Here is a 115,343-nt window from a genome sequence, read left to right on the forward strand (position 1 = left end):
CCTTCGGTCATCCCGAGCCCGGTCATTACATCCTGCAGATTTTCCTCGCTGACATTCACCGCCCGGGTTACGCCCATATCCCGGGCCAGGGCCAGACGGTAGTCGTTAACATCGGTTATCACCACGTTACGGGCGCCCACATGCTTTGCAACCGCGGCAGCCATAATGCCTATCGGCCCTGCCCCGGAGACCAGCACATCCTCCCCGACCAGGTCGAAAGAGAGCGCCGTGTGCACCGCATTCCCGAACGGATCAAAGATAGAGGCCAGGTCATCGGAAATATTGTCCGGAATTTTGAAGGCATTAAAGGCCGGGATCACCAGATACTCGGCAAAACACCCCGGGCGGTTTACCCCCACCCCGATGGTATTGCGGCACAGATGGGTGCGCCCGCCCCGGCAATTGCGGCAGTGACCACAGGTGATATGCCCCTCGCCGGACACCCGGTCACCAATATTAAACCCGCGGACTTCCTGGCCAATACCGACCACTTCACCCACATACTCATGCCCGACCACCATCGGCACCGGAATCGTTTTGCGTGACCACTGGTCCCAGTTGTAGATATGCACATCAGTACCGCAAATGGCGGTTTTGCGGATTTTGATCAGCAGATCGTTATGACCCATTTCCGGTAACGGAACATCGGTCATCCAGATCCCTTCCTCAGCTTTCAGCTTCGATAATGCTTTCATAACCTATCCTCAGGCAATCACACCCAGTTTTTTGCCAATACGCGTGAATGCAGCCACCGCATGTTCAATCTGTTGCGGAGTGTGGGCCGCTGACATTTGGGTACGGATCCGTGCCTGGCCTTTGGGAACAACCGGGTAGAAGAATCCGGTGACATAAATCCCCTCTTTTTGCAGCTCGCGGGCGAAGTTCTGCGCCACCACCGCATCACCGAGCATAACCGGAATAATGGCGTGATCGGCACCGGCCAGGGTAAACCCGGCGGCGCTCATCTTCTCCCGGAACAGGCGCGCGTTAGCCCACAGCCGATCGCGCAGCTCAGCACCGGATTCCAGCATCTCCAGAACTTTGATCGATGCCGCCACAATGGCCGGCGCCAGAGAGTTAGAAAACAGATACGGGCGGGAGCGCTGGCGCAGCCATTCGATCACCTCTTTGCGGCCTGCGGTATAACCGCCGGATGCACCACCCAGCGCTTTACCCAGCGTACCGGTAATGATATCCACCCGCCCCATGACATCACAAAACTCGTGGGTGCCACGGCCATGCTCGCCCACAAACCCGACGGCGTGTGAATCATCCACCATGACCAGTGCCTGGTACTGGTCGGCCAGGTCGCAGACCCCTTTCAGGTTGGCAATCACGCCATCCATGGAGAACACGCCGTCTGTCGCTATCAGTATATGGCGGGCACCGGCGGCTTTTGCCTCCTGCAGGCGCGCTTCCAGCTCGTGCATATCGTTGTTGGCATAGCGGTAGCGCTGCGCTTTGCACAGGCGGACCCCGTCAATAATCGAGGCATGGTTCAGCGCATCGGAAATAATGGCATCTTCCGGCCCTAACAGGGTTTCGAACAGGCCGCCGTTCGCATCAAAGCAGGATGAGTACAGAATGGCATCTTCCATACCCAGGAAGCCCGCCAGCTTATGCTCCAGCGCTTTGTGGCTGTCCTGGGTGCCGCAGATAAAACGCACCGACGCCATACCAAAGCCGTGGGTCTCCATCCCCTGCTGTGCGGCGGCGATCAGCGCCGGGTGGTTTGCCAGGCCCAGGTAGTTATTAGCACAGAAGTTAATAACATGGCTGCCGTCGGCAACGGTGATATCCGCCTGCTGGGCGGAGGTGATGATGCGCTCTTCTTTGAACAACCCTTCCGCCCGGGCCTCTTCAAGCCGGGCGTTTAACTGCTGGTAAAAATCCCCACGCATTACAATTCTCCTGGTCTGGCTGATTTCGGCACATACTACCGAAAGCATCGCCGGTAAACGAGACGACACTGCGAGCTTTATGATTCATACAGCATAAACGACTTTGGGATACCCCTCTTACGCCATCATAAAAGCGCCAATGCTGTCGGTGTATCAATGTAATGATATGATAAGAAACAGTACGCCACGGGATATACCGTCCTGTGCCCTTATTTTTAAAGGTTAACGCATATGATCATTGTCACCGGCGGTGCTGGTTTTATCGGCAGTAATATTGTCAAAGCACTGAATGATATCGGTTATCGCGACATCCTGGTTGTCGATAATCTGAAAGACGGCACCAAATTCGTCAACCTGGTTGATCTGAACATTGCCGACTATATGGACAAAGAAGATTTCCTGGTCCAGATCATGTCCGGCGAAGAGTTCGGCGATATTGAGGCGGTATTCCACGAAGGCGCCTGCTCTTCCACCACCGAGTGGGATGGCAAGTACGTGATGGATAACAACTATCAGTACTCTAAAGAGCTGCTGCACTACTGCCTGGAGCGGGAAATTCCGTTCCTGTATGCCTCTTCGGCAGCAACCTACGGCGGCCGTACCGCAGATTTCATTGAATCCCGCGAATACGAGCAGCCGCTCAACGTATACGGCTACTCCAAATTCCTGTTCGACGAGTATGTCCGCCAGATCCTGCCGGAAGCCACCTCCCAGATCACCGGCTTTCGCTACTTCAACGTGTATGGCCCCCGTGAAGGCCACAAAGGCAGCATGGCAAGCGTGGCTTTCCACCTCAATACCCAGCTGAATAACGGCGAGAACCCGAAACTGTTTGAAGGCAGTGACAGCTTCCGCCGCGATTTTGTTTATGTGGGCGATGTGGCGAACATGAACCTGTGGTTCTGGCAGAACGGGGTTTCCGGGATCTATAACTGCGGCACCGGCCGGGCAGAATCCTTCCAGGCCGTGGCCGATGCGACCCTCGCATGGCACAAAAAAGGCCAGGTCGAATACATTCCGTTCCCGGATAAGCTCAAAGGCCGCTATCAGGCATTTACCCAGGCAGATTTAACCCAGCTGCGCGCTGCCGGTTACGATAAGCCGTTTAAAACCGTTGCCGAAGGGGTAACGGAATACATGGACTGGCTGAACCGCAAGGCGTAACGGTTACTGGCGTATGAAAATTCTGGTGATTGGCCCGTCATGGGTGGGCGACATGATGATGTCGCAAAGTCTGTATCGCACGCTCAGGGCGCGTTATCCCCAGGCGATAATTGATGTGATGGCACCGGCCTGGTGCCGTCCGCTGTTAGCGCGTATGCCGGAAGTGAACGAGGCCATCCCCATGCCGCTGGGCCACGGCGCGCTGGAAATTGGCGAGCGCCGCCGCTTAGGAATAAGCCTGCGCGGGCGCCGCTATGATCGCGCCTACGTGCTGCCAAACTCATTTAAATCCGCCCTGGTGCCTTTTTTTGCCCATGTCCCGCACCGTACAGGGTGGCTGGGCGAAATGCGCTATGGCCTGCTTAATGATGCCCGCAAGCTGGACAAGAGCGCCTGGCCGCTGATGGTCGAGCGCTACGTGGCGCTGGCTTACGATAAAGGCGCGATGGAAAACGCACGCGATCTTCCCCGGCCCCTGCTCTGGCCGCAATTACAGGTCGACGATAAAGAAAAAGCGCCGATGTGCGCCCGGTTCGGCTTGTCTGCCGGGCGGCCGATCATCGGTTTTTGCCCCGGTGCGGAATTTGGCCCGGCCAAGCGCTGGCCCCATTATCACTACGCACAGCTGGCCGCAAAACTGATTGATGAGGGCTACCAGATAGTCCTGTTCGGCTCGGCAAAAGACAGCGAAGCGGGTAATCAGATCCTCGCCTCACTGACCAGTGAGCAGCAGGCCTGCTGCTTTAATCTGGCGGGGGATACCACACTCGATCAGGCCGTGGTGCTGATTGCCTCCTGCAAAGCGGTGGTGACCAATGACTCCGGGCTGATGCATGTTGCCGCTGCGCTGAACCGCCCGCTGGTCGCCCTTTACGGCCCCAGCAGCCCGGATTTTACCCCGCCGCTTTCTCATCAGGCGCGGGTTATCCGCCTGATTACCGGCTACCTGAAAGTACGCAAGGGCGAGGGGGATGAAGGCTACCATCAGAGCCTGATTGATATTCAGCCGGAACGGGTGGCTGACGAACTCCACGCCTTATTGCAGGAACAGGAAGCCTAACGGATGCGGGTGCTGATTGTAAAAACCTCTTCAATGGGGGATGTTCTGCATACCCTGCCGTCATTAACCGATGCACAACAGCAGCTTCCCGGGATCCGCTTTGACTGGGTTGTGGAGGAAGGATTCGCCCAAATTCCCGGCTGGCACAGTGCGGTAGAGCGGGTGCTGCCCGTTGCTATCCGTCGCTGGCGTAAGGGCTGGTTCTCACAGCCTGTACGCCAGGAAAGAGAGGCATTTCGCCACCGCCTGCAGGAAGTGGCATACGATGCGGTAATTGACGCCCAGGGGCTGCTGAAAAGCGCCGCACTGGTTACACGCCATGCCCGGGGAACGAAGCACGGTATGGACTGGCAAACCGCACGGGAGCCGCTGGCCAGCCTGTTTTATGATAAGCGCCACCATATCCCCAGGCAGATGCACGCCGTTGAGCGTACCCGTGCGTTATTTGCCCAAAGCCTGGGTTATGAAAAACCGCAGACCCCGGGCGACTACGCAATCGCCCGGCACTTTCTGACACCCGGCATCACGGCCAGTGATCCTTATGCGGTCTTTTTGCATGCCACAACCCGGGATGATAAGCACTGGCCTGAAGCCCACTGGCGCGAACTGATCGGCCAGCTAAAAGGGCGCGGTATTCATATTAAGCTGCCCTGGGGTGCGCCCCACGAAGAGGCCCGGGCGAAGCGCCTGGCAGAAGGGTTTGACTATGTGGAAGTGTTACCGCGGATGAGTCTTGAGGGGATTGCCCGGGAGCTTGCCGGGGCACAGTATGTGGTGTCGGTGGATACCGGGTTAAGCCACCTGGCAGCGGCGCTCGACAGGCCCAATATTACGCTGTATGGCCCGACGGATCCGGGATTGATTGGCGGGTACGGGAAGAATCAGTATGCGTGCTGTGCAGAGACTAAACACCTTCAGGATTTACTTCCCGCCAGGGTACTGGAACAACTCAGCACCCTGGCAGAATAACGCGCGGGTTATGATTCAGTAGGGCGCCGGGAACCCGTATTTCTGGCGCTCTCATTACACAATATAACGGCTAGCAGCAGGCTCACAATCCACGATGCCGGAATAGGCTTCGCGTGGGTAACCACATCACTGAGCCCGAATAAAAATATCGCCAGCGGGAATACCAGCAAACCGTAATTTTTACTCTTCAGGCAATACAGCGCCATACCAAGGTACAGGGCAAAAATCAGCGCCACACCAGAGATTCCCCGAATCGAGTAGGCTTCCGCGATTTCATTATGCATATGAACATTGAGAAATCTCACCGCCCCCGCGTAAATAGCATCCTGCTTATCTAATGCGATAACCTTATCCCCTCTGACTTCAAGCGATTGCCATCCTGTCACCGGTGAGGAATTAAATCCGGCCTGCATCATAGAAAGACGAGCGCCAACAGAGGTATCGCTATTATTCTTCTGATACTGGGTAATGTCCTGAGTCATCGCATTAACACGTTCATCGACATTATCATGGAAAGCGATACCGCAAAGTATCAGCAACCCTGCGATAGATGACGTGATTTTTAACATGCGTTTTTTATGCTGGCGGTGCTCAATAATAATCAGCAATATGATCATTAGCGGGTAGGTCACAATAGCAGACCGGGTTCCGGTCATCACAACAGCCGACAGAGTTAAAATAAAGTTAGCATAAAATAAGATCCAGCGATATTTCACTTCAGACTTCAGAAACACAATGGATGCAAAAAGAGAGCAGAATGTCAGCATATACGCGGCAATTGTCGCAGCGCCCATTTGCCCGATATTCCCGCCCATGGCTGATACTGAGATTCTCTCTGCGCCAAGATAAATCCCCTGATAAAAAGAGCGGCCCAGGATAATAGCCTGAGCAATAATCGCAGCAATGAGAAACTCATATTTATAGACAACATGCCGGACACGGGAAAAATAAATAACCGTAAAGGCCGCGGCTATCAGCATCTTTCCGGCTTCCAGATAGCCACGATAACCATTTTTATATAACACATCAGGATTTTTATACAGACCATACCAGATAAGATCAATCCCACCCAGTAACAGCAACGGAATAGCCAGAATAAAAACATTACGATCAATCGCAGGCAGCTTTCGATAACCAATGGCCAGCATAACAAATGAAACAGCCCCGGCAATATTTATTATCTTATTCGTATAATTTGGATTAATACCTATACAAATGATACCTGCCAGGTAAAACGCCATTATAATTTTGGCAACAGCGCTATCGAAGCGAGAATTTTCATTCAAAGTAAGCATATGGTTCAGCAATTGATTCCACAGTAATTATTTAAAAAAAGAGGAGCAGAACACTCTCATCCACGATCTGGCAATCTTTAAATTCCTGTTGACTGCACTTCTCTCTTCCTTATCCCCTGCGGATTCAATCCTTTCCTGCTCCAGATGACTATTGGTAGCATTCACTTTAGGGTGAATAATCATTTCATTAAGAAAATAATTATTTATTAATCCATGCTGAGAAAGCAGTTTCCAGCTATCGGCATGGTAAATACCATAAGATGCGGTAAAATCCACAATAGACGCTGCCATTACCGCATTCATCATATAACAGCAAGTGCGGCGGATCTTTTTCTCGTTATAGTTAACTCGCCGGAATGTAAACCCACCCAGGCGCTGATAACTCAACAAACTTAACCCCAGTACCGGATAATCGTGCAGCCCTTTTTGCCCCCCGAGCAGTACCAGATCCTGCTTATCCAGATGAGCAAGGGATGCAGCACTTATTTGGTCGATAAACTGCTTAAAGCGCCGATCAACGATCACATCATCTTCCAGGACAACCACCCAGTCGTGCCCTTCATCCAGCAGCTTCTGGTACAGATACTGGTGACTGAGCGCGCAGGCAATCTCACCATCCGACATCACGCTACCCCGTCCGGTACTTCTTGCCTGCTGAATTACCTGATATCGCTCAGGTGATTTAGCATCCACGGCATCAAAGAACTCAAATTCAACGCCAATCGCTGCGAAGTCGGCACAGATTTTATCTCTTCTGGCTACATCTCGCTTTAGCGAAACCACATAAACAGGAATGCTCATATATAACCCTGATAGTTTCTTATTTTTATTTTAGCTAACGTTGTATGCTTAGATAAAATACGATAACAAAAACAGTGCCACTTGATCATCGTACTTTTCTGATTAGTAAATATTAAATGATTTCTCACCGGTGCGTAAAACGGCTTCACTAATACTTTTGATATCATATTGTTCGGATGATATTTCCGCTCTCTGCAGCATAGCATCAGCAGCAGAGATATACGGAATAATATCGTAGTTCACCGCCGTATCATCGGATAGATTATAAACATTAATATCAGTTACATTATCCGTCATAAACTTAAAAAACGGAATTATCTTTAATAAATCAGCGCTTAGCTCAGAAGGCATAGGGTTATTACCTTCATCATAAAACCGACCGCAGGCACCCTGAAGATCAAGACCAGAGCAAATAATTTTATTATATTTTAAAGAATAGGCAATTTGCATGGCAGCATAGGCTACAGTATGACAAGAACAATACCCAAGACTAATATCCTGAGAGAATCCCACCAGGCGCTGGCGTTTCGATACCGGCACATCAATCAATAGTGATTTATGTATTCTGGATAATACCTTGAATTTTATTTTTTTGAAGAAACCACCTTTTTCCCGGTGATAAAATCCTTTCAGGATAAAGCAATGTTCACGTAAATATTCCCGCTCTTCTTCGGAAGCACCCTGATAGACCTCCTGATTAATAAATGTAAAGCGGCTGTTTTCCCGGAAACGATAAAAATCATCTCTTCGGTTTTTCAAAAAACGCGCATCTGTTAAGACATAAATAAACGGCTGAACGCCATTTTTAATCAGGTAATCAGCCGCACCGTTAACGGCAATAACGTCTTTTGTACGCAGAAGAGACAAAGGTGTTTTTACAGATGTCGGCCCGGACAGGAAAATGATCACATCATCCGATGTTTTCCTGTCCGTCATACATTTTACGTCAGAACGGGTCACAAACGTCATTCTTCTCATAAAACATCCATTAGGTCGTATTATTTACTTTAAAACAGCCGTAATATATTTAGTAATATAAGAATTACCGGGCCTCCTTCCCTTTCAGCTTCCTGATGAAATTTCTGAATTTCTTTTTATAGATCAAAAGATAGTATCCAAAATCTTTAACCTCATTCACTATATCGTAATGACGTTCAAGATCGATTCTGTCTTTTGCTCTTCGGGCTGCTGATGGCCTTTTCCCTGATAAATCAATAATTCTTACATCACCATCCTGGATAATAAAATTCCCCTTATGGGGATCGCCGGAAACCATACCATGCTGATGCAGCTCATCAATTGATCTTTTTATTTTTTCTTTTAATTTTTCATCAATATTTTTTATATCTGATAGCTCAGTGCCTTCGATATACTCAATCAGCATAATATAGGTATGAACAAAGCGCAGTGTTTTACGCTCAGCTAACAGATAAAAATCATTTACTGAGTCCAGCCCTTCGTTGCGAATACGCTCAGTCTGCTGGAATAACTTTTCATAATAATCACCCTTAAGCATTGCCTTCAGGAAGCGTTCTGTTTTTTTGAGTTTAGGTGAAAATATCTTTAAAACTAACTTCCCGTATTTCGTATCAATCAATAATACTTTGGTATCCTCAATGTTACGAAATACTTTTATAACCTTTATGTTACAGGCAAAGAAATCATTCAGAACATCAATGTATTTTTCACCATCTGACGACTTGGTGAAAACGGCATATCCATTTACGTTATGTTTTATACTCATAGGTGACCAGAATAAGTTATTTATTTTTTCGTTTCTTTAACAGATAAGTTAGCCCTGCAGAAATACCTGAGAAATATTTTCCCTGAATCAGCAGATGTTTATAACGCTTTTTCATCTCCGTTACCGTATGCGCATTTTTCAACGGGTGCTTTTTCCACGGAGAGAAAAGGAGAGCCTGGTGATAATACTCTGCAGATGGATATTTAGCCCACTGATGCCAGGGTTTTGTGATGCCGGTATAATGAATTAAAACCGTTTTATCTGTAATAAAATTTTTATATTTCTGATGTGAGCGATCTCTTAATTCGTTTTTCAGTGTATATATTCTGTTATATTCATTCGGAAGATATATATTATTCGTCTGAAACGCGATATTTAATGCATCCTGATCAAGATATTTCAGGAAGCCATATTTTGTTTCTCCCCTGAGCAGGGAAAATACAAATGGTGTTAAATTAGAATCATGCCATTTTTTTAAGTTAACATATATCACTCCGGCATTAAAATACTTACCTTCCATTTCTGGTATATTCAGCCGGGAAACGCTCATCTGTTGAGTGCTTCCGGTGTCCGGAACAACCGCTGCAAACTCATCAGCAAACTGAATTTCAGTAATATATTTAAGGCTACCTTTACATACTACATCTGCATCAAGATACAGCAGCGTCGCAATAGTCTGACTTAAATATTCAAACGACAACACCCTGAAATAGGTGGCATATGACCAAAAAGATGATGTCGGCAAATCGCGAAAATATTCAGGATCAATCAGATAGATATTGATTTTTGTGTTAAATTGCAATGCGGTTTCTTTAAAAAAAGAAAGATAGCTATCATCAATATAATCAGTAAAGACATGAAAAATACAATTTATATCTGAATTATTGATCAGAACTGAAGAGATCGATACACCAGCACCAAATAAAAAATTCTTATCAATACCATAAGATATATTAAGCTCACGGTAATTACTGGTAATATTCTCACCCTGAAAGGAATAGACTTCTTTCACAAATCCTATCATATTATTACCTACAGTGCTCACCCTTTAATCTTAAGGTAAAAGTAAAAAATATAATTAATGATCCCTGCGATATTTTTGCCTTGTTTAAAATTATGTTTTGCGCAATATCTCGCATAATTAGCATTGCCGGGGCTCATCAGCGGCGTATCCTTCCATGGGGAATGCTCTCGCGCAACCAGAAATGGCGTTGCAGATGCATAGCAACTCCATGAATGCCATGGCTTGGTTGGCCCCACATAGTGGATAAAAACGGTGCTATCTGAAACAGGATTAATAAATGTCTTTTTTAACTCATAATTGAGGCTAAATTGCGTATTATATATTTTATCAATAAACTGCACTTTATCATGTAAAATGAGATTAAGGATATCCTGATCCATATAGGACAACATGGATGTTATCTTTTTATCAGATAACATCTCCATAGCTCTGCCGGAGACATATTCCCTGGCCCAGGCATCAATATTCAGCAACAACATCCCCGAATTAAAATAGCCCTTTTCAAGGGCCGGGCAATGAAGACTGTGCGCCCGCTGCTCCCACCATGACTGATCGCGCTCTGGCACAACACCGGCTACCTTATCATCAGGTAATATATTTACTAATCCGCTAATATCACCTTTGCAAACAATATCAGCATCAAGATACAGAATCACCTTCTGCGAGCCGATAAAGTAGTCACCAATAATAAAGCGGAAATACATCGCAACCGACCAGTTTTTCGTTGTCGGGAATGATTTCAGTTTTTCGCAGTTTACAATATGAAGCTGAATACATGTTTTATATGATTTTGCCAGCTGAGAAAACGTCTGCACATCATCAGTAGAAAGCTGATCAATAAAAACATGGAAGACAAAATCCATTTCTCTATTATTCATTAATACAGAGGCAATAGAGACACCACAACCAAAGAGAAAATTTTTATCAATACCATATGCAATATGGAAACTTTCTTTTTTTAATGACGGGTCGCGTTCATCAAAAACGGTGGTATTCTTAATCATTTCGTCAGTATTAAAATACTGATATCCCATATATCACCCCTAAAGAATCACAACGCTTTTCTGATTGTTCTTTCCTGAATTTTGCTGGCTTTCTCCTGCGCACGGGACAACAGCGCCTGCTCTTTTACCAGCGTATCCCGTAATGGCCGGGCGAAATAAACCTTCATAAACCGGAAAATATCACGCTGAGTCAGCCCGATATTCAGAGATGAAAAATACAACCCAATCAAATCCTTGTCGCGCCAGCGCCGGGGAACATGGCTGCGCATCTGGGCCCGGTGCAAATCAATAACCGAAATTTTCAGTTGCTGCTCATCCCCTTCAAACGGCAGATGCAGCAAAAAATGGCAAATATAACAATCACGATGGTTAACGCCTGCCTGGTGCATCTTTCTGACCATCGTGGCAACACGGCGGATAATCATCCGCTTCACCCGAGGATCTGGCGGCAGCGTTGCCCAGTCGGCACAATAATCCTCCAGACTGATGGTCGGCGTTAAATCTTCGGTAATAATAAAGGACGTGCGCCGCAGAGGATTAACCCCCCGCTGGCCAAACCCCACCCCGTGCATGGTATCCACACCCACATCGTGCAGTTTATGGATGGCGTTCCACTCCCGGTCAGCGCCCAGCACCGGCAGACGCAGCGACAGCAGATTCTTCACAACTTCTTTTACTGAGGTGCCATGGTGCCATTTAAGAAAATAACTGTTACCCGCCAGCTCAAATCGCAGAGTACGGCGCGTTTCAAGCTCGCGAAAAACCTCCCCCCGGAGCTTTTGCACTTCCGCAAAAGCATCTTTCCCGCGCCACAGCGTCGCCAGGGGCTCTTTCAGTTCAACCATGTAAATCACCAATAATAATATCCGCCGCCTTTTCCGGCAGACTGTATAAATCCTGAGTATCCGCATAGTGGCGGGCATTATCAGCCCAGGCATCACGCAGTGCCTTATTACACAGGGCCTTGCTCAGCGCCCCATTAAGCGCACTTTGCTGCCAGGGCTCAGCGATCACCTCGCCACAGCCTGCCTCACTAATATAGTGCGCATAACCGCATACTGCGCTGGTAATCACCGGCAGGCCGGCGGTAATAGCCTCCAGCAGCACAATGCCCGCCGCTTCCTGGTAAGCCGGGTGCAGCAGCAGATCCGCGGCGGCCATCAGCTCAGAAACGTCATTCCGCCCGGCGAAAAAGTGCACATTGGCGCCCACCCCAAGCCGTTTTGCCAGCTGTGCGAATCTTCCCGGCTTATCCTGCCCGACAATGTAGAGGGTCACCCGGCTGCGCAACTCAGCGGGCAGCGCCGCCACAGCTTCAATGGAACGATCAACCCCTTTACGGCTGAAGTCCGAGCCCACCTGCAGCACCAGATATTGCTGGCTATCAATATGATTCTTACTGCGATAGCGCGCGCGGGCGTCAGCAGGCTGATTGCTGTATTTCCGGTCCGGGTAAATCCCGGGAGGTAAAATAAAGAAGCGTTCGGGCTCGGTGGCGTAATGTTTGCGAAAATCGGCAATTTGCTTATCCGTCAGCATCAGTAATTTTGTTGCGGCCCCCTGGCGAAATACCGCCCGTTCGAACGCAGCAAAATGACGATAACGCGGCATTAAGCGGTAGAAAAACCCCTTTTCCCGGGCAACTTTCTCGGCATAGCACACATCCGCCGCGTAATAGACATCAAGGCCGGGCATTTTATTAAACCCCACCACCCGATCGGCCGGATGCTGGCCCAGATGCGCGCTGACCCAGTGGTAATACTGCGCATTACGCCCGTGATTGGTGCGCGCACTTACCGGAACCACAATAATCTCAAACCCGGTGGGTCGCTCCCCCTGCCAGGATTGAACGTAAACGCGCACCGTATGGCCGCGCTCCGCCACGGTAGAGGCAATACGCAAAAAATCGCGCTGCAGGCCGCCAAAAGGGAAATATTTATACAGGCAAAATGCAACGATCATAGGTGATTACCGGTTTGAGGTGCATGAGCCAGGTGGGGCAGCATTTTTTCCGTTGCCGCAATCACATCCTGAGCGGGAATAACAGACAGATATTTCTTGTTGCGATCCCGCTCAGCGCGGGGCGGCATCGGCTGATAGTCCCCGGCCCAGAACTGTATCTGATTGTCGGACCAGGGGCGCCAGAAGACATGGTCTGTCGCGCCAAACAGGCTGATTATCGGGGTGTGTACCGCCGCCGCAATATGCCCGGGCGCAGAATCCACGCCAATAAATAACGCCGCATGATCAATTAACGCCGCCAGCTCCGGAAAGGAGGTTTTCCCCGCCAGCCCGGTAACCGGCCGCGTCTGGCAGCGGGTGGCGATATCTTCCGCGCAGGCCAGATCATCCGCCCCCGGGCCGGTGGTTATCACCACCGGATAACCGCGCTGCTGCAAATCATCAATCACCTGAGCGAATTTATCGTTATCCCAGCATTTAAACATCTGGCGGGCTGTTGGCTGGATCACCACATAAGGCTCGCGGGCTCCCAGTTGCTCAAGCTGGCGACGCATATCGTCCCAGTGCTCCGGGCGATATACCATCGAGGTTTCCCGGAAAATATCGGTTAATCCCAGCGGAGCCAGCGCCGATAAGTTACGCTCAACACAGTGCTGGCCCAGCCACGGTGCCAGGTACGTAAAACTCTTTTTCCAGAAGGCCGACTGCCGGTGACCATAATCCTGGCTGATACTGGTTTTAACATTCAGCATCCGCACCAGTAGCGCAATCATCCACTGGTCAGTTAAATTAATAATCAAATCATACTTATTGGCGCGTAATGTTTTAATCAGGCCAATAAAATTCGCGGCTTTATCCAGTGCTTTGGCTTTCTTATTTTTAATGCCGTAAAACGCATTAATATCCTGATTTTCAGACAATATTGGAATGGTATCCTGATAAAGCAGCATATCGATTTTCGCGTCAGGATAATTGCGTTTCAGCGTACTTATTACCGGCGTGGTTAGCAGCATATCTCCATGAAAGCGCATTTTAATAACCAGTATTCGGGTAAACGTTTTTTCCACAATCGGCTCTTATGGGTGATGGTTGTCCGTATAACTGAAAAAAGCCACGCTACCGCCCCAGGCTCAACAGCTACCTGAGAACTGACACCGTGTCCAAATTTCGGACTAGTGTATCACTTATTACCATACAATCCGATATGGATATTTTTTAAGCAAAAACAATAAATTATCATTTATAATCAATTAATAACATTACCAGCCCGCAAGGTGAATTATGCCGGAAAGACGCCGTCCGACCAGGGGAAATCGGCATAACGCCCCGGCATAATGTGAGATGGCGTCTGTTTTCCCCGCAGATTTCGCGTTTATTCTGCTCAAACCGGCAAAAAGGTTGGCAAAGGAAGGGGTAAATACATAGAATCCTCAGCACATTCCTAAGCCAGCCAGGTACTATGCTTCAGTTGCTCTATACCACCCTGCTATACCTTATTCAGCCACTTATCTGGATACGGCTCTGGCTGCGTGGACGCAAAGCCCCGGCATACCGCAAGCGCTGGGGCGAACGTTACGGGTTCTACCGTAAGCCACTCAAACCGGGCGGCATTATGCTGCACTCTGTTTCGGTGGGCGAAACGCTGGCGGCAATCCCCCTGGTGCGCGCACTACGCCACCGGTATCCGTCGCTGCCGATTACGGTAACCACCATGACCCCTACCGGCTCAGAGCGCGTGTTATCGGCCTTTGGTAGTGATGTTCAGCACGTTTACCTGCCCTATGATCTTCCGGACGCGGTCAACCGTTTCCTTGATAAAGTGGACCCAAAACTGGTCCTGATTATGGAAACGGAACTCTGGCCGAACCTGATAGCCGCACTGTATAAGCGCAACATTCCGCTGGTTATCGCCAATGCCCGGCTCTCTGCCCGATCGGCTGCCGGCTACGCCAAACTGGGCAGCCTGGTGCGCACCCTGCTGAGCCGCATTACGCTTATCGCGGCGCAAAATGAGGAAGACGGACAGCGCTTTATCGAACTGGGTGCGAAAAACAGCCAGCTCTCGGTGACCGGGAGCCTGAAATTCGACATTTCCGTTACGCCCCAGCTCGCTGCAAGAGCCGTAACGCTGCGCCGCCAGTGGGCACCACATCGCCCGGTGTGGATAGCCACCAGCACTCACGAAGGTGAAGAGGCCATCGTCTTACAGGCGCATCAGCAGTTGCTGAAAACCTTTCCTGATTTACTGCTGATCCTGGTGCCCCGTCATCCGGAGCGCTTCCCGGAGGCGGTAGACCTGGTTCGCCAGGCCGGTATGACATTTATTACCCGCTCCTCCGGCGAGATCCCGTCCTCCGCGACCCAGGTTGTGGTTGGCGATACCATGGGCGAGCTGATGCTGCTGTATGGCATTGCGGATCTGGCATTTGTGGGGGGCTCACTGGTTGAGCGCGGGGGCCATAACCCCCTTGAACCGGCAGCCCACGCGATCCCGGTGCTGATGGGGCCCCATACCTTTAACTTTAAAGATATCTGCGCCCGCCTGGAGCAGGCCGATGGTCTGTTAACCGTAACAGACGCCGCCTCGCTGACAGAGCAGGTCACCTCACTGCTGAAAGATGCGGACTACCGCAGCTACTACGGGCGCCACGCAGTAGAGGTTCTGTATCAGAACCAGGGCGCGCTACAGCGGCTACTCTCATTACTGGAACCTTACCTGCCACCCAAAACGCATTAAGGATCGCTATGTCAACCAGGGCTATCTATCCGGGCACGTTTGACCCCATCACCAACGGTCATATTGATATTATCCGCCGCGCCGCCGCCATGTTCGATCAGGTCATCCTGGCGATTGCGGCAAGCCCGGGCAAAAAACCGCTATTTACGCTGGAAGAGCGCGTAGCGCTGGCCCGCGATGCCCTGGCGCATATTCCGAATGTGGACGTGCTGGGTTTCAGTGATTTAATGGCTAACTTCGCCCGGGAGCAGCAGGCCAACATTCTGGTGCGCGGCCTGCGGGGCGTGGCGGATTTTGAATACGAAATGCAGCTGGCGCAAATGAACAGCCACCTGATGCCGGGGCTGGAAAGTGTGTTCCTGATGCCCGCGAAGGAGTGGTCGTTCGTCTCGTCTTCGCTGGTAAAAGAGGTGGCCCGCCACCATGGCGATGTGGCCCACTTCCTGCCCGGGCAGGTGTGCCAGGCGTTACTGGCAAAAATCCGCACCGGCCAGTAATCACCTCAGTGCTGGCAGTGCCGACAGTAAAAGGTCCGGCGCTGCCCGTGCTTTGTGGCGCTGATTGCCGTGCCGCATACCCGACAGGGTTCCCCTTCCCGCCCGTATACCTGAAGCTCCTGGGCGAAATAGCCCGGTTTACCGTCGCTTTGCAGAAAGTCTTTTAAGGTCGTGCCGCCCTGGGCAATAGAGCGCTGAAGCACCGTTTTAATTTCCTGAGCCAGCCGCTCACACTCCGCCACAGACAGCGATTGTGCGGCGCGATCCGGGTGGATCCCGGCGGCAAATAATGACTCACTGGCGTAAATGTTTCCCACCCCGACCACCAGTTTGTTGTCCATCAGCCAGGGTTTCACGGCGATTTTCTTCCTGGCGCCACTGGCGTGCAGGTAAGCCCCGGTAAAGTCCTCACTAAGGGGCTCCGGGCCCAGATGGGCCAGCACAGGGTGATTCTCCAGGCTGCGGGCCCACAGCCACGCCCCGAAGCGGCGCGGGTCGGTATAGCGCAGTACGGTGCCGTTACTCAGCACCAGGTCCACGTGGTCATGTTTCCCGGCAGCGGGTGCATCAGGCAGGATACGAACACTGCCGGACATCCCCAGGTGAATGATAATCCACCCCTCAGGCAGCTCCAGCAGCAGGTATTTGGCCCGGCGCTGTACACTCAGTATCGGTTTATCGCTCAGCGCGTAGAGCGCCTCAGAAACGGGCCAGCGCAGCCTGCCGTTACGGATCTCGATATGCAAAATGGTCTGCCCCACAAGATAGGGCTCAATACCACGGCGGCTGGTTTCTACTTCGGGTAATTCAGGCATCACTCCCCCTCATCAGCGGTCATTCTGGCTCCGGCAACATGCAGGATAATGACTTTCTGTATATGGGGGTGCGGCAGAGACAAAAAACCCCGCCGGAGCGGGGTTTTTATAAGAAAGGCAAAATTATTTAATTTTGGCTTCTTTGTAGACAACGTGCTGACGAACAACCGGATCGAATTTTTTCAGTTCCAGTTTTTCAGGTTTAGTACGTTTGTTCTTCGTAGTGGTATAGAAGTGACCAGTACCAGCAGAAGAAACCAGCTTGATCTTCTCGCGAACACCTTTAGCCATGATTTAGCTCCTTAGTACTTCTCGCCACGGGCACGCAGATCGGACAGAACCGCTTCGATGCCTTTTTTATCAATAACACGCATACCTTTAGCAGATACACGCAGAGTAACAAAACGCTTTTCGCTCTCAACCCAGAAACGGTGTGAGTGCAGGTTAGGCAGGAAACGGCGTTTAGTCGCGTTCAGTGCGTGGGAACGGTTGTTACCGGTCACCGGACGCTTGCCAGTAACTTGGCAGACTCGGGACATGTCAATTCTCCAAAAATCAGATTAGCTCGAGCTTCGTATAGGGTTTTGGCGCCTCGTCAGGCCTGCAGGCCCGGTTTGGCGGTTCAATGCGAACTCGCGTATGCCAGGCCCAAATGCCAAACCCGAGATTCTCAAAGGTGGCGTAGTATACGCTGTGTCGGACATGTGCTCAAGTCCCGAACAGATAAAGATCCCTGAGGATCTCGCTTTTCGCCTTAAATCCAGCCACGTTCTGCAAAAGAAACGCACTCACCGTGGCCAATAACCAGATGATCAAGCACCCGAATGTCCAGCGACTGGCAGGTATGGACAATCTGGCGGGTGATAAAATGGTCTGCTTTACTGGGCTCCGCCTTTCCGGACGGATGATTATGGGCCAGGATCACCGCCGCCGCATTATGCCTTAGCGCCTCACGGATAATCTCCCGGGGGTGCACTTCCACATGCGCCAGTGTGCCGGAAAACATCCGGCTCCAGGTAATCACCCTATGCTGATTATCCAAAAAGATCACGATAAAGATCTCCCGCTGCTCACCGGCCAGCTCAGCACACAGGAATTCCCGGGTCGTTTCAGGGCTGGTCAGCAGGCAGGTTTCTTTTATCTGCGCGGCATAATAGCGCCGGGACATCTCCCCCACGGCGTTTAACTGGGCAAATGTAGCCACCCCCACCCCGTCAATATGCTCAAAAGCGGCCAGATCTGCGCTCAGTAGTGCACGCAATGAGCCGAAGTGGTCCAGCATCTGGCGGGCGAAACGCAGCACATGCACCCCGGGGCGCCCGGTGCGTAAAAATAACGCCAGCAGCTCAACATCACTCAGCGCCTGGGGGCCAAATGCCAGCAGTTTCTCTCTGGGCAGCATTACCATGGTTGCGTCATATTTCATAAGCCCTCCTGTCCCGTGGCATTGTGCCAGCCAAAAAACAAAAAACGACTGTTGCCTCACCACACTGCGTAATGTCTCGCAAACTAAGGCCGGGGAGATTTTCCGGATATTTTTTGATTATGATAAAATCCCTCCCCTACAACGGCAGACAGGAACGGAATATGACGGGGCTTTCCGGCAAAAAAATCGTTCTGGGGATTAGCGGCGGTATCGCTGCATACAAAGCCCCGGAACTGGTGCGCAGGCTGCGCGATCGCGGCGCGGACGTGCGCGTGGCAATGACGGAGGCAGCAAAAGCGTTTATCACACCGCTAAGCCTGCAGGCGGTGTCTGGTTATCCGGTGGCGGACAGTCTGCTGGATCCGGCTGCGGAAGCCGCCATGGGCCATATTGAGCTGGGGAAATGGGCTGATTTAGTGATTCTCGCCCCGGCAACGGCAGATTTGATTGCCCGTGTCGCCGCCGGTATGGCAAATGACCTGGTCAGCACTATCTGCCTGGCAACCCCCTCCCCGGTCGTGGTTGTACCGGCCATGAATCAGCAAATGTACCGGGCTGCGGCAACGCAGCATAATTTGCAGGTGCTGGGCGGGCGAAACCTGCTGATCTGGGGGCCGGACAGCGGCAGCCAGGCCTGTGGTGATATCGGCCCCGGCCGTATGCTGGACCCGCTGGCGATTGTGGCGCTGGCAGAACAGCATTTTACAGCCCGTCATGATCTGCAGCACCTGAAGATTATGATAACGGCCGGCCCCACCCGGGAGCCGCTGGATCCGGTGCGTTTTATTACCAACCACAGCTCCGGCAAAATGGGCTTTGCCATTGCTGCCGCTGCCGCCGCACGGGGTGCGAATGTCACGCTGGTGGCGGGTCCGGTATCATTGCCGACCCCTCCGGGGGTGACACGCATTGACGTAACAACCGCCCTTGAGATGGAGGCGGTAGTACAGCTGCATGCTCAGCAGCAGTCTATTGTCATCGGCTGTGCCGCCGTTGCCGATTACCGCGCTGAACAGATAGCCGACAAAAAAATCAAAAAGCAGGGTGATGAACTGCTGATCAAGATGATTAAAAATCCGGATATTATTGCCGGTGTCGGTGCGCTGACGGTCAACCGCCCGTTTGTGGTCGGGTTTGCCGCCGAAACAAATAATGTGGAAGAATATGCCCGCAAAAAACGGGTCAGCAAACAGCTTGATTTGATCTGCGCTAATGATGTGTCCATGTCAAATCAGGGGTTTAATAGCGATGATAACGCCTTGCACCTTTTCTGGCAGGAGGGGGATAAAGTCTTACCCCTGGAGAGCAAAACCCGCCTTGGCCACCTTTTACTGGACGAAATAGTTACTCGTTATGATGAAAAAAATCGACGTTAAAATTCTTGATGCCCGCGTAGGTAAAGAATTCCCGCTCCCCACTTATGCGACATCAGGCTCTGCGGGTCTTGATCTGCGTGCGTGTCTGGATAGCGCCGTATCCCTGAATCCGGGGGAGACCACCCTGCTGCCGACTGGCCTGGCTATCCATATTGCAGACCCGTCTCTGGCGGCGGTTATCCTTCCGCGCTCGGGGCTTGGGCACAAGCACGGGATTGTGCTGGGTAATCTGGTTGGGTTGATTGATTCAGATTATCAGGGCCAGTTAATGGTTTCGGTATGGAACCGCGGCACCAGTCCATTTACCATTGAACCCGGTGAACGTATTGCCCAGATGGTGTTTGTCCCCGTGGTTCAGGCAGAATTCAACCTGGTTGAAGACTTTGACCTGACCGATCGCGGCACCGGTGGTTTTGGCCATTCCGGCCGTCAGTAATCGATAACTAAACGCATCCTACGCCACGTTATCACGCCATAACATTACCGCAGGCCCGTTTTGCCTGCGGGCGTTGTGTGGATGCCTTTCTGACTATACGTGTCTTCTCAGGGGTCTTTTAACATCATGGCAGAAAAACAAACCGCGAAACGGAATCGCCGCGAGGAAATACTTCAGTCTCTGGCGCAGATGCTGGAGTCCAGTGATGGTAGCCAGCGGATCACCACCGCGAAGCTGGCCGCGTCTGTCGGGGTCTCCGAAGCGGCACTTTACCGGCACTTTCCCAGCAAAACCCGCATGTTTGATAGTCTGATTGAGTTTATCGAAGACAGTCTTACCAGCCGTATCAACCTCATCCTTAAAGATGAAAAAGATACCGGCACCCGGCTGCGGCTTATCGTCTTGCTGGTGCTGGGGTTTGGTGAGCGTAACCCGGGGTTGACCCGGATTATGACTGGCCATGCTCTGATGTTTGAACAGGATCGCCTGCAGGGGCGTATTAACCAGTTATTTGAGCGCATAGAGGCACAGCTGCGCCAGGTATTACGCGAAAAGAAAATGCGCGAAGGAGAAGGCTACACCACGGATGAAACCCTGCTGGCCAGCCAGCTGCTGTCGTTTTGTGAGGGTATGCTGTCCCGGTTTGTGCGCAGTGATTTCCGCTATCGCCCGACCGACGATTTCGAGCAGCGCTGGCCGCTGGTCGCCGCGCAGTTACAGTAAGACAAGGAGCCCGCAACGGGCTCCTTCGGTTTTCAGACCCCGTAATGCTGGCGGTACTGGCGGACCGCCTCAAGGTGTTCTGCCATGTCCGGTTTTTCTTCCAGGTAGGTTATCAGATCCCGCAGGGTGATAATCGATATCACGGCACAACCGTAGTCACGCTCCACTTCCTGAATCGCCGAAAGCTCGCCACGGCCGCGCTCCTGGCGGTCCAGGGAGATAAGCACCCCGGCCAGGGTTGCCCGGTGCGCCTGGATTATCTCCATCGACTCACGAATAGCGGTCCCGGCGGTGATCACATCGTCAACCAGCATCACGCGGCCCTGCAGCGGGCTACCGACCAGGTTTCCCCCTTCGCCGTGGTCTTTGGCCTCTTTGCGGTTAAAGCAGTAGGGAACGTCGCGCTCGTGGTGTTCAGCCAGGGCAACAACAGTGGTGGTGGCAATCGGGATACCTTTGTATGCCGGGCCAAAAACCAGATCAAAACCGATACCTGAATCTACCAGCGCTTCCGCATAGAAACGGCCCAGTAACGCCAGGTCGCGCCCGGTATTAAACAGCCCGGCATTAAAGAAATAGGGGCTTTTACGCCCGGATTTCAGCGTAAAATCGCCGAACTTAAGCACCTGCTTGTTAAGCGCAAACTCAATAAACTGGCGCTGATACGGTTTCATGGATTCGCTCCTTATAGACAGACATAACGGCAAGGCAAAAAAAAGGCGACTCTTCAGTCGCCTTACACTTAACGGGATAACGCCGCCTTCTGCGACGCAATAATGGCATCGATGCCCCCTCTGGCGAGGGCCAGCAACGCCAGTAACTCTTCATGGGTGAAGGGCTCTCCTTCTGCGGTGCCCTGCACTTCAATAATGCGACCGTCTTCGGTCATCACCACATTCATATCGGTTTCTGCGGCAGAATCTTCCACATATTCCAGATCGCACACCGCCTCACCCGCCACGATCCCGACGGAGACCGCCGCTACCATGCCTTTCATCGGGTTGGTTTTCAGTTTGCCTTTATCCATCAGTGACTGGATGGCATCAGCCAGGGCAACACAGGCGCCGGTGATGGAAGCAGTACGGGTGCCGCCATCTGCCTGAATCACGTCACAATCCAGGGTGATGGTAAACTCACCCAGCGCTTTCAGATCCAGCGCGGCGCGCAGGGAACGGGCGATCAGACGCTGGATCTCCATCGTGCGGCCCCCCTGTTTACCTTTAGCGGCCTCCCGGGCATTACGGGTATGGGTCGCACGCGGCAGCATACCGTATTCGGCGGTGACCCAGCCCTGGCCCTGACCTTTCAGGAAGCGGGGAACCCCCTCCTCAACGGAGGCCGTACATAATACTTTCGTCTCGCCAAACTCGACCAGCACGGAGCCTTCAGCGTGTTTTGTATAGTGACGGGTCAGGGTGACGGGACGCACCTGGGTGGCGCTACGACCTGCTGGACGCATAGTAATTCTCCGGCTTAAAACGAGTGTGGCTGCGCATTATACGGACTTCAGCCGGTTATTCCTATCCTGGAGAGGTAGGCGCCGCTATAATCCATGCATCCACTTTTTATTAACAGGTATTAATATGATCCGCAGTATGACCGCCTACGCCCGGCGCGAGCTAAAGGGTGAATGGGGCAGCGCCGCCTGGGAATTGCGTTCAGTTAACCAGCGCTATCTGGAAACCTACTTCCGCCTGCCGGAACAATTTCGCAGCCTGGAACCTGTCGTCCGGGAGCGTATCCGGGCGCGCCTGACCCGTGGCAAAGTGGAATGCACCCTGCGCTTTGAGCCAGACGCCAGCGCCCAAAGCTCACTGATCCTCAATGAAAAGCTGGCTAAACAGCTGGTAGATGCCGCCAACTGGGTAAAAATGCAAAGCGACGAGGGTGAAATTAACCCGGTAGACGTGCTGCGCTGGCCTGGCGTGATGTCGGCAAAAGAGCAGGATCTGGACGCCATTGCCGCTGAGATTATGGCCGCACTTGAGCAGACCCTTGATGACTTTATCGTCGCCCGCGAAACCGAAGGTCAGGCACTGAAAGCGCTGATCGAGCAGCGTCTTGAAGCGGTAACCGGCGAAGTGGCCAAAGTACGTGCCCAGATGCCGGACGTGCTCAAGTGGCAGCGCGAACGGGTGACCGCCAAACTGGAAGAAGCCCAGGTTCAGCTGGAAAATAACCGCCTGGAGCAGGAGCTGGTGCTGATTGCCCAGCGTCTGGATGTGGCCGAAGAGCTCGACCGTCTGGATGCGCATGTAAAAGAAACCTACAACATCCTGAAAAAGAAAGAAGCTGTCGGCCGTCGCCTGGATTTTATGATGCAGGAATTTAACCGCGAGTCGAATACTCTGGCGTCAAAATCCATCAATACGGAAATTACTAACTCAGCCATTGAGCTTAAAGTATTGATCGAGCAGATGCGCGAACAGATTCAGAATATCGAGTAAGCTATCAGCAGCATTCACGACGACGCATAAATCACATCAAGCCCGCAACCCAGCGGGCTTTTTGTTTATCATGGGCTATCATGACGACGCAACAAAGCTGGCTCAACAGCCATGTGAATGGCGAAAACCCGCCCGGGATTCTTACAAATCCCGGGGGCTGACGGCCTCGCTGAAAACCGGTTACACCCTGAAAATAGGCGAATTTACAGGCAGCCAGGCAGGTGCGCGTAATATCGGTGAGGTGAAAGTCGGCGTGGAAGGGCAAATCAACCCGCGCCTGAATCTGTGGGGGAATGTGGGCACACAAATGGGTGATGAAGGTTATCACGACAGCACGGCCATGATTGGCGTGAAGTATCACTTCTGACAGTACGCTGTACATAAGCACCGCAGCCCGCAACATACGGGCTGTGGTGCGGCTGGTTGCTGGCGTTATTTTGTCTGTTTGTCTTTGTTTTTATAAATTGCCCGGTAGTGCTCCAGCCTTTCCAGATACATCGGTATTTTGTCGGGCGGGATAGACTCCGTCGCATCGTTCTGCTCTGTGGATTTGCCCAGATACTCCATAAAGGCCTGGGTGGACGCCCTGAAATCAACCATCTTATTAATAAGACTGTTAGCATTACCTCCGAGAACCGCCATATTACCTCCCTTTTACTGACCGACCGGATATATGATCAATAGTTGAAAAACGCCCCCGAGGCTTATCCATTCCTGCTTATTTACACTCACGGGAAGCCCCCCGCCACAGGGCAAATGATCATTCTTTGCTATGCGCTGAAAAAAAGCATTATATTTTCTAATGCATATTCAAACATTAAAAACAATCATCACATTGTTTTTTAAGTATAAAACAAAAATAGCGCACTAACTTAAGTATCGCGAAACACATTGCCTTAGAAAATCTCAAGCGAGATTCGCCGCCCGGGCCGCTACCCTGTTTACCTCTGCTTTCGGGCCTGACTACACCACGAATAAGATCATGTTGCTGCATATTCTCTATTTAATTGGTATTACCGCCGAAGCGATGACCGGAGCACTCGCTGCCGGGCGCCGCCGTATGGATACTTTTGGCGTTATCATCATTGCCACTGCCACCGCACTGGGGGGAGGATCAGTCAGAGATATTCTGCTGGGGCACTATCCGCTGGGCTGGGTCCGCCACCCTGAATATGTTGTTATCGTTGCCATTGCCGCGGTACTGACCACAATAGTCGCCCCGGTAATGCCCCATCTACGCCGCCTGTTTCTGGTGCTGGACGCGCTGGGATTAGTGGTTTTTTCGATTATTGGTGCACAAATCGCCCTCGATATGGGGGAGGGCCCGGTAATCGCCACGATTGCCGCCGTTGTTACCGGGGTCTTTGGCGGTGTCCTGCGCGATATGTTCTGCAAACGTATACCGCTGGTATTCCAGAAAGAGCTGTATGCGGGGATCTCGTTTGCCTCCGCCATTCTGTATATCGCCATGGAGCACTACACCAGCAACCACGATGTGGTGGTGATTTCCACGCTGCTGTTTGGGTTTATTACCCGGATGCTGGCCGTCAGACTGCGGCTTGGCCTGCCGGTGTTTCATTACCACCACGCAAATGACTAGCCCACGCTCCCCGGTGGGTTTTCAGGCTCTGCCCCCGGTGGTGTAAACGCCGGGATCTGCTGTTCCTGTAGCCAGGCCACCAGTTTCCCCAGCACATGATGGTGTAACACTGCCATCAGCTGGCTGGCCCGCTTCGCGCCAACACCTGGTACACCCCGCCACTGTTGCTCAGACCGGGAGCTGAAGGCGCCCCAGTCGCTATCCGCGGTGGCCCGTAACGCCGCCGCGCTTAGCGGCAGCCCGAGCGCCATCACCCAGCGCACCAGCGGCCGTTTCCTGACCAGGTTAAACCGGTGCCACAGCTGAAGCCCCCGGGAAGCAGAGAGCCCGGGCGTTGACTGGAGCTGTTCCCGGCTCAGCCCCAGCCAGGAGAAAATATGTTCAAAACGCCACTGCTGGTGCAGTAACCGCCAGGTGGCCGGGCCCATACCGCCAATATCCAGCACCGCCCCGGAGCCCAGCCAGTTAAGCCGCGCCAGAAACTGCGCCTCACACCCCGGGGAGGAGAAATAACAACTCAGCGGGGTAAATATCTCCTGTGGCGGCTCTGCCCGCTGGCGCTCGCTCACCCGCCAGACCACCCGATCCAGGCGCGGGATCCCCTGCCCGGCCAGGCTTATCTGTAGCTGATCGCCCTTCACGATATCCAGTGCGCGCCAGCGCGCCACGGAGCCAATAAGCACCCGCTGAACGCGCTTATCATCCAGCTGGACCGGCTCCAGGTGTGCCACCGCGCTGACTTTTCCGCTCCGCCCGACACTGAACTGAACATCACGCACCGTTGCCACCTGGGAAACTGGCGGGTATTTCCACGCCACCATCCAGCCTGCCTGCCCTGGCCGCCAGTAACGCCCGGCGGGCTCATGCCCCTGGCGGATGACAACACCGTCCGTTACAAAAGGCAGCGGCGAGGTAAACCACGCCGTTCTCTGGCGTTCCGCCTCTGCGCTATCCTGCACCGGCAGCGTATACCGGGCACTGTAGTGAAACCCGCCCGCGCTCAGCGCCGCCATACGCTGCCTGATATCTGCCGGGCCGTCCGGCCAGGCCCAGATAAATATCGCCAGCCGGTTAAGCAGCGCGCTGTCTGCCTGCTGCATCATCGCCCCGGCCACCAGTGCCCTGGCGTTTTCCCCGCCCATGCGCTGCTGAATATGCCCCTCACGCCGCAAAAACAGCTCCCCCTGCAACACACTGTCGCGCAGCGGGCCGGAAACCACAGCGGGGACTGCCGCAATCCCCCGTACCCGGCTGGTCCAGTCTTCCCCGCGCTGCCCGTCTCCACGGCTGATGGCCTTGCTGAGGCGGCCGTTCTGATAGACCAGCGTCACCGCCACACCGTCCACCTTCGGCTGGATCCAGAGATCGGTTTTCCCGGCCATCCAGCGCGCAACCGCCAGCCGATCGCGCAATTTACGGGCCCCGGTATGGGCAACCGGATGCAGAAAATGCCCCTTTGCCGGGGGCTGGCGGGGCGGCTGCGGGGAGTAACCAAAACACTGGCGCCACATGTCCAGCCGCGCGGTGAGCCGGTCGTAGGTTTCGTCATTAACCTCACTGGCCCCGGCCAGCCAGTAGTCCTTATCCCACTGGTCTATCTGCTGGCTGAGCCGGGCTATCTCCTGCCCGGCATGCGCTGGCTGCCAGTCGGGGCACTGCCCCGTAACCACCGTGCTGACCAGCCCCAGCCACAATCCCGCCCACACACGCATAACAAGCCTCCCTGAAGGTGAGGCGCCATTGTTATGGTGTCTGGCAGGAAATAACGAGCCGCGATTTGTTGTACTGCGATCGGTCTTCACAGATATCTCTCTGAGAGATGCAACAAAGGCGGATATCTGGAAAACAGTGCGCGAAAAAGAACAAATCCGCAGGAAAAGTGTGACCAGGATTACGCCACACAACAACCATGTGTATAATAAGTGGGTATACGCACTCCTTTTTTGTATACCAACTCAATAAGACACACATGGCTCAAGGCACGCTTTATATCGTTTCTGCGCCCAGCGGCGCTGGAAAATCAAGCCTTATTCAGGCGTTACTGAAAACCCAACCGCTGTATGACACGCAGGTTTCGGTTTCCCATACCACCCGGGCAGCGCGTCCTGGTGAAGTACACGGCGAGCATTACTTTTTTGTCAGTAAAGACGAATTTCGGGAAATGATTACCAGAGACGCCTTCCTGGAACATGCGGAAGTTTTTGGTAATTACTACGGCACATCGCGCGAGACCATTGAGCAGGTTCTGGCAACCGGTGTGGATGTTTTCCTTGATATTGACTGGCAGGGCGCACAGCAAATTCGCACCAAAATGCCCCATGCGCGCAGTATTTTTATTCTGCCGCCGTCAAAAATTGAGCTGGATCGCCGCCTGCGCGGCCGCGGTCAGGATAGTGAAGAGGTCATTGCCCGGCGCATGGCCCAGGCAGTAGCGGAAATGAGCCACTACGCCGAATATGATTACCTGATCGTTAACGACGATTTCGATACGGCGCTGGCGGATCTTAAAATTATTATCCGCGCCGAGCGCCTGCGCATGAGCCGCCAGAAGCAGCGACATGACGCATTAATCAGCAAACTATTGGCAGACTGAGGCGGGTTTCAGTATCATGCCCAGTCATTTCTTCATCTGTGGAGCATTTTAAATATGGCACGCGTAACTGTTCAGGACGCTGTAGAGAAAATTGGTAACCGTTTTGACCTGGTACTGGTCGCCGCGCGTCGCGCTCGTCAGATGCAGACCGGCGGTAAAGATCCGCTCGTACCGGAAGAAAACGATAAAACCACCGTTATTGCACTGCGTGAAATCGAAGAAGGTCTGATCAACAATCAGATTCTCGATGTCCGTGAGCGCCAGGAGCAGCAAGAGCAGGAAGCCGCAGAACTGCAGGCGGTTACCGCGATTGCTGAAGGTCGTCGTTAATTACCCAGCAGGTCACCCTTGTATCTGTTTGAAAGCCTGAATCAACTGATTCAACAATACCTGCCCGGAGACCAGATTAAGCGTCTCCAGCAGGCATACCTTGTCGCGCGTGATGCCCACGAGGGACAAACACGTTCAAGCGGTGAACCTTACATCACGCACCCTGTTGCCGTGGCCTGTATTCTGGCGGAAATGAGGCTGGACTACGAAACGCTGATGGCAGCACTGCTGCATGATGTCATTGAAGATACCCCTGCCACCTACCAGGATATGGAGCAGCTGTTTGGCAAAACCGTTGCCGAGCTGGTAGAGGGGGTCTCCAAGCTCGATAAGCTGAAATTCCGCGATAAGAAAGAAGCCCAGGCGGAAAACTTTCGCAAGATGATCATGGCGATGGTACAGGATATCCGCGTTATCCTTATCAAACTCGCCGACCGCACCCACAACATGCGCACCCTTGGCGCCCTGCGCCCGGATAAACGCCGCCGCATTGCCCGCGAAACCCTGGAAATCTACAGCCCGCTGGCCCACCGTCTGGGTATCCACCACCTGAAAACCGAGCTGGAAGAGCTGGGTTTTGAAGCCCTGTACCCTAATCGTTACCGGGTGATCAAAGAGGTGGTAAAAGCCGCGCGCGGTAACCGCAAAGAGATGATTCAGAAAATCCTCTCGGAGATTGAAGGCCGGTTACAGGAAGCGGGGATCCCCTGCCGTGTTAGCGGGCGCGAAAAGCATCTGTACTCGATTTACTGCAAAATGGTGCTTAAAGAGCAGCGTTTTCACTCGATTATGGATATTTACGCCTTCCGGGTTATCGTAAAAGACGTGGATACCTGTTACCGGGTGCTGGGCCAGATGCACAGCCTGTACAAGCCGCGCCCGGGCCGGGTAAAAGACTATATCGCCATTCCGAAGGCGAACGGCTACCAGTCGCTACACACCTCAATGATTGGCCCCCACGGGGTGCCGGTTGAAGTGCAAATCCGCACTGAAGATATGGATCAGATGGCGGAGATGGGGGTCGCGGCACACTGGGCATACAAAGAAGGCGACAGCAGCACCGCCGCCCAGATCCGCGCCCAGCGCTGGATGCAAAGCCTGCTGGAACTACAGCAGAGCGCCGGTAGCTCTTTTGAATTTATCGAGAGCGTAAAATCCGATCTGTTCCCGGACGAAATCTACGTATTCACCCCTGAAGGCCGGATTGTCGAGCTGCCCGCAGGCGCAACACCGGTAGACTTCGCCTATGCGGTACACACCGATATCGGCCACGCCTGTGTGGGTGCCCGAGTCGACCGCCAGCCTTATCCGCTCTCTCAGGCCCTCTCCAGCGGTCAGACCGTGGAGATAATCACCGCACCGGGTGCCCGCCCGAATGCCGCATGGCTGAATTTTGTCGTCAGCTCTAAAGCCCGGGCCCGTATTCGCCAGATGCTGAAAAACCTCAAGCGCGATGATTCGGTAAGCCTTGGCCGCCGCCTGCTCAGCCATGCGCTGGGGGGCAGCAAAAAACTGGCCGAGATCCCCAAAGAGAATATTCAGCGCGAGCTTGATCGCATGAAACTGGCCACGCTGGACGATCTGCTGGCAGAGATAGGGCTTGGCAACGCAATGAGCGTAGTGGTCGCCAAAAACCTGTTCCAGGGCGATATTACCGGCAATGGCGCCGGCTCGCAGGCGGCCCTCAGCCATAATCTGCCCATCAAAGGGGCAGACGGGGTACTGATCACCTTCGCAAAATGCTGCCGCCCAATCCCGGGTGACCCGATTGTGGCGCATATCAGCCCGGGGAAAGGCCTGGTTATCCACCATGAGTCCTGCCGTAATATTCGTGGCTACCAGAAAGAGCCTGAGAAATTTATGCCGGTCGAGTGGGATAAAGAGACCGAGCAGGAATTTATCACCGAAATCAAAGTGGATATGTTTAACCACCAGGGCGCCCTGGCGAACCTGACGGCGGCCATTAACACCACGGGCTCGAATATCCACAGCCTGAACACCGAAGAGAAAGACGGCCGCGTCTATTCCACGTTTATCCGCCTGTCGGCCAAAGATCGCATACAGCTGGCGAATATCATGCGCAAAATTCGCGTGATGCCGGATGTTATTAAAGTCACACGTAACAGAAACTAACGGCATGAATCCACAGCGGTATGCGCGCATTCGCGAAATGCTGGCCCTGCGCCAGCCTGACTTAACAGTCTGCATGGAGCAGGTACATAAACCCCATAATGTCTCTGCCATTATTCGCACCGCGGATGCGGTCGGGGTTCACGAAGTGCACGCAGTGTGGCCCGGCAACCGGATGCGCACCATGGCATCGGCAGCGGCCGGTAGTAACAGCTGGGTGGAGGTAAAAACCCACCCCACCATCGCTGATGCGGTCAGCGAGCTGAAACGCCAGGGAATGCAGATCCTCGCTACTCACCTTTCCCCCGGCGCTGTCGATTTCCGCGATATCGATTACACCCGCCCGACCTGTATTCTGATGGGCCAGGAAAAAACCGGGATCACCCGGGAAGCGCTCAGCCTTGCCGATCAGGACATTATTATTCCGATGACCGGCATGGTGCAGTCGCTGAATGTGTCGGTCGCGTCGGCGCTTATCCTGTATGAAGCCCAGCGCCAGCGCCAGATTGCCGGAATGTACCGGCGCGAAAACAGCCTCCTGTCTGATGCAGAGCAGCAGCGCCTTTTGTTTGAAGGGGGGTATCCGGTACTGGCAAAAGTAGCCACCCGCAAAGGGCTACCCTACCCGCGAATTAACGACCTTGGCGACATTGAAGCCAGCGAAACCTGGTGGTCCGCCATGCAGGCGGCAGAGTAAACCATGCAGGGGCGGCTACTGGATGCGGTAGCGCTCAGTACCCTGAGCGGTGTAGGCGCAAGCCAGGCCAGTAAGCTGGCGAAAATTGGCCTGCATACGGTGCAGGACCTGCTGCTGCACCTGCCGCTGCGTTATGAAGACCGCACCCGCCTTTACACCATTAACGATCTGCTGCCCGGTATTTATGCCTCTGTGGAAGGGGAAGTGCTGAACAGCAATATCACCTTCGGCCGCCGCCGCATGCTGACCTGCCAGATTTCAGACGGCACCGGGATCCTCACCCTGCGTTTTTTCAATTTCAACGCCGCAATGAAAAACAGCCTCGCCCCGGGGCGCCGGGTGCTGGCTTATGGTGAGGCGAAACGCGGCGTACACGGCGCAGAGATGATCCACCCGGAATACCGTATTCAGGGGGAGAGCAGCACCCCGGATCTCCAGGATACTCTCACCCCGGTCTACCCCACGACCGAAGGGATCCGCCAGGCCACACTGCGCAAGCTCACCGATCAGGCACTGGATCTGCTGGATACCTGTGCCATCAGCGAGCTGTTGCCGGAGGAGCTGGCCCGGGGGCTGATGAGCCTGCCCCAGGCGCTGCGCACCCTGCACCGCCCGCCGCCGGATATGCGCCTTGACGATCTGGAAAGCGGCCAGCATCCGGCCCAGCGCCGGTTAATCCTCGAAGAGTTACTGGCCCATAACCTGAGTATGCTGGCGCTGCGCGCCGGTGCCCGGCGTTATCATGCCCTGGCGCTCGCCCCTGACGACAGGCTAAAACAGGCGTTTCTCAACGCCCTGCCATTCTCCCCGACCGGTGCCCAGCAGCGGGTTACTGCGGATATTGAGCGCGACATGGCCCTGGATACCCCGATGATGCGCTTAGTGCAGGGGGATGTGGGCTCCGGGAAGACCCTGGTTGCGGCACTGGCCGCGCTGCGGGCTATCGCCCACGGTAAACAGGTGGCGTTAATGGCCCCGACAGAGCTGCTGGCGGAGCAGCACGCGGCTAACTTCCGCCGCTGGTTCGCCCCGCTGGGGATTAACGTCGGCTGGCTGGCCGGGAAACAAAAAGGCAAAGCGCGCCAGGCCCAGCAGGAAGCCATCGCCCGGGGAGAGGTGGCGATGATTGTCGGCACCCACGCAATTTTCCAGGAGCAGGTACAGTTTCACGGGCTGGCACTGGTGATTATCGATGAGCAGCACCGTTTTGGGGTCCACCAGCGCCTGGCCCTGTGGGAAAAAGGCGAGCAGCAGGGGTTTCACCCCCACCAGCTGATTATGACGGCGACCCCGATTCCGCGCACCCTGGCCATGACCGCCTATGCGGATCTGGATACCTCGGTGATCGATGAGCTGCCCCCCGGGCGCACCCCAATCACCACCGTCGCCATCGCCGATACCCGTCGCCAGGATATTATCGAGCGGGTGCGCCACGCCTGCCATGAAGAGCACCGCCAGGCTTACTGGGTCTGCACGTTGATTGAAGAGTCCGAGGTGCTGGAAGCACAGGCCGCAGAAGCCACCTGTGCAGAGCTACAGCAGGCGCTGCCGGATCTGAACATCGGGCTGGTTCATGGCCGCATGAAAGCCAAAGAGAAGCAGGACGTCATGGACGCGTTTAAGCAGGGCGCGCTGCATCTGCTGGTGGCGACAACCGTTATTGAAGTCGGGGTGGATGTGCCGAATGCCAGCCTGATGATTATTGAGAACCCGGAACGGCTGGGGCTTGCGCAACTGCACCAGTTACGCGGGCGGGTTGGCCGCGGTGCCGTGGCATCCCACTGCGTGCTGCTGTATAAGTCGCCGCTCTCCAGAACCGCGCAGCTGCGCCTTCAGGTGCTGCGTGACAGTAACAACGGGTTTGTTATTGCGCAAAAAGATCTCGAAATTCGCGGGCCCGGGGAGCTACTGGGCACCCGCCAGACCGGGAATGCGGAGTTTAAAGTGGCAGACTTACTGCGCGATCAGGCCATGATCCCGGAAGTTCAGCGCATCGCCCGCCATATTCACGAGCGCTACCCCCGGCAGGCCAGCGCCCTGATTGAACGCTGGATGCCGGAGACAGAACGCTATTCCAATGCCTGATCAGCCAAAGACCGGCAGCATCAGATACAGCTTGATAACCAGCGCATTCACGATATCAATAAAAAACGCCCCGACCATCGGCACCACCAGAAACGCCACATGGGACGGCCCGAAGCGCTCGGTAATGGCCTGCATATTGGCAATCGCCGTGGGGGTGGCCCCTAAGCCAAAACCACAATGGCCAGCCGCCAGTACCGCCGCATCGTAGTTTTTCCCCATGATCCGGAACGTAACAAATGCCGCATACAGCGCCATCGCCACCGCCTGCACCGTCAGAATAACCAGCATCGGCAGCGCCAGGGAGGCCAGCTCCCACAGCTTAAGGCTCATCAGCGCCATGGCGAGGAACAAAGACAAACTCACGTTACCCAGCACGGATACCGCCCGCTCGAAAACCTGATAAAACCCAATCAGCGCCAGGGTATTACTCAGGATCACACCAATGAACAGCACACACACAAATGTCGGAAGCTCGAATGCCGTGCCCTGGAGCGCCTGCGCAACAATGCGCCCGGCAGTCAGGCAAATGGCAATAAGCGCGATGGTTTCTATCAGCACCAGGGAGGTTATCATGCGCCCGGTGTCCGGCTTTTCAAACGCCGTAGGGGTGCTGCTGTCATCCGGTGCCCCCTGGGGGGTAGTGGTATGCTTTATCAGATAGCGCGCCACCGGCCCGCCAATCAGCCCGCCTAATACCAGCCCGAACGTAGCGCAGGCGAGCGCCACTTCGGTGGCATTCTGGAAACCATAGCGTTCGGTAAAGACTTTACTCCAGGCAGCCCCGGTGCCGTGGCCCCCGGACAGGGTAATAGACCCGGCCAGCAGCCCCATCAGCGGATCAATACCCATCAGTTTGGCCATCACAATGCCGATGGCGTTTTGCATCAGCAGCAGGCCCACCACCGCAATCAGAAAGATTGCGAGGTATCTCCCCCCGGCCCGCAGGCTGGAAAGGTTCGCGTTCAGGCCAATGGTGGCGAAAAACGCCAGCATAAGCGGATCGCGCAGCGACATATCAAACTCAATCACCAGCCCGAAAGCCTGATTGAGGATCAACAGCGCCACGGCAACCAGCAAGCCGCCCGCGACCGGTTCGGGAATGGTGTATTTTTTCAGTAAAGAGACGGAGTGCACCAGCTTGCGCCCCAGCAATAAAACCAGCGTGGCGGCCACCAGTGTAGCAAGCGTATCGAGGTGTAGCATAACAGGCTCCATGTTCGGGATAATCCCTTGTTATTAAAGTGATATTGTGTTTTTTAATTCGTTTCCCAACGGTACTGGTTACCAGATTTTAACAAAAAATGCCTGCGGATTATACGCAGCACGCAACGGGTTCGCGGGGCGTGCAACCACAACAGGCAAGCAAACGATTGCTTTTATCGTGCTATCCATTAAAATCACCGCTTTTCCATTACGGGATTTCCTCCGATGTCAGTAAAAGCTGTTGAGTCTGAGAACAGAAAACCAGAAACTCAGGACCGCCCCAGCGAACTTATCTACCGCCTTGAAGATAAACCGCCGCTGCCTCAAACACTGTTCGCCGCCTGTCAGCATTTACTGGCAATGTTTGTCGCCGTGATCACCCCGGCCCTGCTGATTTGTCAGGCCCTGGGATTACCGGCCGCAGATACCCAGCACATCATCAGTATGTCACTATTCGCCTCCGGCGTGGCGTCTATTATTCAGATCAAAGCCTGGGGGCCGGTGGGCTCCGGGCTGCTCTCCATCCAGGGGACCAGTTTTAACTTCGTCTCGCCGCTTATTATGGGCGGTATGGCGCTGAAAAACGGCGGGGCCGATATCCCCACCATGATGGCGGCGCTGTTCGGCACCCTGATGCTGGCCAGCTGCACAGAAATGATAATCTCCCGTGGCCTGCACCTGGCACAGCGCATTATCACCCCGCTGGTTTCCGGCGTGGTGGTGATGATTATCGGCCTGTCACTTATTCAGGTGGGGCTGACCTCTATCGGTGGCGGTTATACCGCCATCAATAACCACACCTTCGGTGCCCCGTCGAACCTGCTGCTGGCCGGGGCGGTACTGGTGGTGATTATTGCCCTGAACCGCCAGCGCAACCCTTATCTGCGCGTGGCATCCCTGGTGATAGCCATGGCGGTAGGTTACCTGCTGGCCTGGTTTATGGGCATGCTGCCGGAAAACACCACACCGTCGAACAGCGATCTGTTTATGATCCCCACCCCGCTTTACTACGGGCTGGGCATTGACTGGAGCCTGCTTATCCCGCTGATGCTGGTCTTTATGGTGACCTCTCTGGAAACGATAGGCGATATTACCGCCACGTCGGATGTTTCAGAGCAGCCGGTCACCGGCCCGCTGTATCTCCGTCGTCTGAAAGGCGGCGTGCTGGCAAACGGCATGAACTCGTTTGTTTCTGCGGTGTTTAACACCTTCCCGAACTCCTGCTTTGGCCAGAACAACGGGGTTATTCAGCTCACCGGGGTTGCCAGCCGCTATGTGGGCTTTGTGGTGGCGCTGATGCTGATAATCCTGGGTCTGTTCCCGGCGGTAAGCGGCTTTGTGCAGCACATTCCTGAGCCGGTGCTCGGCGGGGCGACTATCGTGATGTTCGGCACCATTGCGGCCTCCGGGGTGCGTATTGTCTCCCGCGAGCCCCTGAACCGCCGGGCTATCATGATTATTGCCCTGTCTCTGGCCGTCGGGCTGGGGATCTCCCAGCAGCCGTTAATTCTGCAGTTCGCGCCGGACTGGCTGAAAACCCTGCTGGCATCCGGTATTGCCGCCGGCGGGATCACCGCCATTGTGCTGAATCTGATTTTTCCTGAAGATCAGCCGCAAAAACGCTGACCACCTGCACGGTGATGGCGCAAACGCGCCATCACCGCCCGCAACCTTACAATCCCCCCCTTGAGCTCACCGGCTAAATCGTGCATAACTCAGACTGTTAATGTTCACGGGATGAAAGACGATGAATTCACTCAGAAGGCTTCTCCTTACCCTGCTGATCGCACTAACAGTGATAATTGTTGCCCTGTACATAGCCGTGCAGACCCGCTGGGGCGCCAGCCAGCTGGCCGCCAGAATCAGCGCAGGCCAGCAGTGGCACATCACCTTTGATAAGCTCAGCCACAGCTGGTCTTCCCCTTCTCATCTGGTTTTCAGCAATCTCAGCCTGCGCAAGCCAGGCCAGCCCCCGCTGCTGGTTGCGCAACAGGTGGATGTCGGCCTCAGCGCCCGGCAGCTCACCCGGTCGGGCGATGTTAACTCCCTGCAGATACACAACGGCACCCTGAATCTGCCCCGGGGTGGCCTGCCGTCGCTGCCGCTCCAGGCCCGCCGCCTGCAGCTCAGCGCAATGAATATCAACGCCACCCCCGGCCAGTGGCCGCTCGTGGCCCGCCAGGTCTCCGGGGGGATAACCCCCTGGAACCCGGCCCGCCAGCAGGATGCCCGTTTTCAGTTCAGCGCCGGGCAACTGATCCTGAACGGTCTTCCGGCAAGCCAGGTGCTGATGCAGGGCGAGACCCGCAACGGCAGCCTGATTATCAGCTCCCTCGGGGGCGATGTGGCCCGCGGCAGCATGAGCAGCAGCCTGCAGCGCACGCCGGATGGCCGCTGGCAGGTAGACTATTTACGCATCAGCGATCTGCGCTACCAGAGCCGCGACACCCTGGCGCGTTTGCTGGCCCGGGCCGCAACGCTGCCCCCGGTCACGCTCAGGAATGTGGATATCACCAACACCCAGCTTCAGGGGCCTGGCTGGGCGGTGAATGGCCTCAGCCTGGGGTTACGCAATATCGGGCTGGAGCATGGCCGCTGGAGCGCGCAGGAGGGCACATTATCCGTCAGCGCCAGCGAGGCGCTATACGGCGCAGTGCACCTGTTTGACCCCATTATGACGGTCCGGTTATCCGGCCAGGCGCTCACCCTGCAGCAATTTACCACCCGCTGGGCCGGGGGGCTGCTGCGCGCCACGGGCCACTGGCAGCGCCAGAGCAAAGCGCTCACCCTGGATGAGCTGACCATCGCCGGGCTGGAGTACACCCTGCCCACGGCCTGGAAACAGTACCTGGCGGCACCGGCACCCGGCTGGCTCAACAGCCTGCGGGTTGAGAAGCTCTCCGCCAGCCGGAACTTACTGATCGATACCAACCCCGACTTTCCGTTCCAGTTCACCGCCCTGGACAGCAGCGGTACCCGGTTGCAGCTGGTGCGCAATAATCAGTGGGGAATATGGGGAGGCAGGCTGAACCTTAACGCGGCGGCAGCCACCCTGAACCGTATGGATTTACGCCGCCCGTCCATGGCGCTGGAGGCGAACCTGTCCACGGTCAATATCAGCGAGCTCAGCGCGTTTGCAGGCCAGGGGCTACTGGAGGCGACCGCCACCGTATCCCAGCTGCCGCAGCGCCGGGCTGTGCTCTCGCTCAGCGGGCGCGCTGTCCCTCTGGATACACTGCACTACTGGGGGTGGCCGGCACTGCCGCTTGAAGGGGACGGAAATCTCCGGCTGAATATTACCGGGAGCCTGCAACATAACGTGCCGCTGCGGCCCACGGTCAGTGGAGATCTGAGCGCCACCAATGCCCGGGGTTTGCAGATCCACCAGACCATGGCGCAGGGTGTTGTCACCCCGGGGAATACACCCGGCGCCTGAGTGCCGGGGGTTATTCTTCTTCGTTACCGCCCTCTTCCAGAGGGCCGAACGGCCGGGCAGGCAGCACCATAAAGATGCCTTCAAATACTGCGCCCAGATCATCACCACCGTACAGCTCAACCCGCAACTGCACCCGGGATTTACGCCCCCGGGCCAGCCGGTCCAGATCGCCGCTCAGTGAGCCGAGATCCGCCACCGCGCCGGGGCGGCCGCTGATAGGCTTACTGTAGCGAATGTGCGCATCGGCAAGGATAATCGTGCCGCCAAGGTGCCTTTCGCGCAGCATCAGCCAGATAAGCCCCCAGCCGGTTAATGTGGCAAGGGAGAACAAACTCCCGGCAAAGAGTGTCTGGTTCGGGTTCTGGTTGCCGGTTTCCGGCATGGTGGTGATAAATTTCTGCCCGGTATACTGCACAATGCGCACCCCCATTTTTTCACTCAGGGGGATATGCTGATACCAGGCCTGCTGGAGCTGCCCGCACCAGTCGGCCCGGTGCAGGATGTCATCCATAGAGGCTATCTGCTTGATCATCAGAAAATGGCGCACCGGGGTTGTCTGGGGGGCGGTAATTTCGCCTTCGTTGTGAAACCCCAGCTTGGCAAAAAACGCCACCGCATCTTCCCGGGCGCTACAGGTCACGCGCTTAACGCCTTCCTGGCGGGCCACCGATTCCAGCGTCATCGCCATCAGCGTACCCAGCCCTTTTTCCTGAACGCCGGGATCCACCGCCATAAAGCGGATAGAGGCTTCATTTTCGGCATTAATATACAAACGGCCCACCGCGACCGGTTTGCCCTGCTCATCCACCACCATCTGGTGGTGGGCCATCGCATCCCATGCATCCCGCTCAGAGCCCCGGGGCTGATGCAGCGGCTTGCGCAGCATCTCCCAGCGAAACTGGTAATAGATCTCCAGCTCTTCCTCGGTTTTTGGTACCCGCAGATGATACATCACCGCACTCTCCTGGATTGTTCTCATCGGATGGTCATGGCCGGTTTATACCTGAAGCCAGAACGTGACCGGACCGTCGTTAACCAGTGATACCTGCATATCCGCCGCAAAGCGCCCGGTTTGGGTGGTCACCCCCTGCTCACGGCAACAGCCGGTAAAATACTCATACAGCGATTCGGCCAGTGCCGGTGCCGCGCCGCCGGAAAACCCCGGGCGCATGCCTTTACTGGTGTCCGCCGCCAGGGTGAACTGGGACACGACCAGAACACTCCCCCCCACCTGTTTCAGGCTGAGGTTCATTTTGTCGTCTTCATCGCTGAAGATCCGGTAACCGAGCACCCGCTCACACAGGCGCCGGGCTTTTTGTTCCGTGTCGTCTTTTTCAACACCCAGTAATACTAATAAACCGTGGCCGATTTCGCCGGTCACTTCATCGCCCACGCGCACGCTGGCGCGGGTTACTCGCTGAATTAATGCAATCATAGTTATGCTTGTTTAACGCCTCTGGCGCGTTGTTTGAGAGATCGGAATTCCCCGAGAGTGACAGTAATTTCGGCGCCGAGCAAGACAATGCACCAGCTCCAGTACACCCAGACAAACAGAATGGGGATCACCGCCAGTACACCATAGATTAACTGGTAGGAAGGAAACATGGTGATATACAAGGCGAAACCTTTCTTACCCAGCTCCACCAGCAAAGCCGCCACCAGCGCCCCTGCCAGGGCGTCACGGCTATTTACCCGGACAGTCGGCACCAGGCTGTACAGCAACCAGAAGGCCAGCCAGGAGAGCAGCAGCGGAAAGATACGCAGCACATCATCAATAACCGAGTTGAAATCACTGGCCCAGCGCAGCGACAGCAAATAGGAGCTGATAGCCAGGCTGGTGCCAACCAGCAGCGGGCCGAGCGTCAGGATCATCCAGTAAATCGCGAAGGAGTAGACCTTTGGCCGGTGGCGCTTGCTGCGCCAGATAACATTCAGCGCGCTGTCAATGGAGTACATCAGCAGCAGTGAGGTCACCACCAGCCCGACGCTCCCCACCAGCGTCATCCGGCTGGAGTTCGCGACAAACTGTTCAATATAGCGCTGGATAACATCCCCGGTGGCGGGAATAAAATTGGCAAAAATAAAATGCCGCAGCTGAATACTGATGTCGGAAAACGCCGGGAAGGCGGCAAACAGGGCAAAAATTACCGCCACCAGCGGCACCAGGGAGAGCAGCGACACATACGCCAGGTTCCCGGCCAGGGTCGTCATGTTATCTTCATCAACCCGCCGCCACAGTAGCCGGAGCCACAATAACAGCGAGCGGGCAAATTTACGCGCTGCGCGCATCAGGCAAAATAATCCGTAATATCGGTTTTATCCCTCACCAGCACGCTGGTGATCCCCACCGCTTGTGCCCCGCGAATATTGTCTTCGTTGTCGTCAAAGAAGACCGCGTCCTGCGGGCGTACGCCTTCGGCGTCCAGCACTTTCAGGAAGATGTCCGGCTCCGGCTTGCGGGTGCCCAGCTCATGGGAGAGGTAGACCGCATCCGCCGTGGCGTATACCTCAGGGTACAGTTCTGGCCAGTGTGCGGTGTGCAGGTTGTTGGTATTGGACAGCACAACCACCCGGTGCCCCTGTTCACGCAGGCGCGCCATAATGGCAATCACCTCCGGGCGCAGGGAGACAAACACCGCCTGCCACCCGGCCGCAAATTGCTCATAGCTCAGGGGCATATTCAGATCGTGGCACAGGGCTTCGGCAAACGCATGGTCAGACAGCTCCCCCCGCTCATGCTGGTAGAAGGCCTCCCCGGGTATAAAATCCCTTTGCAGGCGGGCCAGCGGGATACGGCTGAAATCACTCCAGACACCCATTACCCGGTTAAAATCGATATCGACAATGACATTCCCTAAATCAAAGATATACAGCATCGGGCTTCCTCCTGAAGGCATGGAGAATTAACTGTAGCGGGAAAGCGCAGGTTTGACTATTGCTCAAAATAGCAGAAAAGCCGCCAGCGGCGGCAGGTCACAGAAGCATAAAAAAAGCCGCTGTTTTCACAGCGGCTTTACGACACTTATTCCGGTAAGGGAAATCAGTGGGGATTAGTCTTTCGGGCCACGGTTAGCGCGGCGACGATCGTTCTCGGTCAGGTGACGTTTACGCAGACGGATAGACTGCGGGGTCACTTCTACCAGTTCGTCGTCATCGATGAATTCCAGCGCCTGCTCCAGCGTCATTTTGATGCACGGAGACAAGGTGGTGGCTTCATCTGTACCGGAAGCACGCATGTTGGTCAGTTTTTTACCGGTCAGGCAGTTTACTGTCAGGTCGTTAGAGCGGCTGTGAATACCGATGATCTGGCCTTCATAAACTTCAGCACCGTGACCCAGGAACAGCTTACCGCGATCCTGCAGGCTGTACAGAGCGTAAGCCACTGCTTTACCCTGGCCGTTGGAGATCAGCACGCCGTTCTGGCGCTGGCCGATTTCACCCGGGCGCAGATCGTCATAGTGGCTGAAAGAGGCGTACAGCAGACCAGTACCAGAGGTCATGGTCATGAACTCGGTACGGAAGCCGATCAGGCCACGGCTCGGGATGATGTAGTCAAGACGTACACGGCCTTTGCCATCCGGCATCATGTCGCGCAGTTCGCCTTTACGCAGGCCCAGTGCTTCCATGACGGAACCCTGGTTCTGCTCTTCAACGTCCAGCGTAACCTGCTCAAACGGCTCCTGACGGCGACCGTCGATCTCGCGGAAGATAACTTTCGGACGGGAAACCGCCATTTCGAAACCTTCACGACGCATGTTTTCGATCAGTACAGACAGGTGCAGTTCACCACGGCCAGACACGCGGAAGGCATCCGGGTCTTCGGTTTCTTCAACACGCAGCGCCACGTTGTGAACCAGCTCTTTGTTCAGGCGGTCCAGGATCTGGCGGGAGGTGACGTATTTACCTTCTTTACCGCAGAACGGAGAGGTGTTTACGCAGAAGAACATGGTTACGGTCGGCTCATCAACGGTCAGTGCCGGCAGCGCTTCCACATTCTGCGGGTCGCAGATGGTGTCAGAGATGTTCAGCTCACCCAGACCGGTGATAGCAATGATATCGCCCGCTTCAGCAGAAGCAGATTCGATACGCTGCAGGCCCATATGGCCCAGAACAGTACCCACTTTACCGTTACGACGGTTGCCTTCAGCATCAATGATGGTCACTTGCTGGTTAGGCTTAACCACGCCACGTTTGATGCGGCCAATCCCGATAACGCCAACGTAGTTGTTGTAGTCGAGCTGGGAGATCTGCATCTGGAACGGGCCGTTCAGGTCCACGTTCGGTGCTTCAACGTGCTTAACGATGGTTTCGAACAGCGGGGTCATGTCTTCAGCCATGTCCTCGTGATCCAGACCCGCGATACCGTTCAGCGCAGAGGCATAAACAATCGGGAAGTCCAGCTGTTCGTCAGTCGCACCCAGGTTTACGAACAGGTCAAACACCTGATCCACAACCCAGTCCGGACGCGCACCAGGGCGGTCCACTTTGTTGATAACCACAATAGGTTTCAGACCATTGGCAAAAGCCTTCTGAGTCACGAAACGAGTCTGCGGCATAGGGCCATCCATTGCGTCGACGAGCAGCAGAACAGAGTCGACCATAGACATTACACGTTCAACTTCACCACCGAAGTCAGCGTGCCCCGGGGTATCAACGATATTGATACGATAGTCACGCCAGTTGATAGCCGTGTTTTTTGCGAGGATGGTAATCCCACGCTCTTTCTCCAGATCATTGGAGTCCATGACACGTTCGGTCAGTTCACTTCTCTCACCGAAAGTACCAGATTGTTGCAGCAGCTTGTCAACCAGGGTGGTTTTACCATGGTCAACGTGCGCAATAATGGCGATGTTACGCAGATTTTCGATCACAACTTTGCCTCAGGCATTAGAAATAGCGCGTTATTGTACACGTATTAATCGAAGGACTAAACAGGATCACAATAAACCTTTACAAACAACCCTCGTTGCCGGGCTTTGTGATCGTCTTCACTGAGCAAAACCAGCGTCCCAAACAAAAATCGCACCAATAGAGTGCAACGCATCACTGCATTCGCACTATATTGGTGCAATATTTCCATCCGGGTGCATCCGTTTTGCACTACGACGCGCATGATAACGCCTTTTGCACCCTTTTTAAAAGTTGGCACAGTTTTCGCTTCGCTATATTCAGTGCGAAAAGCCCTATTTCAGAACAGTGCCAGACCTCGTTACCACGACGACAATGAAAAAACCCGGGAGAGTTATGTATGTCCGCTGAACACGTTTTGACGATGCTGAATGAACATGAGGTGAAGTTTGTTGATCTGCGCTTCACCGATACCAAAGGTAAAGAACAGCACGTCACAATCCCTGCCCACCAGGTTAATGCTGACTTCTTCGAAGAAGGCAAAATGTTTGATGGCTCTTCCATCGGCGGGTGGAAAGGTATTAACGAATCTGACATGGTGCTGATGCCGGACGCCTCTACCGCGGTTATCGACCCGTTCTATGATGATCCCACGCTGCTGATTCGCTGCGACATTCTGGAGCCGGGCACCATGCAGGGCTACGATCGCGACCCGCGTTCTATCTCTAAACGTGCCGAAGATTACCTGCGCGCAACGGGCCTGGCCGATACTGTCCTGTTCGGGCCGGAGCCGGAATTCTTCCTGTTCGACGATATCCGCTTTGGCAGCTCAATTTCCGGCTCCCACGTCGCTATCGACGATATCGAAGGCGCGTGGAACTCATCCACCAAATACGAAGGCGGCAACAAAGGCCACCGCCCGGGCGTGAAAGGCGGTTACTTCCCGGTGCCTCCGGTTGATTCCTCCCAGGATCTGCGCTCTGCCATGTGTCTGACCATGGAAGAGATGGGCCTGGTGGTTGAAGCCCACCACCACGAAGTGGCCACCGCCGGTCAGAACGAAGTGGCCTGCCGCTTCAACACCATGACCAAAAAAGCGGATGAAACCCAGATCTACAAATATGTGGTGCATAACGTGGCGCACCGCTTCGGCAAAACCGCAACCTTTATGCCAAAACCGATGTTTGGTGATAACGGCTCCGGTATGCACTGCCATATGTCCCTGGTTAAAAACGGTGTGAACCTGTTTGCAGGCGACAAATACGCAGGCCTGTCTGAAATGGCGCTGTACTACATTGGCGGCGTTATCAAGCACGCGAAAGCGATCAACGCCCTGGCAAACCCGACCACCAACTCTTACAAGCGTCTGGTCCCGGGTTATGAAGCACCGGTAATGCTGGCCTACTCTGCCCGTAACCGCTCTGCGTCTATCCGTATTCCCGTGATTGCTTCCCCGAAAGGCCGCCGTATTGAAGTGCGCTTCCCGGATCCGGCAGCCAACCCGTACCTGTGCTTCACCGCCCTGCTGATGGCAGGCCTGGACGGGATTAAAAACAAAATCCACCCGGGCGAAGCCATGGATAAAAACCTGTATGACCTGCCGCCGGAAGAGGCGAAAGAGATCCCACAGGTGGCCGGCTCTCTGGAAGAAGCACTGAACGCGCTGGATCAGGATCGTGAGTTCCTGAAAGCCGGTGGTGTGTTCTCTGACGACAGCATCGATGCTTACATCGAACTGCGCCGCGCTGAAAATGACCGTGTACGCATGACGCCGCACCCGGTTGAGTTTGAACTGTACTACAGTGTGTAACAACCACTGATGATGCGCAGCGCCGCGCATCTGGTTTGTTTTTTTGTTGCCGTGGAAACTTTTCAGCCCATCTCAGGATGGGCTTTTTTCTCCAGCATCACTCGCTGATATCGCCTGATTCCGGGTCAGAACGTTACAATGCACCAAAACAGTGCAATCAGAGGAGGCAGCAAATGACGACCGCCGAGCTGCCCGATACCGGGCAGATCCTGAACTCTCTCATTACCAGCATTCTGCTGGTCGATGATTCTCTTGCGGTACATTACGCCAACCCGGCGGCACAACAGTTACTGGCGCAAAGTGCGCGCAAACTCTACGGCACTCCGCTTCCGGAGCTGCTCAGTTACTTTTCATTAAATATTGATTTAATGAAAGAAAGCCTCAGCGCGGGCCAGGGCTTTACCGATAACGAAGTGACCCTGGTTCTGGATGCCCGTTCGCATATTCTGTCCCTGACGGCACAAAGGCTGCCGGATGGTTATATCCTGCTGGAAATGGCACCGCTGGATAACCAGCGCCGGTTAAGCCAGGAGCAGCTGCAACATGCCCAGCAGATAGCCGCCAGAGATCTGGTACGCGGGCTGGCCCATGAAATCAAAAACCCGCTCGGCGGGTTACGGGGAGCGGCACAACTGCTGAATAAAGCGCTGCCGGACCCTTCCCTGACCGAGTACACCAAAGTCATTATCGAGCAGGCAGACCGGCTGCGTAACCTGGTAGACCGCCTGCTGGGGCCACAGCACCCCGGTACGCACGTTACGGAAAGCATCCACAAGGTGTGTGAGCGGGTCGTTAAACTGGTGTCGATGGAGCTTCCGGGGAATGTGCGGCTTATCCGCGATTATGATCCCAGCCTGCCGGAGCTGACACACGACCCGGACCAAATTGAACAGGTTTTACTGAATATCGTGCGCAACGCGCTACAGGCGCTGGGCCACGAGGGCGGGGAGATAACCCTGCGCACCCGCACTGCGTTTCAGCTTACGCTGCACGGGGTGCGCTACCGGCTCGCCGCCAGAATCGATATTGAAGATAACGGCCCGGGTATTCCGGCACATTTGCAGGATACCTTGTTCTACCCCATGGTCAGTGGCCGGGAAGGGGGAACGGGCCTTGGGCTGTCTATCGCCCGCAGTCTTATCGATCAGCATTCAGGAAAAATTGAATTTACCAGCTGGCCAGGACATACCGAGTTCTCGGTTTTCCTGCCTATTCGGAAATAGAGGTGGTTATGCAACGCGGGATAGCATGGATCGTTGATGATGATAGCGCCATTCGCTGGGTGCTGGAGCGCGCCCTCACCGGCGCGGGCTTAAGCTGCGTGGCGTTTGAAAATGGCCACGAGGTACTGGAAGCACTCACCTCCAGAACCCCGGATGTGCTGTTATCCGATATCCGTATGCCCGGTATGGACGGGCTGGCACTGTTAACCCGGATAAAACAGCTCCACCCGATGCTTCCGGTCATCATAATGACAGCCCATTCGGATCTGGATGCCGCCGTCAGCGCTTATCAGCAGGGGGCGTTTGACTATCTCCCCAAACCCTTTGATATCGATGAGGCCGTGGCCCTGGTGGAGCGCGCCATCAGCCATTACCAGGAACAGCAGCAGCCGCGCCACACCCAGGCCAATGATCCGACTACCGATATTATCGGCGAAGCACCCGCCATGCAGGATGTGTTCCGGATTATCGGCCGCCTGTCCCGCTCGTCGATAAGCGTGCTGATTAACGGCGAATCCGGTACGGGTAAAGAGCTGGTGGCCCATGCGCTGCACCGCCACAGCCCCCGGGCAAAATCACCGTTTATCGCCCTGAATATGGCGGCGATACCGCGCGATTTGATCGAATCTGAGCTGTTTGGCCACGAAAAAGGCGCATTTACCGGCGCCAGCCAGATCCGCCAGGGGCGCTTTGAACAGGCCGACGGTGGCACCCTGTTCCTTGACGAGATTGGCGATATGCCGCTTGATGTCCAGACCCGCCTGCTGCGCGTGCTGGCCGACGGTCAGTTCTACCGGGTGGGCGGTTATGCGCCGGTCAAAGTGGATGTGCGGATTATCGCCGCCACGCACCAGAACCTGGAGCAGCGGGTACAGGACGGGAAATTCCGCGAAGATTTATTCCACCGGCTGAACGTTATCCGGGTGCATCTGCCCCCCCTGCGTGAGCGCCAGGAAGATATTCCGCGTCTGGCGCGCCATTTCCTGCAAATCGCTGCCCGGGAGCTGGGTGTGGAGGCCAAGCAACTGCACCCGGAAGCAGAAGCCGCCCTGACCCGCCTGGCCTGGCCGGGTAATGTTCGCCAGCTGGAAAATACCTGCCGCTGGCTGACGGTGATGGCCGCAGGCCAGGAGGTGCTGATTCAGGATCTGCCGCCGGAGCTGTTTGACGTGAGCGTGCCGGAAAGCACCGGGCATATGCAGCCGGACAGCTGGGCAACACTGCTGGCCCAGTGGGCCGACCGGGCGCTGCGTTCCGGTCATCAGAATTTACTTTCAGAGGCCCAGCCGGAAATGGAGCGCACGTTACTGACCACGGCTCTGCGCCATACTCAGGGCCATAAACAGGAAGCGGCCAGGCTGCTGGGATGGGGGCGCAATACCCTGACCCGCAAGCTCAAAGAGCTGGGGATGGAGTAATAAAAAAACTGCTGTTATTTTCGCCTTTACTGTGGCGGTGAGATAAGTATGATCATGCCCGTTCATCCGGGGGAATCGTTATGTTTGAATCACTCATCAATATGGTGTCGCAGACGGCCGAAATCGGCAGTGCGGCGGGCCAGACACCACAGGCGGCGGTCGCCGCTCTGCTGTGTGCAGCGCTGATAAACTTCTTCAGCTGATACAAAAGCGGGCACTGCCCGCTTTTGTATTATTGCGGCTCAGATAACCCGTGAGAACTGCTGCAGGCGCGCTTTGCGGCGCAGATAGATATCAAAGCACATGCAGATATTGCGGATAAGCAGGCGGCCTTTGGCGGTTACCCGAATGCCCTGCGCGTCTGTCTCCACCAGCCCGTCCGCTGCCAGCGGCTGCAGCAGCGCCAGATCGTCGGCAAAATAGTCCCTGAAGGTGATCCCCCACTGCTGCTCCGTGTCGCTAAAGGCCAGGCGGAAATTACAAATCAGCGCTTTTATCACATCCCGGCGAATGCAGTCGTCCCGGGTCAGTGCCAGGCCACGCCACAGCGCATCACTCTGCTCGTCCACCTGCTGGTAATACGCCTTCAGATCCTTCTGGTTCTGGGCATAGCAGTCCCCGATCATGCTGATGGCGGATACCCCCATCCCCAGCAGATCCGTATCGCCCTGGGTGGTGTAGCCCTGGAAATTACGGTGCAGCACCCCGTTACGCTGGGCCACGGCCAGCTCATCTTCCGGCCGGGCGAAATGATCCATCCCGATAAACTGATACCCGGCCGTCGTCAGGCTGGAGATGGTTTCCTGGAGGATATCCAGCTTTTGCCGGGCGTCGGGTAGGTCGCTGTCTTTTATCTTACGCTGGGCGGCAAACAGCTGGGGAAGATGGGCATAGTTAAAGACGCTCAGCCGGTCCGGGTTCAGCTCGACCACCCGCTGAAGGGTGAAGGCGAAGCTCTCCGGGGTTTGCTTTGGCAGACCATAGATCAGGTCAATATTGGTGGAGGTAAACCCCACCTCCCGGGCGCGGTTCAGCAGCGCGAAGATAAAGTCCTCATCCTGCTCGCGGTTTACCAGGCGCTGGACCTCTTTATTAAAATCCTGCACCCCCATACTCAGGCGGGTAAACCCTTCCTGGCGCAGGTGATCAATCACATCCAGCGCTATCTCACGGGGGTCCACCTCGATAGACATTTCCGCATCGGGGCTAAAGTCAAAATAACGCCGCAGCAAGCCCACAAGCCTGGTGATTTGCGCTTTACTCAGATAGGTTGGCGTTCCGCCGCCCCAGTGCATCTGGCTGACTTTACGCCCGGCAAACAGCGGTGCGCGGTGGATTATCTCCTGTTCGAGCACATCCAGATACTGGTCGGCTTTATGCTGCTGGCGGGTAACCAGCTTATTGCAGCCGCAGAAGTAGCACAGTTTATGGCAGAACGGGATATGTACATACAGGGACAACGGGCGCTGCGGGTAACGGGCAATCGCCCGGGTGAAATCGGCAGCGCCAAAATCGGTGGAAAACTCAAGCGCCGTGGGATAAGAGGTATAGCGCGGCCCGGAATAGTTATATTTCTGGATCAGGGCCAGGTCCCATTCAATTAACTGCTCAGACATACTCACTCCTTGCGACAGTGTCGCCTGCGCCGGGGAGCAGCCGCCTTGCCCATGCCCCGGGCGGTGAGCCGGCTGCGCAGCCACCGTTGGCGCCGCGACAACCGCTGTAGTTTAACGAATAACCAGCCCAGATAACACACTACCGGCAGGATAAGTATCAGGACAACGGTGCCCATATCCCGCCGCCGGTTATCTGCCTTTCAGCAGGCGCATCATATCTTCCTGCGCCTCTTCTTCTTCCTGATCGTCGTCGTCATCGTAAGAAAGACCCAGTTGCTGCATCAGCGCATCAATGCGATCCAGCTTCTGATCCACCCAGTCGCGATCTTCCTTACTCAGGGTTTCCCCTTCTTCCATGCGCTCCAGCAATGCATCAAGGCGCTCATCATTTTCCAGTAATTCCAGCTCAGCCTGGGGTGTCAACATCGGTTTCTCACTCTTCGGTTTATGCTGCGGTTTTACAGGCGCATCAGTGATTCCTAATGCGATGGGTTTCTTGCTGCCAATACGCGGATCCTGTTGAGATGCGCCCTTATTACCGGCGCCCTGGCTGCCACCCTGCGCACGGCTTCCCGCCGTGTTGCCGCGGTGTTTTTTCTGGCGCTTACGCTCGCGACCTTCCTGATTGAGCTCTTCACGGGTCTTGCGATACGGTTTTGCGCGCCCTTTTCCACCGCGCGCTGTGGATGCTTGTTGCTTCATAATTTCGCCAGCTTAAGTCGTGTTATTCAGTATAGAATTGCGGCGGAATCTAGCAGAAAGCAAGCAAATAAAAAAGGCGGCAAATGATTTGCCGCCTTTTTTATTGACTCACCGCCCGTTACAGGCCACACATTCCATGTTTCGCTATCGACAAACCCTGTCTTTCCCTTAGCTGCAACAATCCTTGTTGTGTTCCATTTCCCTGTTATGCGTCTCCAGACGCCCGCCATCCTGGCTTATCCTTCTGTGTCATCCTGACACCCCTGAACACTCATCCTGAGCGTTTTATTCCTTTAAGGCTCCCCCGCCTTGATGACTACTTTACCCTTATGAGCTGCAGGAACAAGTGGCTTACAGCGCAGTTTCCGTGAGATCCTCATCACACTAACGATCTAATTGATTGTTTTCTTATATTATTTTTTTTGGCGCTTACTCAACGTTTCGCTAAAGTCGCAACCGGCCTATGGCAAATGTCTCACACGCTGTAAGGTTTTTGCGCCCGCAGGCGGAAATAACGGCCTTTTGCTGCCGTTCAGGTATACTCTCCACCAGCAACGAGCTACGGGAGACGACCATTTTGACTAACTGGAATTACCAACAGACGCATTTTGTGATGAGTGCGCCTGATATTCGCCACCTGCCGTCAGATACCGGCATTGAAGTGGCATTTGCAGGCCGCTCCAACGCAGGGAAATCCAGCGCGCTTAATACCCTCACGAATCAGAAAAGCCTTGCCAGAACCAGTAAAACACCGGGGCGCACGCAGCTTATCAACCTGTTTGAAGTGGCAGAAGGCAAACGCCTGGTAGACTTACCCGGCTACGGTTATGCCGAAGTCCCGGAAGAGATGAAGCGTAAATGGCAAAAAGCGCTGGCGGAATATCTGCATAAGCGCCAGTGCCTGCAGGGGCTGGTTATCCTGATGGACATCCGCCACCCACTCAAAGATCTCGACCAGCAGATGATTGCCTGGGCGGTAGACAGCAATTTACAGGTGCTGGTGCTGCTGACCAAGGCCGATAAGCTGGCCTCTGGCGCACGTAAAGCGCAGCTGAATATGGTGCGTGAAGCGGTGGTGGCGTTTAACGGTGATGTGCAGGTTGAGGTGTTCTCATCCCTGAAAAAGCTGGGGGTGGATAAACTGAAACACAAGCTGGACGACTGGTTTACCCACTTGTCAGCCGTGGAAGAAGCACCGGACGAGAATCCTGGCGAATAAAACCTGACCCGGGCCACGACAGTGGCCTTTTTTATTGCCGTTACGCCGGGTAAACGCCAGACAATAAAAAACGCCCCGGCCATTACTGACCGGGGCGGCTAAAATATTCAGCCAAATCCGATTACGTGAAGTAAAAGGTCTGAAAGATAGAACATCTTACCTCTGTACCCTACGAGATTTACTCTACTCCTTTTCCCCGAAACTAAAAAGGAATTTTTGTAGTTTTTTTTCATTTCCATATGACAATTTTGTGTATCCATCACAAAAAACGATGGGTTATGTAGCTTAGTTACAGAAAGGCCGGGTAAAACAAAGTATTTAGTGAGCCTGATCCCAGTTATCACCCACGCCAACCTCAACCAGCAGCGGGACATCCAGCGTCATACAGCTCTCCATCAGCTGGTGAACACGCGTGCTGACCGCCGCGATATCATCTTTGTGGACCTCAAACACCAGCTCATCGTGTACCTGCATGATCATTCTGACCCGCGGCTGCTCCGTTATCAGCCACTGATCTACGGCAATCATGGCGCGTTTGATAATGTCTGCTGCGGTTCCCTGCATCGGCGCGTTGATGGCCGCACGCTCCGCACCGGCACGGCGGGCACCGTTGCTGGACTTAATATCCGGCAGATACAGGCGGCGACCATCAAGGGTTTCAACATACCCCTGCTCTTTTGCCTGCTGGCGGGTGCGCTCCATATACTCCAGCACGCCCGGGTAGCGCTCAAAGTACAAATCCATGTAGCGCTGGGCCTCTTTGCGCGGAATATTCAGCTGGCGCGCCAGGCCAAATGCGCTCATCCCGTAAATCAGGCCGAAGTTTATCGCCTTGGCGCTGCGGCGCTGCTCACCGGTGACGCTCTCCAGTGGAATACCGAACACTTCCGCGGCGGTGGCCCGGTGGATATCTTTCCCCTCGGCAAATGCGGTCATCAGGCCCTTATCCCGGGAAAGGTGCGCCATAATGCGCAGCTCAATCTGGGAGTAGTCCGCCGAGACGATGCGGTAATCCTCAGGCGCGATAAACGCCTGGCGGATGCGGCGTCCTTCATCATTACGCACCGGAATATTTTGCAAATTCGGATCCGTTGAAGACAGGCGCCCGGTAGCGGTAACCGCCTGGTGGTAGGAAGTATGCACCCGCCCGGTTTTCGGGTTGATCATCAGCGGCAGCTTGTCTGTATAGGTCGATTTCAGCTTCGCAAGGCCGCGATACTCCAGGATAACCTTGGGTAACGGATAATCCAGCGCCAGCTCTTCCAGCACCTCTTCAGAGGTCGAAGGGGCCCCGCCCGGGGTTTTCTTCAGCGGCTTAATGCCCTGCTTTTCAAATAAAATAACCTGCAGCTGTTTCGGGGATGACAGATTAAAGGCTTCGCCTGCTATCTCATGGGCTTTCTGCTCAAGCTCTACCAGACGCTGGTCCAGCTCTGCTGAGTGAGCGTGCAGCACATCGGGGTCGATCATCACGCCATTGCGTTCAATGCGCGACAGTACCGGCACCAGCGGCATCTCAATGTTGTTAAACACGTTCAGCGGGCCGCTCTCGGCCTGAAGCTGCGGCCACATCTGTAAGTGCAGTTGCAGAGTGACATCGGCATCTTCTGCCGCGTAACGCCCGGCCTCTTCCAGCGCTATCTGGTTGAAGGTCAGCTGGTTTTTCCCTTTACCGGCAATCTCTTCGAAGGTGATGGTTTTATGCTTCAGCCAGCGATCGGCCAGGCTGTCCATATCGTGGCGACCGGCCACGCTGTTTAAGATATAAGACTCCAGCATGGTGTCGAACGCGATCCCGCGCAATTCAATGCCGTAATTCGCCATAATGCCGCGATCATACTTCAGGTTCTGGCCCACCTTCAGGCACGCGGGATCTTCCAGCAGCGGCTTCAGCAGCGCCAGCGCCCGATCTCTGGGGATCTGATCCGGGGCGTCCATATAGTCGTGCGCCACCGGGATATACACCGCTTTACCCGGTGCTGTGGCAAAAGAGAGCCCCACCAGATTTGCGTTAATGTTATCCAGGCTGTCCGTTTCGGTATCAAACGCGATGACCGGGGCTTTTTTCAGCTCAGCAATCCAGGCCTCAAGTGCGGCTTCGTCCAGAATGGTGGCGTAGTTATCATAAGAGATGGCCACCGCCGCCGGCTCTGCTGGCGCAGGCTGTGTTGCCCCCCCGGCAGCCGGTGCAGCCGCTTTAGCGCTTTTCCCTTCGAGCCATTTGCCGCTCTCAACATCACTGACCCAGCGCTTAAACTCGTAGCGCTCAAACAGGCCCAGCAGCGCCGCGCTGTCTGGCGCGGTGATGGCCAGCTGCTCGCAACCCAGCTCCAGCTCAACATCTGTTTTGATGGTAGCCAGCGTATAAGAGAGGTATGCCACCTCTTTGTTCTGCTCCAGTTTGGCCGCCATGGTTTTAGCACCACGGAACGACAGCCCGGCTATCTTTTCCGGGTGCTGGTAGAGTGTATCCAGCCCGCCCAGCCCTTGCAGTAATGCCTGGGCGGTTTTCTCGCCCACTCCCGGAACCCCCGGAATGTTATCGGACGAGTCCCCCATCAGGGCGAGAAAATCGATAATCAGCTCTGGCGGCACCCCGTATTTAGCCACCACCTCCTCCGGCCCGAGGATGGTATTGTTCATGGTGTTGATCAGGGTGATCCCCGGCGTGACCAGCTGGGCCATGTCTTTATCGCCCGTGCTTATCAGTACCGGGCGCCCGGCGCGCTCAGCTTCCCGGGCCAGGGTGCCGATAACATCGTCCGCCTCAACGCCAGGCACCACCAGGAGCGGCAGCCCCATCGCTTTGACCATGGCGTGCAGCGGCTCAATCTGTACCCGTAAATCATCCGGCATGGGCGGGCGGTTAGATTTATAGCTTTCAAACAGCTCGTCACGGAAGGTTTTGCCTTTAGCATCAAACACCACCGCAACGTGCGACGGGTGAAACTGCGACAGCAGGCTGCGCAGCATATTCAGCACGCCATACATGGCCCCGGTTGGCTCACCGGCGCTGTTCGTCAGAGGGGGGAATGCGTGATATGCCCGGTAAAGATAAGAAGAGCCATCGACGAGAATAAGGGGGTTTTCTGCAATCTGGACCATAATGTTCCGTGCCTGATGATGAATTCATAGTTAAAGGATGCCATAGGCAGGCCATAAACATGAACTTTTGCCGCCATAAAGCACGAAAGAAATGCCGGATCTGCGGATCCCGGCACTGATCTTTCTGTGGATAAGTTTGTGTGTAATTTCCGTATCCATTTCCAACGGCCAGAGTAAAACCGCGTTATACTGATATAAATGATTTTATTTCAATGGGTTATTGTTACTTAAAGGTTAAATAAGGTTTTTTACAGATAACATATCAATGTGGATATAAACGTGTATTTGTAAACCAGCATCTGACTGTTTTGATGAATCAGGGCAGATTTTTGTGTGGTTCAGGTTTACTTAACTCACCAGCGCGCTTTTTCTGGTAAAATCTGCGCCTTATGACCCCTTCTTAGCGGCATAAATTTGCTAACGAACTGATAAACATAATGATGTCGAGACTGATCGCCGCGATTACTTTACTGATAAGTGTCGTTCTTACTATCCTGGTTACGATTGCCTGTTCCGTACCCATTATTCTTGCCAGCATCATCAAATTGTTGCTGCCGATCCCTGTTATCTGGCGCACCGTCTCCGCCTTTTGCAATTTTATGATGTACTGCTGGTGCGAGGGGCTGGCTATCCTGCTGCGCCTGAACCCCCACCTCACATGGGATGTGGAAGGGCTTAACGGCCTGAGCAAAAAAAACTGGTATCTGCTTATCTGTAACCACAGTAGCTGGGCTGACATCGTTATCCTCTGCGTTCTGTTTCGCAAACAGATCCCGATGAACAAATACTTCCTCAAACAGCAGCTGGCCTGGGTGCCTTTTATTGGCCTGGCCTGCTGGGCGCTGGATATGCCGTTTATGAAGCGCTACTCCCGCGGCTACCTGCTGCGCCACCCGGAGCGCCGGGGAAAGGACGTAGAGACCACGCGCCGCTCCTGTGAAAAGTTTCGCGCCCACCCGACCACCATTGTGAACTTTGTTGAAGGGTCGCGGTTTACCCCTGAAAAGCACGCCCAGACCCGCTCTGCTTATAAGAATCTGCTGCCCCCAAAGGCCGCCGGTATCGCAATGGCGCTGAATGTGCTGGGTGAGCAGTTCGACAAGCTGCTGAACGTTACCCTGAGCTATCCGGAAAATCGCCACTCTCCGTTTTACGATATGCTCAGCGGCAGGCTGACCCGGATCGTGGTACGCGTGAACCTGCTCCCTATCGAAGGCGAGCTGCACGGGGATTACGTTAACGATAAGAACTTTAAGCGCCGCTTCCAGCGCTGGCTGAACGGGCTGTGGCAGGAGAAGGACGAACTACTGGAAAAGACCTATCAGGAGAGTAAAAAAGCCGGTCGATGACCGGCTTTTTTACAGAAACTGGCGTTATTTTTTCGCCACCAGAGCGTTCACGGTATTGGCATACTGCTGAACAAACACATTCATGTCGCTGGTATCCATACCCTGCGGGTTAAGCATATATTTGCCGTTCACATACAGTGCCGGTACACCCTGAAGCTGGAAGTCTGCCGCGGCTTTCTGCTGCTGAACGACCAGGGATTTCACCACAAAGCTGTTCCACGCTGCGTCGTACTCTTCCGGTTTTACGCCCGCATCAATAAACACTTTACGGATATCTGCCACGTTCTGGACAGTCTGTGTTTTCTGGACACCGTCGAACATCGGGCCGGAGACTTTATCTTCCACGCCCAGCGCCATTGCCACGCCCCAGGCCTGGGTCAGCTCTTTACCCAGCGGCCCCAGGAACTCAACGTGGTAACGGGTCAGCTTAACCCCTTCCGGCAGTTTCTTCGCCACATTTTCAGAAACGTGCAGCACATGTTCAAACTGGTAGCAGTGCGGGCAATAGAAGGAGAAAAACTCAACAACCTGAGGGGCACCGGCAACCGGCTTATCCAGGGTAGTGTACTGTTTTCCATCCTGGATCTGGGCGGCAGACACACCGAATGCGAGAACCATTCCCGCCAGCGCCAGCAATATTTTCTTCATCTCAATATCTCCTGAAAGATTCATATTAATACATGGGCATTAATTGTAATGGCGGTTCATTCAGAACCTTAACCTGCTCATTAAAGGTGGCAGTCTGTCTTCGCCAGAAATCTTCCTCCCGTAGCCAGGGGAAGTTTCCAGGAAATGCGGGATCGTCCCAGCGCCGTATTATCCACGCCAGATAATAAACTAATCGCATCGCGCGTAAAGGCTCGATCAGGGTAATTTCACGGGGGTCGAAGCGCTGAAACTCTTCGTAGGCTTCCAGTATGGTTTCCAGCTGGATGCGCTGCTCATTGCGATCGCCGCTCAGCAGCATCCACAGATCCTGCACCGCCGGGCCATTACGCGCATCATCCAGATCCACAAATAGCGGCCCGTCGCGCCACAGGATATTGCCCGGGTGGCAATCGCCGTGCAGACGCAGCATGGCGGCATCGCCCGGCCACAGCGGCATTACCGCCGCAATCAGCGCATCCGTCGCCTGTAAAAAGGCGGATTTTAATGGGCCTGGGATAAGCGCGCTCTGCTCAAAGACAGCGCGCGGCTGGTGCAGATACTCATCGGGCCCGATGGTGGGCCGCTGTGTAAACAGGCAGCGCTGCCCAATCTGATGAATACGGCCCAGATAACGGCCAACCCACTCCAGTTGATCGAGATTATCCACTTCAAACTGGCGCCCACCCATGCTCGGGAAGACGGCAAACGTGAAACCGTCGTGGCACAGCAGCGTGTCATTGTTAAAGCGCAGCGGGGCCGCAATGGGGATCTCGTTTTCCGCCAGTTCAGCGGCAAACTGATGTTCTTCAGCAATTTGCTGTGTCGTCCAGCGCTGGGGGCGATAGAATTTTACGACATAGCGCCGCCGGTCTTCATCCTGAAACTGGTAGACCCGATTTTCATAGCTGTTAAGAGGGGTGAGCCCGGAATCCACCCGGATCCCCTGCGCAAACAGCGCATCGAGGATGGTATCCGGGTGTAATGTCTGAAAGTTAAATGCGTTGTCTGTCATCCTGATATCCGACAGGTGGCACGAATGGATCAGGATAACATTTCACAGCCCTAACGGAGCCGTCTCTTACAAGGTTTTACTCTTTAATAACACCACGGGCTTTCAGCAGGGCGGTTTTAAAGTCTTCTTCGTAGTCTTTTTGCAGCCCGGGGATAGCGGCGTCTTTAGCGCTGCTGCGCATTTTCAGATGGTAGATCAGAATATCATCGCTCAGATCAACCAGAGGGCCTTTAAAACCTGCTTCGTCTGCCAGTTTCTGTAAAAATTGCAGCAGGTTGAGATCCGGCTCTTTCTGCCATTCCGGCTGGAGCAACTCGATCACTTCATTAAGACGTTTGCATTTCATGGTGGTACTCCTTTTACTTGATAGCAACACGTTAGCAGGCTCAAACCCACATTAAAAGGGGCGATATAACAATGAAACTATCCCAGGTTCAGGGGGCGATTCTGGCAGGCGGGCGGGCAACGCGCATGGGCGGCCAGGATAAAGGATTAATACTGCTGAACAATCAGCCTCTCTGGCAATGGGTATATCAGCGCCTGGCGCCGCAGACGGGCGGGGTCGTTATCAGCGCTAATCGCAATACGGAAGAATACCAGAAAAGCGGGTTAGCGGTTATCCGCGATACGATAGCGGGCTTTCCCGGCCCGCTGGCAGGTATGCTTTCCGTGCTCGAATCAGTGGAAGGCGAGTGGTTTTTATTTGCACCCTGTGATGTTCCGGGTATTCCCGGGGATCTGGCAGCTCGCCTGTGGGCCGGCAAACAAGGTGCGCCTGCGGTCTGGGTTCATGACGGCGAACGGGATCACCCGACCATTGCGCTACTCCACCGCAGCCTTCAGCCCGCCATGAGGGCGTATCTGCTGGCCGGAGAGCGGCGGGTGATGGTTTTTCTGCGCCAGGCAGGCGGAATGGCTGTCTCTTTTGCCGGGCAGCGTGACCTATTCGTTAATGTAAACACGCCAGAAGATCTCAGCGCGTGGCAGGAGGACAACTGATGGTTCCATTACTGGCTATTGCCGCATTTAGCGGCACAGGCAAAACCACTCTGCTTAAGCATCTGATCCCACAGCTTACCGCGCAGGGGATCCGGGTGGGGTTAATTAAGCACACTCACCACAATATGGATGTAGACACCCCGGGGAAGGACAGCTATGAGCTGCGTAAAGCCGGTGCGCTACAGACGCTGGTTGCCAGTAACCAGCGCTGGGCTCTGATGACCGAAACACCGGACGCCCGGGAGATGGATTTGCATTATCTGGCATCGCGGATGGATGCCAGTTCGCTGGATTTGATCCTCGTTGAGGGCTTTAAGCATGAATCAGTAGCGAAGATATTATTGTTTCGCAGCGATACCGGGCACTGTGCGGACGATATTGGTGTTGATCAGTACACGCTTGCCGTGGCCAGTGATACGGCGCTGGATTTTGGTGTGCCGCGGCTGGATTTGAATAATACCGAAGAGATAAGCCGGTTTATCCGCCAGTGGCTTGCAGCTGAGTAATCTCTGATGTGACGGCGGGCTTTCCTGTCCGCCGCACTCAGGTTTATATGGTGCACAGACGCAAAAAAGCCCTGTCTTGCGACAGGGCTCTTTCGTTTAATTAAAGCCTGGCAGTTCCCTACTCTCGCATGGGGAGACCCCACACTACCATCGGCGCTACGGCGTTTCACTTCTGAGTTCGGCATGGGGTCAGGTGGGACCACCGCGCTACGGCCGCCAGGCATATTCTGTTGCTCATGTCCGTCTTTTTCTTTTGCACCACAGCCGCGTTGGCTGCGCTCGCTCGCAACAGTCACTTACTTCAGTAAGCTCCTGTCGTCTCGTTCTCTTGCCGCCTTGCTGTGGCTCAAAATCGAAAAGACTTACATCATCTATCCGGTAACAAGCTGAATATCGTCTCTGTCTTCACACCAAAACATCTTTGGCGTTGTAAGGTTAAGCCTCACGGTTCATTAGTACCGGTTAGCTCAATGCATCGCTGCACTTACACACCCGGCCTATCAACGTCGTCGTCTTCAACGTTCCTTCAGGAGACTTTAAGTCTCAGGGAGAACTCATCTCGGGGCAAGTTTCGTGCTTAGATGCTTTCAGCACTTATCTCTTCCGCATGTAGCTACCGGGCAATGCCATTGGCATGACAACCCGAACACCAGTGATGCGTCCACTCCGGTCCTCTCGTACTAGGAGCAGCCCCCCTCAGTTCTCCAGCGCCCACGGCAGATAGGGACCGAACTGTCTCACGACGTTCTAAACCCAGCTCGCGTACCACTTTAAATGGCGAACAGCCATACCCTTGGGACCTACTTCAGCCCCAGGATGTGATGAGCCGACATCGAGGTGCCAAACACCGCCGTCGATATGAACTCTTGGGCGGTATCAGCCTGTTATCCCCGGAGTACCTTTTATCCGTTGAGCGATGGCCCTTCCATTCAGAACCACCGGATCACTAAGACCTGCTTTCGCACCTGCTCGAGCCGTCACTCTCGCAGTCAAGCTAGCTTATGCCTTTGCACTAACCTCCTGATGTCCGACCAGGATTAGCTAACCTTCGTGCTCCTCCGTTACTCTTTGGGAGGAGACCGCCCCAGTCAAACTACCCACCAGACACTGTCCGCAACCCGGTTTACGGGTCTACGTTAGAACATCAAACATTAAAGGGTGGTATTTCAAGGTTGGCTCCATGCAGACTGGCGTCCACACTTCAAAGCCTCCCACCTATCCTACACATCAAGGCTCAATGTTCAGTGTCAAGCTATAGTAAAGGTTCACGGGGTCTTTCCGTCTTGCCGCGGGTACACTGCATCTTCACAGCGAGTTCAATTTCACTGAGTCTCGGGTGGAGACAGCCTGGCCATCATTACGCCATTCGTGCAGGTCGGAACTTACCCGACAAGGAATTTCGCTACCTTAGGACCGTTATAGTTACGGCCGCCGTTTACCGGGGCTTCGATCAGGAGCTTCGCTTGCGCTGACCCCATCAATTAACCTTCCGGCACCGGGCAGGCGTCACACCGTATACGTCCACTTTCGTGTTTGCACAGTGCTGTGTTTTTAATAAACAGTTGCAGCCAGCTGGTATCTTCGACTGACTTCAGCTCCACCCGCAGGGGCTTCACCTACATGTCAGCGTGCCTTCTCCCGAAGTTACGGCACCATTTTGCCTAGTTCCTTCACCCGAGTTCTCTCAAGCGCCTTGGTATTCTCTACCTGACCACCTGTGTCGGTTTGGGGTACGATTTGATGTTACCTGATGCTTAGAGGCTTTTCCTGGAAGCAGGGCATTTGTTACTTCAGCACCGTAGTGCCTCGTCATCACGCCTCAGTGTTAAAGTGAACCGGATTTGCCTGGTTCACACACCTACACGCTTAAACCGGGACGACCGTCGCCCGGATAACATAGCCTTCTCCGTCCCCCCTTCGCAGTAACACCAAGTACAGGAATATTAACCTGTTTCCCATCGACTACGCCTTTCGGCCTCGCCTTAGGGGTCGACTCACCCTGCCCCGATTAACGTTGGACAGGAACCCTTGGTCTTCCGGCGTGCGGGTTTTTCACCCGCATTATCGTTACTTATGTCAGCATTCGCACTTCTGATACCTCCAGCAGTCCTCACAGACCACCTTCAACGGCTTACAGAACGCTCCCCTACCCAACAACACACAGTGTCGCTGCCGCAGCTTCGGTGCACAGTTTAGCCCCGTTACATCTTCCGCGCAGGCCGACTCGACCAGTGAGCTATTACGCTTTCTTTAAATGATGGCTGCTTCTAAGCCAACATCCTGGCTGTCTGGGCCTTCCCACATCGTTTCCCACTTAACTGTGACTTTGGGACCTTAGCTGGCGGTCTGGGTTGTTTCCCTCTTCACGACGGACGTTAGCACCCGCCGTGTGTCTCCCGTGATAACATTCTGTGGTATTCGTAGTTTGCATCGGGTTGGTAAGTCGGGATGACCCCCTAGCCGAAACAGTGCTCTACCCCCACAGATGAGTTCACGAGGCGCTACCTAAATAGCTTTCGGGGAGAACCAGCTATCTCCCGGTTTGATTGGCCTTTCACCCCCAGCCACAAGTCATCCGCTAATTTTTCAACATTAGTCGGTTCGGTCCTCCAGTTAGTGTTACCCAACCTTCAACCTGCCCATGGCTAGATCACCGGGTTTCGGGTCTATACCCTGCAACTTAACGCCCAGTTAAGACTCGGTTTCCCTGCGGCTCCCCTATTCGGTTAACCTTGCTACAGAATATAAGTCGCTGACCCATTATACAAAAGGTACGCAGTCACACCCCGAAGGATGCTCCCACTGCTTGTACGTACACGGTTTCAGGTTCTTTTTCACTCCCCTCGCCGGGGTTCTTTTCGCCTTTCCCTCACGGTACTGGTTCACTATCGGTCAGTCAGGAGTATTTAGCCTTGGAGGATGGTCCCCCCATCTTCAGACAGGATATCACGTGTCCCGCCCTACTCATCGAGTTCACAACATGTGCATTTTCGTGTACGGGGCTTTCACCCTGTATCGCGCGACTTTCCAGACGCTTCCACTAACACACACGCTGATTCAGACTCTGGGCTGCTCCCCGTTCGCTCGCCGCTACTGGGGGAATCTCGGTTGATTTCTTTTCCTCGGGGTACTTAGATGTTTCAGTTCCCCCGGTTCGCCTCGTTAGCCTATGTATTCAGCTAACGATAGTGTGACGAATCACACTGGGTTTCCCCATTCGGACATCGCCGGGTCAAAGGTTCATATCACCTCGCCGGCGCTTTTCGCAGATTAGCACGTCCTTCATCGCCTCTGACTGCCAGGGCATCCACCGTGTACGCTTAGTCGCTTAACCTCACAACCCGAAGATGTCTTCAGGTGTGATAATTTGAGAGACTCATAAACGCTTGCGCGTTTATTGTTTCAATTTTCAGCTTGTTCCAGATTTTTAAAGAGCAAATATCTCAAACATGACTCTCGCAAGTCAGTTTTGAGATATATCGGCACGCAACTTTCACTTACATACCAGCAAGTGGCGTCCCCTAGGGGATTCGAACCCCTGTTACCGCCGTGAAAGGGCGGTGTCCTGGGCCTCTAGACGAAGGGGACACTGTAGTCTCGTTCGCAAGACGCCTTGCTTCTCTACTTTCATCAGACAATCTGTGTGAGCACTAAAAGGTTGTATCTTTAAGGTAAGGAGGTGATCCAACCGCAGGTTCCCCTACGGTTACCTTGTTACGACTTCACCCCAGTCATGAATCACAAAGTGGTAAGCGCCCTCCCGAAGGTTAAGCTACCTACTTCTTTTGCAACCCACTCCCATGGTGTGACGGGCGGTGTGTACAAGGCCCGGGAACGTATTCACCGTGGCATTCTGATCCACGATTACTAGCGATTCCGACTTCATGGAGTCGAGTTGCAGACTCCAATCCGGACTACGACGCACTTTATGAGATCCGCTTGCTCTCGCGAGGTCGCTTCTCTTTGTATGCGCCATTGTAGCACGTGTGTAGCCCTGGTCGTAAGGGCCATGATGACTTGACGTCATCCCCACCTTCCTCCAGTTTATCACTGGCAGTCTCCCCTGAGTTCCCACCCGAAGTGCTGGCAACAGAGGATAGGGGTTGCGCTCGTTGCGGGACTTAACCCAACATTTCACAACACGAGCTGACGACAGCCATGCAGCACCTGTCTCATAGCTCCCGAAGGCACCAAGGCATCTCTGCCAAGTTCTATGGATGTCAAGACCAGGTAAGGTTCTTCGCGTTGCATCGAATTAAACCACATGCTCCACCGCTTGTGCGGGCCCCCGTCAATTCATTTGAGTTTTAACCTTGCGGCCGTACTCCCCAGGCGGTCAACTTAACGCGTTAGCTCCGGAAGCCACGCCTCAAGGGCACAACTTCCAAGTTGACATCGTTTACGGCGTGGACTACCAGGGTATCTAATCCTGTTTGCTCCCCACGCTTTCGCACCTGAGCGTCAGTCTTCGTCCAGGGGGCCGCCTTCGCCACCGGTATTCCTCCAGATCTCTACGCATTTCACCGCTACACCTGGAATTCTACCCCCCTCTACGAGACTCAAGCTGACCAGTTTCAAATGCAGTTCCCAGGTTAAGCCCGGGGATTTCACATCTGACTTAATCAACCGCCTGCGTGCGCTTTACGCCCAGTAATTCCGATTAACGCTTGCACCCTCCGTATTACCGCGGCTGCTGGCACGGAGTTAGCCGGTGCTTCTTCTGCGGGTAACGTCAATTGCTGAGGTTATTAACCTCAACACCTTCCTCCCCGCTGAAAGTACTTTACAACCCGAAGGCCTTCTTCATACACGCGGCATGGCTGCATCAGGCTTGCGCCCATTGTGCAATATTCCCCACTGCTGCCTCCCGTAGGAGTCTGGACCGTGTCTCAGTTCCAGTGTGGCTGGTCATCCTCTCAGACCAGCTAGGGATCGTCGCCTAGGTGAGCCGTTACCCCACCTACTAGCTAATCCCATCTGGGCACATCCGATGGTATGAGGCCCGAAGGTCCCCCACTTTGGTCTTGCGACATTATGCGGTATTAGCTACCGTTTCCAGTAGTTATCCCCCTCCATCAGGCAGTTTCCCAGACATTACTCACCCGTCCGCCACTCGTCAGCAAATCAGCAAGCTGATTCCTGTTACCGTTCGACTTGCATGTGTTAAGCCTGCCGCCAGCGTTCAATCTGAGCCATGATCAAACTCTTCAATTCAAAGTTTGATGCTCAAAAGAATTCAACTGTTCATTCGTAATGAATTAACTGTTTTAGTCACTCTTTGAGACTTGATAATCATTTTTCGTCTTGCGACGTTAAGATATCAGTGCCTTAGAGTGCCCACACAGATTGTCTGATAAATTGTTAAAGAGCAGTGCGACGCGCTTGGCGCTCTGTCGCGAGGTCCCGTATAATACGTTTTCCTCTTTCAAAGTCAACTGTTTATTTTCACATTTCGTTACTCGTAAACTTTGTCAACTCTGCCTGACTGGCGGGCTGTGAAGCCGTTGTGCCGTGTCAGTGGGAGCGCATTATAGGGAGTTTCTGACAGCTGGCAACCCCTAATTTCATTTTTTTTACTGATGGCTAGTTTTTCCACCAGAAGAGTCAAAAATGCGGCATTTCCCGGGTTATTTGCTGATAAAAGCACCTGAGTAGTCCGGCGAGTGGCATACTAACAAACAGAGATTAGCAGGAAGGAATGACAGTTATGTCGCTATCAGCACAACAACTCGCTGCGCAAAAGAATATATCCTGGGTATTAGCCGAAAAGCTGGCTCAGCGGATCCTGACCGGTGAGTACGCCCCCGGCAGCATTTTACCCGGCGAGATAGAACTGGGGGAGATCTTCGGGGTCAGCCGCACCGCCGTCCGGGAGGCCGTCAAAACCCTCACTGCCAAAGGCATGGTATTGCCCCGGCCACGCATCGGCACCCGGGTGATGCCCCAGAGCCACTGGAACTTCCTTGATAAGGAGCTGCTCTCCTGGTGGATGACGGAAGATAACTTTGACGCGGTGGTCGATCATTTTCTGGTGATGCGCAATACCCTGGAGCCACAGGCCTGCGCACTTGCGGCCCGGTTTGGCACCGGGGCCCAGAAAACGCAACTGGCGGACATCATGAATGAGATGGTGGAACTGCAGAAAAATTTTGACCGCGAGCGCTGGGTCGAAGTGGATATGGCGTGGCATGAGCGGGTCTATGAGATGAGCCACAACCCGTTCTTATCCTCTTTCGCCAATCTGTTCCGTTCTATCTACTTTAATTACTTCTCTTCAATTACGGATAACGAAGTCATTAAACTTGATCTTCACCAGGCGGTTGTGGATGCGATTATCAGTGGCGACAGCCACGGCGCAGAAGAAGCCTGCCTGACACTACTGGCATCACCGGTCAAACGCCAGCTGGTGTAATAACCGCCCGTATGGCGCAATATGCGCGCCATACGGTACCCGGCGCTTACGCGGATCCGCGCTCCACCAGCTCCGGGGTCAGTTGCAGGCACTGAAACGGTAACTCAGGGGTTGTCAGCCGGTGGATAAGTACATCCACCGCCAGCTCGCCCAGTTCGTCTTTCGGCTGGTGTATGGTTGTCAGTGGCGGCGTCATAAACCGGGCCAGATCAATATCGTCATACCCCACGATGGCCATATCCTCCGGGATACTCAGCCCGGCCTGATACAGGGCGTGATAAGCGCCAACCGCCATCGCATCATTCCCCACGAACACCGCATGGGGTGGCCGGGGCAGCGCCAGCAGGCTATTCATGGCACTGAAACCGCCGGAAAATTCATAATCCCCCACAATGATGTACTCCTCCGGCACCGGGTAGCCATTACGCTGCATCACGTTACGGAAACCTTCAAGGCGCTCAATGGAGGGGGTTTTATCCAGCGGTCCGGCAATACAGGCAATGCGCCGGTAGCCTTTATCAATCAGATACTGGGTGGCGATTTCGCCCCCCAGCAGGGAGTTGTCCTGGATAATGTCGCAACCGATATCCAGCGGTGACCAGTCCATCATCACAATGGGCACCGACGAGTAGCGGCGAATAATCTCAGGCGAGGGCGGCTGTGTTTCGGTGCACAGCAGCAGCAGACCATCTACCCGTTTTTGCAGCAGGGTCTCCAGGTTACGGTTCATCCGCTGTGCGTCGCCTTCGGTGTTGCACAGGATCAGGCTGTAGCCCCGCTCAAAGCAGCTGCGCTCCACGCCGCGCACCACCTCGGAGTAAAACGGGTTATTGCTGGCCGTGAGCAGCATGCCGATAGTGCGGGTCTCATTGAGTTTCAGGCTTCTGGCCAGCGCCGAAGGCACATAATTAAGTGCCGCAACCGCATGCTCAACTTTAAGGCGCACCGCCTCACTCACAAAGCGGTCTTTATTTATCACATGAGAAACAGTGGATGTGGACACTCCCGCCAGGCGGGCCACATCCTTCATGGTGGCCACAGACTACCCCTGCTGTTGCAAAAATGCGTCGATCTCAGCGCGCCACGGTACTGATGGCTGTGCGCCTTTACGGGTTACCGCAATGGCCGCCGCCGCGTGGGCAAAGCGAATGGATTGTGCAAGTGACTGGCCTTCCAGTAGCCCGGTCACCATTGCGCCGTTAAAGGTATCGCCCGCAGCAATGGTATCCACCGCGTTCACCCGGAAGCCGGGAACACGCTGTCCGGTGCCTTGCTCGCTAAGCCAGACCCCTTTACTGCCGAGGGTAATAATCACCGTGGCGATCCCTTTGGCGTGCAGCACCCGGGCAGCCTGTGCGGCGCTCGCGTCGTCGGTCACCGGGATCCCGGTCAGAATCTCGGCTTCGGTTTCATTTGGCGTAATGATATCCACCAGCCCGAGCAGCTCGTCAGACAGGGGGCACGCGGGTGCCGGATTCAGGATAACCTGCGTATGGTGGCGCCGGGCAATTTGTGCCGCCGCCAGCACAGACGCCAGCGGAGATTCCAGCTGCATCAGCAGCGCGTCCGCCCCGGCAATCAGCTGCTGGTGTTGTTCCACCAGGGAGGTGGTCAGCGCCATATTGGCACCGCCGTGGATCCCGATGACGTTCTCACCTTCGTGATTAACGAAGATCAGCGCCACACCGGTGGATTCACCGGCCACAGTGCTGATCGGTGCAATATCAATATTGTCACTGGATAACTGCTGGCAGACCTGGCGGCCGGTATCGTCGTCTCCCACACAGGCGATAAAAGCGATATTCGCCCCGCTGCGCCCGGCGGCCACCGCCTGGTTTGCCCCTTTACCGCCAAAGGCAACCTGGTAGTGGCTTCCTTTCACCGTTTCGCCCGGTGTCGGGAAGTGGTGAAGGTTAAGTATATGGTCGGCATTAATACTGCCCAGAACTACGAGCTGGCCTGAAGTTTTCATTATTCCGCTACCCAGTAAAAATGCGCCACCCGACGGTGGCGCGGAGCCATGCTTTTCTTTGATTATGTTTTATTTGGTGACCAGTTTCAGCTCAACCGGAATGCTGGCCGGGACTTTCTCGCCTTTGAGCACTTTGTCGGCGGTCTGCACACCAATCACGCCGATCTGCTCCGGCTGCTGGGCAACGGTCGCACCCAGTTTCCCGCCTTCTACGGCTTTCACCCCGTCGGCAGTGCCGTCAAACCCGACCACCAGTACATCTTTCTTACCGGAGGTCTGCAGCGCACGCAGGGCACCCAGTGCCATTTCATCGTTCTGGGCAAATACCGCTTTTACTGTCGGGTGGGCGGTCAGCAGGTTCTGCATCACGTTGAGCCCTTTGGTGCGGTCAAAGTCTGCCGGCTGGCTGGCAAGCACATTCAGCTTGTGCGCTGCAACCGCCTGTTTGAACCCTTCGCCGCGCTCACGGGCAGCGGAGGTGCCCGCAATCCCGGACAGTTCAATAACGCTTGCGCCTTCACCGGCTTTTTGCGCGATAAAATCACCGGCCATTTTGCCGCCCGCGACGTTATCAGATGCCACGTGGCTGACAACGGTTCCCTGAGATGCTACGCGGTCCAGGGTAATCACCGGAATTTTGGCCTGATTTGCCATCTTAACCGCGTTACCCACTGCGTCGGAATCTGTCGGGTTGATGAGCATCAGTTTGGTGCCGCGAACCGTCAGATCCTGAACGTTCGCCAGCTCTTTTGCCGGGTTGTTCTGGGAGTCCAGCACCACCAGGTTATAGCCCAGTTTGTTCGCTTCTTTTTGCGCACCGTCCTTCAGAGAGACAAAGAACGGGTTATTCAGGGTGGAAACCACCAGCGCGATGGTGTCTTTTGCCATAGCATTAGCGCTGACAGTGGCACTCAGTGCAACAGCAGAGACCAGCGTAGCCAGTTTTTTCATATTCATAGTTCAGATGTCCTGTAAGGTTGATGCATCACTGTTTTTTGTTGTCTACCAGTACCGCCAGCAATATCACCACCGCTTTGACGATCATCTGGTAATAGGAAGAAACACCCAACAAATTAAGACCGTTATTCAAAAAGCCAAGGATCAGCGCACCGATAAGCGTGCCGACGATACGCCCCTTCCCGCCCGCAAGGCTGGTGCCGCCCAGTACAACCGCGGCGATAGCATCCAGCTCATACCCCGTACCGGCGGTAGGCTGTGCGGAAGATAAACGCGCCACTTCGATAACCCCGGCCAGGGCAGACAACAGCCCGCACAGGGAGTAGACGATAATTTTTACGCGGTTAACGCTTATCCCGGAAAGGCGGGTTGCCGCCTCGTTACCGCCCAGGGCGTAAATGTAGCGACCCAGGCGGGTATGGTGCAGCATGTACCAGGCCGCCAGGAACACAATGGCCATCAGCCAGACCGGGGTAGGAACCCCCAGCGGGCGGCCGATACCGAACCAGCCAAAGAGATCGGCGTTATCAGAAAAGCCGGTGTTTATCGGACTGCCGTTGGTGTACACCATGGTGATACCGCGCAGCAGCAGCATCATCACCAGGGTGGCGATAAACGCCTGCACTTTGCCTTTGGCTACAATCACCCCGGTAATACCGCCTACTGCCGCCCCCACAGCCAGCGCCCCGGCAACCGCCACCAGCGCATTCACTTCGATACCGACAATCGATGCCGCCACCGCGCCGCTCAGCGCCAGGAGCGACCCGACAGACAAATCAATGCCGGAGGTCAGAATAACCAGCGTCATGCCCACCGCCATAATGGCGTTTACGGATGTCTGCTGGAGGATATTGAACAGGTTATTAAGGGTAAAAAAGTTCGGGCTCATAGTGGAAACCACCGCGATAAGCACCAGCAGGGCTATCAGTGATTTTTGATCCATAAGCCAGGCTTTGGTGAACCAGCGGCGGCTCGGGACGGTCTGGGTACTCATGCTTGTTGCTCCTGATTCTCGCGGTTTAGCTTGCCGACGGCTGCGGCCATCAATACTTCCTGAGTGGCCTGCTCGCGGGTGAATTCCCCGCCGAGCCGCCCTTCGTGCATCACGATTATCCGGTCACTCATGCCGAGCACTTCCGGCATTTCGCTGGAAACCAGAATGATGCTCAGGCCGTCTGATTTAAACTGGTTGATTAACTGATAGATCTCTTTTTTTGCCCCGACATCCACACCGCGGGTCGGCTCATCGAGGATAAGCACTTTCGGGCGGGTCATTAAGCCCCGGGCAATCGCCACTTTCTGCTGGTTACCGCCGGATAACAGGCCAATGGTCTGATCCATAGAAGGGGTTTTGACATTAAACAGCCGGATATAGTCCTGAACGGCCTGCTGCTCGTCGCTGTGTTTCAGCCCGCCACCGGCGCGGCAGAAATAGCGCAACGCGGTCAGGGACATGTTCTCTTTTACTGACATGCCCAGTACCAGCCCGTCGCGCTTACGGTCTTCCGAGATATACACAATGCCGTTTGCCAGGCCATCCTGCGGGGTGCGGGTGACCACTTCACGGCCATCCAGCGCCACATAGCCACCGGTGCGCGGCAGCGCGCCGTACAGCACTTTCATCAGCTCTGTGCGCCCGGCCCCCATCAGCCCGGAAACCCCGAGGATCTCCCCGGCATGCAGGGTAAAGCTCACGTTATGGACGCCCGGCCCGGAAAGGTTATCCACCCGCAGGCGCACCTCTCCGGACTGGTGTTTAATATGGGGGTACTGATCTTCGAGCTTACGGCCGACCATCATTTCGATCAGGCTGTCTTCCGTAAGGCTTGCCACTTCACGCTCGGCAATGAACTGCCCGTCGCGAAATACGGTGACATCATCGCAGATCTCGAAAATCTCTTTCATACGGTGAGAGATATAAACAATACCGCGTCCCTGCGCTTTAAGCTCACGAATCACCCGAAACAGAGAGTCGGTTTCGGTGTCGGTCAGTGCGTCTGTCGGTTCATCCATAATGATGACCTTCGACTCAAAGCTCAGCACTTTCGCGATTTCAACCATTTGCTGGTCGCCAATGGACAGAGAGCCGACCAGTACCTGGCTGTCAAAACGTAAGTTAAGTTTCGCCAGCAATTTATCGGCTTCGGCACGCATCTTTTTCCAGTCGATACGCCCAAAGCGGCTGACAAATTCACGCCCCAGGAAGATATTTTCCGCCACTGTCAGCTCCGGGATCAGGTTAAGTTCCTGATGGATAATCCCGATCCCCGCTTCCTGAGAGGCTTTTGGCCCGTTGAAGGTGGTCTCTTTGCCAAGCCACAGCAGTGAACCTGCATCGCGGGTGTAAATCCCGGTCAGCACTTTCATCATGGTGGATTTACCGGCGCCGTTTTCACCCACCAGCGCCATCACCCGCCCGGGGTAGACATTGAGCGCAGCGCCGGAAAGAGCCTTAACGCCCGGGAACGATTTATCGATCCCTTTTAGTTGTAATAATGCGTCCATAACCATCTCAGAAGGTCACGCCAGCACACAGAATAACGTTCGCATACGGGGTGCACTCCCCGCTGCGGATCACCGCGCGGCTGGTGGCCGTTTGCTGCTTAAACTGTTCATGGGGAAGATAGTGAATTGTTATGGTGTTGCCCTGGTGTTGTTGCAGTTGCTCAATACGGCTGAGCACGTCAGCGTGGAGTTGCGGATTCATATGCTGAATTTCACTGGCCAGAATGGCGGACTCAACCTGCATTTCGCTGGTCACCACATCAAATACCGCCAGGAAAGAGGGGACACCGTGGGTCAGCGCCATATCGATCCGCTGTGTTGCCGGCGGAACCGGTAACCCCGCATCACCAATGGTCAGGGTATCCGTATGCCCCAGACGGGAAATCACGCCGGAAATCTCGGCGTTGAGTACAGTGCCTTTCTTCATATTCTCTGCTCACTCCGCTAGCGAAACGTTTCGCTAGCGGAAAGTGTAGAAGAGGGTAAAAAGTGTTCACAAGCGGGGATGCGTGAAAATGTGATCGTTATCGAAACGTTTCGCTGACGCCGGACATAAAGTGAATAAAAAACCCTCCATTACGGAGGGTTTCAGGATTATCAGATTTCGACCTGGGTCCCCAGCTCAATCACCCGGTTAGGCGGAATTTCAAACTGGTCCGGCGCGCGCAGCGCATTACGCTGCAACAGCAAGAACAGCTTACCGCGCAGGCGCAGATAGAGCGGCCGGTCACCAATAATCAGCGACTCGTGCGACATAAAGAACGAGGTTTCCATCATCCGGCAGCTCAGCCCTTCCAGACCACAGCGGTGGAACACCTCTTCAACATTCGGCGTTTCCCGCCAGCCGTAGCTGGCCACCACCCGCCAGAAGGTCGGCGAGAGTTGCTCTATCTGTACCCGGCGCACGTTGTGCACGTAGGGGGCATCCTCGGTGCGCAGGGTCAGTAAAATCACCCGCTCATGCAGCACTTTGTTGTGCTTGAGGTTATGCAACAGGGCAAAGGGGATCACATTCAGCGCCCGGGACATAAACACGGCCGTTCCCGGCACCCGCACCGGCGGTGATTTCTCAAGCGAGGCTATCATCGCCTCCAGTGAGTTACCGTGCTCGTGCATCCGGCGCAGCAGGCGGAAGCGCTCGCTTTTCCAGGTGGTCATAATGATGAACATCACCAGGCCCAGGCTCAGGGGCAGCCAGCCACCGGAGACGATTTTATCCACGTTTGCCGAAAACAGCGGGATATCGATAGACAGGAAGACCATACCGATAAACAGGACCAGGAATTTATTCCAGTGCCAGTTTTTCCGGGCCACCGTGCAGGAGAGTATAGAGGTCAGCACCATGGTGCCGGTAACCGCAATCCCGTAAGCCGCCGCCAGATTACTGGAGTGCTCGAAGTTAACAATCACAATCACCACCGCCACATACAGCAGCCAGTTGATGAACGGAATGTAGATCTGCCCGGACTCCATCTCCGAGGTATGGATAATACGCATCGGGGAGAGATACCCCAGGCGCACCGCCTGCCGGGTCAGCGAGAATACGCCGGAAATCACCGCCTGAGAGGCAATCACCGTGGCAAGTGTCGCCAGTACCAGCAGCGGGATCAGCGCCCAGTCCGGCGCCAGTAAAAAGAACGGGTTTTTGATGGCTTCCGGGTTCTTCAGCAGCAATGCCCCCTGGCCGAAGTAGTTCAGCACCAGCGCGGGCAGCACCGCCGCAAACCAGGCGATACGAATAGGCAACTTACCAAAGTGCCCCATATCCGCATACAGCGCCTCCACCCCGGTAATCGAGAGTACAACCGCCCCCAGCGCCACAAACGAGATGACTTTGTACTCCAGGAAGAAGTTTACTGCCCATAGAGGGTTCAGCGCCTGGAGAACCTCCGGGTTGGCGATAATGCTGCGCAACCCCAGCACCGACAGCACCAGAAACCAGGTCAGCATAATAGGGGCAAACAGTTTGCCCACCATACCGGTGCCGTGCTTCTGGATAATAAACAGCAGGGTGAGTACCGACACCGCCAGTGGCACGATGTAGGCATCCAGCGCTGGTGCGGCGATCTCCAGCCCTTCAATGGCCGACATCACCGAAATGGCCGGGGTAATGACCACCTCACCATAAAAGAAGCTGCCGCCCACCAGCCCCATAATCACCAGGATCGAGGTGGTTCTGGCTGACGTGTTGCGTCCGGCAAGCGACATCAGCGTCAGGATCCCACCTTCACCGGCGTTATCGGCCCGCATCACGAAAGAGAGATACTTCACCGAAACGACCAGGATTAATAACCAGAATATCAGCGACAGAAAGCCAAATACCGCGTCACGCTCAACACCAAAACCGAACTGACCAGAAAGACACTCTCTGAGGGTATATAAGGGGCTGGTCCCGATATCACCATACACTACCCCGATTGCCGCCAGCGTAACTGCCGGCAGCGATTGTTTATTATCAGTGCTCATAGACTCATCTTCGTTATGATTCAGAATCGTGTGCTTAGTCCCTTGGCCCACAAAAAGCGCACAGTATGCACGATCGGGTAAAAAATCGTACCCCTAAATGAGAGCGACTTAACCTGGCGCAAAGGAATATACCCCGCTGATTCCTTAACGCTTCATACTGAATGATAATACTATACCAGCCTTCGGAACGCGCATAATCAGGTAAGGACTCAGACGCTGTATGTCCCATTCACATCTACTGGCGGAACGGATTGCCCGCCTGAGCCAGGCCCTGGAGAAGGGATTATTCGAGCGTGACCATGCGGTACGCCTCTGCCTGCTGGCCGCCCTGAGCGGCGAAAGTGTGTTTTTGCTCGGCCCGCCGGGGATAGCAAAGAGCCTGATTGCCCGGCGGCTCAAATTTGCCTTCAAAAATGCCCGGGCCTTCGAATACCTGATGACCCGCTTTTCCACGCCGGAAGAGGTCTTCGGCCCGCTGTCGATTCAGGCCCTCAAAGATGAAGGCCGCTATCAGCGCCTCACCGAAGGCTACCTGCCGGAGGCCGAAATTGTCTTTCTGGATGAGATCTGGAAAGCGGGGCCGGCCATCCTCAACACCCTGCTGACGGCCATAAACGAACGCCGCTTTCGCAACGGCGCCAGCGAAGAGCCGATCCCCATGCGCCTGCTGGTGACCGCATCAAACGAACTGCCGGAGGCAGACAGCAGCCTGGAGGCGCTCTACGACCGGATGCTCATCCGCCTGTCGCTTAACCGCGTGCAGGAAAAAAACAATTTCCGGGCCATGCTGACCAGCCAGCACAATGAGAGCACCAACCCGGTTCCCGCCACGCTGCAAATCAGTGATGAAGAGTACACCGGCTGGCAGAGCGCCATCGATGCTATCCCCCTGGGGGATAATGTCTTTGAGCTTATCTTCTCCCTGCGTGAAAAACTGGACGGCATGACCGGCACGCCGTATGTCTCAGACCGGCGCTGGAAGAAGGCCATCCGCCTGCTACAGGCCAGCGCCTTCTTCAGTGGTCGGGATCGGGTTTGCCCTATGGATCTTATTCTGCTTAAAGACTGCCTGTGGCACGACACCGATGCCCTGCTGGCTATTGAACAGCAGATTGTCCAGCTCATGACCGGGGATGCCTGGCAGCAAAACAGCCTGCTGGCAAGGCTCGGGACTATTCAGCAGCACCACCAGCAACTGCGCCAGAAAAACGACGATCGCTACGCCATCACCCTTCTGCCTAAGGGGGGCATGTTTGGCCGTAAAACCCGCTACGATTTACCGGACAGCGTCACCGGCGAGACGCTGACCCTGCAATTACAGCGCCCGCTGTTACTGCACGATATGACCGTTAACCACCTCACCCTTACCCGGGCAGAGCTGGAACAGTGGCTGCAAAAAGGCGGCGATATCCGCGGCAAACTCAACGGTATCGGCTTCCCCCAGCCGCTGGATATGGATATCGACCCGACCCACCACCTGATCGTGCGCGATATCAGCCTGCAGAGCACCACCCTGGCACTGCCGGGTACGGTAAATAACAGTAACGCCCTGCCGGAAGAGATAAAAAACCAGCTGGACACCCTGCTGGCAGACTGGCGCCAGCAGTACAGCCTGTTTACCAGCCAGCAAAACTGCCTGTTTATTGAAAAATCATGGCTGGGGCGTATTGAGGCCAGTATGCAGAACGTGGCAAGCCAGATCCGTCAGGCCCAGCAATGCTGAGTCTGGCAACCCTGGATGCTATCCTGGCCATTAATGAAAATGGCCTGATAGAAGAGCTGATCCTCGGCATTATCGCCGCACCGCAACTGGCGCTGTTTTTTGAAAAAAATCCCCGCCTGCGCAAGGTGATAACCCGGGATATTCCGCGCTGGCGCACGCTGCTTAAAGCCCGCCTCCAGGAGGCCCAGGCCACCCCCGGCCTTTCCCGGGAAGTGGCCTGTTTTCAGCAATACCAGATAATGCCCGAAGCCCAGTTTATTCATCAGCTGCCCGAGCTGCTGGCCCAGCTCAACACCCTGCAATCCCCTTTTTATCATGAAGCGCAGCAACTGGTGCGCGAGAACCCCGTGTTCAGTACCGCGCTGCATACTCTGTTTTTACAGCGCTGGCGCCTGGCGCTGATTGTTCAGGCTACCGCCTTAAACCAGAATCTGCTGGAAGATGAGCAGGAACAGCTGCTGCAGGAGATCATGAAGCGGCTGACACTGACCGGGCAGCTCGATCCCACCCTGGGAAGTGACGACGCGGCAACCGGTAAACTGTGGGATATGAGCAGCGCCATTACCCGGCGCGGCGAGTACCAGCAGATAGTCGCCTACGGGGATTTTCTCGCCACCCAGCCAGAGCTGAAAAAACTGGCCGAACAGCTGGGCCGCTCCCGGCAGGCGAAACTGATCCCAAAGAAAAACGCCCCGCTGGAAAGCTGGCGAACCCTGGTGCGCCAGCCCGCCCTGGTGCCGGAGCAGGTCGAAGGGGTGCACCTGAGCGACGATATTTTACGCCTGCTGCCCCCGGAGCTTGCCACCCTCGGGATAAGCGAGCTGGAGTTCGAATTCTACCGGCGGCTGGCGGAAAAACAGCTGCTGACCTACCGGCTACAGGGCGATGCCTGGCGGGAGAAGACCGTATTGCGCCCGGTTATCCGCCAGGATACCGATATTCAGCCCAGGGGGCCGTTTATTGTCTGTGTTGATACTTCCGGCTCCATGGGCGGGTTTAATGAAAAGTGTGCCAAAGCCTTTTGCCTGGCCCTGATGCGCGTTGCCCTGAGTGAAAACCGGCGCTGCTTTATTATGTTGTTCTCAAGCGGCGTCATCAGCTATGAGCTGACCGCCCGGGACGGTATTGAGCAGGCGCTGCGCTTTATTGGTCAGCGCTTTCGCGGCGGCACCGATCTGGCAAGCTGCCTGCAGGAGATAACCGCAAAGATGAACAATGGCGGCTGGGAAGAGGCAGATGCGGTTGTTATCTCAGATTTTATCGCCCAGCGCCTGCCGGACGGGCTTATCACCACCATCCACCAGATGCAGATCCAGCATCAGCACCGCTTTCATGCCCTGGCCATGTCCCGGCACGGCAAACCCGGCATTATGCAGATATTCGATTATATCTGGCATTTTGACACAGGGTTAAGCCAGCGCCTGGTAAGACGCTGGCGGCGTTAGCCCTGTCAGGGTAAACCAATCGCCCCCGTCAGTACCGCCATCCCCAGCATCAGCAACGCAATCGCCCAGATAGTCAGTAACGCGTAGCGGATATGCTGGCCAAGATCAACACCGGCCAGGCTGGCCAGCAGCCATGCGCTGCCTACCATCGGGCTGACAGAAAAGCCGACATTCTCTCCCAGCATCATGGCCCGGGCCACAAAAGCCGGGTCGATACCGTGGGCCTCTCCAATGGCGGAGACGACCGGTAAAATACCGAAATACCAGGGATCTGCGCCAAACATCATCCCCAGCGGCAAGGCAAAGAACCCCAGCAGCAGGTAGAGATAGCGGGAGAGTAACGCCGGTAACAGGGCGATAGCCTGCTCCGTGACCTGTGCCAGCATACCGCTCCCGGTCAGGATCCCCAGAAAAACTGCGGCACTGAACAGCACCGTCGCCAGTAAAAGCGCCTCACCAGCATGCTGGCGCACACTCTCAAGCTGGGTTTTTGCATCCGGGTAGTTAATCGCCAGCGCCAGTGCCAGCGCCACCATAAAAATCAGCTGCCCGGGTAAACCACTCGCCACCAGCAGGATAACCATCACCAGGGTAAGCAGCGCATTACACCCGTAGCGCCAGCGCACCACATGCCGGGCAGGGGCCGCCCGGGGCTCACTTTCCGGTGCCACTACCGGCAGCCCCCGGTAACGCCGCCCCAGCAGCCACGCCACCCCCAGGCAGCACACCAGGCCGAAAATCTGCACCGGCCACAGGGGCTTCCACAGCTGGACAGGATCCATCTGCACTACGCTGGCGGCCCGCAGTACCGGGGCGGTCCAGGGCAGCAGGTTCATAATCCCGGCACTGCACCCGGTCAGCAGCATCAGGTATTTCAGGCTGATCCCCAGGCGGCGGTATACCGGTAAAAATGCCGTAACCGTGATCAGGTAAGTGGTCGCCCCGGCCCCGTCAAGGTGGGCCAGCGCGGTAATCAGCACATTGCTCATCATCACCTTTGCGGGGCTATTACCGGCAAAGCGCAACAGCAGATTAACTGCGGGGGTAAATAGCCCCTGAGCGCTCATGATGCTGAAGTAGAGAATGGCGCAGATAAACAGCACCACGACCGGCGCCAGCGTCAGGATCCCCTGGCGGATAAAACCGTGAATGTCTGAGGGGGAAAACCCCGCCACCAGCGCCGCTATCACCGGTAGCAGGATCAGCGTAACCACCGGAGACATGCGCCCGCTCATCAGCAGGATAACGCACAGCAGCACAGTGACAACGGCAATAATGCTCAGCATATTACCCCCTCGCGGCCTGGATACACGCCAGCGATGTCAGCCACTCGGTCACCCTGCTCAGCAGGTGTTGCGCGTTATCATCCAGCATTAAAAAATGTGAGTTGCCATAAATCCCCAGGGCGGGAAGATCGATTTCATCAACCCGGGTGCCCCCGGCACGCAGCCAGTTAAAATAGATCTCCACCCGCTGGCGGTAGCGCTGCCAGCGCACATGCTGTTGAAAACCATCCCCCCACAATGCCAGATGAGGCGGATAGCTCGCCTCCCGGGGGTGCGTGTCCGGTGCGCCAGAGGGCTCCAGCGCCACAACCGCCAGCACATCCCGGGGCCGCTGCCGGGCAATATCCAGAGCAAAACCGCCCCCCTGGCTGTGGCCGATGACAATACAGGGGCCAATCTTATCCAGCAGGGCGTGGTAGGCCCGCAGGGTAATCGCCTCATTCCCGCTCCAGCGCGGCACCCACTGGCAGGCAAAATCATCGAACGATGCCTGCGGGAAACGGCTGTTGGAAAATGCCACCCGGCGGCCAGGATCAGAGTGATACCCGGCAGCCGGTCCGATGCGGAACATCTGCCACGCCTCGTTTTTAGTGCGAAATAACGGCGCCTGTGGCCAGACTTCCGGGTAGGGGCTCCAGGATGCGCGCCCGCGCTCTACCGCGTCGCACACATACACATTCCAGCCTTCATCCAGCAGCCACTGTAACCACCCCGGGCGGCCGTCCGGGGTGGTTTCCCAGTTAACACCGGTCATGCCGCCCCCGTGCCATAGCACCAGCGGAACGGGGCTTACCGGATGCTGCTGAATGAACCCCTGCACATACATCTGCCCGCTGGCGATATCGCCGTTCATATCTATGTCGCGCGGTGTGGCCCCCAGGGCCAGCCGCTGACGGACCCGGGGCTGCTGGCTCAGGGTGATGTTCTGCCCGGAGACAAAAAAACTACAAATGGCCTGCAGATTCATGATGACCTCCGGTCAGTTACGCGCATACAGCGCGTCTTCAGGCTGCGGGAAGCAGCGAATACGCGCCGTGACCGCGCAGCACTCGCGGATAGCCCTATCAATGCCGGACATAAAATCCGCCATCACCCGGGCGGTGCGATCGGCCCGCTGCCGGTAACGGACCTCGACATAAACCGGGCACCCTGCGGGCGGCACCAGCGCCTCCAGTAGCTGGATCTGGATATGCTCAGGATCAGCCTTCAGCATATGGATACACAGATCCCGGCACGGGGTTATCAGGGTCTGGCAACATTCCGGCGAGAGCCGGTGGCGTAACGAAGGGGAAACAAACAGTGTTATGACTGGCACAGGCGGCTCCTCGGTGGTACAAAAAATAGTCAACCGGAAACCCACTGTAGAGAGTGTGGTCATTATTTAAAATCGCAAAATTTCGCACCATTAATGCATGAAACACAAAAATTATGATGTTAATGAGCTGCGGGCATTCTTCGAAGTGGCGCGCCACGGCAGCTTTCAGCGCGCCGCACACAGCCTGTCACTGTCGCCGTCGGCGCTGAGCCGCCGTATTGCAAGCCTGGAGGCGGTACTTGAGGTGTCGCTTTTTTCCCGCACCACCCGATCGGTACTGTTAACCAGCGCCGGGCAACGGCTGCGGGAACAGGCGCTGCCGCTCCTGCAGGCGCTGGATAACTGCGTGCAGCAGGTGGCCTGGCAGGGAAGCGGGACCCTGGCCGTGGCCTGTATCAGTAGCGCCGCCATGGCGGTCTTTCCGGATGCACTGCGGCGCTTTCGCCAGTATCACCCGGATATCCGGATAGATTTATTCGATGATACCGGCCTGCGGGTGCAGCAGCAGGTGGCGAGCGGCAGGGCCGGGTTCGGGCTGGCAACCCTTTGCCACCCCGGCGCGGATATTTATGCCGAGCCCCTGTTAGCCGATCCCTATGTGCTGGCGCTGCCAGTGGAACACCCCTGGAGCCAGCGCCCGTATATTACCTGGCGTGAGTTATATCAGATATCGGGTGCAGGCTGGCCGCTGGTGGGGCTCCGCCAGAGCAGCGCCAACCGGCGCCAGATAGATGAACAGTTACTTGCGCTGGGCATCAGCGCCCCGTGGTTCGACGAGGTCGAACATCTGGCGTCTATTCTGGGATTATTGCGCTGTAAAAACAGTGTGGTGGTGATGCCGCGCCTGGCGCTGGCAACCTGTGCGGAATGGGGGATTTGCAGTGTCCCGCTAAGGGAGCCCTGTATAGAGCGCACTATTGCGCTGATCCGCCGCCGGGAGAGCGAGCTTTCCCGGGGGGAGCAGTTGTTATGGCAGTTACTGCGCGAACAGCTCTTAACGCTGCCCGCGGCAACATAATTACAGAAGATCGCAGACGCTTTCCCGGGCAGGCTGGGCCCATACGCCACACTGCACCTGGCCGATATGTGACAGCTGGAGCAGCAGCATAGTCAGGCGCGACTGGCCAATACCGCCACCGATAGTTTGCGGCATCTCCCCGCCCAGCAACGCCTGGTGCCACTCCAGGGCCAGACGGTCTTCGTCACCGGTCATCGCCAGCTGGCGCTTCAGCGTTGCGCTGTCGACCCGGATCCCCATTGAGGAGATCTCAAACGCGTCTTCCAGCACCGGGTTCCAGACCAGAATATCGCCGTTCAGGCCGTTAAAACCGGCTTCAGACGGGGTGCTCCAGTCGTCGTAGTCCGGCGCGCGCACATCGTGGCGCTGGCCGTCAGAGAGCTTACCGCCGATCCCTATCAGGAATACCGCGCCCAGCTCCCGGGTAATGGCGCGTTCGCGCCCTTTGGCATCCAGGCCCGGGTAGCGGGTTAACAGGGTCTCACTGTGTACAAAGTGGATCTGGTCTGGCAGGAACGGTGCCAGACCATAACTTTCACTCACCGCAGCTTCCGTGGCCTTAATGGCGGCCCAGATGGCTTCTACGGTGGTTTTCAGTGTGCTGATAGTGCGCTCACCATCCCCCATTACCCTTTCCCAGTCCCACTGGTCCACATATACCGAGTGGATCGGCGACAGGCGATCTTCGTCCGGGCGCAGCGCTTTCATATGGGTGTAGATCCCTTCCCCGGCGCTGAAATCATGCTGGCCCAGAGTCTGGCGTTTCCACTTCGCCAGAGAGTGCACCACTTCAAAGCGGGACTCGGGCAGCGCTTTTACCTGTACCTGAACCGCTTTTTCACAGCCAGACAAGTTGTCCTGTGTGCCATCACCCACCCGGCTGAGGATAGGAGCCTGGACTTCAATTAACCCCAGGCGCTGTTCCAGCTGACGGGAAAAGTGTGATTTCACAAAACTGATTTGTTGCTGTCTGGCGATGTAAGCGGATTTCATGGTGATTACTCCTGTGCTCTGTTGACACTGATTAAGCAACAAAACCGCACCACTATTCAATATTCATCTAATAAAATAGCCACATGACTTTTGATTCATCAAAATTTACCGCTAAAATAATGGTAATCATCAATCTTCATAAGCAAAACCTATGGAAAATTATCAGATCGACAATCTGGACCGCGGCATCCTTGAGGCGCTGATGGCCAATGCCCGCACCCCTTACGCCGAACTGGCCAAGCAATTTAGCGTCAGCCCGGGGACCATTCACGTGCGGGTAGAGAAAATGAAACAGGCGGGCATCATTACCGGCGCCCGGATCGATGTCAGCCCGAAACAGCTCGGTTATGACGTCTGCTGTTTTATCGGCATTATTCTCAAGAGCGCGAAGGACTATCCCTCCGCCCTTGCCCGGCTGGAAAGCCTGGAAGAGGTTACCGAGGCCTACTACACCACCGGCCACTACAGCATCTTTATTAAGGTGATGTGCCGCTCCATCGATGCCCTGCAACAGGTACTTATCAACAAGATCCAGACCATTGATGAAATTCAGTCCACGGAAACGCTGATCTCCCTGCAGAACCCGATCATGCGTACTATCCGCCCCTGAACACTATTTTTAATACCCATATTATCCACAGGTAGATCCCGGGCCATTCACAGCGTACAATACGCGGCGAATTCACTGACGGGATCATCATGGCGGATATCACCCTGATAAGCGGCAGCACCCTCGGGAGCGCCGAATATGTCGCAGAGCACCTGGCCGAACTGCTGGAGGCATCAGACATCTCAACCGAAACCCTGCACGGGCCGCATCTTGATGCGCTGGCGCAAAGCGGGATCTGGCTGATTGTCACCTCTACCCACGGTGCGGGCGATCTGCCGGACAATATCCAGCCTTTATATGATGAGATAGCCAGCCAGCAGCCAGATCTGAGCCAGGTACGTTACGGGGCAATCGGTATTGGCAGCCGGGAGTACGACACCTTCTGCGGTGCCATCGAAAAGTTTGATGCGTTACTGGCCTCATGTGGTGCCCGGCGAGTTGGCGATATGCTGCGGATCAACGTGCTTGATCATGAGATTCCGGAGGATCCGGCGGAAATATGGCTCGGATCCTGGAAGAATTTACTGAAAGATTTGTAAAGATCGATCCTTTTTCTGTGGATAACAGGCTTAAGAACCGCTGATCAAGCGGTAGTTATCCAAAGAATAACCCTTGTACGCTTTTTGCCCTGTGTATAAGTCCCCAGATTGATCCCAGCTTATACTGGCCAGGATCACCGATCTTTCACAGCAAACGATCCTCCCTAACAGATTGATCTTAAATGCCGGATCCGGGTTACCCACAAGACAGGCCGATCCTAATAAGAGATCACAATAGAACAGATCTTTAAATAAAAAGATCTTCTTTTTATCAGCGACGATCCTGAGACTTTCTCCGTCGACTAAAGTTGAGTAGAATTCCCGCCCCGGGACAACCCACCCACATTCGCAACACCGCGAGGCAGTTAACCATGTTTTATCCGGATCCTTTTGACGTCATCGTGATTGGCGGGGGTCATGCAGGTACTGAAGCCGCTATGGCCGCAGCCCGCATGGGTCAACAGACCCTTCTTCTGACACACAATATCGACACGCTCGGGCACATGTCCTGTAACCCGGCTATCGGCGGTATTGGTAAGGGACATCTGGTGAAGGAAGTGGACGCCTTAGGTGGGCTGATGGCCCGCGCCATCGACCAGGCCGGTATCCAGTTCAGGATACTAAACGCCAGCAAAGGCCCGGCTGTCCGGGCTACCCGTGCACAGGCCGATCGGGTGCTGTACAAACAGGCTGTGCGCATGGCGCTGGAAAACCAGCCTAACCTGATGATCTTCCAGCAGGCGGTTGACGATCTGATTGTGGAAAACGATCGTGTCGTTGGCGCCGTTACCCAGATGGGGCTGAAGTTCCGTGCAAAAGCGGTGGTGCTGACCGTCGGGACCTTCCTGGACGGTAAGATCCATATCGGGCTTGATAACTACAGCGGTGGCCGTGCCGGGGATCCGCCGTCAGTGCCGTTATCCCGCCGCCTGCGGGAGTTACCCCTGCGCGTCGGCCGCCTGAAAACCGGGACCCCGCCGCGTATTGACGGGCGCACCATCGATTTCAGCGTTCTCGCTCAGCAGCACGGGGATAACCCGGTGCCGGTGTTCTCGTTTATGGGATCTGCCAGCCAGCACCCTCAGCAGGTTCCGTGCTATGTCACCCATACCAACGAACGCACCCATGAGGTGATTCGCAATAACCTTGATCGCAGCCCGATGTATGCCGGGGTGATCGAAGGGGTCGGGCCACGTTACTGCCCGTCTATCGAAGACAAAGTGATGCGTTTTGCCGATCGCAACGCGCACCAGATCTTCCTTGAGCCGGAAGGGCTGACCAGCCATGAAATTTACCCGAACGGCATCTCCACCAGCCTGCCGTTTGATGTGCAGATGCAGATTGTGCGCTCCATGCAGGGCATGGAAAACGCCAGAATCGTCCGCCCGGGTTATGCCATTGAGTATGATTTCTTCGATCCGCGCGATTTGAAACCGACCCTGGAGAGCAAATACATTCAGGGGCTGTTCTTCGCCGGGCAGATCAACGGCACCACCGGCTACGAAGAAGCCGCCGCCCAGGGGATGCTGGCCGGGCTGAACGCCGGGCGCCTGTCTGCCGACAAAGACGGCTGGGCACCACGCCGGGATCAGGCTTACCTTGGTGTGCTGGTGGATGACCTGTGCACCCTGGGGACCAAAGAGCCCTACCGTATGTTTACCTCCCGGGCGGAGTACCGCCTGATGCTGCGTGAAGATAACGCCGACATGCGCCTGACCGAGGTGGGCCGCGAAATGGGCCTGGTGGACGATGCGCGCTGGGCGGCATTTAACCAGAAGATGGACAATATCGAACGCGAGCGCCAGCGCCTGAAAGAGACCTGGGTAAACCCGAACGCAGACGCAGCAGCAGAAGTGAATGCGCAGCTGGCGTCGCCGCTGTCCCGGGAAGCCAGCGGGGAAGATCTGCTGCGCCGCCCGGAAATGACGTACGAAAAACTGACCTCGCTGAGCCCGTTTGCCCCGGCGCTGGATGATAAACCGGCGGCTGAACAGGTTGAGATCCAGGTGAAGTATGAAGGCTACATCGCCCGCCAGCAGGATGAGATCGAAAAGCAGCAGCGTAACGAGAGCACCCTGCTGCCCGCCACTCTGGATTACCGCCAGGTGTCTGGTCTCTCCAACGAGGTGATCGCCAAGCTCAACGATCATAAACCGGCGTCTATCGGCCAGGCATCGCGGATTTCCGGGGTCACCCCGGCGGCGATTTCGATTCTGCTGGTGTGGCTGAAAAAACAGGGGCTATTGCGCCGCAGTGCCTGATGCGTCAACATTACGCGGGCCGGTCATTACCGGCCCCTTTTTTATGGATATCTCAACGTGCTGAATGAATTAAACCGTTTACTGAGCGACGCGGGCATTACGCTGTCTGATCACCAAAAACAGCAGCTGGTTGGCTATGTGGACATGCTCAACAAGTGGAATAAAGCCTACAACCTCACCTCTGTCCGTGACCCGAAAGAGATGCTGGTGCGCCATATTATGGACAGCATTGTGGTGGCGCCGTTTCTGGAAGGGGAGCGCTTTATTGATGTGGGCACCGGCCCTGGCCTGCCGGGGATCCCGCTGGCTATCGTGCGCCCGGAGAGCCATTTCACCCTGTTAGACAGCCTGGGCAAACGGGTACGCTTCCTGCGCCAGGTTCAGCATGAGCTGAAGCTCGACAATATTACGCCGGTACAGTCCCGGGTGGAGGCGTTCCCGGCAGAGCCGCCGTTTGACGGGGTAATCAGCCGCGCGTTTGCCTCGCTGACCGATATGCTTAGCTGGTGCCACCACCTGACCGGTGAGCACGGGCGCTTTTATGCCCTCAAAGGTGTCGAGCCGGTTGATGAGCTGAACACCCTGGACCCGGCGTTTACGCTTGAAAAAGTGGTGCGTCTGCAGGTCCCGCGTCTGGACGGTGAGCGCCATCTGGTGATAATTCAGCCTAAAAAAAATTAATATTTATCAAAAAAAGTGGAAAAATCCCTGTTTCTGAATCGTTAAAAACAGTGGTGGAAGATCTGGTTACACGTGGACATAAATAACCGGATTTTAACCATGGTGACGATATTTGTTAACGACACTCAAAAGGTCAATATTTTGGGCTTGTTATCCCTGAAAATATCAGTCTGCTGATGGTTATTCCCGGTGATTTTCAGTTAATGTTAAAAACTATCGCGATAAGTCAATGGCTTGTGCCTCAGTTGTTTGGCAGTCTTTTAAAAAGAGTCGCTGTTTTTTATCTTAGTAATCAGTACGGTAGGTTGGATAAATAGCTATTTCCGGTAAGTTAAAACGCAATGTAAATGCTTAATATGTGATCGGGTGCACGCTTTTATAGGTACTATTTTTGCTTTTTTGCATAAATTGACGGCTGGTTTCTATTTTTGCAAAAAATGAAAAAAACCGGCTCTGTAAATTATTTAAATATTTATTCACTTTTTTGCTACTTACTGTTTGAATTCGCGTGCCCGCTCCGTATAATTTGACCGCTTTTAGAGGCTTGACTCAGAGCGATAAAGACAGTTTTATACGACACGCGACATACCTCATAGGGAGCAGGAGTAAACGTTATGTTTGCGTCGCTTTTGAGCCGGAAGTTGGCTCGCAGGCTTCTGTTCATTCAGTTACTGGCTGCAATTGCAATTGGACTGCTGTTTAGCCTTAAAGACCCTGTTTGGGGTGCCTCCGCGTTATGGGGAGGTTTGGCGGTCTGGCTGCCAAATGCGCTGTTTATGCTTTTTGCCTTGCGTCACCAGGCGCATACACCTGCCAAAGGCCGCGTGGCCTGGACCTTTGCCCTTGGCGAAGGGGTAAAGGTGATTGCAACGTTTGCTTTACTGGTGGTGGCACTGGCGTGTTTCAATGCGGTTTTTGTACCGCTGATGGTGACATGGTTATCGGTGCTGGTGGTTCAGATACTGGCGCCGGCTGTAATTAACAACAAAGGGTAAAGAGGCATCATGTCTGCAGGAGAAATCTCTACACCGCAGGAGTACATAGGACACCATCTGAATAACCTTCAGATTGACCTGCGTACTTTCTCGCTGGTGGATCCGCACAACCCCCCGGCCACTTTCTGGACACTCAACATTGACTCCATGTTCTTCTCAGTAGTTCTGGGTCTGCTGTTCCTGATGTTGTTCCGTAAAGTGGCGAAGAGCGCGACAAGCGGTGTCCCGGGGAAATTTCAGACAGCTATTGAGCTGGTTATCGGCTTTGTCCACGGTAGCGTGAAAGACATGTACCATGGCAAGAGCAAGGTAATTGCTCCGCTGGCCCTGACGATTTTCGTCTGGGTATTCCTGATGAACCTGATGGACTTACTGCCTATCGATCTGCTGCCGTACATCGGTGAGCACATCTTCGGCCTGCCGGCGCTGCGCGTGGTTCCGTCTGCGGACGTGAACATCACCCTGTCGATGGCACTGGGCGTATTTATCCTGATTCTTTTCTACAGCATCAAAATGAAAGGTTTTGGTGGGTTCACTAAAGAACTGACCATGCAGCCGTTCAATCACTGGGCGTTTATTCCGGTCAACCTGATCCTGGAAGGCGTCAGCCTGCTGTCTAAGCCGGTTTCTCTCGGTCTGCGACTGTTTGGCAACATGTATGCGGGTGAGCTGATTTTCATTCTGATTGCTGGTCTGTTGCCGTGGTGGTCACAGTGGATTCTGAATGTGCCGTGGGCCATTTTCCACATCCTGATCATTACGCTGCAAGCCTTTATTTTCATGGTTCTGACGATCGTCTATCTGTCGATGGCGTCTGAAGAGCATTAATTTTTCACAACACTACTGCGTTTAACTGAAATAAAACTGGAGACTGTCATGGAAAACCTGAATATGGATCTGCTGTACATGGCTGCCGCTGTGATGATGGGTCTGGCGGCAATCGGTGCTGCGATCGGTATCGGCATCCTCGGGGGTAAATTCCTGGAAGGCGCTGCGCGTCAACCGGATCTGATTCCTCTGCTGCGTACTCAGTTCTTTATCGTTATGGGTCTGGTGGATGCTATCCCGATGATCGCTGTTGGTCTGGGTCTGTACGTGATGTTTGCTGTCGCGTAGTGAGCGTTGCTTTACCGGCTGTTTGAGTAAGCAATATCAGAACGTTAACTAATTAGAGGCATTGTGCTGTGAATCTTAACGCAACAATCCTCGGCCAGGCCATCGCGTTTGTCCTGTTTGTTCTGTTCTGCATGAAGTATGTATGGCCGCCAATTATGGCTGCCATTGAAAAACGTCAAAAAGAGATTGCTGACGGTTTAGCTTCCGCAGAGCGTGCCAAAAAGGATCTGGACCTTGCACAGTCCAACGCGACCGACCAGCTGAAAAAAGCGAAAGCGGAAGCCCAGGTAATCATTGAGCAGGCTAACAAACGCCGCGCCCAGATCCTGGACGAAGTGAAAGCTGAAGCAGAGCAGGAACGTAACAAAATCGTGGCCCAGGCGCAGGCGGAAATTGACGCCGAGCGTAAACGTGCCCGCGAAGAACTGCGTAAGCAAGTTGCTATGCTGGCTGTTGCCGGTGCTGAGAAAATCATCGAGCGTTCCGTGGATGAAGCTGCTAACAGCGACATCGTTGATAAACTGGTCGCTGAACTGTAAGGAGGGAGGGGCTGATGTCTGAATTTGTAACTGTAGCTCGCCCCTACGCCAAAGCAGCTTTTGACTTTGCCGCCGAACACCAGAGCATCGACCGCTGGCAGACAATGCTGGCGTTCGCCGCCGAGGTGACGAAGAACGACAAAATGGGTGAACTGATTTCCGGGGCACTGGCGCCGGAAACTCTCGCCAAAACGTTTATCGAAGTTTGTGGTGACCAGCTGGATACCCACGCACAGAACCTGATTCGGGTGATGGCGGATAACGGGCGTCTGGCGGTACTTCCTGATGTTCTTGAGCAGTTTGTTCAACTGCGTGCCGCCTCAGAGGCAATGGTTGAAGTGGAAGTCACTTCTGCCAGCGCGCTGAGCGACGCCCAGCTAACGAAGATCAGCACCGCGATGGAAAAACGTCTGTCTCGCAAAGTTAAGCTGAATTGCAAAATTGATAAGTCTGTAATGGCAGGTGTCATCATCCGCGCGGGTGATATGGTCATAGATGGCAGCATTCGTGGCCGTCTGGATCGCCTGGCAGACGTCTTGCAGTCTTAAGGGGACTGGAGCATGCAACTGAATTCCACCGAAATCAGCGAACTGATCAAGCAGCGCATTGACCAGTTCAACGTGGTGAGCGAGGCTCACAACGAAGGTACTATCGTATCTGTAAGCGACGGTATTATCCGTGTCCACGGCCTGGCCGATGTGATGCAGGGGGAAATGATCTCCCTGCCGGGTAACCGTTACGCTATCGCACTGAACCTGGAGCGCGACTCTGTAGGTGCGGTAGTTATGGGCCCGTACGCTGACCTTGCCGAAGGCATGAAAGTCAAATGTACTGGTCGTATTCTGGAAGTTCCGGTAGGCCGTGGCCTGCTGGGTCGTGTGGTGAACACCCTGGGTGCGCCTATCGACGGTAAAGGTCCGGTTGATAACGACGGCTTCGCGGCTGTTGAAGCTATCGCGCCGGGCGTTATCGAACGTCAGTCCGTTGATCAGCCAGTGCAGACTGGTTATAAGTCCGTCGATGCCATGATCCCAATCGGTCGTGGTCAGCGTGAACTGATCATCGGTGACCGTCAGACCGGTAAAACCGCAATGGCTGTTGATGCCATCATCAACCAGCGCGATTCCGGTATCAAATGTATCTACGTGGCTATCGGCCAGAAAGCGTCCACCATTTCTAACGTGGTACGTAAACTGGAAGAACACGGTGCACTGGCTAACACCATCGTAGTGGTGGCGACGGCCTCTGAATCCGCTGCACTGCAATACCTGGCACCGTATGCCGGTTGCGCAATGGGCGAATACTTCCGTGACCGCGGCGAAGATGCGCTGATCATCTATGATGACCTGTCCAAACAGGCTGTCGCTTATCGTCAGATCTCCCTGCTGCTGCGTCGTCCGCCAGGCCGTGAAGCATTCCCGGGTGACGTATTCTATCTGCACTCCCGTCTGCTGGAGCGTGCAGCGCGTGTAAACGCTGAATACGTTGAAGCCTTCACCAAAGGTGAAGTGAAAGGGAAAACCGGCTCTCTGACCGCACTGCCGATTATCGAAACTCAGGCAGGTGACGTTTCCGCGTTCGTTCCGACCAACGTAATTTCTATTACCGATGGTCAGATCTTCCTGGAATCCAACCTGTTTAACGCCGGTATTCGTCCTGCGGTTAACCCGGGTATTTCCGTATCCCGTGTTGGTGGTGCTGCTCAGACCAAGATCATGAAGAAACTGTCCGGTGGTATCCGTACCGCGCTGGCGCAGTATCGTGAACTGGCGGCGTTCTCCCAGTTTGCATCTGACCTTGATGATGCAACCCGTAAGCAGCTGAGCCACGGTCAGAAAGTGACCGAGCTTCTGAAACAGAAACAGTATGCGCCGATGTCTGTTGCGCAGCAGTCTCTGGTTCTGTTCGCAGCCGAACGTGGTTACCTGGAAGATGTTGAGCTGGCGAAAATCGGTAGCTTTGAAGCTGCCCTGCTGGCTTACGCTGACCGTGATCATGCTCAGCTGTTGCAGGACATCAACCAGACCGGCGCTTATAACGACGAAATCGAAGGCAAGCTGAAAGGCATCCTCGATACGTTTAAAGCAACCCAGTCCTGGTAATGTCCGGGCGGCCTGTCTGAGGCAGGCCGTCTGGCACAGAGGAGAAGCTCATGGCCGGCGCAAAAGAGATACGTAGTAAGATCGCAAGCGTCCAGAATACGCAGAAGATCACTAAAGCGATGGAAATGGTCGCCGCCTCCAAAATGCGTAAAACGCAGGACCGTATGGCGGCCAGCCGTCCTTATGCAGATACCATGCGCAAAGTGATTGGTCACCTTGCCACGGGTAATCTGGAATATAAGCACCCGTACCTGGAAGAACGCGACGTTAAACGCGTGGGCTACCTGGTGGTGTCGACCGACCGTGGTTTGTGCGGCGGCCTGAACATTAACCTGTTCAAGAAGGTGCTGGCGGATATGAAAGCCTGGTCTGATAAAGGCGTTCAGTGCGATATCGCAATGATCGGCTCTAAAGGCGTGTCTTTCTTCAATTCCGTAGGCGGTAATGTCGTGGCCCAGGTGACCGGTATGGGGGATAACCCTTCCCTGTCCGAACTGATTGGCCCGGTAAAAGTGATGTTGCAGGCCTATGATGAAGGCCGTCTGGACAAGCTGTACGTTGTCAGCAACAAGTTTATTAACACCATGTCTCAGGTTCCGACCATCACTCAGCTGCTGCCGTTACCGGCCTCTGATGACGCTGAGTTGAAACGTAAATCCTGGGATTATCTGTATGAGCCGGACCCGAAAGCGCTGCTGGATACCCTGCTGCGTCGCTATGTGGAGTCCCAGGTTTATCAGGGCGTGGTTGAAAACCTGGCCAGTGAGCAGGCCGCACGTATGGTGGCGATGAAAGCCGCGACCGATAATGGCGGTAGCCTGATTAAAGACCTGCAGTTGGTATACAACAAAGCTCGTCAGGCCAGCATTACTCAGGAACTCACCGAAATCGTCGGTGGGGCCGCCGCGGTTTAACCAGGTTATTTCGTAGAGGATTTAAGATGGCTACTGGAAAGATCATCCAGGTAATCGGCGCCGTGGTGGACGTCGAGTTCCCTCAGGATGCCGTACCAAAAGTGTACGACGCCCTTGAGGTGAAAAATGGTAAAGAAACGCTGGTGCTGGAAGTTCAGCAGCAGCTGGGTGGCGGTGTAGTTCGTACTATCGCCATGGGTACTTCCGACGGTCTGAGCCGTGGTCTGGAAGTAGCCAACCTTGATCACCCCATTGAAGTACCGGTAGGTAAAGCAACTCTGGGTCGTATCATGAACGTACTGGGCCAGCCGGTAGACATGAAAGGCGACATCGGTGAAGAAGAGCGCTGGGCTATCCACCGCGCTGCACCGTCCTATGAAGAGCTGTCTAACTCTCAGGAACTGCTGGAAACCGGTATCAAAGTTATGGACCTTATCTGCCCGTTCGCTAAGGGTGGTAAAGTTGGTCTGTTCGGTGGTGCGGGTGTAGGTAAAACCGTAAACATGATGGAGCTTATCCGTAACATCGCGATCGAGCACTCCGGTTACTCTGTGTTTGCGGGGGTAGGTGAACGTACTCGTGAGGGTAACGACTTCTACCACGAAATGACCGAATCCAACGTTCTGGATAAAGTATCCCTGGTGTATGGTCAGATGAACGAGCCGCCGGGAAACCGTCTGCGCGTTGCGCTGACCGGTCTGACCATGGCGGAGAAATTCCGTGATGAAGGCCGCGACGTTCTGCTGTTTATCGATAACATCTACCGTTATACCCTGGCCGGTACGGAAGTATCCGCACTGCTGGGCCGTATGCCTTCTGCGGTAGGTTATCAGCCGACCCTGGCGGAAGAAATGGGCGTTCTGCAGGAACGTATCACTTCGACCAAAACCGGTTCTATCACCTCCGTACAGGCCGTATACGTACCTGCGGATGACCTGACTGACCCGTCACCAGCCACCACCTTTGCGCACCTTGACGCAACCGTGGTACTGAGCCGTCAGATCGCCTCTCTGGGTATCTACCCGGCCGTTGACCCGCTGGATTCCACCAGCCGTCAGCTGGATCCGCTGGTGGTAGGTCAGGAGCACTATGATGTTGCCCGTGGCGTGCAGTCCATTCTGCAGCGCTATCAGGAGCTGAAAGACATCATCGCCATCCTGGGTATGGATGAACTGTCTGAAGAAGACAAACTGGTGGTAGCCCGCGCCCGTAAAATCCAGCGCTTCCTGTCCCAGCCGTTCTTCGTGGCAGAAGTCTTTACCGGTTCTCCGGGTAAATTCGTCCCGCTGAAAGAAACCATCCGTGGCTTCAAAGGCATCATGGAAGGCGAATACGATCATCTGCCGGAGCAGGCGTTCTACATGGTTGGCACCATCGACGAAGCTGTCGAGAAAGCCAAAAAACTTTAACGCCTTGAACTGGAGGGTGATATGGCAATGACTTACCACCTGGACGTTGTCAGCGCAGAGCAGGAGATGTTCTCCGGCCTGGTTGAGAAAATTCAGGTAACGGGTAGCGAAGGTGAACTGGGGATTTACCCGGGTCACGCCCCGCTGCTCACCGCCATTAAGCCTGGTATGATCCGCATCGTTAAGCAGTTCGGCCACGAAGAGTTTATTTACCTCTCCGGCGGCGTCCTGGAAGTTCAGCCAGGTAACGTCACGGTACTGGCTGATACCGCTATCCGCGGCCAGGATCTCGACGAAGCGCGAGCCTTGGAATCGAAGCGTAAAGCTGAAGAGCATATCCGCAGCTCCCACGGGGATGTGGACTACGCTCAGGCTTCTGCGGAACTGGCGAAAGCTATCGCCAAACTGCGCGTTATCGAGCTGACCAAAAAAGCGATGTAATACCGGCCTGTCAATCAGGAAAGCCAGTCGGGAAACCGGCTGGCTTTTTTTATGGGCTGGCCTATCGCCGCGGTGAATTATATTTTGTGATGTGCATCACAAAACTGTTGATGAAAAATGTGGGATAGCGTAAAGTTCGCTGTATGTGATTATCGTCACGTTTTTATGCAACTTACTAAGGCTATCTCACCATGAACCTGGTTAACAAAATCATCTCTATTCTCAGCACGCTGCGCTTCTGATGGCGGTTCCGGCCGGCAGCGATGGCTGCAGGCGGAAATTTCAGCGTTAAAAAAGGTCGCCCCTGGCGGCCTTTTTGCTTTTCAGCCCCCACCTGTTTTGCCTGTCTTTGCGGGTAATGCCTTCCTGAGCGGATTTCAGGGCTTTCCTTATCGCTTTTTACTCCGATATGGCAGATTCTGTGGCTTTATTTCAGTGCTAAAATAAGCTGAAAATCCGCCAGATAGCGGGATTTCTGACGGGTAAACCAGCGGTTATCCCGGTGATATCCGGCCATGAAACCGGCAATGTATTCATAAAGCGGGCCCGGCGCATGAATTGCGCGCAACCCATTTTGAGTTGCAAAATATGTAGAATTTTCAACAGGAAACCGCTTTACTTTCTCATCAACTCAGATTCAGGACGCGTATGTCAGACAAGACGATCAGCGTGGTTATCCTTGCCGCAGGCAAAGGAACCCGCATGTATTCCGACCTTCCCAAAGTGCTGCACACCCTGGCCGGTAAGCCGATGGTTCAGCATGTGATTGATACCGCTACCCAAATGGGCGCCAGGCAGATCAATCTGGTGTACGGCCACGGCGGGGAACTGCTCAGACAGACACTGACCAGCGACAACCTTAACTGGGTTCTGCAGGCCGAACAGCTGGGCACCGGCCACGCCATGCAGCAGGCCGCCCCTGGCTTTGCTGATGACGAAGACATTCTGATGCTCTATGGCGATGTGCCGCTGATCTCGGTGGCTACACTCCAGCGCCTGTGCAACGCCAAACCGGCAGGCGGCATTGGCTTACTGACTGTAAGCCTTGATGATCCCACCGGCTACGGGCGTATTGCCCGGGAAGATGGCCGCGTGGTGGGCATTGTCGAACATAAAGACGCCAGCGATGCGCAGCGCCTGATCAAAGAGATTAATACCGGCATCCTGGTGGCAAATGGCGGCGATCTGAAACGCTGGCTGGCGCGGCTGGACAACAATAACGCCCAGGGCGAGTTTTATATTACCGACATCATCGCCATGGCGGCCGGTGAAGGCCGCGAGATTGTCGCCGTGCAGCCAGACCGGCTCAGCGAAGTGGAAGGGGTAAATAACCGTCTGCAGCTGGCGCGTCTTGAGCGTGTATACCAGAATGAACAGGCGGAGCGTTTACTGCTGGCGGGCGTGATGCTGCGGGATCCGGCGCGCTTTGATCTGCGCGGGGAGCTTACCCACGGTCGTGACGTTGAAATTGATACTAATGTGATTATTGAAGGCCGCGTACAGCTGGGTAACCGGGTAAAAATCGCCGCAGGCTGCGTGATTAAAAACAGCATTATTGATGACGACTGCGTTATCAGCCCCTGCACGGTTATTGAAGATGCCCACCTTCAGGCCCGCTGTACGGTCGGGCCATTTGCCCGCCTGCGCCCCGGGGCGGAGCTGGCTGAAGATGCCCACGTGGGTAACTTCGTGGAAATGAAAAAGGCCCGTCTGGGCAAAGGTTCAAAAGCCGGTCACCTCAGTTATCTGGGGGATGCGGACATTGGCGCTAACGTGAATATCGGTGCCGGGACCATTACCTGCAACTACGACGGAGCCAATAAATTTAAAACCGTGATTGGCGATGATGTGTTTGTCGGCTCTGACACGCAGCTGGTGGCGCCGGTTACGGTAGGCAAAGGGGCGACCATTGCCGCGGGCACCACGGTCACCCGCAACGTGGGCGATGATGAACTGGTCTTAAGCCGGGTGCCGATGGTCCGTAAAGCGGGCTGGCAGCGGCCGGTGAAGAAGAAGTAATTTTTAATGCCCCGTAAGGGGCACTCCTGGTGAGGGCATATCAGTGCCCCGCCGGTGCCAGAGAGCACCATAACAATAACCCCACTCTCTACAAGGCTCGGGGCGCCCGGAAACGGGCATATACAGGTCAGCGACAACGTAGGCGAAAGCCATTACCGGAATAAATTACTATGTGTGGAATTGTTGGCGCAGTGGCGCAGCGTGATGTCGCCGAGATCCTTCTCGAAGGTTTACGTCGTCTGGAATACCGGGGGTATGACTCCGCCGGTCTGGCGGTGACAGACAGCGCCGGTCATATGGCGCGTGTGCGCCGGGTGGGGAAAGTGCAGGTCCTGGCCCGGGCGGTGGAAGAGCACCCGCTGCACGGCGGAACCGGGATAGCCCATACCCGCTGGGCGACCCACGGGGAGCCTTCTGAAGCAAATGCGCATCCGCATGTGTCGGATCATATTGCGGTGGTCCATAACGGGATCATTGAAAACTACGAATCTCTGCGTGAAACCCTTCAGGCGCGCGGGTATGTGTTCACCTCCGCAACGGATACGGAAGTTATCGCCCATCTGGTGCACTGGGAAATGGAGCAGGGCGGCTCGCTGCGCGATGCGGTGAAGCGCGCTATCCCTCAGCTGCGCGGGGCTTACGGCACGGTCATTATGGACGCCCGCAACCCGGATGTTCTGCTGGCGGCCCGCTCCGGCAGCCCGCTGGTTATCGGCCTGGGCATGGGGGAGAACTTTATCGCCTCCGATCAGCTGGCACTGCTGCCGGTAACGCGCCGTTTTATCTATCTTGAAGAGGGCGATATTGCGGAAGTGACCCGCCGTACGGTCACCATTTTTAACCGCGATGGCGACGAAATTACCCGCCAGGAGATAGAGTCCAGCCTGCAGTACGATGCCGGTGATAAAGGCATCTACCGCCACTACATGCAAAAAGAGATTTACGAGCAGCCGAACGCGGTGAAAAGCACCCTGTCCGGGCGCATCAGCCACGGTGCGGTTGATCTGTCCGAACTGGGCCCTCAGGCAGACAGTCTGCTGGCCCGGGTGGAGAATATCCAGATTGTCGCCTGTGGAACGTCGTACAACGCGGGGATGGTGGCACGCTACTGGTTTGAAGCGCTCTCCGGTATTCCCTGCGATGTGGAAATCGCCTCGGAGTTCCGCTACCGCAAACCGGCACTGCGCCCCAATAGCCTGATGATTACCCTCTCCCAGTCCGGGGAGACGGCAGACACCCTGGCGGCGCTGCGTCTGTCAAAAGAGCTCGGCTACCTGGGCTCGCTGGCTATCTGTAACGTACCGGGATCGTCTCTGGTGCGTGAATCGGATCTGGCGCTGATGACCAAAGCCGGTGCTGAGATAGGCGTTGCGTCTACCAAAGCCTTTACCACCCAGCTGACGGTGCTGCTGTTGCTGGTGGCGAAGATGAGCCGGCTGAAAAGCCAGGACTTCGCCGTTGAGCAGCAGATAGTCCATGCCCTGCAGGCGCTGCCCAGCCGTATCGAGCAGATGATCTCCCAGGACCGGCGGATTGAAGAGCTGGCAGAGGACTTTTCTGACAAGCACCACGCCCTGTTCCTTGGCCGCGGCGATCAGTATCCCATCGCGGTTGAAGGGGCGCTGAAGCTCAAAGAGATCTCCTATATTCACGCGGAGGCCTATGCCGCAGGCGAACTGAAGCACGGCCCGCTGGCGCTGATTGATGCCGATATGCCGGTTATTGTGGTCGCGCCGAATAATGATCTGCTGGAAAAGCTGAAGTCGAATATCGAAGAGGTGCGCGCTCGTGGCGGTCACCTGTATGTGTTTGCCGATGAAGACGCCGGTTTCAGCGACAGCAACACCATGCATGTCATTTCCATGCCGCATGTGGAAGAGCTTATCGCGCCCATTTGCTATACGGTGCCGCTCCAGCTGCTTTCCTACCACGCCGCGCTGATTAAAGGGACCGATGTGGATCAGCCCCGTAACCTGGCAAAATCGGTCACCGTAGAATAACGACCGGTTAGTAATAATCAGCCCGGCTCCGTGCATTGCGCCCGGGGCCGGGTTTTTTATTGGGGGCCCGGATATGCGGCCAGGCCTTTTCTCACATTATCATATTATTCTGGTGTATATGATTAGCCATGAATGGATATGAGCCGTCTGGCTTAACTTCAGTAAAATATTTTACTGACTCCGCAAGTGTTTTTATGCTGGTGCGTTATTTCGCGGATTCCGGTTATTTAAGAAGATAATGAAGCGGCGGGAATGTTAATTATATTCCCCGGTATAAGATACCGGGGAATATGGGATCAGAGTTCTTTTTCGTATAAACGATAATGTTTATAAGGGATTGCGCCAATTTTTTCCAGAATGGTGCGCATACCGGTATTGGTTTCCAGAATCCAGGACATCTCCAGGGCATCAATGTTGTGTCTGGCAAAGGGGTCACGCAGCGCTTCAATCAGCAGCAGCGCGATAACCGGCCCCATCCGGCTGAACTGATACTCCTGGCGCACGCCCATCAGGGGCACCCGGGCGGTGCGGATACCGCTTACTTTCAGGCGCCACAGCAGTTTTGCCCAGCCGAACGGTAATAAGCGGCCATGCAGATCGGCAATGGCTTCATTAATGTTGGGCAGACCCACGATAAATGCCATCGGTTTGGCGTCTATCTCGGCGATGTAGATCATATCGTCGGGAACCAGATATTTCAGCTGGTCACCCATAGTGGCAAATTCATGCTCAGTAAACGGAACAAATCCCCAGTTGTGTTGCCAGCCTGAGTTAAAAATTTCGCGCATTATCTGCATTTCCTGCGCAAAGTCTTTGCGGCGAATACTGCGGATGGTCACCTTCTGGCGCACTTTTTCCATCAGCTTACTGAGTGACGGCGAGAAGTGCAGATCGGTGCGTTTCATCCAGTAGGCCAGCAGATCAATGCCTTTGCGATATCCCTGCTGCTCAACCTGCTGCGGATACCAGGGCTTACCGTGGGTCATCAGCGCACAGGGCGGGGTATCAAACCCGTCGATCAGCAGGCCGCTTTCCTGGTTGATATTCAGGCCAAAGGGGCCGGTTATCCGCCGTGCGCCTTTTGATTTCAGCCACGCTTCTGCGGCGGCAAACAGGGCGCTGAAGACTTCCTCGTCGTCGATGGCGTCTATCATGCCGAAGTGGCCGGTATCTTCACCGTACAGCTCGCGGTGCAGACTGTCGATTTGCGCCGTGATACGCCCCACCACCTGGTTGTCTTTTCTGGCAATCCACGCCTGCCATTCGATATGGTCAGTGCCGGGGTTTTTTGTGGAAAGGTGCTCTTCGCGCTCCATTATCAGCGGATCTATCCAGTTAGGATCGTCATGAAAGAGCGCAGACGGGAAGGTAATAAAATCCTTAAGCTCTTGCTTATCCTGGACTTTTTCAATACTAATCATAAACAACCTTAACACTAATAAATTTTATTGATAAAAACGCGCAACAACCCGGCCCGTATTTCCGGGAGAAGTGGCTGAGTGCCGTTTAACCGTTATCAATCCATCCAGGGATTAAGAAGAGATGATAATTTCCTGACTTCAGGTTTTTTTAAGGTTAGTCACAGACAGGTGCTGTTATATTCAAATGCTTAACCAGAGTGACTTCCGGAAGCAGTAACGTAGCGTGAGTTTACCTGCTCAGATATATATTAATTTGATTTATTGAGCGTTTTTCGGCTAAGACCACACAACCTGTTAAATACGTTACTCGAAAGTTCCGTAACCATTGAGCTATTTTTTACCACTTAATGCTATCGATCGCACCTGGGCAAAAGTAAATATACACTTTTGGAAATCTTACGTCATACTGGTCACGTTATATCCATCTGAGAAGATCGTTACCGGCCCGGCTGATATATCTGCACCGGCTATTACAACGGACATCAAAAAAGATCCTGAATTACGATTACCTCATGAATACAATTGCTGATTCCAACGCGGGTTTTCAGCCGTTTGTGCTGACACCCTCTGGATTTATAGTGTAAGATATGATAAAACAAAAATTTATTCGGCAATAAATAGTTAAATAAATTTTTACAAAAAAACCCATCTCTCACCCCCGTAATTATCTGTATTATTCGGTGATTTTGAATCTATGGCTGCTTCGTATATGTCTGAAACAAGTTCAACCCACTCTCTTCCCATGCGCTATGCTGATTTTCCGACCCTGGTGGAGGCGTTAGACTATGCCGCACAGGGAAGTACAGGGATGAATTTCTACGATCGGCGTAACCAGCTTGTAGCCGTACTGGAATATAGCGACTTAAAACGCCGGGCGATGGCGAATGCACGCCGCCTGTTATCGCTTAACCTTAACCGGGGCGATCGCGTTGCGCTTATTGCTGAAACCAGCGTTGGCTTCGTGGAAGCCTTTTTTGCCTGCCAGTACGCAGGGCTCGTCGCTGTACCGCTTGCCATTCCGATGGGTGTTGGCCAGCGTGACTCCTACACGACGAAACTGCAGGGGCTGATTGCCAGCTGCAAACCGGCGGCCATCATCAGCAGCGAAGAGTGGCTGCCGCTTATCAATTCGGTGAGCGCAGATGCGCCGGATACCCACATCCTCAGCGGTGAAGATCTGCACGCGCTGCCGGAAAAGGATATCGAGCTGACGCCGCCCTCCCCGGATGATATTGCCTACCTGCAGTACACCTCCGGCAGTACCCGTTTCCCGCGTGGGGTAATTATCACCCACCGCTCCGTGATGGCGAACCTGCACGTTATCAGCCATGACGGTATTAAATTGCGCGCCGGCGATCGCTGCGTGTCCTGGCTGCCGTTCTACCACGATATGGGGCTGGTGGGCTTTCTGCTGACACCGGTTGCGACCCAGTTGTCCGTGGACTACCTGCGCACCCAGGATTTCGCCATGCGCCCGATGCAGTGGCTGAAACTTATCAGCAAAAACCGTGGCACCGTCTCTGTTGCGCCGCCATTTGGCTATGAGCTGAGCCTGCGCCGCAGCAATGAAAAAGATATGGCGGAACTGGATCTCTCCTGCTGGCGCGTGGCCGGTGTGGGGGCGGAGCCAATTTCCGCAGAGCAGCTGGATCAGTTCGGCAAGCATTTCAGTAAAGTGGGCTTTGACAGCAAAGGCTTTATGCCGTGCTATGGCCTGGCGGAAAACGCCCTGGCCGTGAGCTTCTCTGATGAAAATGGCGGCTCTCAGGTCAACGAAGTGGACCGCGATATCCTTGAATATCAGGGCAAAGCCGTTGCGCCAACAAAAGACACCCGGGCAGTATCCACCTTTGTGAACTGCGGTAAAGCGCTGCCGGGCCACCGGATTGAGATCCGCAGTGAAACCGGTATTCCGCTGCCGGAGCGTGAAGTTGGCCATATTTATATCTCCGGCCCGAGCCTGATGAGCGGCTACTTCCGTGACGCGGCCTCCCAGAAAGAGGTGCAGTCCACCGGCTGGATGGATACCGGCGATCTGGGTTACCTGTTAGACGGCTACCTGTATGTTACCGGGCGTAAAAAAGATCTGATTATCATCCGCGGGCGCAATATCTGGCCTCAGGATATTGAATATGTGGCTGAACTTGAGCCTGAGATCCACTCCGGTGATGCGATTGCGTTTATTACGCCTCAGGATCAGGAAGAGAGCGGGCGCATTATTCTGCAGGTTCAGTGCCGCGTCAGCTCTGAAGAGCGCCGCGCGCAGATTGTGCACTCCCTGACGGCCCGCATCCAGAGCGAGTTCGGGGTTGCGGTTGATATTGAATTACTGCCGCCGCACAGCATTCCGCGCACCTCTTCCGGTAAGCCGGCCCGCGCTGAAGCGAAAAAACGCTATCTGACCGCCATGACCGAAACCCTGACGCCGCAGATACAGATGGCGGGTTACGCTCAATGACAGAAACGGTCGCAATCACAGGTGTGACCGGTTTTATCGGCAAACATATTGCCGACAATTTGCGCGCCCGCGGCTTCGCCATACGGGCGCTGACCCGCAGCCCGCGCCAGACCCGGGATGAGAATTTCACCTGGGTGCGCGGGGCGCTGGAAGACAAAGACGCCCTGGCGGAACTTGTCAGCGGCGCCGATCATGTGGTGCACTGTGCCGGTCAGGTGCGGGGCCACAATGAAGCCGTGTTTACCCGGTGCAATGTCGACGGCAGCCTGCGGCTGATGCAGGCCGCAAAAGAGAGCGGCACCTGTCAGCGTTTTCTGTTTATGTCCTCCCTGGCAGCCCGCCACCCTGAATTATCCTGGTATGCAAAATCAAAGCGCATTGCCGAGCAGCGGCTGGCCGACATGTCCGGCCCTGTCTCCCTGGGTATTTTCCGCCCTACGGCGGTTTATGGCCCTGGCGACAAAGAGATGAAACCGCTGTTTGACTGGATGCTGCGCGGCGTGCTGCCGCGCCTTGGTGCGCCGGATGCTAAACTGTCGTTTATTCATGTGAATGATCTTGCTCAGGCAGTTGGTCAGTGGCTGGTGGCCAGCCAGCTGCCCACGGCACCGAGTGAGCTGTGCGATGGGGTATCCGGCGGGTATAATTGGGCGCGGGTGCAGGCGATTGGTGCTGAAGTGCGCCGTGGCCCGGTCCGGTTGGTCGGGATCCCCTTATCGGTGCTAAAAGTGCTGGCGGATCTCAGTGTGCTGTCCTGCCGCCTGGCGGGCAAAGAGCCGATGCTGACTCGCAGTAAAATTCATGAATTAACACACCGGGACTGGTCGGCAAGCAATCAGCGCTTGTCGGAGAATATTGACTGGATCCCTGAGATTAGTTTGGAGCGCGCACTGCGTGAAGGGCTATTTTAATAATCTGATATAGGTGCGGCAAAGTTTCTATGCTAAATCGTGAAATGGTGATGGATTATATCCTTGAGTGTCTACAGGGTATGGTTGCAAACGGACAGGAGATTAAGCCTGACAGCGATCTCGTTGATGAGCTTGGTCTGGAGTCTATCAAAGTGATGGACCTGCTGATGATGCTGGAAGACCAGTATGATATCTCTATCCCAATCAATATCTTGCTTGATGTCAGAACACCTGCGCAATTGCTGGACGCTTTAGTCCCACATCTGGAGAAAACCTATGGGCCTTTATGATAAATTTGCCCGCCTTGCCAGGGAACGGGAGCAGTTCCAGACATCCGGCATTAACCCATTCGGTACGCGTATTGATGAGATCTACTCCGCCACCGAAGGGCGTATCGGCGATCAGCACGTTATTCTGGCAGGCACCAATAACTACCTGGGGCTGACCTTTAACCCGCAGGCCATTGCCGACGGCCAGGCCGCACTGGCAGCCCAGGGCACCGGGACCACCGGCTCACGCATGGCGAACGGCAGCTACGGCCCGCACCTGGCCTTAGAGCAGGAAATTGCCGCCTTCTTCGATCGCCCCACCGCTATTGTCTTCTCAACCGGTTATACCGCGAACCTCGGGGTTATCAGCGCCCTGGCCGACTCCAGCGCCGTGGTGCTGCTGGATGCGGACAGCCACGCCAGCATCTACGATGCCTGTGCCCTGGGCGGGGCTGAGATTATTCGCTTCCGTCATAATGATGCTCAGGATCTGGAGCGCCGCATGGTGCGCCTGGGCGAACGGGCCCGCGACGCGATTATCATTGTTGAAGGTATCTACAGCATGCTGGGCGATGTGGCCCCGCTGGCTGAAATTGTCGACATCAAACGCCGCCTGGGCGGGTATCTGATTGTTGATGAAGCCCACTCCTTCGGTGTGCTGGGTGAACACGGCCGCGGCCTGGCTGAGGCGGTTGGTGTGGAAAAAGACGTGGATATTATCGTCGGCACCTTCAGTAAGAGCCTGGCAGCCATCGGTGGTTTTGCGGTGGGTGGCAAAGATATGGAAGTGCTGCGTTATGGCAGCCGCCCTTATATTTTTACCGCGTCGCCTTCGCCTTCCAGCATTGCGTCCGTGCGCTCTTCATTAAGAACCATCGGCCAGCACCCGGAACTGCGTGAAAAGCTGTGGCATAACGCCAACCGCCTTTACCAGGGGCTGTCTGAGCTGGGGTATCAGCTGGGCGCCCATATCAGCCCGGTTGTGCCGGTGATTATCGGCTCCAAAGAGGAAGGGCTGCGTTTCTGGCGTGATCTGATAGCCCACGGGGTTTACGTCAACCTGGTCCTGCCGCCTGCGGCACCGGCCGGTATGACCCTGCTGCGCTGCAGTGTGAATGCGGCACACAGCGATGAGCAAATCGATAAGATTATCCAGGTATTCGCGCAACTGAAGAATTTCTGATAATCACCCGATAAAAAAAACAGCCCGGCGTTAAAACCGGGCTGTTTTTTTATCTGCGCCGTGCGGGCTAGTGCTGCTTGTCGAAGCGGTAAACCAGCGCCAGGGCTATGGCCAGAATAATGGCGGGCGGCAGCAGGGTGGTGAGCGGAACGTTAAGGCTGAGCAGCAGCCCGAGGTTCACGACTATCTGGTAGCTGATGTAGGTCAGCAGGCCGACAATCACCCCCACCGCCAGGCGGCTTCCCATGCCGGGGGCGCGCGGGGCGCTGAAGGTAAACGGAATGGCCAGCAGAATCATCGCCAGGGTCAGCAGCGGGCGCCCCAGTTTCTGCCACAGGGCTATCCTGAACTCATTGTTGGGCTGCCCGGTATTCTCCAGATAGTGGATATAGCGGTTAAGCTGGCGGATGGAGAAGCTGTCACCGGGCATGGTGAGCTCTTCAAGGCTCATATTGGTGAAGATGGACCGCCAGGTCATGGTCGCCATGGTGCTGACCGTCTCTTTGCGATTGGCCCATTTTTTCTGGTTAACCCCGCGCAGCAGCCAGCTGCCGTCGCCCTGAATGGTGGCGCTCTTTGCGAAGATATAGGTATCCAGCGACAGGTCCGGGTTATAGGTGAAGATTTCGACCCCCACCGGCTGATGCTGCGCATCCAGGGTTTTTACCGTCACGAACTGGTTATCGCGCCGGGCCCACAGCATATTGCTGGTACTGGTGTTATCCGGATCTTTCGCCATGGCGGTATTTTTAAGCTGCAGCGCCCGCTGTTGCAGGCCAGAAGCGCCCCATTCGTCCAGGGCCCCGAGTGCTGCGGTTAATAGCACCCCGGCGCACAGCATCACCATGGCTATCCGGAAGATGGAATACCCCACGGTGCGGATAGCCGTCAGTTCGAGGTTTTTGGACATGATCCCCAGGCCGACAATCCCGCCCAGCAGCGCAATAAACGGTCCCAGATCGATAAGCGTGCGCGGCAGGGTCATCAGTACCACCAGCACAGCCTGGGTCCAGTGATAGCCTGCCGGGCTGACATCGTCGAGCTCGTTGATCAGGTTAAAGGTGGTAAACAGCGGAATCAGCAGGCCCGCCGCGGCAGCAAAGCCGATAAAAATGTTACGTAGTAAATAGCGGCCGAATATGTTCATCGGGAAAACTTCCGCAGTAAAGAAAAGTCGCGAGCCATCAGAAGCAGCACCGCAATCAGCATTAATATCGGCACCAGCCATACCCCGGGGGTGGCGGGCAGCGCGCCATTGGCGACCAGCGTCCGGCAGACGTTGCCCCCGTAGAAAATCAGGGTAAAGACAATCGTCAGGGGCAGCAGCGTGGCAAAACGCCCCTGGCGGGGTTTGGTGCGGCTAAGGGGAATCGCCAGCAGAGCCATCAGCATGGCGGTAAGCCCGCGGCTTTCCCGCCACTGAAGCTCTGCCGTATCGGCCGGATCGGGCGAACGGGCCAGCACTGCTGCCTTCTCCGCTTTGCGTTTTACGTTCAGCCCCTGTAGCAGGGGTTTGAGGTGTAGATTCAGATCTTTATAAATCTGCTCGTTGTCATTGCTCCCCTGGTGGTCAAGGGTATAGGCGGTCCCGGCCTGGAGCTGTACGGAGGGGTGGGTCGGCGACGGGTTCACCACATGTACGGTTCTGGCCCGGTAGAGGCTGGTTCTGGTGTCTGACGAGGTATAAATAAGTGCGTCAGTCAGGACACTGGAGTCCGTATTGATTTGGTTTGACAGCACCATACGGCCATCGTCATTGGTGTTGAATTTACGCGGCATCAGATGGTTAACATCCAGCTCAGACTGGGACTGCTGCTCCAGCTTGTAGATCTGACCATAGGCCCAGGGGCGGCCATACATGGAGAGCAGGGCCACCAGAATCGCCAGCGGGATAGCCAGCATCAGCACCGCCCGGTAGATGCGCGCGGGGCTTGAGCCTGCGGCGTAAATGGCGGTGATTTCCGAGTCGTTATACATTTGCCCCAGCGCAACCCCCACCGAGACATACAGCCCTACCGGCAGCAGCATTTCCAGCGCGATAAGCACCTTGTAGAACACCACGTCGACCACCACCTCCAGGGCGAGGGTGCCATTGGCGGCTTCTGTCAGGTAGCGCTGGGCGCAGTAGCTGGCGAAAATAAAGATCAGAAACCCCACGAGGGTCAGGACAAGCCTGTGGGTCTGGCTCACGATGTAGCGTTCAATTAAAAACATAAAATATATCTATCCCACATTACCTGGAGGGGGGGTAGCCAGCATGCACAGGGTATCAGTTTTGTTCTTTTAACAGCATGTCATGAACCATGGCTATCACGTTATACACTTCATCCGTGGTCAGTGCGCCGTCTTTTGCCCACTGAATTTTTCCGTTTTTATCAAGCACCAGAATAGTGGAGCTTTCCTCTTTTAACTGCCAGGCCTGGCGACCAAGGCCGTTACTGTCGACAATAAACTGCGCCCACGGGTATTTTCTTTTATTTTTCTCAAGTTTCCCGCGCACAAAAAAACCGGAGCCGGGGATCTCATCGTCAGTATTAACAATGGTGGTTGGCTGAAAACGGTCCCGGGGAAAATTTGCGGCTTTAATGGCTTTAATCAGCAGGGAGTTTTTCTTTTTCGCCGATGTGCGCCCGGCAATATATTGCACCACGCGAATTTTCCCCTCCAGCTGTGCGCTTTTCCACGGGCGGTAGGAGAAATCATCACCGTTCATCAGCATTTCGCCCCGGTCCGTGACATTTATCGGCGTTACGCGCTGACCAACCATAAGATTATGGGCGGATGCCAGCAGGGGAAATAATAACAGCGATACGGGCAGCAGTTTACGTAACATCATGGTGTTTCCTTCTGGTCTGGTAACCCGGTAACCAGACCCTTTCTGAGCATAGAGACGTTTACTACAATAATGCCTGCACCCGCCGGTAATAACATAATCTGTGGATTATCAGGACTGATAATCTATACATAGCGGGCATTCCCGGCGCGCAGGTAATGGTTTCAGGGCGTTACATTTTTGTACAGTGTGTGTCGGTAAATGCGGGTGTCGTTACTACTCCGGCGTGGGTTGATATCAGGTTGCCACAGGGCTGCGGGCAGTATGAAGGCAGAAAACCCGCACCGACACAGATTATCGCAGCGGCCGCGCCGGTGAGCAGCTAAAAATGCGGTTTATCTGCGCGAAAACCGTGCGGCGCCTGGCACCGCACGGGGCAGTGCGCCGGTTACAGCGGATACCGCGCAAGGAGCAGCTCAAGGCGCTGGCGCAGATCCGCATCCAGCGGGGCCGGGTCACTGTAGGCTTTTACGCCTGCCAGATCATCGGCCACCATATCGTCGTGTTTATCGCCCATAATGCCGTTAATGGCGGCCAGAAAGCGGGAAACCTGCTGCGCTTCATGGTTGGCCGGATCAATGGATCGCAAGGTGTCGTAATAGGAAACCTGCTGGCTGATGATTTTACGCACGTCGTGAAATTCGCGGCCGGTCAGCTGCGGTTTGGCGATCAGCGTCTGCAGGTCACGCATCTGCTGCTGGCGATAGGCGATAAAGTCCTTCACGCTCTCCATGCGGATATGGCGCAGGGAGTAGCGCACCAGCATCCACACCGGAATACTCAGGTAAACACGCAGCAATTTGCCGTAAAAATTAATGTGCTCCTGGTTTTTGTTTTTAAACGCATCCTGAAAGCGGCCCAGAAAAACGGTGGTTTTGGCAAACCACAGGGGGGCTTTGTGCTTGCGGCTGTACAGGCGCAGCGCAAAGCGCAAATGCTTATAGCGGGAGCGAATGTACTTGTACTGCATGCGCTCCTGCTTAGACAGGCCACCGTTTCTGAGCTGTTTCAGCACCAGGCGCAGCAGCTCTGCCCGGGTAAAGCCATCTTCCCAGTATTGCAGGCACAGGCCATAGTTAGCGCGAATGTTCTCTTCCGTGCACTGTAAGTTTATGGTGTCGGGCAGGCTGACGTGTTCATCGGCAATGTCATCCTCATCAATGGCGGTAAACAGCCGTTGTTCCGTTTCTGCTGAAAACTTATTCCATCTGTTCATTATGGATTACTCTCTCCGGATGCCCGGAATCTTAATAAATGCCGTCTGTGGTAGGCGTGTAATGTCGGCAGCAGTGAGGTCAGAACATCCAGACACTGCCCGCCGAAATAGGCAAACGCCGCGCCCACGACACCAAAGAAATGCGATAACACAATCAGCAGCACAATATAGGATGCCGACGCAATGGTCTGCATAATCAGGAAGATGCGCTGCTTACCGGCCATAAACAGTAGCGACTCCTGGGGGAAGCCCATCATCGATACCACAATCGCGCCGAGCATGATTTTTATCAGATCATAGGCTTCGAGGTATTTATGACCAAACACCAGGGAGATAAGCGGCTTACCGGCCACCATCACCACCAGCGCCACGAGGATACCAATCCCGCCTGCCAGCGCGGCGGATTTCAGCCCCAGTAACCATGGTTTTTTGGTGCGCGGATCCATACGCATAATTTCCGGGTAGAAACTCTTCTCCAGCAGTTTTGCCGGTGTGCCGGTGGCGTCAAAGAAGGTCATGGCTATCTTAAACAGACCTGCCGCCGCCGGGCCGAGCACAATACCCACTAACACGGTACTGCAGGAGTTACGCGCCGCCCAGATGGAGTGGGCAAAGTTAGTGGTCCAGACGAAGTTCCACGCGTCTTCCAGCTTTCTTGCCGCCTTAAACAGGCTGGGGCGCAGGGCATTGTGAATATTGCGCCGGCGCAGTTCGTTAGCGGCGAACCACCAGTACATGGTGCCGCCAATCAGGTTAGAGGCATACCAGGCAATCACAAACCCGGCGAAGCCGAAGTCCCAGTACCAGGCGATAACGCTGCCCAGTGCGCGCAGGAACGGTTTTGTGGCCTGCTGAATGGCTATCAGGTCGAAACGGTCAACGGCGCGCAGGATCCCGGTAGGGGTAGAGGCGGCCATAGAGGGGATCAGGGTACAGTAGAGCATGGCGAGCCAGAAGCTGTTGTCGTCCAGCCCCAGGGAGTGGGACAAAAACGGCAACAGGGCCATACCGCCGATAACCGCCACGGCACCGCTGACAATATCCAGCCCGAAAGACAGGGAGATAACATCCCGGAATTTCTGGATATTATTGCTCGACAAGGCGGGCGTGCCGTATTGCACCACCAGTTGCCATGTCTGAAATTTAATAAAGTCGCTGATCGCTTTCGCGTAGGACTGAACCACCACCAGAACCCCGAACATAGCCGGAGTCATGCCTTTACCGGCGCAGGATAATGCGACCAGTCCAAGCAGGGCACTCACCACATTGCTGGAGCCTAAATAAGCAGTATTACGAATAATGGTGCGGAATGCGCCATCGGAGAACCAATGCTTCATGGTAAAAAACCAGCCATACCAGCCAACTTAAGCCAGATAAGGTTATCAATCGCTCAGCAGGGGTAAGCCCACCCAGCATATACAGCAGACACGGTAATGTTTTGGTCTGTGTCCCGGACGCGTCCCGTCCGTGGACTAATGCCTGCCTGAATGCGTTCCTTTACAACACCAGATAAGCATCAGGGCATCAACGCTGGTGGGCGTCAGGCGGCATCAGAATAAACCAAAATAACCCTAACCAAAAGGGCAAACCGGGCCATAACCACTCACGCGCCAGGGCCCGGTTGTGATTTAGTCCGCTCTTTTTTTACGCTGCGAATCCACCGCCACGGCAGACACGGCCGCAATGGCCTGATCCAGCTCTTCAGCATAAGGAAGGCGGGAGTCCAGCTCAAAAATACGGGTGCCGTTATAATTGAGCTTCACCATGATGGCGATTTTATCGCGCAGCTCTTCATAGTCGTGATCCGGCTTGCGGGAGAAGGCGGTATCAATATCAATGTCCAGGCGGATCAGTAACTGGGGGCGGTATTTCGCCATTTCCAGATACAGCAGGCGTTCACGCGCCGCCAGCCATTTGGTGATTGGGTTGGTCGCCCGCTCAATACCAATGCCCGGGCCGTCGTAGTGGAAGCCGGAAATCTCCGCCTGAGGATAGCGATCGCTGATGACCAGCACACCGCTTTCCGCCAGCCGTTTTACCTTACGCAGGTTCGACATCCGGCGTAATGAAAAGCCGTACATAATCAGTGCGGCCCAGAGGGCGGGCGCTTTGGTGGTCATGCTCTGGGTTTTGGAGGACTTTTTAGCCAGCCGCCGCTCCAGCCAGACCCCGATAATCGGCAGCTTCTTGATTTTGTCGCCGTCTTCGCCGGACACCAGCCCCAGGTAGCGGCGCTCGGTCACCCAGCGCTGATTCAGGGTTCTGACCAGATCGGCCGTCAGGGTGGACTTGCCTGTACCGTCACAGCCCACAACCGCGACCAGACCGGGGATAAAGTCAGCCGCCGGGGCGTTTTGCGTGTTTATGTTCTCTGTTTGCATTCACTTCAGTCTTTATAAGCCGGTAGATACCGGGGCAGTGGCTAGGAGATGGCCTGCTCAATCGCGTGCAGCGATTCCTGCAGAATTTTATCCGCAGGCTCCCGGCCGTCCAGATCAAGGATACGGGCTCCGTTAAATGTCAGTGTCGGGATCACGGCAACTTTTTCCTGCAGCGCCGACAGTTTATGGTCTGGCTTGCGGGCGTGGGCGGTCTGGGCGTCAATATCCAGCCGGATCAGCAGCAGTGGCGGGTAGGATGCCATCCACTGGTAGAGTGTTTGCTCGCGGCGGCGCAGGGCCTGTACCCACCAGCTTCCGCCCCGGGTTTTTGCCAGTTGCGGGCCATCAAAACGGAACCCGGCCACTTCCGCCTGCGGGTAGCGGTCGGTCACCAGCAGGCGACCTTGCCGGCTGCGGGCCAGCATTTTGCGAAACTTATACGCCCGCCAGCAGGAGAGTAAATAGATAACCAGTGCGGTGACCGCCCCCGGCGGCGTGGATGGCCGCTCGTTAACGTTATCCGCTTTTTTCAGCAGGTAGCGGCCAAACGGCGCCCCGATAAGCGGAAGCGAGCTTATCCACTCACCTATGCGGCCAGAGGACTGACCCAGGTAGATCATTTCGGCCTGAATCTCGGGTGCCAGGTGATTGACCAGGCTGGTGGCCAGGGTGGATTTGCCGGAACCGTCGCAACCTGTAATGGCTATCACCCGCACGGGGGGATGATTAGCGATAGAACTAATCTGTTGACTCACGAAAAAACCCAATCTCAAAAATTTATTGTATATTAATTGATCCCGAATTCAGGATATTTGCGTCAAGTGCCGTGATAATGGCAGTTTGTGACTTTTTGCTGTTTGAATAGCGGTGCCTTGAGGATATCCGAAGAAGAGAGTATTTTCTTAAAATATTTTAAGAAGTGAGTATTTTTATGCATTCTAAACTTCCACCGCTCATAGCAGTTATTGGCAGTGATGGCTCTGGAAAATCAACCGTCTGCGAACATCTTATTACCTGTGTAGAAAAGTACGGCCCGGCAGTTCAGGTTCACCTTGGCAAACAAGCCGGTAATGTTGGCCGTGCGGTGACCAAACTTCCGCTGATGGGCAAATCAGTAGGCAAGGTGATTGAGCACAACAAAGTGAAGACCGCTAAAGCCCTGCCAGGCCCGGGCCCGGCGCTGGTGATTATGCTCTTTGTCGTGCGTCGTTTACTGCGTTTTCGCCATATGCTCTCCTGCCGCCGCCGGGGGCTTATCATCCTGACGGACCGCTACCCGCAGGTGCAGATCCCCGGGGCCTATGACGGCACCGTGTTCCCGGCCAATATCCCCGGGAGCCCGTTTGTCTCCTGGCTTGCGGAGCAGGAGCGCCGGGCGTTTCGCTGGATGGCGAGCGTGAAGCCGGATCTGGTGATTAAACTGAACGTGGATCTTGATGTGGCTATTGCCCGTAAGCCGGACCACAAGCCCGAATCACTGGCGAGAAAAATCGCGATTACCCCGCAACTCACCTTTGGAGGGGCGAATATCGTTGATATTGATGCCAATAAACCGCTCAATGAAGTTCTGGCGGATGCGGAAAAAGCCGTTAACGAGTATATGCAGTCCCACGGCTACCATTATACTCAGGCGGCTAAATCAGCGACCAGCCATTAATTCTCTGGCTATCCCTGAAGAGCGTTACTGAATTGCCCTGAATTATTTCAGCGACATTCAGGGCGCTTTCCGGGGATATGGCGGATAATCATTGCGGGTATTTTTATTCATATTTACTTACATCTTCCGCCGGGTGGTTGATTATGCCCGCTGTGCTGTAATTTCCCGGCAGGGCAAATTACTTCAAAATAATATAGTTAAATTATTCAGTTAATATATTTAAAAACAGTGCTTGCTTCCGCCAGTTAAACGTGAGTAAATAGCGCCATCGGTTTGAAGTTCAGACCTTATGAAAGCAGTTTTAGTAAAGCAGTCCTCTGTTCAGGCGTTATCCTCAGATACCTCTTCTTCATGAGTCTCCTCCTAAGTGCCCATAAGTTTACTTCTGAAAAACAGACCATTTTCGCCCTGTGTGGCTCAAAAATTTAAGTAAGGTATTTGACATGTCTGACAAAATGACTGGTTTAGTAAAATGGTTCAACGCTGATAAAGGCTTTGGTTTTATCTCTCCGGCTGACGGCAGCAAAGATGTATTCGTACACTTCTCTGCTATCCAGAGCGATAACTTCCGTACCCTGGAAGAAGGCCAGAAAGTTGAATTCACCATTGAAAATGGTGCTAAAGGCCCGGCTGCAGCCAACGTTGTTGCGCTGTAATTACGCCTGAATTGATACTCCCGCTTACAGTAACGATGACGGTAAAAACCTGAGTGGTTAAGCCGGAGTAAAAAATAAAAACCCGCTATTAAAGCGGGTTTTTTTATTTCTGTAATCTGCCCCGGGGCAAATCAGAAATCGTATTGCAGCGTCAGGCGGTTTTGCCAGAAGCTGGAGTCATACAGCGGCGAGGTCTGTACCCCGGCAAAATCGCTGATGCTCAGCCCTTTCAGGGCACCGTCGAAGGCCCAGATGGCGTATACCAGATACTCAGACTGGTTGATGCTTGCAGAGGCAACAGACGGCTTGAGATCCATAAAGGAGTAGCGGGTCCCCACGGTCAGGTTCTGGGTGGCAACAAAGTTAAACTCGGTGGCCCAGGCATTACCGCTGCCCAGATCCTGCGTACTGGTGAAGTAAGGCTGTGCGAAGTACGGGCCGGACGAGCTGTTGTGGGCGTAAGGCACCACTAGCGCACCGTTGTTCCAGCTATTGGCGCTACCGGCAATATGGTTATAACCCAGCTTCCAGCCCAGGGACGGGGTCACGGCGAGGGCCAGCTGGGCACCGTAAGAGGTGCTGTTCACTTCCCCGGCCAGCGCTTTGCCATCGCTGGTGCCGCGAATAAACTGCACGGCGACATCCGGCTGCATCCAGGTCTGCTGCCAGTTCAGGTGGCTTTCGCCATACACCAGTTTTGAGTAATCGTCGTACTCTTCATACCAGATCTGGCCGGTGAGCTTTTTGTCGTCCAGCTGGACAGCCCGGCCCGCACCGGCGCCCCACATGCCGTTGATCGGGGTGTCGATATCCGTGTAGGCGGTGGTTTTCAGGAAGTTGTCATCACCCCAGGGCTTGTAGCGCCACACTTTGGTCGCGCGCAGGAAGTTGTCTTTGTCCCCGTAGTTCACATCTACCGCCCGGTAGAGGATCGGGGTAATACGCCAGTCGTAATCGCCCATAAATGGCAGATCCAGGCGCTGATCACCGGCGGTGATTTTCAGCGCGTCCCACTGCCAGCTCAGGTACGCTTCACCAATATTGTTCTGGTTCTGGCCGATATCGCTGATGGTGTGGCTGTTATCCCCGTGGTTGATCCCGCGCAGGAAAATCCCGCTCACCCCGAGGCGAAACCCCGCCAGCGGCGCGGTTTCATATTTCAGGCTGCCGCCGTAGCTGATGGTGTCCTGGTTAAACCCTTTAGCGAAGTACGCATTGTGGGTGGAGTAATAGAGTGACCGGATGCTGCCGCTGACGGTACCGCAGGTGAAGAAATCACCCAGGTTGTCTACTCCGTTGGCGCCATAGTGGCAGGATGCGTCGATATTACTCCGGGTATCAGCCTGTGCGGGGGAGATAAGGGGCAGCAGTAATGCGCTGGCCCATGCACAGCTGATTATCTTGTTTTTCATTGTGTTTGCCTTGCTGGATTGTCGTGCCACGTCGGTATTCGGTGCTTTTCTTTGCCACAGCGGCAGAGACGTAAACGTTTGCGTCCCTGCGCTAAAAAAAACCTCTTCCACATCATTGGTCTGTGTGGTCAGAGGCAACGGATAACGGCCTGAGGGATCTACGGTGGCATACACTGAAAATGTTACCCCGTTATTCAGGCGCGGCAACCATATAGTAATGTTCAGGAAAACGCCAGTCTGTCAGAGAAAATAGCCCGCTAATAATGTCTGATTGCTGATTCTTTAACCGGTGCCGCCTGAAAACGGACTGTCATAAAACTGTCATATTCCTTACATTTTACTGTCACCAAACTGTCCTATTTTGCTCACCATAGGTTAAACCGATAAATCACGAACACCGAGCAGGAGACATTATGAAAGTTATGCGTACCACAGTCGCAACTGTTGTCGCCGCAACCCTATCCCTGAGCGCATTTGCCGCCCAGGCTGCCGCCAGCCTGACGGGGGCGGGGGCAACCTTCCCGGCGCCGGTGTATGCCAAATGGGCGGACTCCTACAACAAAAGCACCGGTAATAAAGTGAATTACCAGGGGATCGGTTCGTCCGGCGGTGTAAAACAGATCACGGCGAATACCGTGGATTTCGGCGCTTCTGATGCCCCGTTAAGCGATGAAAAACTTCAGCAGGAAGGGCTGTTCCAGTTCCCGACCGTTATCGGCGGGGTGGTACTGGCGGTGAACCTGCCGGGCTTTACCTCCGGTGAGCTTGTGCTGGACGGTAAAACCCTGGGCGATATTTACCTCGGCAAGATCAAAAAGTGGAATGATGACGCCATTGCGAAGCTGAACCCGGGCAAAACATTACCGGCCCAGAATATCGCGGTGGTACGCCGGGCAGATGGCTCCGGCACCTCTTATGTCTTTACCAGCTATCTGGCAAAGGTGAATGACGCGTGGAAAGCCAGTGTTGGCGCGGGCTCTACGGTGAACTGGCCTACCGGCCTTGGCGGCAAAGGGAACGACGGGGTCGCCGCGTTTGTACAGCGCCTGCCGGGCGCTATCGGTTATGTGGAGTATGCCTACGCCAAACAGAACAATCTGGCCTATACCAAACTTATCTCTGCCGACGGTAACGCCGTAAGCCCCACGGAAGAGAGCTTCTCTAACGCCGCCAGAGGCGCAGACTGGAGCAAAACCTTCGCCCAGGATCTGACCAACCAGAAAGGGGAGAATGTGTGGCCTATCACCTCGACCACTTTTATTCTGGTCCACAAAGAGCAGAAAAAACCGGAGCAGGGCATTGAAGTGCTGAAATTCTTCGACTGGGCCTATAAAGAAGGCACCACAGAGGCCCACAATCTGGATTACGCCACGCTCCCCGGCGAGGTTGTTGAACAGGTCCGGGCGGCATGGAAAACCAGTATTAAGGACAGCAGCGGTAAAGCGCTGTATTAATCGCAGGATCTTCACCGCCGGGCGGGTCGCACCCGGTCCGGCGGGCTTAACTGAAAGAGTAAATTATGGCGGTAACCAGGCCGGTATTACATTCCCCGGGTAAAAAAGGCGATATTATTTTCAGCGCGCTGGTGAGGCTGGCGGCGCTGATTGTGCTGCTTCTGCTGGGGGGCATTATTGTCTCCCTGCTCTTTTCCTCCTGGCCGAGCATTGAGAAGTTTGGCTTTGCGTTCCTGTGGACCAGAGAGTGGGATGCCCCTAACGATATCTTTGGTGCGCTGGTGCCGATTTACGGCACCCTGGTCACCTCCTTCATTGCCCTGCTGATAGCGGTGCCGGTGAGCTTCGGTATCGCCCTGTTTCTGACTGAGCTGGCCCCGGGCTGGCTGCGCCGCCCCCTGGGCACGGCCATTGAGCTGCTGGCGGCGATCCCCAGTATTGTGTACGGCATGTGGGGGCTGTTTATCTTCGCCCCGCTGTTTGCCACCTGGTTCCAGGAGCCGGTCGGTAATGTGCTGTCGGCCATTCCGCTGGTGGGCACGCTCTTTTCCGGCCCGGCGTTTGGTATCGGTATTCTGGCTGCCGGGGTGATCCTCGCCATTATGATAATCCCGTATATCGCCTCTGTTATGCGCGACGTGTTCGAGCAAACCCCGGTCATGATGAAAGAGTCCGCCTACGGGATCGGCTGCACCACCTGGGAGGTTATCTGGCGGATTGTGCTGCCCTACACCAAAAACGGGGTCATCGGCGGGGTGATGCTCGGCCTGGGGCGCGCGCTGGGCGAGACCATGGCGGTGACTTTTATCATCGGCAATACCTACCAGCTGGACAGCTTCTCGCTGTATATGCCGGGCAACAGTATCACCTCAGCGCTGGCTAACGAATTTGCTGAGGCGGAGTCCGGGCTGCATGTGGCGGCGCTGATGGAGCTGGGGCTGATTCTGTTTGTTATTACCTTTATCGTGCTGGCTATCTCTAAACTGATGATCCTGCGCCTGGCAAAAAATGAAGGGGCACGCTGATGGCAACGCTGGAAGTTTCTCATAACGATGCGCTGGCGGCCTCGCGGCGTAAAATGCAGGCCCGCCGCCGCCTGAAGAACCGCATCGCCCTGACCCTCTCCATGGCGACTATGGCGTTCGGGCTGTTCTGGCTGGTGTGGATCCTGTTTTCTACGGTCACCCGCGGTATGGACGGCATGTCCTGGGCGCTGTTTAGCGAAATGACCCCGCCGCCGAACACGGCAGGCGGTGGCCTGGCAAACGCCCTGGCCGGTAGCGGGTTGCTGATCCTCTGGGCAACCGTGATTGGCACGCCGCTGGGGATTATGGCCGGGGTCTACCTGGCGGAATATGGCCGCAAATCCTGGCTGGCGGAGGTTATCCGCTTTATTAACGATATTCTGCTGTCGGCGCCGTCTATTGTGGTGGGGCTGTTCGTTTACACCATTGTGGTGGCACGGATGCAGCACTTTTCCGGCTGGGCCGGGGTGATTGCCCTGGCGCTTTTGCAGATCCCGATTGTTATCCGCACCACGGAAAATATGCTGAAACTGGTGCCGGACAGCCTGCGTGAAGCGGCCTACGCACTGGGGACGCCGAAGTGGAAAATGATCTCGGCCATTACGCTTAAGGCGTCGGTCTCCGGGATCATGACCGGTGTGCTGCTGGCGGTGGCGCGTATCGCCGGGGAGACGGCTCCGCTGCTGTTTACGTCGCTCTCTAACCAGTTCTGGAGCACCGACATGATGCAGCCGCTGGCGAACCTGCCGGTGACCATTTTTAAATTTGCCATGAGCCCGTTTGCCGACTGGCAGGCGCTGGCCTGGGCCGGGGTGCTGATTATTACCCTGTGTGTTCTG

General features: G+C 54.9%; 105 protein-coding genes, 1 tRNA gene, 3 rRNA genes and 1 pseudogene (2 of these 110 cut by a window edge). 54 read left to right on the top strand and 56 right to left on the bottom strand.

The features are described from left to right. Both tdh and kbl read right to left on the bottom strand, forming a co-directional pair. On the bottom strand, positions 1-695 hold the 5' portion of the coding sequence (tdh, locus tag EBL_RS18850; protein ID WP_002442609.1) for an L-threonine 3-dehydrogenase. It extends 331 nt beyond the left edge of the window; only the first 695 of its 1,026 coding nucleotides appear in the window; its start codon is at positions 693-695; the stop codon falls past the left edge of the window. A gap of 9 nt (positions 696-704) precedes the next feature. Continuing rightward, on the bottom strand, positions 705-1,901 hold the full coding sequence (gene kbl / locus EBL_RS18855; RefSeq protein WP_002442606.1) for a glycine C-acetyltransferase: 1,197 nt from the start codon (positions 1,899-1,901) through the stop codon (positions 705-707). 231 nt (positions 1,902-2,132) lie between these two features. Here kbl and rfaD point away from each other — a divergent pair, with 231 nt between their 5' ends. The 3 genes from rfaD to rfaC are packed head-to-tail and all read left to right on the top strand — an operon-like array spanning position 2,133 to position 5,094. After that, positions 2,133-3,065 carry an ADP-glyceromanno-heptose 6-epimerase gene (rfaD, locus tag EBL_RS18860; RefSeq protein ID WP_002442604.1) on the top strand — a complete coding sequence of 311 codons (933 nt, stop codon included), beginning with the start codon at positions 2,133-2,135 and terminating at the stop codon, positions 3,063-3,065. A gap of 13 nt (positions 3,066-3,078) precedes the next feature. After that, entirely contained in the window at positions 3,079-4,125 is a 1,047-nt protein-coding gene (rfaF, locus tag EBL_RS18865) for an ADP-heptose--LPS heptosyltransferase RfaF (protein ID WP_002442603.1), read from the top strand. Between the two features lie 3 nt (positions 4,126-4,128). After that, a complete protein-coding gene (gene rfaC, locus EBL_RS18870) occupies positions 4,129-5,094 on the top strand; it encodes a lipopolysaccharide heptosyltransferase RfaC (protein ID WP_002442601.1) in 966 nt (321 codons plus the stop codon). Positions 5,095-5,102: 8 nt separating this feature from the next. Here the strand turns inward: rfaC and EBL_RS18875 are convergent, their stop codons facing one another. From EBL_RS18875 to rfaQ, 9 genes are all read right to left on the bottom strand, one after another. Continuing rightward, on the bottom strand, positions 5,103-6,401 hold the full coding sequence (locus EBL_RS18875; RefSeq protein WP_232001884.1) for an O-antigen ligase family protein: 1,299 nt from the start codon (positions 6,399-6,401) through the stop codon (positions 5,103-5,105). Between the two features lie 15 nt (positions 6,402-6,416). Beyond that, positions 6,417-7,190, bottom strand: coding sequence for a glycosyltransferase family 25 protein (locus EBL_RS18880; RefSeq protein ID WP_002442597.1), 774 nt, complete (start codon positions 7,188-7,190; stop codon positions 6,417-6,419). Positions 7,191-7,292: 102 nt separating this feature from the next. Beyond that, on the bottom strand, positions 7,293-8,168 hold the full coding sequence (waaZ, locus tag EBL_RS18885; RefSeq protein WP_002442595.1) for a 3-deoxy-D-manno-oct-2-ulosonate III transferase WaaZ: 876 nt from the start codon (positions 8,166-8,168) through the stop codon (positions 7,293-7,295). 64 nt (positions 8,169-8,232) lie between these two features. Further along, complete coding sequence (gene rfaY / locus EBL_RS18890; RefSeq protein WP_002442593.1) at positions 8,233-8,934, bottom strand: lipopolysaccharide core heptose(II) kinase RfaY; 702 nt, start codon at positions 8,932-8,934, stop codon at positions 8,233-8,235. A 16-nt stretch (positions 8,935-8,950) separates the two neighbouring features. Continuing rightward, positions 8,951-9,958 carry a glycosyltransferase family 8 protein gene (locus EBL_RS18895; protein ID WP_014716264.1) on the bottom strand — a complete coding sequence of 336 codons (1,008 nt, stop codon included), beginning with the start codon at positions 9,956-9,958 and terminating at the stop codon, positions 8,951-8,953. 17 nt (positions 9,959-9,975) lie between these two features. Beyond that, on the bottom strand, positions 9,976-10,992 hold the full coding sequence (gene waaO / locus EBL_RS18900) for a lipopolysaccharide 3-alpha-galactosyltransferase (protein ID WP_002442588.1): 1,017 nt from the start codon (positions 10,990-10,992) through the stop codon (positions 9,976-9,978). Positions 10,993-11,009: 17 nt separating this feature from the next. Next, complete coding sequence (gene rfaP / locus EBL_RS18905; protein WP_002442586.1) at positions 11,010-11,807, bottom strand: lipopolysaccharide core heptose(I) kinase RfaP; 798 nt, start codon at positions 11,805-11,807, stop codon at positions 11,010-11,012. Continuing rightward, positions 11,800-12,924, bottom strand: coding sequence for a glycosyltransferase family 4 protein (locus EBL_RS18910; protein WP_002442584.1), 1,125 nt, complete (start codon positions 12,922-12,924; stop codon positions 11,800-11,802). Before EBL_RS18910 ends, rfaP begins: the two co-directional genes overlap by 8 nt. Further along, on the bottom strand, positions 12,921-13,991 hold the full coding sequence (gene rfaQ, locus EBL_RS18915) for a lipopolysaccharide core heptosyltransferase RfaQ (protein ID WP_014716265.1): 1,071 nt from the start codon (positions 13,989-13,991) through the stop codon (positions 12,921-12,923). Before rfaQ ends, EBL_RS18910 begins: the two co-directional genes overlap by 4 nt. Before the next feature lie 392 nt (positions 13,992-14,383). Between rfaQ and waaA the strand changes: the two genes are divergently transcribed. Both waaA and coaD read left to right on the top strand, forming a co-directional pair. After that, entirely contained in the window at positions 14,384-15,661 is a 1,278-nt protein-coding gene (gene waaA, locus EBL_RS18920) for a lipid IV(A) 3-deoxy-D-manno-octulosonic acid transferase (RefSeq protein WP_002442580.1), read from the top strand. 8 nt (positions 15,662-15,669) lie between these two features. Then, entirely contained in the window at positions 15,670-16,158 is a 489-nt protein-coding gene (coaD, locus tag EBL_RS18925) for a pantetheine-phosphate adenylyltransferase (RefSeq protein WP_002442579.1), read from the top strand. 5 nt (positions 16,159-16,163) lie between these two features. On the opposite strand, the gene mutM is transcribed toward coaD, so the two are convergent. The 4 genes from mutM to radC all read right to left on the bottom strand — a co-directional run bounded on the left by mutM (position 16,164) and on the right by radC (position 18,399). Beyond that, on the bottom strand, positions 16,164-16,973 hold the full coding sequence (mutM, locus tag EBL_RS18930) for a bifunctional DNA-formamidopyrimidine glycosylase/DNA-(apurinic or apyrimidinic site) lyase (protein ID WP_002442578.1): 810 nt from the start codon (positions 16,971-16,973) through the stop codon (positions 16,164-16,166). Between the two features lie 123 nt (positions 16,974-17,096). Next, positions 17,097-17,264, bottom strand: a complete 168-nt coding sequence (gene rpmG / locus EBL_RS18935) for a 50S ribosomal protein L33 (protein ID WP_002442576.1) — start codon at positions 17,262-17,264, stop codon at positions 17,097-17,099. An 11-nt stretch (positions 17,265-17,275) separates the two neighbouring features. Beyond that, on the bottom strand, positions 17,276-17,512 hold the full coding sequence (gene rpmB / locus EBL_RS18940; protein WP_002442568.1) for a 50S ribosomal protein L28: 237 nt from the start codon (positions 17,510-17,512) through the stop codon (positions 17,276-17,278). 215 nt (positions 17,513-17,727) lie between these two features. Further along, positions 17,728-18,399 carry a RadC family protein gene (gene radC, locus EBL_RS18945; RefSeq protein ID WP_002442565.1) on the bottom strand — a complete coding sequence of 224 codons (672 nt, stop codon included), beginning with the start codon at positions 18,397-18,399 and terminating at the stop codon, positions 17,728-17,730. A 161-nt stretch (positions 18,400-18,560) separates the two neighbouring features. Between radC and coaBC the strand changes: the two genes are divergently transcribed. From coaBC to slmA, 3 genes are all read left to right on the top strand, one after another. Next, positions 18,561-19,775: a bifunctional phosphopantothenoylcysteine decarboxylase/phosphopantothenate--cysteine ligase CoaBC gene (coaBC, locus tag EBL_RS18950; protein WP_002442563.1), complete on the top strand. Its 1,215-nt coding sequence runs from the start codon at positions 18,561-18,563 to the stop codon at positions 19,773-19,775. Next, positions 19,753-20,211: a dUTP diphosphatase gene (dut, locus tag EBL_RS18955; protein ID WP_002442560.1), complete on the top strand. Its 459-nt coding sequence runs from the start codon at positions 19,753-19,755 to the stop codon at positions 20,209-20,211. Before coaBC ends, dut begins: the two co-directional genes overlap by 23 nt. A 126-nt stretch (positions 20,212-20,337) precedes the next feature. Continuing rightward, positions 20,338-20,934 carry a nucleoid occlusion factor SlmA gene (slmA, locus tag EBL_RS18960; RefSeq protein ID WP_002442558.1) on the top strand — a complete coding sequence of 199 codons (597 nt, stop codon included), beginning with the start codon at positions 20,338-20,340 and terminating at the stop codon, positions 20,932-20,934. Positions 20,935-20,966: 32 nt separating this feature from the next. Here the strand turns inward: slmA and pyrE are convergent, their stop codons facing one another. Together pyrE and rph are read right to left on the bottom strand one after the other, a co-directional pair. After that, complete coding sequence (gene pyrE / locus EBL_RS18965) at positions 20,967-21,608, bottom strand: orotate phosphoribosyltransferase (protein ID WP_002442556.1); 642 nt, start codon at positions 21,606-21,608, stop codon at positions 20,967-20,969. A gap of 68 nt (positions 21,609-21,676) precedes the next feature. Continuing rightward, complete coding sequence (gene rph / locus EBL_RS18970) at positions 21,677-22,393, bottom strand: ribonuclease PH (RefSeq protein ID WP_002442554.1); 717 nt, start codon at positions 22,391-22,393, stop codon at positions 21,677-21,679. Positions 22,394-22,517: 124 nt separating this feature from the next. Between rph and EBL_RS18975 the strand changes: the two genes are divergently transcribed. Both EBL_RS18975 and EBL_RS20995 read left to right on the top strand, forming a co-directional pair. Next, a complete protein-coding gene (locus EBL_RS18975; protein ID WP_002442553.1) occupies positions 22,518-23,381 on the top strand; it encodes a YicC/YloC family endoribonuclease in 864 nt (287 codons plus the stop codon). A 205-nt stretch (positions 23,382-23,586) separates the two neighbouring features. Next, positions 23,587-23,748 (top strand): annotated as a pseudogene (locus tag EBL_RS20995) (autotransporter outer membrane beta-barrel domain-containing protein); the annotation flags it as partial. A 65-nt stretch (positions 23,749-23,813) separates the two neighbouring features. Here EBL_RS20995 and EBL_RS18985 read toward each other — a convergent pair. Then, positions 23,814-24,023, bottom strand: a complete 210-nt coding sequence (locus EBL_RS18985; RefSeq protein WP_002442549.1) for a hypothetical protein — start codon at positions 24,021-24,023, stop codon at positions 23,814-23,816. A gap of 340 nt (positions 24,024-24,363) precedes the next feature. Between EBL_RS18985 and EBL_RS18990 the strand changes: the two genes are divergently transcribed. Next, on the top strand, positions 24,364-24,981 hold the full coding sequence (locus tag EBL_RS18990) for a trimeric intracellular cation channel family protein (protein ID WP_002442547.1): 618 nt from the start codon (positions 24,364-24,366) through the stop codon (positions 24,979-24,981). Here EBL_RS18990 and ligB read toward each other — a convergent pair. Beyond that, on the bottom strand, positions 24,978-26,693 hold the full coding sequence (ligB, locus tag EBL_RS18995; RefSeq protein WP_002442546.1) for an NAD-dependent DNA ligase LigB: 1,716 nt from the start codon (positions 26,691-26,693) through the stop codon (positions 24,978-24,980). The genes EBL_RS18990 and ligB overlap by 4 nt on opposite strands. 257 nt (positions 26,694-26,950) lie before the next feature. Between ligB and gmk the strand changes: the two genes are divergently transcribed. From gmk to recG, 5 genes are read left to right on the top strand one after another with little or no spacing between them, the layout of a single operon-like run. Continuing rightward, positions 26,951-27,574: a guanylate kinase gene (gmk, locus tag EBL_RS19000; protein ID WP_002442544.1), complete on the top strand. Its 624-nt coding sequence runs from the start codon at positions 26,951-26,953 to the stop codon at positions 27,572-27,574. A gap of 54 nt (positions 27,575-27,628) precedes the next feature. Next, the gene (rpoZ, locus tag EBL_RS19005; protein ID WP_002442542.1) at positions 27,629-27,904 is read left to right on the top strand and encodes a DNA-directed RNA polymerase subunit omega; all 276 of its coding nucleotides are present in this window, start codon (positions 27,629-27,631) and stop codon (positions 27,902-27,904) included. Positions 27,905-27,922: 18 nt separating this feature from the next. Continuing rightward, a complete protein-coding gene (gene spoT / locus EBL_RS19010; RefSeq protein WP_002442539.1) occupies positions 27,923-30,037 on the top strand; it encodes a bifunctional GTP diphosphokinase/guanosine-3',5'-bis pyrophosphate 3'-pyrophosphohydrolase in 2,115 nt (704 codons plus the stop codon). A 4-nt stretch (positions 30,038-30,041) separates the two neighbouring features. Beyond that, complete coding sequence (trmH, locus tag EBL_RS19015; protein ID WP_002442538.1) at positions 30,042-30,731, top strand: tRNA (guanosine(18)-2'-O)-methyltransferase TrmH; 690 nt, start codon at positions 30,042-30,044, stop codon at positions 30,729-30,731. Positions 30,732-30,734: 3 nt separating this feature from the next. Continuing rightward, positions 30,735-32,816, top strand: a complete 2,082-nt coding sequence (gene recG / locus EBL_RS19020) for an ATP-dependent DNA helicase RecG (protein WP_002442535.1) — start codon at positions 30,735-30,737, stop codon at positions 32,814-32,816. On the opposite strand, the gene gltS is transcribed toward recG, so the two are convergent. Next, a complete protein-coding gene (gltS, locus tag EBL_RS19025; RefSeq protein WP_002442533.1) occupies positions 32,817-34,019 on the bottom strand; it encodes a sodium/glutamate symporter in 1,203 nt (400 codons plus the stop codon). It lies immediately after the preceding gene. A gap of 225 nt (positions 34,020-34,244) precedes the next feature. Here gltS and EBL_RS19030 point away from each other — a divergent pair, with 225 nt between their 5' ends. Together EBL_RS19030 and EBL_RS19035 are read left to right on the top strand one after the other, a co-directional pair. Then, a complete protein-coding gene (locus EBL_RS19030) occupies positions 34,245-35,645 on the top strand; it encodes a nucleobase:cation symporter-2 family protein (protein ID WP_002442531.1) in 1,401 nt (466 codons plus the stop codon). A gap of 121 nt (positions 35,646-35,766) precedes the next feature. After that, positions 35,767-37,455, top strand: a complete 1,689-nt coding sequence (locus EBL_RS19035) for an AsmA family protein (RefSeq protein WP_002442529.1) — start codon at positions 35,767-35,769, stop codon at positions 37,453-37,455. Positions 37,456-37,465: 10 nt separating this feature from the next. On the opposite strand, the gene fabY is transcribed toward EBL_RS19035, so the two are convergent. From fabY to typA, 5 genes are all read right to left on the bottom strand, one after another. Continuing rightward, a complete protein-coding gene (gene fabY / locus EBL_RS19040; protein ID WP_002442527.1) occupies positions 37,466-38,407 on the bottom strand; it encodes a fatty acid biosynthesis protein FabY in 942 nt (313 codons plus the stop codon). Between the two features lie 45 nt (positions 38,408-38,452). Continuing rightward, positions 38,453-38,890: a D-aminoacyl-tRNA deacylase gene (gene dtd / locus EBL_RS19045; RefSeq protein ID WP_002442525.1), complete on the bottom strand. Its 438-nt coding sequence runs from the start codon at positions 38,888-38,890 to the stop codon at positions 38,453-38,455. Positions 38,891-38,892: 2 nt separating this feature from the next. Further along, positions 38,893-39,744: a virulence factor BrkB family protein gene (locus EBL_RS19050; protein ID WP_002442523.1), complete on the bottom strand. Its 852-nt coding sequence runs from the start codon at positions 39,742-39,744 to the stop codon at positions 38,893-38,895. Beyond that, positions 39,744-40,331: a glucose-1-phosphatase gene (yihX, locus tag EBL_RS19055; RefSeq protein WP_002442521.1), complete on the bottom strand. Its 588-nt coding sequence runs from the start codon at positions 40,329-40,331 to the stop codon at positions 39,744-39,746. The genes EBL_RS19050 and yihX overlap by 1 nt, the downstream gene beginning before the upstream one ends. A 174-nt stretch (positions 40,332-40,505) precedes the next feature. Beyond that, positions 40,506-42,326, bottom strand: a complete 1,821-nt coding sequence (typA, locus tag EBL_RS19060) for a ribosome-dependent GTPase TypA (protein ID WP_002442520.1) — start codon at positions 42,324-42,326, stop codon at positions 40,506-40,508. A 377-nt stretch (positions 42,327-42,703) separates the two neighbouring features. Here typA and glnA point away from each other — a divergent pair, with 377 nt between their 5' ends. The 4 genes from glnA (at position 42,704) to EBL_RS20700 (ending at position 46,957) form a co-directional block, all read left to right on the top strand. Continuing rightward, entirely contained in the window at positions 42,704-44,113 is a 1,410-nt protein-coding gene (gene glnA / locus EBL_RS19065; protein ID WP_002442518.1) for a glutamate--ammonia ligase, read from the top strand. A 173-nt stretch (positions 44,114-44,286) separates the two neighbouring features. Beyond that, positions 44,287-45,336 (top strand): nitrogen regulation protein NR(II), encoded by a 1,050-nt coding sequence (gene glnL / locus EBL_RS19070; protein WP_002442516.1) that lies wholly within the window; start codon positions 44,287-44,289, stop codon positions 45,334-45,336. Positions 45,337-45,344: 8 nt separating this feature from the next. Further along, entirely contained in the window at positions 45,345-46,754 is a 1,410-nt protein-coding gene (glnG, locus tag EBL_RS19075; protein ID WP_002442514.1) for a nitrogen regulation protein NR(I), read from the top strand. A gap of 80 nt (positions 46,755-46,834) precedes the next feature. Beyond that, positions 46,835-46,957, top strand: coding sequence for a YshB family small membrane protein (locus EBL_RS20700; protein WP_151199989.1), 123 nt, complete (start codon positions 46,835-46,837; stop codon positions 46,955-46,957). Between the two features lie 39 nt (positions 46,958-46,996). Here the strand turns inward: EBL_RS20700 and hemN are convergent, their stop codons facing one another. Both hemN and yihI read right to left on the bottom strand, forming a co-directional pair. Further along, a complete protein-coding gene (gene hemN, locus EBL_RS19080; RefSeq protein WP_002442513.1) occupies positions 46,997-48,370 on the bottom strand; it encodes an oxygen-independent coproporphyrinogen III oxidase in 1,374 nt (457 codons plus the stop codon). 189 nt (positions 48,371-48,559) lie between these two features. Further along, positions 48,560-49,072: a Der GTPase-activating protein YihI gene (gene yihI, locus EBL_RS19085; protein ID WP_002442512.1), complete on the bottom strand. Its 513-nt coding sequence runs from the start codon at positions 49,070-49,072 to the stop codon at positions 48,560-48,562. A gap of 577 nt (positions 49,073-49,649) precedes the next feature. Here yihI and yihA point away from each other — a divergent pair. After that, positions 49,650-50,291: a ribosome biogenesis GTP-binding protein YihA/YsxC gene (gene yihA, locus EBL_RS19090; RefSeq protein ID WP_002442509.1), complete on the top strand. Its 642-nt coding sequence runs from the start codon at positions 49,650-49,652 to the stop codon at positions 50,289-50,291. A gap of 107 nt (positions 50,292-50,398) precedes the next feature. Here yihA and spfP read toward each other — a convergent pair whose 3' ends face one another. Continuing rightward, positions 50,399-50,446 (bottom strand): small protein SpfP, encoded by a 48-nt coding sequence (gene spfP / locus EBL_RS21000; protein WP_071892919.1) that lies wholly within the window; start codon positions 50,444-50,446, stop codon positions 50,399-50,401. Between the two features lie 163 nt (positions 50,447-50,609). Continuing rightward, complete coding sequence (gene polA, locus EBL_RS19095) at positions 50,610-53,396, bottom strand: DNA polymerase I (RefSeq protein ID WP_002442506.1); 2,787 nt, start codon at positions 53,394-53,396, stop codon at positions 50,610-50,612. Between the two features lie 440 nt (positions 53,397-53,836). Between polA and EBL_RS19100 the strand changes: the two genes are divergently transcribed. Then, positions 53,837-54,745 (top strand): acyltransferase, encoded by a 909-nt coding sequence (locus tag EBL_RS19100; protein WP_174270558.1) that lies wholly within the window; start codon positions 53,837-53,839, stop codon positions 54,743-54,745. 24 nt (positions 54,746-54,769) lie between these two features. On the opposite strand, the gene dsbA is transcribed toward EBL_RS19100, so the two are convergent. The 3 genes from dsbA to EBL_RS19115 form a co-directional block, all read right to left on the bottom strand. Then, on the bottom strand, positions 54,770-55,393 hold the full coding sequence (dsbA, locus tag EBL_RS19105) for a thiol:disulfide interchange protein DsbA (protein WP_002442501.1): 624 nt from the start codon (positions 55,391-55,393) through the stop codon (positions 54,770-54,772). Positions 55,394-55,418: 25 nt separating this feature from the next. Next, entirely contained in the window at positions 55,419-56,405 is a 987-nt protein-coding gene (locus tag EBL_RS19110; protein ID WP_002442498.1) for a serine/threonine protein kinase, read from the bottom strand. A gap of 76 nt (positions 56,406-56,481) precedes the next feature. Next, positions 56,482-56,751 carry a YihD family protein gene (locus EBL_RS19115; RefSeq protein ID WP_002442496.1) on the bottom strand — a complete coding sequence of 90 codons (270 nt, stop codon included), beginning with the start codon at positions 56,749-56,751 and terminating at the stop codon, positions 56,482-56,484. 71 nt (positions 56,752-56,822) lie between these two features. On the opposite strand from EBL_RS19115, the gene mobA reads away from it, so the two are divergent. Then, the gene (gene mobA / locus EBL_RS19120) at positions 56,823-57,404 is read left to right on the top strand and encodes a molybdenum cofactor guanylyltransferase MobA (protein WP_002442494.1); all 582 of its coding nucleotides are present in this window, start codon (positions 56,823-56,825) and stop codon (positions 57,402-57,404) included. Then, the gene (gene mobB, locus EBL_RS19125) at positions 57,404-57,910 is read left to right on the top strand and encodes a molybdopterin-guanine dinucleotide biosynthesis protein MobB (RefSeq protein WP_002442492.1); all 507 of its coding nucleotides are present in this window, start codon (positions 57,404-57,406) and stop codon (positions 57,908-57,910) included. The genes mobA and mobB overlap by 1 nt, the downstream gene beginning before the upstream one ends. Before the next feature lie 105 nt (positions 57,911-58,015). Here the strand turns inward: mobB and rrf are convergent. The 4 genes from rrf to EBL_RS19145 all read right to left on the bottom strand — a co-directional run bounded on the left by rrf (position 58,016) and on the right by EBL_RS19145 (position 63,124). After that, positions 58,016-58,131, bottom strand: a 5S ribosomal RNA gene (rrf, locus tag EBL_RS19130). A 210-nt stretch (positions 58,132-58,341) separates the two neighbouring features. Beyond that, positions 58,342-61,244: ribosomal RNA gene (locus EBL_RS19135) — 23S ribosomal RNA — on the bottom strand. 178 nt (positions 61,245-61,422) lie between these two features. Next, positions 61,423-61,498: transfer RNA gene (locus EBL_RS19140), tRNA-Glu, on the bottom strand. Between the two features lie 84 nt (positions 61,499-61,582). Next, positions 61,583-63,124: ribosomal RNA gene (locus EBL_RS19145) — 16S ribosomal RNA — on the bottom strand. The 16S, 23S and 5S rRNA genes sit together here with 1 tRNA gene alongside, the layout of an rRNA operon. A gap of 493 nt (positions 63,125-63,617) precedes the next feature. On the opposite strand from EBL_RS19145, the gene EBL_RS19150 reads away from it, so the two are divergent. Continuing rightward, positions 63,618-64,322 carry a FadR/GntR family transcriptional regulator gene (locus EBL_RS19150; RefSeq protein WP_002443628.1) on the top strand — a complete coding sequence of 235 codons (705 nt, stop codon included), beginning with the start codon at positions 63,618-63,620 and terminating at the stop codon, positions 64,320-64,322. Positions 64,323-64,368: 46 nt separating this feature from the next. On the opposite strand, the gene rbsR is transcribed toward EBL_RS19150, so the two are convergent. The 7 genes from rbsR to kup all read right to left on the bottom strand — a co-directional run bounded on the left by rbsR (position 64,369) and on the right by kup (position 72,222). Next, a complete protein-coding gene (gene rbsR / locus EBL_RS19155; RefSeq protein ID WP_162138178.1) occupies positions 64,369-65,352 on the bottom strand; it encodes a ribose operon transcriptional repressor RbsR in 984 nt (327 codons plus the stop codon). Positions 65,353-65,364: 12 nt separating this feature from the next. Then, positions 65,365-66,294, bottom strand: coding sequence for a ribokinase (rbsK, locus tag EBL_RS19160; RefSeq protein ID WP_002443630.1), 930 nt, complete (start codon positions 66,292-66,294; stop codon positions 65,365-65,367). Positions 66,295-66,363: 69 nt separating this feature from the next. Beyond that, entirely contained in the window at positions 66,364-67,251 is an 888-nt protein-coding gene (gene rbsB, locus EBL_RS19165; protein WP_002443631.1) for a ribose ABC transporter substrate-binding protein RbsB, read from the bottom strand. A gap of 28 nt (positions 67,252-67,279) precedes the next feature. Then, positions 67,280-68,245 (bottom strand): ribose ABC transporter permease, encoded by a 966-nt coding sequence (gene rbsC, locus EBL_RS19170; RefSeq protein ID WP_002443632.1) that lies wholly within the window; start codon positions 68,243-68,245, stop codon positions 67,280-67,282. Next, positions 68,242-69,756, bottom strand: a complete 1,515-nt coding sequence (gene rbsA / locus EBL_RS19175) for a ribose ABC transporter ATP-binding protein RbsA (RefSeq protein ID WP_002443633.1) — start codon at positions 69,754-69,756, stop codon at positions 68,242-68,244. Before rbsA ends, rbsC begins: the two co-directional genes overlap by 4 nt. A 7-nt stretch (positions 69,757-69,763) precedes the next feature. Further along, positions 69,764-70,183, bottom strand: coding sequence for a D-ribose pyranase (gene rbsD / locus EBL_RS19180; protein ID WP_002443635.1), 420 nt, complete (start codon positions 70,181-70,183; stop codon positions 69,764-69,766). A gap of 170 nt (positions 70,184-70,353) precedes the next feature. Then, the gene (kup, locus tag EBL_RS19185) at positions 70,354-72,222 is read right to left on the bottom strand and encodes a low affinity potassium transporter Kup (RefSeq protein WP_002443636.1); all 1,869 of its coding nucleotides are present in this window, start codon (positions 72,220-72,222) and stop codon (positions 70,354-70,356) included. Positions 72,223-72,442: 220 nt separating this feature from the next. Between kup and ravA the strand changes: the two genes are divergently transcribed. Together ravA and viaA are read left to right on the top strand one after the other, a co-directional pair. Further along, complete coding sequence (gene ravA, locus EBL_RS19190; protein WP_002443638.1) at positions 72,443-73,945, top strand: ATPase RavA; 1,503 nt, start codon at positions 72,443-72,445, stop codon at positions 73,943-73,945. Further along, positions 73,939-75,390, top strand: a complete 1,452-nt coding sequence (viaA, locus tag EBL_RS19195) for an ATPase RavA stimulator ViaA (protein ID WP_002443639.1) — start codon at positions 73,939-73,941, stop codon at positions 75,388-75,390. Before ravA ends, viaA begins: the two co-directional genes overlap by 7 nt. 5 nt (positions 75,391-75,395) lie before the next feature. On the opposite strand, the gene EBL_RS19200 is transcribed toward viaA, so the two are convergent. Genes EBL_RS19200 through EBL_RS19210 form a run of 3 tightly spaced genes read right to left on the bottom strand, consistent with a single transcriptional unit; the run spans position 75,396 to position 77,991 of the window. Continuing rightward, entirely contained in the window at positions 75,396-76,676 is a 1,281-nt protein-coding gene (locus EBL_RS19200) for a CitMHS family transporter (RefSeq protein ID WP_002443641.1), read from the bottom strand. Position 76,677: 1 nt separating this feature from the next. After that, positions 76,678-77,643, bottom strand: a complete 966-nt coding sequence (locus EBL_RS19205; protein ID WP_002443642.1) for an alpha/beta hydrolase — start codon at positions 77,641-77,643, stop codon at positions 76,678-76,680. 12 nt (positions 77,644-77,655) lie between these two features. Next, on the bottom strand, positions 77,656-77,991 hold the full coding sequence (locus EBL_RS19210) for a hypothetical protein (RefSeq protein ID WP_002443644.1): 336 nt from the start codon (positions 77,989-77,991) through the stop codon (positions 77,656-77,658). Between the two features lie 97 nt (positions 77,992-78,088). Between EBL_RS19210 and EBL_RS19215 the strand changes: the two genes are divergently transcribed. Further along, positions 78,089-79,009: a LysR family transcriptional regulator gene (locus EBL_RS19215; protein ID WP_002443646.1), complete on the top strand. Its 921-nt coding sequence runs from the start codon at positions 78,089-78,091 to the stop codon at positions 79,007-79,009. Here EBL_RS19215 and asnA read toward each other — a convergent pair whose 3' ends face one another. Further along, on the bottom strand, positions 79,010-80,002 hold the full coding sequence (asnA, locus tag EBL_RS19220) for an aspartate--ammonia ligase (protein WP_002443648.1): 993 nt from the start codon (positions 80,000-80,002) through the stop codon (positions 79,010-79,012). It lies immediately after the preceding gene. Between the two features lie 151 nt (positions 80,003-80,153). On the opposite strand from asnA, the gene asnC reads away from it, so the two are divergent. The 15 genes from asnC (at position 80,154) to glmS (ending at position 95,628) form a co-directional block, all read left to right on the top strand. After that, positions 80,154-80,612, top strand: coding sequence for a transcriptional regulator AsnC (asnC, locus tag EBL_RS19225; protein ID WP_002443649.1), 459 nt, complete (start codon positions 80,154-80,156; stop codon positions 80,610-80,612). An 89-nt stretch (positions 80,613-80,701) separates the two neighbouring features. Further along, positions 80,702-81,151, top strand: a complete 450-nt coding sequence (gene mioC, locus EBL_RS19230) for an FMN-binding protein MioC (protein WP_002443652.1) — start codon at positions 80,702-80,704, stop codon at positions 81,149-81,151. A 371-nt stretch (positions 81,152-81,522) separates the two neighbouring features. Then, the gene (gene mnmG, locus EBL_RS19235) at positions 81,523-83,412 is read left to right on the top strand and encodes a tRNA uridine-5-carboxymethylaminomethyl(34) synthesis enzyme MnmG (RefSeq protein WP_002443654.1); all 1,890 of its coding nucleotides are present in this window, start codon (positions 81,523-81,525) and stop codon (positions 83,410-83,412) included. Positions 83,413-83,469: 57 nt separating this feature from the next. Continuing rightward, complete coding sequence (gene rsmG, locus EBL_RS19240) at positions 83,470-84,093, top strand: 16S rRNA (guanine(527)-N(7))-methyltransferase RsmG (protein WP_002443656.1); 624 nt, start codon at positions 83,470-83,472, stop codon at positions 84,091-84,093. A 614-nt stretch (positions 84,094-84,707) separates the two neighbouring features. After that, a complete protein-coding gene (atpI, locus tag EBL_RS19245) occupies positions 84,708-85,088 on the top strand; it encodes a F0F1 ATP synthase subunit I (RefSeq protein WP_002443658.1) in 381 nt (126 codons plus the stop codon). A 9-nt stretch (positions 85,089-85,097) separates the two neighbouring features. Continuing rightward, positions 85,098-85,916, top strand: coding sequence for a F0F1 ATP synthase subunit A (atpB, locus tag EBL_RS19250; RefSeq protein ID WP_002443660.1), 819 nt, complete (start codon positions 85,098-85,100; stop codon positions 85,914-85,916). A 48-nt stretch (positions 85,917-85,964) separates the two neighbouring features. Continuing rightward, positions 85,965-86,204, top strand: a complete 240-nt coding sequence (atpE, locus tag EBL_RS19255) for a F0F1 ATP synthase subunit C (RefSeq protein WP_000429386.1) — start codon at positions 85,965-85,967, stop codon at positions 86,202-86,204. Between the two features lie 68 nt (positions 86,205-86,272). Further along, on the top strand, positions 86,273-86,743 hold the full coding sequence (gene atpF, locus EBL_RS19260) for a F0F1 ATP synthase subunit B (RefSeq protein ID WP_002443663.1): 471 nt from the start codon (positions 86,273-86,275) through the stop codon (positions 86,741-86,743). A 14-nt stretch (positions 86,744-86,757) separates the two neighbouring features. After that, entirely contained in the window at positions 86,758-87,291 is a 534-nt protein-coding gene (atpH, locus tag EBL_RS19265; protein ID WP_002443664.1) for a F0F1 ATP synthase subunit delta, read from the top strand. A gap of 12 nt (positions 87,292-87,303) precedes the next feature. Then, complete coding sequence (gene atpA / locus EBL_RS19270; protein WP_002443666.1) at positions 87,304-88,845, top strand: F0F1 ATP synthase subunit alpha; 1,542 nt, start codon at positions 87,304-87,306, stop codon at positions 88,843-88,845. A gap of 50 nt (positions 88,846-88,895) precedes the next feature. Next, positions 88,896-89,759, top strand: coding sequence for a F0F1 ATP synthase subunit gamma (gene atpG, locus EBL_RS19275; RefSeq protein ID WP_002443668.1), 864 nt, complete (start codon positions 88,896-88,898; stop codon positions 89,757-89,759). 26 nt (positions 89,760-89,785) lie between these two features. Beyond that, the gene (gene atpD, locus EBL_RS19280) at positions 89,786-91,168 is read left to right on the top strand and encodes a F0F1 ATP synthase subunit beta (protein ID WP_002443671.1); all 1,383 of its coding nucleotides are present in this window, start codon (positions 89,786-89,788) and stop codon (positions 91,166-91,168) included. Between the two features lie 21 nt (positions 91,169-91,189). After that, complete coding sequence (locus EBL_RS19285) at positions 91,190-91,609, top strand: F0F1 ATP synthase subunit epsilon (protein WP_002443672.1); 420 nt, start codon at positions 91,190-91,192, stop codon at positions 91,607-91,609. A gap of 648 nt (positions 91,610-92,257) precedes the next feature. Continuing rightward, positions 92,258-93,628: a bifunctional UDP-N-acetylglucosamine diphosphorylase/glucosamine-1-phosphate N-acetyltransferase GlmU gene (glmU, locus tag EBL_RS19290; protein ID WP_002443673.1), complete on the top strand. Its 1,371-nt coding sequence runs from the start codon at positions 92,258-92,260 to the stop codon at positions 93,626-93,628. A gap of 170 nt (positions 93,629-93,798) precedes the next feature. Further along, the gene (gene glmS / locus EBL_RS19295) at positions 93,799-95,628 is read left to right on the top strand and encodes a glutamine--fructose-6-phosphate transaminase (isomerizing) (RefSeq protein ID WP_002443675.1); all 1,830 of its coding nucleotides are present in this window, start codon (positions 93,799-93,801) and stop codon (positions 95,626-95,628) included. A 296-nt stretch (positions 95,629-95,924) separates the two neighbouring features. Here glmS and EBL_RS19300 read toward each other — a convergent pair whose 3' ends face one another. Continuing rightward, positions 95,925-97,049, bottom strand: coding sequence for an N-acetyltransferase (locus EBL_RS19300; protein WP_002443677.1), 1,125 nt, complete (start codon positions 97,047-97,049; stop codon positions 95,925-95,927). A 709-nt stretch (positions 97,050-97,758) separates the two neighbouring features. Here EBL_RS19300 and EBL_RS19305 point away from each other — a divergent pair. From EBL_RS19305 to spt, 4 genes are read left to right on the top strand one after another with little or no spacing between them, the layout of a single operon-like run. Continuing rightward, positions 97,759-99,507, top strand: coding sequence for a fatty acyl-AMP ligase (locus EBL_RS19305; RefSeq protein WP_217995387.1), 1,749 nt, complete (start codon positions 97,759-97,761; stop codon positions 99,505-99,507). Continuing rightward, positions 99,504-100,418 (top strand): NAD-dependent epimerase/dehydratase family protein, encoded by a 915-nt coding sequence (locus EBL_RS19310; RefSeq protein WP_002443681.1) that lies wholly within the window; start codon positions 99,504-99,506, stop codon positions 100,416-100,418. Before EBL_RS19305 ends, EBL_RS19310 begins: the two co-directional genes overlap by 4 nt. A gap of 29 nt (positions 100,419-100,447) precedes the next feature. Continuing rightward, entirely contained in the window at positions 100,448-100,708 is a 261-nt protein-coding gene (locus EBL_RS19315) for an acyl carrier protein (RefSeq protein WP_002443683.1), read from the top strand. Further along, positions 100,695-101,870, top strand: coding sequence for a serine palmitoyltransferase (spt, locus tag EBL_RS19320; protein ID WP_002443685.1), 1,176 nt, complete (start codon positions 100,695-100,697; stop codon positions 101,868-101,870). The genes EBL_RS19315 and spt overlap by 14 nt, the downstream gene beginning before the upstream one ends. Positions 101,871-101,937: 67 nt before the next feature. On the opposite strand, the gene lptG is transcribed toward spt, so the two are convergent. The 7 genes from lptG to EBL_RS19355 all read right to left on the bottom strand — a co-directional run bounded on the left by lptG (position 101,938) and on the right by EBL_RS19355 (position 109,055). Beyond that, positions 101,938-103,017, bottom strand: a complete 1,080-nt coding sequence (lptG, locus tag EBL_RS19325) for an LPS export ABC transporter permease LptG (protein WP_002443687.1) — start codon at positions 103,015-103,017, stop codon at positions 101,938-101,940. After that, positions 103,014-104,084 carry an LPS export ABC transporter permease LptF gene (lptF, locus tag EBL_RS19330; protein ID WP_002443689.1) on the bottom strand — a complete coding sequence of 357 codons (1,071 nt, stop codon included), beginning with the start codon at positions 104,082-104,084 and terminating at the stop codon, positions 103,014-103,016. The genes lptG and lptF overlap by 4 nt, the downstream gene beginning before the upstream one ends. Before the next feature lie 55 nt (positions 104,085-104,139). Then, a complete protein-coding gene (locus EBL_RS19335) occupies positions 104,140-104,706 on the bottom strand; it encodes a YtfJ family protein (protein WP_002443691.1) in 567 nt (188 codons plus the stop codon). Positions 104,707-105,091: 385 nt separating this feature from the next. After that, positions 105,092-105,922 carry a hypothetical protein gene (locus tag EBL_RS19340; protein WP_373278482.1) on the bottom strand — a complete coding sequence of 277 codons (831 nt, stop codon included), beginning with the start codon at positions 105,920-105,922 and terminating at the stop codon, positions 105,092-105,094. Next, entirely contained in the window at positions 105,919-107,256 is a 1,338-nt protein-coding gene (locus EBL_RS19345; protein WP_002443694.1) for a lipopolysaccharide biosynthesis protein, read from the bottom strand. Before EBL_RS19345 ends, EBL_RS19340 begins: the two co-directional genes overlap by 4 nt. Before the next feature lie 291 nt (positions 107,257-107,547). Beyond that, positions 107,548-108,300, bottom strand: a complete 753-nt coding sequence (locus EBL_RS19350) for a nucleoside/nucleotide kinase family protein (protein WP_002443696.1) — start codon at positions 108,298-108,300, stop codon at positions 107,548-107,550. A gap of 41 nt (positions 108,301-108,341) precedes the next feature. Beyond that, positions 108,342-109,055: a dTMP kinase gene (locus tag EBL_RS19355; RefSeq protein WP_002443698.1), complete on the bottom strand. Its 714-nt coding sequence runs from the start codon at positions 109,053-109,055 to the stop codon at positions 108,342-108,344. A 176-nt stretch (positions 109,056-109,231) separates the two neighbouring features. On the opposite strand from EBL_RS19355, the gene EBL_RS19360 reads away from it, so the two are divergent. Together EBL_RS19360 and cspE are read left to right on the top strand one after the other, a co-directional pair. After that, positions 109,232-109,957, top strand: coding sequence for a dTMP kinase (locus tag EBL_RS19360; protein WP_002443700.1), 726 nt, complete (start codon positions 109,232-109,234; stop codon positions 109,955-109,957). 443 nt (positions 109,958-110,400) lie between these two features. Then, positions 110,401-110,613 (top strand): transcription antiterminator/RNA stability regulator CspE, encoded by a 213-nt coding sequence (gene cspE / locus EBL_RS19365; protein ID WP_002443702.1) that lies wholly within the window; start codon positions 110,401-110,403, stop codon positions 110,611-110,613. Positions 110,614-110,744: 131 nt separating this feature from the next. Here cspE and EBL_RS19370 read toward each other — a convergent pair whose 3' ends face one another. Beyond that, positions 110,745-112,025 (bottom strand): hypothetical protein, encoded by a 1,281-nt coding sequence (locus tag EBL_RS19370; RefSeq protein ID WP_002443704.1) that lies wholly within the window; start codon positions 112,023-112,025, stop codon positions 110,745-110,747. Positions 112,026-112,438: 413 nt separating this feature from the next. Here EBL_RS19370 and pstS point away from each other — a divergent pair, with 413 nt between their 5' ends. From pstS to pstA, 3 genes are all read left to right on the top strand, one after another. Beyond that, the gene (gene pstS, locus EBL_RS19375) at positions 112,439-113,479 is read left to right on the top strand and encodes a phosphate ABC transporter substrate-binding protein PstS (RefSeq protein WP_002443705.1); all 1,041 of its coding nucleotides are present in this window, start codon (positions 112,439-112,441) and stop codon (positions 113,477-113,479) included. 65 nt (positions 113,480-113,544) lie between these two features. Continuing rightward, entirely contained in the window at positions 113,545-114,504 is a 960-nt protein-coding gene (pstC, locus tag EBL_RS19380; RefSeq protein ID WP_002443707.1) for a phosphate ABC transporter permease PstC, read from the top strand. Continuing rightward, positions 114,504-115,343: the 5' portion of a phosphate ABC transporter permease PstA gene (gene pstA / locus EBL_RS19385; RefSeq protein WP_002443709.1), read on the top strand. 48 nt of this gene lie beyond the right edge of the window; 840 of the gene's 888 nt are visible here — the first part of the coding sequence; the start codon lies at positions 114,504-114,506; its stop codon lies off the right edge, out of view. The genes pstC and pstA overlap by 1 nt, the downstream gene beginning before the upstream one ends.

The sequence above is a fragment of the Shimwellia blattae DSM 4481 = NBRC 105725 genome, assembly GCF_000262305.1.
GTDB lineage: Bacteria > Pseudomonadota > Gammaproteobacteria > Enterobacterales > Enterobacteriaceae > Shimwellia > Shimwellia blattae.

Bases quoted from the DNA above. Each gene is read 5' to 3' on its own strand.
- EBL_RS18975 (WP_002442553.1), top strand. From the start codon at position 22,518: ATGATCCGCAGTATGACCGCCTACGCCCGGCGCGAGCTAAAGGGTGAA.
- lptG (WP_002443687.1), bottom strand. From the start codon at position 103,017: ATGAACATATTCGGCCGCTATTTACTACGTAACATTTTTATCGGCTTT.
- mnmG (WP_002443654.1), top strand. From the start codon at position 81,523: ATGTTTTATCCGGATCCTTTTGACGTCATCGTGATTGGCGGGGGTCAT.
- pyrE (WP_002442556.1), bottom strand. From the start codon at position 21,608: ATGAAACCGTATCAGCGCCAGTTTATTGAGTTTGCGCTTAACAAGCAG.
- EBL_RS18880 (WP_002442597.1), bottom strand. From the start codon at position 7,190: ATGAGCATTCCTGTTTATGTGGTTTCGCTAAAGCGAGATGTAGCCAGA.
- fabY (WP_002442527.1), bottom strand. From the start codon at position 38,407: ATGTATCATCTGCGGGTACCAAAAACCGAGGAAGAGCTGGAGATCTAT.
- EBL_RS19310 (WP_002443681.1), top strand. From the start codon at position 99,504: ATGACAGAAACGGTCGCAATCACAGGTGTGACCGGTTTTATCGGCAAA.
- EBL_RS19150 (WP_002443628.1), top strand. From the start codon at position 63,618: ATGTCGCTATCAGCACAACAACTCGCTGCGCAAAAGAATATATCCTGG.
- glnA (WP_002442518.1), top strand. From the start codon at position 42,704: ATGTCCGCTGAACACGTTTTGACGATGCTGAATGAACATGAGGTGAAG.
- atpB (WP_002443660.1), top strand. From the start codon at position 85,098: ATGTCTGCAGGAGAAATCTCTACACCGCAGGAGTACATAGGACACCAT.
- trmH (WP_002442538.1), top strand. From the start codon at position 30,042: ATGAATCCACAGCGGTATGCGCGCATTCGCGAAATGCTGGCCCTGCGC.
- EBL_RS19305 (WP_217995387.1), top strand. From the start codon at position 97,759: ATGTCTGAAACAAGTTCAACCCACTCTCTTCCCATGCGCTATGCTGAT.
- EBL_RS20700 (WP_151199989.1), top strand. From the start codon at position 46,835: ATGTTTGAATCACTCATCAATATGGTGTCGCAGACGGCCGAAATCGGC.
- EBL_RS19335 (WP_002443691.1), bottom strand. From the start codon at position 104,706: ATGATGTTACGTAAACTGCTGCCCGTATCGCTGTTATTATTTCCCCTG.
- ligB (WP_002442546.1), bottom strand. From the start codon at position 26,693: ATGCGTGTGTGGGCGGGATTGTGGCTGGGGCTGGTCAGCACGGTGGTT.
- EBL_RS19050 (WP_002442523.1), bottom strand. From the start codon at position 39,744: ATGCGCGCAGCGCGTAAATTTGCCCGCTCGCTGTTATTGTGGCTCCGG.
- rbsC (WP_002443632.1), bottom strand. From the start codon at position 68,245: ATGAGTACCCAGACCGTCCCGAGCCGCCGCTGGTTCACCAAAGCCTGG.
- rpmB (WP_002442568.1), bottom strand. From the start codon at position 17,512: ATGTCCCGAGTCTGCCAAGTTACTGGCAAGCGTCCGGTGACCGGTAAC.
- kbl (WP_002442606.1), bottom strand. From the start codon at position 1,901: ATGCGTGGGGATTTTTACCAGCAGTTAAACGCCCGGCTTGAAGAGGCC.
- hemN (WP_002442513.1), bottom strand. From the start codon at position 48,370: ATGTCTGAGCAGTTAATTGAATGGGACCTGGCCCTGATCCAGAAATAT.
- glnL (WP_002442516.1), top strand. From the start codon at position 44,287: ATGACGACCGCCGAGCTGCCCGATACCGGGCAGATCCTGAACTCTCTC.
- rbsA (WP_002443633.1), bottom strand. From the start codon at position 69,756: ATGGACGCATTATTACAACTAAAAGGGATCGATAAATCGTTCCCGGGC.
- waaO (WP_002442588.1), bottom strand. From the start codon at position 10,992: ATGGGATATCAGTATTTTAATACTGACGAAATGATTAAGAATACCACC.
- EBL_RS19035 (WP_002442529.1), top strand. From the start codon at position 35,767: ATGAATTCACTCAGAAGGCTTCTCCTTACCCTGCTGATCGCACTAACA.
- glmU (WP_002443673.1), top strand. From the start codon at position 92,258: ATGTCAGACAAGACGATCAGCGTGGTTATCCTTGCCGCAGGCAAAGGA.
- coaBC (WP_002442563.1), top strand. From the start codon at position 18,561: ATGACGGGGCTTTCCGGCAAAAAAATCGTTCTGGGGATTAGCGGCGGT.
- mobA (WP_002442494.1), top strand. From the start codon at position 56,823: ATGAAACTATCCCAGGTTCAGGGGGCGATTCTGGCAGGCGGGCGGGCA.
- dut (WP_002442560.1), top strand. From the start codon at position 19,753: ATGATGAAAAAAATCGACGTTAAAATTCTTGATGCCCGCGTAGGTAAA.
- EBL_RS18990 (WP_002442547.1), top strand. From the start codon at position 24,364: ATGTTGCTGCATATTCTCTATTTAATTGGTATTACCGCCGAAGCGATG.
- atpA (WP_002443666.1), top strand. From the start codon at position 87,304: ATGCAACTGAATTCCACCGAAATCAGCGAACTGATCAAGCAGCGCATT.
- rpoZ (WP_002442542.1), top strand. From the start codon at position 27,629: ATGGCACGCGTAACTGTTCAGGACGCTGTAGAGAAAATTGGTAACCGT.
- atpI (WP_002443658.1), top strand. From the start codon at position 84,708: ATGTTTGCGTCGCTTTTGAGCCGGAAGTTGGCTCGCAGGCTTCTGTTC.
- rfaC (WP_002442601.1), top strand. From the start codon at position 4,129: ATGCGGGTGCTGATTGTAAAAACCTCTTCAATGGGGGATGTTCTGCAT.
- EBL_RS18895 (WP_014716264.1), bottom strand. From the start codon at position 9,958: ATGATAGGATTTGTGAAAGAAGTCTATTCCTTTCAGGGTGAGAATATT.
- pstS (WP_002443705.1), top strand. From the start codon at position 112,439: ATGAAAGTTATGCGTACCACAGTCGCAACTGTTGTCGCCGCAACCCTA.
- spt (WP_002443685.1), top strand. From the start codon at position 100,695: ATGGGCCTTTATGATAAATTTGCCCGCCTTGCCAGGGAACGGGAGCAG.
- asnC (WP_002443649.1), top strand. From the start codon at position 80,154: ATGGAAAATTATCAGATCGACAATCTGGACCGCGGCATCCTTGAGGCG.
- EBL_RS18910 (WP_002442584.1), bottom strand. From the start codon at position 12,924: ATGATCGTTGCATTTTGCCTGTATAAATATTTCCCTTTTGGCGGCCTG.
- pstC (WP_002443707.1), top strand. From the start codon at position 113,545: ATGGCGGTAACCAGGCCGGTATTACATTCCCCGGGTAAAAAAGGCGAT.
- atpG (WP_002443668.1), top strand. From the start codon at position 88,896: ATGGCCGGCGCAAAAGAGATACGTAGTAAGATCGCAAGCGTCCAGAAT.
- rfaD (WP_002442604.1), top strand. From the start codon at position 2,133: ATGATCATTGTCACCGGCGGTGCTGGTTTTATCGGCAGTAATATTGTC.
- EBL_RS18985 (WP_002442549.1), bottom strand. From the start codon at position 24,023: ATGGCGGTTCTCGGAGGTAATGCTAACAGTCTTATTAATAAGATGGTT.
- rbsB (WP_002443631.1), bottom strand. From the start codon at position 67,251: ATGAATATGAAAAAACTGGCTACGCTGGTCTCTGCTGTTGCACTGAGT.
- rfaF (WP_002442603.1), top strand. From the start codon at position 3,079: ATGAAAATTCTGGTGATTGGCCCGTCATGGGTGGGCGACATGATGATG.
- EBL_RS19115 (WP_002442496.1), bottom strand. From the start codon at position 56,751: ATGAAATGCAAACGTCTTAATGAAGTGATCGAGTTGCTCCAGCCGGAA.
- ravA (WP_002443638.1), top strand. From the start codon at position 72,443: ATGTCCCATTCACATCTACTGGCGGAACGGATTGCCCGCCTGAGCCAG.
- rfaY (WP_002442593.1), bottom strand. From the start codon at position 8,934: ATGAGTATAAAACATAACGTAAATGGATATGCCGTTTTCACCAAGTCG.
- EBL_RS19100 (WP_174270558.1), top strand. From the start codon at position 53,837: ATGTCGAGACTGATCGCCGCGATTACTTTACTGATAAGTGTCGTTCTT.
- cspE (WP_002443702.1), top strand. From the start codon at position 110,401: ATGTCTGACAAAATGACTGGTTTAGTAAAATGGTTCAACGCTGATAAA.
- glmS (WP_002443675.1), top strand. From the start codon at position 93,799: ATGTGTGGAATTGTTGGCGCAGTGGCGCAGCGTGATGTCGCCGAGATC.
- mutM (WP_002442578.1), bottom strand. From the start codon at position 16,973: ATGCCTGAATTACCCGAAGTAGAAACCAGCCGCCGTGGTATTGAGCCC.
- EBL_RS19030 (WP_002442531.1), top strand. From the start codon at position 34,245: ATGTCAGTAAAAGCTGTTGAGTCTGAGAACAGAAAACCAGAAACTCAG.
- kup (WP_002443636.1), bottom strand. From the start codon at position 72,222: ATGAGCACTGATAATAAACAATCGCTGCCGGCAGTTACGCTGGCGGCA.
- dsbA (WP_002442501.1), bottom strand. From the start codon at position 55,393: ATGAAGAAAATATTGCTGGCGCTGGCGGGAATGGTTCTCGCATTCGGT.
- glnG (WP_002442514.1), top strand. From the start codon at position 45,345: ATGCAACGCGGGATAGCATGGATCGTTGATGATGATAGCGCCATTCGC.
- EBL_RS19370 (WP_002443704.1), bottom strand. From the start codon at position 112,025: ATGAAAAACAAGATAATCAGCTGTGCATGGGCCAGCGCATTACTGCTG.
- atpE (WP_000429386.1), top strand. From the start codon at position 85,965: ATGGAAAACCTGAATATGGATCTGCTGTACATGGCTGCCGCTGTGATG.
- coaD (WP_002442579.1), top strand. From the start codon at position 15,670: ATGTCAACCAGGGCTATCTATCCGGGCACGTTTGACCCCATCACCAAC.
- rfaP (WP_002442586.1), bottom strand. From the start codon at position 11,807: ATGGTTGAACTGAAAGAGCCCCTGGCGACGCTGTGGCGCGGGAAAGAT.
- viaA (WP_002443639.1), top strand. From the start codon at position 73,939: ATGCTGAGTCTGGCAACCCTGGATGCTATCCTGGCCATTAATGAAAAT.
- yihX (WP_002442521.1), bottom strand. From the start codon at position 40,331: ATGCTGTATATCTTTGATTTAGGGAATGTCATTGTCGATATCGATTTT.
- rbsK (WP_002443630.1), bottom strand. From the start codon at position 66,294: ATGAAAACTTCAGGCCAGCTCGTAGTTCTGGGCAGTATTAATGCCGAC.
- rbsD (WP_002443635.1), bottom strand. From the start codon at position 70,183: ATGAAGAAAGGCACTGTACTCAACGCCGAGATTTCCGGCGTGATTTCC.
- EBL_RS19300 (WP_002443677.1), bottom strand. From the start codon at position 97,049: ATGATTAGTATTGAAAAAGTCCAGGATAAGCAAGAGCTTAAGGATTTT.
- atpD (WP_002443671.1), top strand. From the start codon at position 89,786: ATGGCTACTGGAAAGATCATCCAGGTAATCGGCGCCGTGGTGGACGTC.
- EBL_RS19315 (WP_002443683.1), top strand. From the start codon at position 100,448: ATGCTAAATCGTGAAATGGTGATGGATTATATCCTTGAGTGTCTACAG.
- atpH (WP_002443664.1), top strand. From the start codon at position 86,758: ATGTCTGAATTTGTAACTGTAGCTCGCCCCTACGCCAAAGCAGCTTTT.
- EBL_RS19345 (WP_002443694.1), bottom strand. From the start codon at position 107,256: ATGAAGCATTGGTTCTCCGATGGCGCATTCCGCACCATTATTCGTAAT.
- waaA (WP_002442580.1), top strand. From the start codon at position 14,384: ATGCTTCAGTTGCTCTATACCACCCTGCTATACCTTATTCAGCCACTT.
- asnA (WP_002443648.1), bottom strand. From the start codon at position 80,002: ATGAAATCCGCTTACATCGCCAGACAGCAACAAATCAGTTTTGTGAAA.
- waaZ (WP_002442595.1), bottom strand. From the start codon at position 8,168: ATGAGAAGAATGACGTTTGTGACCCGTTCTGACGTAAAATGTATGACG.
- rpmG (WP_002442576.1), bottom strand. From the start codon at position 17,264: ATGGCTAAAGGTGTTCGCGAGAAGATCAAGCTGGTTTCTTCTGCTGGT.
- EBL_RS19215 (WP_002443646.1), top strand. From the start codon at position 78,089: ATGAAACACAAAAATTATGATGTTAATGAGCTGCGGGCATTCTTCGAA.
- EBL_RS19285 (WP_002443672.1), top strand. From the start codon at position 91,190: ATGGCAATGACTTACCACCTGGACGTTGTCAGCGCAGAGCAGGAGATG.
- EBL_RS19205 (WP_002443642.1), bottom strand. From the start codon at position 77,643: ATGAATCTGCAGGCCATTTGTAGTTTTTTTGTCTCCGGGCAGAACATC.
- EBL_RS19200 (WP_002443641.1), bottom strand. From the start codon at position 76,676: ATGCTGAGCATTATTGCCGTTGTCACTGTGCTGCTGTGCGTTATCCTG.
- recG (WP_002442535.1), top strand. From the start codon at position 30,735: ATGCAGGGGCGGCTACTGGATGCGGTAGCGCTCAGTACCCTGAGCGGT.
- rph (WP_002442554.1), bottom strand. From the start codon at position 22,393: ATGCGTCCAGCAGGTCGTAGCGCCACCCAGGTGCGTCCCGTCACCCTG.
- mobB (WP_002442492.1), top strand. From the start codon at position 57,404: ATGGTTCCATTACTGGCTATTGCCGCATTTAGCGGCACAGGCAAAACC.
- radC (WP_002442565.1), bottom strand. From the start codon at position 18,399: ATGAAATATGACGCAACCATGGTAATGCTGCCCAGAGAGAAACTGCTG.
- gmk (WP_002442544.1), top strand. From the start codon at position 26,951: ATGGCTCAAGGCACGCTTTATATCGTTTCTGCGCCCAGCGGCGCTGGA.
- lptF (WP_002443689.1), bottom strand. From the start codon at position 104,084: ATGTTTTTAATTGAACGCTACATCGTGAGCCAGACCCACAGGCTTGTC.
- rbsR (WP_162138178.1), bottom strand. From the start codon at position 65,352: ATGAAGGATGTGGCCCGCCTGGCGGGAGTGTCCACATCCACTGTTTCT.
- gltS (WP_002442533.1), bottom strand. From the start codon at position 34,019: ATGCTACACCTCGATACGCTTGCTACACTGGTGGCCGCCACGCTGGTT.
- dtd (WP_002442525.1), bottom strand. From the start codon at position 38,890: ATGATTGCATTAATTCAGCGAGTAACCCGCGCCAGCGTGCGCGTGGGC.
- yihI (WP_002442512.1), bottom strand. From the start codon at position 49,072: ATGAAGCAACAAGCATCCACAGCGCGCGGTGGAAAAGGGCGCGCAAAA.
- EBL_RS19350 (WP_002443696.1), bottom strand. From the start codon at position 108,300: ATGCAAACAGAGAACATAAACACGCAAAACGCCCCGGCGGCTGACTTT.
- mioC (WP_002443652.1), top strand. From the start codon at position 80,702: ATGGCGGATATCACCCTGATAAGCGGCAGCACCCTCGGGAGCGCCGAA.
- EBL_RS19360 (WP_002443700.1), top strand. From the start codon at position 109,232: ATGCATTCTAAACTTCCACCGCTCATAGCAGTTATTGGCAGTGATGGC.
- slmA (WP_002442558.1), top strand. From the start codon at position 20,338: ATGGCAGAAAAACAAACCGCGAAACGGAATCGCCGCGAGGAAATACTT.
- polA (WP_002442506.1), bottom strand. From the start codon at position 53,396: ATGGTCCAGATTGCAGAAAACCCCCTTATTCTCGTCGATGGCTCTTCT.
- EBL_RS19110 (WP_002442498.1), bottom strand. From the start codon at position 56,405: ATGACAGACAACGCATTTAACTTTCAGACATTACACCCGGATACCATC.